This is a genomic window from Catellatospora chokoriensis (assembly GCF_011297315.1).
Lineage (GTDB): Bacteria > Actinomycetota > Actinomycetes > Mycobacteriales > Micromonosporaceae > Catellatospora > Catellatospora citrea.
Genome location: NZ_JAAOTI010000002.1, coordinates 340,128 through 450,404 on the forward strand (window position 1 = coordinate 340,128; position 110,277 = coordinate 450,404).

Sequence of the window (110,277 nt, forward strand, 5' to 3'; positions counted from 1 at the left end):
GCGAGGTGACGAGAGTGAACCGGTTCAGCTCCGGTGCTGCAATGGGTAGCGGGGAAGCCGGGGGAGGCACCTTAACCGGTTGCGCGCATCGGTGCATCAACCTATGCTGATGCCGACGCTTGTAGGGAGCCGTCGGGCTGCGTCAACCCGAGTCCTCGTGTCCGTCCCCCCGTGCCGGCACTGCCCGCGGGGCTGCTCCCTCCGAGGTGAACATGAAAAGAAAGATCGCGCTCGCGGCTGCGTCCATGCTGACGCTGGCCGCCGCCGTGGTGGCCTTCAGCCAGCCGGCCCAGGCCGCCACCGGCATCCGGGTCGCCAACGGCAAGCTCGTCGAGGCCAACGGCACCGCCCTGAAACTGCGCGGCATCAACCACCCGCATGCCTGGTACGCCACCCAGACCAGCTCGTTCGCCAACATCAAGGCGGCCGGGGCCAACTCGGTGCGAGTGGTGCTGTCCGGCGGGCGCTGGACCACCAACACCGCGAGCGACGTCGCGAACGTCATCTCGCTGTGCAAGACCAACAAGCTGATCTGCGTGCTGGAGAACCACGACACCACCGGCTTCGGCGAGCAGAGCGGCGCCGTCAGCCTGGACGCGGCGGTGAACTACTGGATCAGCATCCAGAGCGCGCTGACCGGCCAGGAGAACTACGTCATCCTCAACATCGGCAACGAGCCGATCGGCAACAACGCCGTCACCCCGAACTGGACCGACGCCACCAAGAGCGCCATCCAGCGGCTGCGCAACGCCGGGTTCCAGCACACCATCATGGTCGACGCGCCGAACTGGGGTCAGGACTGGTCGTTCACGATGCGCGACAACGCGCCGAGCGTGCTGGCCGCCGACACCACCGGCAACACCATCTTCAGCGTGCACATGTACGGCGTGTTCGACACCGCCGCCGAGGTGACCGCGTACGTCGACTCGTTCACCAGCCGCAACCTGGCGCTGTGCGTGTGCGAGTTCGGCGACAACCACTCCGACGGCAACCCCGACGAGGACACCATCATGGCCAAGACCCAGTCCGCCGGTATCGGCAACATGGGCTGGTCGTGGAGCGGCAACGGCGGCGGCGTCGAATACCTCGACATGGTGACCAGCTTCAACCCGGCCCAGCGCAGCACCTGGGGCAACCGCTACATCACCGGCAGCAACGGCCTGTCCACCACCTCGACGCAGGCGACCATCTACAACACCGGCGGCGACACGCAGGCCCCGACGACCCCGGGCACCCCGTCGGCGTCGAACGTGACCTCGTCGTCGCTGAGCCTGTCCTGGTCGGCGTCGACGGACAACGTCGGCGTGACCGGCTACGACGTGGTGCGGGTGTCCGGTTCGACGGAGACGGTGCTGGCCTCGCCGAGCACGAACTCCGCGTCGCTGACCGGCCTGTCCGCGGGCACGCAGTACACCCTGGCCGTGTACGCCAAGGACGCGGCGGGCAACCGCTCGGCCCGCTCGGCGACGGTCGGTGTCACGACCTCGGGCACCGGCGGCGACACGCAGGCCCCGACCACGCCGGGCACGCCGTCGGCGTCGAACGTGACCTCGTCGTCGCTGAGCCTGTCCTGGTCGGCGTCGACGGACAACGTCGGCGTGACCGGCTACGACGTGGTCCGGGTGTCCGGTTCGACGGAGACGGTGCTCGCCTCGCCGAGCGGCAACTCGGCGTCACTGACCGGCCTGACCGCCGCGACGCAGTACACCCTCGCGGTGTACGCCAAGGACGCCGCGGGCAACCGCTCGGCGCGCTCGGCCACGGTGAACGTGACCACGCAGACCGCCGGGGGCACGGGCGGCTGCACGGCGACATACGCGATCACCAACCAGTGGCCCGGCGGCTTCGGGGCGAACGTGACCGTGACCAACGGCTCCACCGCCAGCACCAGCTGGGCCGTGACCTGGACGTTCGCCAACGGGCAGACCATCACGCAGATCTGGAGCGCGCAGGACACCGCCAGCGGCGCGAGCCACACGGCGCGGAACATGAGCTACAACGGCAACCTTGGCCCGAACGCGTCCACGTCGTTCGGGTTCAACGGGACCTGGAACAACTCGGTCAACGCGGTGCCCGCGCTGACCTGCACGCGTAGCTGACACCCGCTTTGCGAACAGTCGCGCCCGCCCCGTACCCACGGGGCGGGCGCGACTGTTTAGTTCCCGACAATTCATTTCTCCACGCGTATTGGGGAAATTAGGGCTTATTTGGAGACACCAGCGTGTAAGAGCCTGAAATATGCATTCCGCTCGTTAGCCTGGCGCACTGTCAGCGGACACCACACGAGATGGAGGGCTTTCACGCTATGGGTCATCGGAGATCGCTGCCCGTCGGTGCGGCGCTGATGTCAGGAATTCTCTCGGTCGTCATGCCCGGCGCGCCCGCGCAGGCCGCATCGCCGCCCACCGCACCCACGATCACCGAGCCCGGCGCCGACAACTCGCTGGTCAGCGCCGCCGACGTGCACATGGAGGCGGCCCCGTTCAGCGACCCGGACGGCGACGGGCACCTGTGCAGCGAGTGGGAGATCAGCACCGGCGGCGAGCGGATCTGGGCCAGCGGCTGCACCGGCGGCGTGCTGCGCAACCACATCCACATGGGCGACGGCGTGTTCGAGAACTCGCACGCCGGCCGCTCCGACCTCATCCCCGACAAGGACTACGAGCTGCGAGTCCGGTTCAAGGACAACAGCGGCGACGCGGGCACCGAGTGGAGTGCCTGGACCGAGCGGCCGTTCCGCACCGCCAAGGAGCTCAAGCCGCGGCCCGACGCGCCGGAGTGGGTGGTCAAGCAGGAGGGCTACAAGGTCGAGGAGGTGGCCGGCGGATTCTCGCTGCCGGTCAACATCGCCATGGTGCCCGGCCACGTCGCCGACCCGGCCAAGCCGATGTTCTACGTGACGGAGCTGTACGGCAAGATCAAGGTGGTCAAGGCCGACTACTCGGTGTCCACCTACGCCGACGACCTGCTCAACTACGACCCGTCCAAGGTCTTTCCCGGCAGCGGTGAGATGGGCCTGGCCGGCCTGGTGATGGACCCGGCGTCGGGCGACCTGTTCGCGTCCATGGTCTACAAGGACGGCAGCAACTACTACCCGAAGGTCGTCCGGTTCCACAGCACCGACGGCGGCAAGACGGCCGCGTCGAAGAAGACGATCCTGGACCTCGACGACGAGCCGCAGAGCGCCTCGCACCAGATCTCCAACCTGAGCATCGGGCCGGACGGCAAGCTCTACGTGCACCTGGGCGACGGCTTCGAGCCCGACACCGCGCAGGACAAGGACTCGGCCCGGGGCAAGGTGCTGCGGCTGAACCTGGACGGGTCGGTGCCCAGCGACAACCCGTTCTACAACGACGACGACGGCATCAGCGCCCGCGACATGATCTTCGCGTACGGCCTGCGCAACCCGTTCGGCGGCGCCTGGCGTGCCACGGACGGCCAGCACTACTCCGTCGAGAACGGCCCCGGCGCCAACGACCGCCTCGCCCGCATCACCAAGGGCACGGACTACGGCTGGGACGGCGACGTCGGCGACATGAAGAAGAACGCGCTCTACTCCTGGGAGCACACGCACGCGCCGGTGAACATCGCCTTCACCGAGCAGAGCGACCACCACGCGGGCGGCTTCCCCGAGGACAAGTGGGGACACGCGTTCGTCTCCGAGAGCGGCCCGACCTACGCCACCGGCCCGCAGGAGAAGGGCAAGCGGATCGTCGAGTTCGGGTTCAACGGCGACGGCTCCGTCACCGCCCCGAAGACGCTGGTGGAGTACAACGGCGGCGGCAAGACCTCGGTCGCCGGCCTCGCCGTCGGCCAGGACGGCCTCTACTTCACCGGCCTGTACCCCGACAGCGGCGACCCCACCAAGGCCGGCGCGAAGATCTACCGGGTGCGGTACGCGCCGGGGCAGCCCGCGTCGCCGGTCATGATCTACGGTGACCGCGACTTCAAGGGCTCCTTCCAGGCGCTCGGCGCGGGCGTGCATGACAACGCCACGGGTGAGCTGGGCTCGGTCGGCAACGACAAGATGAGCTCGCTGAAGGTCGGCCCCGGCTACCGCGTCGTGGTGTGCCAGGACGACAGCTCCCAGGGCCGCGTCAACGCCCTGAACCTCGGCGCCTGCCGCTACTACGGCCCCGGCCAGCATGAGTTCGTCGGCGCCGACCTCAACGACAAGGCGTCGCTGATCGCCGTCCTGGGCGGCCCGGCCAAGGGCAAGGGCGTCACCGCGTACACCGGAACGAACTTCTCCGGCAGCTCGCAGGGGCTCGGCGTCGGCGGCTTCGAGGCCAGCGTCGGCGAGCTGAACCAGGTCGACACCGAGACCAGCTCGATGAAGGTGGCGACCGGGCACGAGGCGCTGGTCTGCCAGCACGACCGCGACGCGGGCGTGAACAGCGGCCAGGTCGGCCCGTGCCGCTACTTCACCGCGGGCGACCACCCGGCGCTCGGCGTGAACTTCGAGGACAACGTGCACCTGATCGCGGTCGGCGGCCCGGCCGTGACCGTGTACGAGGGGGCCGGCCTCACCGGTGCGTCGCAGCAGTTCGCGCCCGGCATCCACCAGGCGTGGCAGGGCAACCTGAACCTCGTCGGCAACGACGCGATCACGTCGTTCCGGGTGGAGCCGGGCTACCGGTTCGTGGCGTGCAGCAACGACGGCAAGAACTTCTCGAACAAGGGCGATCTCGGCCCCTGCCGCACGTTCGGCGCGGGCGAGCACACGCTGCAGGGCAGCACGCTCGACAACAAGATCTCGCTGATGGCGGTGCTGGCCGGGCCGAGCAACGGCGCGCGGATGACGGTCTACCGCGACCGCGACTTCAAGGGCGTCTACAACAAGTACGGCATCGGCATCTACGAGTCGGCGGAGATCGGTCCGGTCGGCAACGACAAGATCAGCTCGCTGAAGGTGTCCGCCGATCACGAGGCCGTGGTGTGCCGCCACGACAGCGCCAAGGGCGAGGCCGACATCAACCCGTGCCGCCTGTACGTCGCGGGCGACCACAAGTACGTCGGCGCCGACCTCAACGACGACATCTCCCTGGTAGCGATCGCCAAGTAACCCGCCCGCCCCCTCTCCTGGGGCAACTCTTGAAGACTTGTGGCCTCCTGCATCCGCGGAGGCCACAAGTCTTCAAGGGTTGCGGGCCGGGCCGGGCCGGGGGTCAGCGCAGGCCGAGGGCGGTCGGGGCGGTCAGGAGGTTGCGGGTCAGTTCTTCGACCAGGGGGGATTGCTTGCCGCGGCGGGTGACCAGGCCGATGTAGCGGGTCGGCGCGGGGGCGCGCAGGGTCAGCACCGACACCCCGGGCGGTGGCCCGGCCAGCGCCACCGACGGGATCAGGCCGATGCCGACCCCGGCCGCGATCAGCGACACCGCGAACCCGTAGTCGGTCGTGCGGCAGGAGACGTTGACCTCGAACCCGGCGATCGCCGCGTAGCCGTCGAGCAGCTCGCCGACGCTGACGCAGCCCTGCACCCACCGCTGCCCCGACAGTTCCGCGAGGTCGACCTCGCCGCGCCCGGCCAGCGGGTGCGCGGTGGGCACCACGATCCGCATCGGATCGTCGAGCAGCGGTGTCCAGGCCAGGCCGGACCGGTCGCCCGGACGCACCGGCGGCGGCCCGTCGAAGTGGTAGACCAGCGCCAGCTCCGCGCGGCCCTCGCGGACCAGCGCCAGGCTCTCCTCGGTCTCGCTCTCCAGCACGGTCAGCTCGGCCCGCGGATGCGCCGCGGCGAACCCGGTCAGCGCGGGCGGGAGCAGCAGCTGCCCGCCGCTGATGAAGGTCGCGACGGCCAGCCGCTCGGCCCGGCCCTGCGCCAGCCGGCTGATGCGCTCCTGCGCGTGCACCAGCTCGGCGAGCACCACGTCGGCGGACTCGACCAGCACGCGGCCCGGGTCGGTGAGGGTGGTGCCGCGGGTCGTCCGCTCCACCACCGGCGTGCCGAGGCTGCGCTCCAGCGCGGCGATCTGCTGGGACACCGCCGACGGGGTGAGCAGCAGCGCCGCCGCCGCGCCGCTGAAACTGCCGTGCTCGGCCACCTCGCGCAGGATGCGCAGCCGCTGTACGTCGATCATTAGAACCTCTGCAAGCCGCGTAAGTAAGTCATCACTACCGCTAACAACTCTAGCGCGCGAGGCTGAACACATGAAGCGTCAAGCCTGGGTCCTGCTGGCCGCGATGTCGGTGCTCTGGGGCATCCCGTACCTGTTCATCAAGATCGCGCTGACGGAGCTGTCGCCGCCGGTCGTCGTGCTCGGACGCACCCTCATCGCCGTGGCGGTGCTGCTCCCGCTGGCCTACCGCAAGGGCGCGTTGGCCGCGCTGAGCGGCAGGTGGACCGCGATCGGGGCGCTGTCGCTGCTGCACGTCGTCGCGCCGCAACTGCTCATCACGTACGGCGAAGTGCACATCAGCTCGTCGCTGACCGCGCTGCTGCTGGCCTCGCAGCCACTGGTCATCGCCGTGCTCGCGCTGCGCTTCGACGCCTCCGAACGAGCGGGCGCCCGCAAGCTGTTCGGACTGTTCATCGGCCTGGTCGGGGTGGCCGCCGTGGTCGGGTTCGACCTCGGCGGCGGCGACCGGCTGGAGTTGGTCGGCGCGGGCCTCGTCCTGCTGGCCGGGGTGTCCTACGCCGGAGCCACCACGCTGGTGAAGAAGAAGCTGTCGGACGTGCCGCCGCTGGGCGTGGTCGTCGGCACCACCGGGATCGCGAGCGTGCTGCTGCTGCCCGCGGGCCTGCTGGCCGCCCCCACGAGCCTGCCCGGCCTGGACGCCTCCGCCGCCGTGCTCGCGCTCGGCCTGCTCAGCACCGCCCTGGCGTTCCTCGTGTACTACAAGCTCATCGCCCTGGCTGGAGCCGGTTCCGCGGCGCTGGTCTCCTACACGAGCCCCGCGGTCGCCGTCGGACTCGGCGTACTCCTGCTCGCCGAGCCGCTCACCCCGGCCACCGTCCTCGGCTTCGCCCTGATCCTCCTCGGCTCCTGGCTCTCCACCCGCAAGCCGGCTCCCGCCTCGACTCCCACCGCTCCGGCTCCCGCTCCCGCCCGCCACCCCGCCCTCTCGCGTTGATCATGAACTTAAGGACGTGCTGGGCGGCGTGTCGCCACCCTGGCGCCGTGATCGACGAAGGCCGACTTGGTCATCACGGTGCCGGGGTAGGGACACGCCGCCGAACACGTCCTTAAGTTCATGATCAACGCGCGAGGGGTGGGGGGTCAGGCGGCGCGGGCGGCGGCGCGGGCCAGGTTGGCGGCGCGCTTCTCCTCGAAGCGGGAGGCGGCGGCGTCCAGTTTGCCCAGGACCTCGACCAGCTCCTCGCGGGCGCGCTCGCCCTCGGCGGACAGGCCGGTGCGCTCGAGCACCTTGAGCTGGCGCAGCACCGGCATGACCACCTCGTCGTGGTGGATGCGCAGGTCGTAGATGCCGGCCATGGCGATCTGCACCGACTTGCGGCCGAAGTTCTCGATGGTGTGGCCGGGCATCTGGAACGACTTCACCACGCGCAGGATCGCTTCCATGGTGGCGTTCGGGACCAGCTCGAACGAGGCCATGAGCAGGTTGCGGTAGAAGAGCATGTGCAGGTTCTCGTCCGCGGCGACCTTGGCCAGCAGCGCGTCGCAGATCGGGTCGCCGCTGATGCGCCCGGTGTTGCGGTGTGCCACGCGGGTGGCGAGCTCCTGCATGGAGACGTACGACAGGGAGCCGAGCACGTCGGGGTGGTCGGCGGTGAAGCCGGTCTCCATGTGCACCATGCGGGCCCGCTCCAGCGCGATCGGGTCGACGGCGCGCGTGGTCAGCAGGTAGTCGCGGATCGCGACGCCGTGCCGGCCCTCTTCCGCGGTCCAGCGGTGCACCCAGGTGCCCCACGCGCCGTCGCGGCCGTACAGCGTCGCGATCTCGTGGTGGTAGCTGGGCAGGTTGTCCTCGGTGAGGAGGTTGACGATCAGCGAGGTGCGGGCGACCTCCGACAGCTTCGACTGGCTCGGCTCCCAGGCCTGGCCGCCGAGCGGGCCGTCGAAGTCGCTGCCCTGGCTCCACGGCACGTACTCGTGCGGGAACCACTCCTTCGCGGTGGCCAGGTGGCGGTTGAGGTTGGTCTCCACCACCGGCTCGAGTTCGCGCAGCAGTACCAGGGTGTCGGTGGTTTCGGTCGTCAACGCAGTCCTCCTGAGATGGGCTGGTAACTACGGTACCGTAACCTACGAGACCGTAACTAGTCCTCGTCCGCGGAGTCTTTGACCTGGTCGGGAGCGGGAGCGGTGCCGCCGAGGTGGGCGGGCAGCCACCAGGAGTCCTCCGGACCCTGAGGTTTGTCCGGATACTCCTGCTGTGCCCGATCGAGAAGTTCCTGCATACGGCGATGCAACTCGGCTGTGACGATGTCGGACTTGTCCCGCTTGCTGGGATGCATCGGCTCGCCGACCAGGATCGTCACGGCCACGTGCCGCTGGGTCAGCCGGCGCGGGCGGCCCTTCGTCCACAGCCGCTGCGGGCCCCACAGGGCCATCGGGATCAGCGGCACGCCGGCCGCCGCGGCCATCCGCCCGGACCCGCCCTTGAGCTCCTTGACGGTGAACGACTGGCTGATCGTCGCCTCGGGGAAGACGCCGATGACCTCGCCCTGCTTGAGCGCCTCCAGGGCGGCCTTGTACGACGACAGCCCCGCCTCGCGGTCCACCGGGATGTGATGCATTCCACGCATCAGCGGACCGGCGACCCGGTTGGCGAAGATCTCCTGTTTCGCCATGAACCGGACCAGGCGCTTGGCCGGCTGTGCCGCGAACCCGCACAGGATGAAGTCCAGGTAGCTGATGTGGTTGCAGGCGATGACCGCGCCCCCGGTGGTGGGCACGTGCTCGGCTCCCTGCACGTCGACGCGCAGGTCAAGAACGCGGAATGCGGTCTTCGCGAGGGCGATCACGGGCGGGTATACGCGGTCCGACATGGCGTAACAGTAGAGCCCGTGCCCGGACGTCCCGACGGCGCGGCAGCCCCCACAGCGTCAGCGCCGCCACCCCGAGCAGCAACCCGGACCCCGCGAACGCGGGTCCCGGCCCGTACGCCGCAGCCAGCGCCCCCAGCGCGACGGAGCCCGCGGCCGCGCCGAGCTGCAGCAGCAGCGACTGCACCGACAGGACGGTGGCCCGCTCCGCCGCCTCGACCCGGTCGTGCAGCAGCCGCCCCACCGGCGCCACCGCCGCGCCCAACCCCAGGAACATCAGCAGGTACGCCGCACCGGCCGCGACCACGCCGAGCCACCCGGCCAGCGCGGCCGTGCCGGCGAGCCCGCCCAGCGCCAGCGCCGCCAGCACCGTGCCCGCGCACGCGGCCCGCCCCGGCGAGCCGAGCCACCTGGTCAGCGGCACCCCCAGCGCGCTGCCTGCCGCGTCCGCCGCGAAGCCGATCGCCGCGACCATCGCATACGCCAGCACTCCGCGCCCCGCTCCGCCGGACAGCACCGCCATCCAGGCCGGGGTCAGCAGCTCGATCACCGCGAGGCCGGTGCCCGTCGCAGCGGCCACCAGCAGCACCCGCACCAGCACGTGGTCTCGCCCGGCCAGCCGCAGCCCGGTCGCCACCGTTGCCGGAACCCCGCGCAGCACGGCCCCGAACCCCGGCCGCGGCCCGCGCGACTCCGGCATCGCGAACACGACGACCAGCAGCAGCACCAGCTCGAACACCGCCGCCAGCAGCACCGGCACGGCCAGCCCGCCTGCCGATGGCGTGTCCGGCCACAGGAAGGGGATGACCCCGCCCGCGAGCACGCCGATGCCGAGCGCGGCCGAAGCGGCCATGCCGCCGCGGGCCAGGCCCGGTCCCAGGTCGGCGTCGCGGCCCTGGGCCGCGTGGACCGCGTCGACGTACCAGGCTTCGGCTGGGCCCGAGGACAGCGCGCGGGCCACGCCGCGCAGCACCGCGGAGGCGACCAGCAGCCACACCGCCCCGGTCAGGCCGAGCAGGGCGAGCCCGGCCAGTCCCGCGACGGCGGAGGCGGCGAGCACGGGACGGCGGCCGAGCACATCGGACAGCCCGCCGGTGGGCAGCTCCAGCGCCACGATGGTGACCGAGTAGACCGCGCCGATCGCCGCGATCGCGCCCAGGTCGAGCCCGCGCGCGAGCAGCAGCAGCACCAGGGGCGCGGTGTAGAGCCCGGCAGGCAGCCAGGTCAGGAACATGATCAGCACGTAGCGGCGGCGTGCCGACACCGCGGTGATCACGAGGCTTCGCCGAGCCGGGGCAGGCCGGCCACCACGATGCTGACCGGGCGGGCGGCCGGGTCGGCGGCGTCCTGCGCGACCAGCTCGTCGACGTGCGCGTAGAACCGCGCCCAGAGCATGTTCACGGACTCCGGCGTGAGCCGGACGAGCAGGTCGCCGACGCCGGACGCGTCGATCCAGCCGGCGGGCAGCGAGCCCAGCGCGGCCTCGTACGCCTCGATGTCTCTGATCAGGATGTCGACCTGCTGGCGGCGCATGATCGCGGACGCCTCGCGGCCCTCCGCGGTGGCTGCCATGTCGACGGCGCTCCACTCGTTGACCCGGTGCACGGCCTGCCAGCGCCGGGCGCGCGGGTGGCCGGGGTCGCCGGCCTCGGCGATGAACCCGGCCTGCGCGAGTTTGCGCAGGTGGTAACTGGTCGACCCGGTGTCGGTGGCGAACCTGCGCGCCAACTCGGTGGCCGTCGCGGGCCCGTGCTCGCGCAGCGCCCCGAGCAGCCGCGCCCGCAGCGGATGCGCCAGCGCCTTGAACTCCTCGACCTCGCCGACCCGGCGTACGCCCTCACCCTGACTCATGACCGGCACGCTACCAATGCAGAATTCTCTTTGCAAACAAAATTCTGCAAGACCTGGGTCGGTGCGGGGTGTGGGACGGCGCGATACGGTGGCTGCGGCACCGGTGCGAACAGGGGAGGTGGACGTGGCTGTTGTGGTCGCGATCAGCGGCTCGCCGTCACCGACCTCGCGCACCGCGCGCGTGCTGGCCAACGTGGCCGGTGCGCTCGACGCCGAGATCGACACCATCGCCGTGCGCGACCTGCCCGCCGACGTGCTCCTCGGCTGTGACCCGTCGCATCCGGTGATCCTCGACATCGCCGAGCGCCTCCAGGCCGCCGACGGCGTGATCGTCGCGACGCCGGTGTACAAGGCCGCCTACAGCGGCATCCTCAAGGCGCTGCTCGACCTGCTGCCGCAGTACGCCCTCGCGGGCAAGACGGTGCTGCCCCTGGCCACCGGCGGCACCGTCGCGCACGTGCTGGCCATCGACTACGCGCTGCGGCCCGTGCTCACCACCATGGGCGCGACCCACGTGCTGCCCGGCTACTTCGTGCACGACCAGCTGATCAGCGACGCGCCCGACGGCGACATCGTCATCGCCGAGCCGGCCCGCACCCTGCTCGACGGCGTCGTCGCCGCCTTCGCCGCCGCCCTGACCTCGAAGGTCACCGCCTGACCGCGGCGCCGCCGCGCTCGCCGCCGACGCGGAAACGGTCGACGAGCGGGCCTCCGGTCGCCGCGATCTGCTCCGCCGCCATCGCCAGCAGCGCCTGCGGGTCGTGCCGCGCGGCCAGCCAGCGCGCCGCGTAGGCCGCGTCGAGGTCGAGCAGTTCCCGGGCCCGCCACTTGCCGGTGCCGCGCCAGTGCGGCGGCCGGGCGGTCGCGCAGGCCGCGTCGGCGACCGCCTGCCACAGCATCGCCGCGGTGGCGGCGGCCTCGACCGGCTCGGCCGCGTGCACCAGGTCGTCGGACAGGTCCGCGAGGCCGCGCAGCATGTTCAGCTGGTCGGCGGTGAGCGGCCGGGGCCCGGCCGCGAGCACGTCCGCACAGTGCGCCTGCAGCCGGGTCGTGTGCTCGTCCGGGCCGGTGAGCATCGCCCACCGGGCGGCAGGGAATCGGTCCTCGACGAGGCGGCGCGCGGCGGCGACGGGATCATCGTGCATACCCGCCAGGGTTCCCACGGCGCTGCGGCCGGACAAGCGGATTACCGTGCGCTTGCACCGCGTCGCCCGCCCGATGTGCCTGGCGTGGCAGTTGTAAACCCGGTCGACCGGAACCGGCCGACGACGGATCATCCAGGGCATGACAGTGCCGACACGACAGATCCGGGCGCTGCACGACGACGAGACGATCACCGTTTACCAGGCGTACCGGCCGGAGATCGGCGATACCGCGGCCGCGCTGGGACGTTTCCCGGACTGGTACCGCCGCGATCGGATGACCTGGATCAAGCCGTCCTTCCTGTGGATGATGTACCGCTGCGGCTGGGCCACGAAGGAAGGCCAGGAACGGGTGCTGGCGATCCGCCTGCGCCGGGCCGGATTCGACGCCGCGGTGCGCCAGGCCGTGCCGAGCCACCACGACCGCGACGTGTACGCCGACCAGGCGCAGTGGCGGCGGGCACTGAAGCGTTCCCCGGTGCGGGTGCAGTGGGACCCCGAACGTGACCTGCACCTGCGGCCGCTGGCACACCGCGCGATCCAGGTCGGGCTGTCCGGGACCGCGGTCGACGGCTACGTCGACGACTGGACCGTCGGCATCGCCGACGTGACCGCGCTCGCCCACGAGATCCACGCGCTCGTCACCGCCCGTGACCTGGACGGTGCACGACGGCTGCTGCCCGACGAGCAGCCGTACGCCCTCGGGGAGTCGTAGGCCCGACGCGGGTTGATCCCCGGTCCTACCGTGGGCCCATGTCGCCATATCTCGGGGTGCTGGCGGTCCTGGTCAATGCGGCCGTGGCGGTCGCCGCGCTGCACCTGTGGCGGCGGGGCCGGCGGCCGGGGCCGGTGACCGCGGCGCAGCGGCTGGCCGCGGCCCGGCGGGCCACGCGCGGCCTGCGCCGGGAGTCGTCGTCGCGCCGCCCGGACCGCGGCCACTTCCAGGACGGGGACCGGCCCGGCGACCGTTACAGCGCCGCGATCCTGGAGAACTCCGCCTACGGTGACGCCGCGGGCGGCAGCGGCCTCTAGCCCCGTATGAGCTGGGCGAGTCGGTCCCAGGCCGGGGATGTGGCCCCGGGCTGGGACTGTTCGGCCAATCGGGCGATCGCCGGCGCGGGTGCCGGGCCCTCCGACCGGCTGTGGTGGGTGGTGAACCAGTCCCGGGTGCGGTCGGCCAGCGCCGGCGGCAGTAAGCCGGTCGCGGCCGTCTGATGCCGAAATCGAGGGGGATGCCCAGCCGGGCCGGTTCTGCGTGTGCCTCCGTGTGCCCGCTCCGTGGCGGCTTCCGTGGTCACCACGGATGTGGGCGGGTCGCCCGGGAGGCGAAGCTGTGCTCAGACACAGCGATCCACGACAACCTTCTCAAGGAGTACGCCATGACCTCCATCGACCACCTCGTCCTCGAAGTCACCGACCTGGCCGCCGCCGACACGTTCTACACCGCGGCCTTCGGGCTGGGCGAGCGCATCCGCGTGCGGGCCGGCGACGAACCGTCGACCGGATTCCGCGGCTACGCGATCTCGCTGGTCGTGCCCCAGCCATGCGACGTGGACAGCTTCTTCGCCACAGCCCTGGCCGCCGGAGCGACGACGCTCAAGCCGGCGAGCAAGAGCTTCTGGGGCTACGGCGGCACCGTCCAGGACCCGTTCGGCACCATCTGGAAGCTCGCGTCGGCGGAGAAGAAGAACTCCGGCCCCGCCACGCGGCAGGTCAACGATGTGGTGCTGCTGCTCGGCGTCGACAACGTCAAGGCGACCAGGCAGTTCTACGCCGACCGCGGCCTGCCGGTGGCCAAGAGCTTCGGCAGCAAGTACGTCGAATTCGGCACCTCGACCATCAAGATGGCGCTCTACAGCCGCAAGTTCGCCGCCAAGGACTCCGGCGTGTCACCCGAGGGCTCGGGCTCGCACCGCATCGCCGTCGGCAGCGACGCCGGAGGCTTCGTCGACCTCGACGGCTTCCGGTGGGAGTCCGTGTCCGCCTAGTGGTCGTACACCGTGGTGGGGACGCCCGCGGCGAGCAGGCTGTCCGCGACGATCGGGCCGATGCGTTCCCACCGGCCGCCCGCGAGCCCGCACCCGATGCGCGGCATGTGCACGGAGGCACCGAGCCGGGTGGCCTCGGCGGCCAGCGTCCTCAGGCACGCATCGACCGCCTCGTACCGGATCGGTGGTCCCGAGCTGCCGGTCTTCGTGCCGTGCTGGGCGACCATGTTCGCGACCCAGGTGTCCGGCAGCACCCGCACCAGGCGGACCGCGCCGAGGCCGAAGTCGTTGCGGGCCCGCTCGCGGTGCCAGCGCCGGAAGTCGCGTTCCGGCTCCGGCCAGCGCCGGGAGATCGCCAGCACGAAGCCCTTGCCCCAGCCGCCGGCGTCGTTGCAGACGTGCGCGATCACCTTCGGGCCTTTGGCCTGCGGGCTGGTCGCGTCGCCCTTGATGATCGTCAGCGTGGTCACGGTGGGCATCATGCCGCCACGGTGTGACGACGGTCGACCGAAATCGTGACGCGCGGCGGACCCGCGCTGCGCGACACTGGCGGGCATGTCACCTCGCAGCGTCGCCGAACTCGTCACCCTCGCCGAGCGCGGGCGGCGGGTGAAGTACCTGATGTTCTGGGGGCACCAGCCGTCCGGGGACGGGAGCATCGGCCCGAGCTGCCTGAGCCAGTGGTGGCAGGCCTCGTTCACGGTGGACGGGCTGGAGTTCGCGACCGCCGAGCACTACATGATGTGGCGCAAGGCGACGCTGTTCGGCGACGCCGACGTCGCGGGCCGGATTCTCACGGTGGACCACCCGCAGCAGGCCAAGGGCCTGGGGCGCGAGGTCCGCGGTTTCAGCCGGGCCGTCTGGGAGCGCGAGCGGTACGGGATCGTGCTGGCGGGCAGTCTCGCGAAGTTCGGCCAGGACGAGGCGCTGCGGGCATACCTGCTGTCGACCGGTGAGCGGGTGCTGGTGGAGGCGAGCCCGGTCGACGCGATCTGGGGCATCGGCCTGTCGGCCCGCGACGGCGACGCCTGGTATCCGCAGCGCTGGCGGGGCCTGAACCTGCTCGGCTTCGCCCTGATGGAAGCACGCGAGCAGCTCGCGTCCGGCTGAGGCGTCAGGCGGCCGGGTGGAGGTTCTCCCAGGAGCGCTCGCCCGGACGCTCGGCCCGCCACCGGTCGAGCAGTTTGCGCGCGTGCTCCAGCGGTGCGGCGAGCAGGACCTGCTGGCGGCCGACCGGGATGACCTGGTCCTGCCGCACCGTGGACCCGCTGCAGCAGGCGCACAGGTCGCGCCTGGTCGACGGCAGCTCCACGCCGTACCTCTCGTCGGCGAAGAGCTCGGCGAGCGCCTTGATGTCGGCCTGTTCGGGCGCGTCCGCGTCGACGGTCAGCGTCGCCAGGTCGGAGGGCGTGAACAGCGCGATCTCGTCGAAGACCGGAACGGTGCGGCCGTTGGCCACCCGCTCGCCGTTGGGCACGCCGTCGTGCAGGACCACCTCGCCGAACCGGCGGGAGGGGTGGAAGGGCACGTTGACGATCCGGGCCCGGGTCGGGCAGACCCGGACGGCCCAGACGACCTCCTGGCCGGCGTCGGTCTCGATGCGTACGCAGGTCGGCCCGAGCTCCTCGGCGATCTCGCCGGTGCCGGGCGGCAGTTGCAGGCCGTAGCCGGCCCAGGCGTCGCGTGCGGTGTCCCACTCGCGCAGCATGGTGGCGGCGATGCCGAGGTTCCAGAACGCGGGCTCCTGCTTGCCGCGCTTGACCAGCGAGGCGGCGGTCAGGCCGTGTTCGTAGGCACGCGGCCAGTCACGGGCGAACTTGTACGCCAGTGCGGCGTCGAACCACATGGTCCGCTTCGCCCTGCCCTTCGGCAGCGTCGCCGCCGCCTCGGCGAGCCGCTGCCCGGCCAGTGGCCAGTCCTCGGCCTCGAACGCCGCGTAGCCGGCCGCCGTGGCGGCGCGGCTCATGGCAGTGGTCCGATAACGCCCGAACATGGTCCTGCCCCCTGGTCCGCATCGTGGTCGCCGCACGCTACCGCAGACTTTCCGCTCCCGCAGCAGGGTCTCCGACCGGGGCCTGACCAGGTTGGACACCTTGCGTCCGGGCAGGCCCCGGACCGAGGCTCGGTCAGGCCTGGAAGGCGGGCAGGTGGCGGTCGCGGGCGGAGGTGAGGTGCTGGTGCATGGCGTCGGCGGCGGCGTCGGCGTCGCCCTTGGCGACGGCCGCGGCGATGCGCTTGTGCTCGCCGACGGTGTCGCCGGTGCCCGCCGAGGGGAAGTAGAGCCGGTGCAGGTGCAGGTGGGAGTGCAGCCGGATGATGGACTCGCGCAGCAGGCCGCTGCCGGACACCTCGGCGACGAGGTCGTGGAAGCGGGCGTCGAGCGCGGTGAACGCGGCGTGGCGGCGGTAGCCGTCACCGGCCTCGACGGCGACGGTGGCGGCTGCCTCCTCGCGCACGCGGCGGCGCTGCTCGGCGTCGGCGTGCCCGGCGGCGCGGCGGGCGGCCGCGGTCTCCAGCAGCAGCCGCATCTCGAACAGCTCGTCGAACTCGGTGCGGGTGAGCAGCGGCGTGGTGGTGTAGCCGGACATGGCCCGCTTGCGCACCAGGCCGTCGGACTCCAGGCGGGCGAGCGCCTCCCGGACGGGAGTGGGGGAGACTTCGAGGGTGCGGGCAAGCCCGTCGATGCTCACCCGCTCGCCGGGAGCGATGGCATGCTCCATGATGAGAGTCTTCAACGACTCGTAGACGTCGTCGGTCAGCGTGAGCCGCTGCGCGGGTCGGACCCGGCCGTGCATGGGCGTTGTGGCCATCGGACACCCCTTGACTGTCACCGTCGTGAGCGAGTACACCTTACCGATACCACGATGATATAGGATCTATGATTCAACAGGACCTGACAGGGGGCAGACACGTGCGGATCGACGCCCACCACCACCTGTGGACCGCCGACTACGCCTGGCTGGCCGAACCCGGCCTGGAGCCGCTGCGCCGCGACTACACCGTCGAGGACCTGCGCCGCGAGCTGCCGACCGGCAAGGTGGACGCTACCGTGCTGGTGGAGGCGGGGCTATGCCACATCGACGAGACCGTACGCTTTCTTTCGCTCGCCGAGGACGCGCCCGAGATCGCCGGAGTGGTGGGCTGGGCCTCGCTGACCGATCCCGACCTGCCCGGCACCATCGCCGCGCTGCTGGCCGGGCGCGGCGGCGACCTGCTCGTCGGCCTGCGTGACCAGGTCCAGGGGGTGACCGACCCCGGTTACCTGGCCCGCCCCGACGTCCGCGGCGCGCTGCGCGCGATCGGCTCCGCCGGGCTCACCTTCGACCTCGTGGTGCGCGCCGACCAGCTGCCCGCCTGCGCCGCGGCCGTCGCGGCCGTGCCGAACACCATGTTCGTGCTGGACCACCTGGGCAAACCCCGGATCACGCCGGACGGGTTGCGCGAATGGCGGGACGCGGTCGAGCCGCTGGCGGCCTGCGACAACGCCGCGGCCAAACTGTCCGGGCTGCTCACCGAGGCCGGTCCGGACTGGACGGTCGAGGCGATCGCGCCGTTCGTGGAGACCGCGCTGGAGCTGTTCGGCCCCGACCGGCTGCTGATCGGCTCGGACTGGCCGGTCTGCGAGCTGGTCGCCTCGTACGCCGACGCGCTGGCCGCGATCGGTTCCTGCCTGTCGGGGCTGTCGCCCTCGGAGCGGGCCGCCGTGGCGGGCGGCACCGCGATTCGCACCTACGGTTTGGAGATCAACCAGTGAAGTTCATGCGGGTCGGCGCCCCCGGCGCGGAGAAGCCCGTGCTGCTGTCCGGCGGCCGGCACTACGACCTGTCCGGCATCACGCCCGACATCGACGGCGCGTTCCTGGCCGGAGACGGTCTCGGCCGGGTCCGCGCGGCCGTGGCGGACCTGCCCGAGATCGACGTCACTGGGCTGCGCGTGGGCGCGCCGGTGGCCCGGCCGGGCGTGGTGCTGTGCGTGGGGCAGAATTACGCGGCGCACGCCGCCGAGTCCGGCGCGACGCCGCCGACCACGCCGATCGTCTTCTACAAGGCCCCGAACAGCGTCGTCGGCCCGTACGACGAGGTGCTGATCCCGCGCGGCTCGACCACCACCGACTGGGAGGTGGAGCTGGCCGTCGTGATCGGTCGGCGGGCCCGCTACCTCGACTCGCCCGCGCAGGCGCTCGACCATGTGGCCGGATATCTGCTGTCCAACGACGTGTCCGAGCGTGACTTCCAGCTGCAGCAGTCGGGCGGGCAGTGGTCCAAGGGCAAGTCGTGCGAGACGTTCCAGCCGCTGGGCCCGTGGCTGGTCACGCCCGACGAGGTCGCCGACGTGCAGGGGCTGGGACTGCGCTCGTGGGTCAACGGCGAGGTCCGGCAGGACTCGAACACCAAGGACATGATCTTCGACGTGGCGTACCTGATCTGGCACCTGTCGCAGTACACGGTGCTGGACCCGGGCGACGTCGTGAACACGGGCACCCCGCAGGGTGTCGCGCTGTCCGGCCGCTTCCCCTACCTGGCCGAGGGTGACGTGGTCGAGGTCGAGATCGACGGCCTGGGCCGCCAGCGCGTCACCATGGGCCAGGCCTGACGGGCCCGGAGGCGGTGCGGTCGGCGGCGTACCGCATCGCCTCCGCCCTCGCCCCGTTTTGCATAGACGTTGGCCTATCTGATCGAGAAATCGTAGATCGAACTCGATCTGATAGGCCAACGTCTATCGAAAGCGGAGGTGGGGCCGGGGTCAGCGGATCAGGCGGAGGCCGCTCATGCCGCCGTCGACGGCGAGGGAGGTGCCCGTGGTCGCGCCGGAGCGCGGGGAGGCGAGGTAGGCGACGGCCTCGGCGACCTGGTCGGCGGTGACCAGGCGGCCGGTGGGCTGGCGGGCGGCGAGCTTGCGCTTCTCCTCGGCGGGGTCGTCGGCACCGGCCAGCAGCCGGGCCACCCAGGGTGTGTCGACGGTGCCGGGGGCGACGCTGACCACCCGGATGCCCTCGCCGACCAGGTCGGCGGCCATGGCCAGGGTCAGCGCGTGCACCGCGCCCTTGGTCGCCGAGTACACGGCGCGGTTCACCAACCCGGCCGTGGCGGCGATCGAGGAGATGTTGACGATCACGCCGCTCTTGGAGCCGCGCAGGAACGGCAGTGCCGCGCGGCTGGCGCGGGCGATGCCGACCACGTTGACGTCGAGGCAACGTTGCCATTCGTCGTCGGCGGCGTCCTCGACCGTGCCGACGGCGCTGATCCCGGCGCAGTTGACGAGGATGTCGAGGCTGCCCAGGGTGCTCACCACCCGGGCCATCGCCTCGTCCAGCGGCGCGGTGACGTCGGCGGTGACGGCCAGGTGGCGGCCCTGCGCCGGCGTGCGGTCGAGCACGGCCACCGTCGCGCCGCGGTCGGCGAGCACGTCGGCGACCGCCGCGCCGATGCCGGACGCGCCGCCGGTGACCGCGGCGACCAGGCCTGCGAACTCAGACATCTTCTTTCCACTCCGGACCGTCGGGGAAGCTGTAGCGGAGCAGGGACTCCTCGTGCATTCTGGCCGAGAAGCCGGGTGCCTCGGGCGCGGCGTACCTGCCGTTCACGATGCGGACCGGGTCGGCGAAGTGCTCGTGGAGGTGGTCCACATATTCGATCATCCGGCCGTCCAGGGAGGCGGCCACCGAGGTGTAGTCGAAGAAGGACAGGTGCTGCACCAGCTCGCACAGGCCGACGCCGCCCGCGTGCGGGCAGACCGGCTTGTCGTACGCCGCGGCCAGCAGCAGGATCGCCAGGTTCTCGTTGACGCCGGCGACCCGCGCGGAGTCGAGCTGCACCACGTCCACCGCGTCGGCCTGCAGCAGCTGCTTGAACATGATGCGGTTGTGCACGTGCTCGCCGGTGGCCACCCGGATCGGCGTGCCGTCGCGGCCGGCCCGGGACAGTCCGACGCGGATCGCGGCGTGGCCGAGGATCTCGTCGGGGCTGGTCGGCTCCTCGATCCAGTACGGGTTCAGGTGGCCCAGGGCGCTCACCCAGCCGATCGCCTCGCCGACGCCCCACCGCTGATTGGCGTCGATGCCGATCGGGAAGTCCGGGCCGAGCGCCTCGCGGGCGGCGGTGAACCGGCGCAGGTCGTCGTCCAGGTCCGCGCCGACCTTCAGCTTCACCATGGAGAAGCCGTCGGCCACCGCGCGCAGCGCGCGCCGGGTCACCTTCGCGTCGTCGTAGCCGAGCCAGCCCGCCGACGTGGTGTACGCCGGAAAGCCGGCGGCGGCGATCTGCTCGGCCCGGGCCGCGCGGCCCGGCTCGCGCTCGGCGAGCAGGTCGCGGGCGGCTGCTGGGGTCAGCGCGTCGGTGAGGTAGCGCCAGTCCACACAGTCCACGATCGTGTCGGGGGACAGGCCCGTCAGGTAACGCCACAGCGGCAGCCCGGCCCGGCGGGAGGCCAGGTCCCAGGCGGCGTTGATGACGGCTCCGGCGGCCAGGTGCATGACGCCCTTCTCCGGGCCGAGCCAGCGCAGCTGCGAGTCGTGGGTGAGCCGGCGGCCGAACTCGCCGAGGTCGAGGGTGTCCAGATCCTGGCCCACCACGTACGGTCGAAGCGCTTCGATCGCTGCGGCGCAGATGTCGTTGCCCCGCCCGATGGTGAAGGTGAAACCGTGGCCGACGGCGTCGCCGTCGGTGATCAGCTCGACGTAGGCGGCCGAATAGTCCGGGTCCGGGTTCATCGCGTCGGAGCCGTCGAGGTGGCGGGAGGTGGGGAAGCGGATGTCGCGCACGCGCAGATCAATGAGCTTCATCGCGCGGCGCCCCGGGGTGGGGAATGGTGGGTCGGCATGTGGTTGGCTCCTTCCGGCTACATCCTGGATCCTATAGGATCTAGCCTCAAGAGCAAGACACCGTCAAGGAAGGAGGACCCGCCCCGTGCGGATCGCACTGTTCGTCACATGCCTTAACGACGCGCTGTTCCCGCAGGCCGGGATCGCGACGGTGACGCTGCTGGAACGGCTCGGCCATACGGTCGCGTTCCCGGCCGCGCAGTCCTGCTGTGGCCAAATGCACGCCAACACCGGCTACGCCGCGCCCGCCCGGCAGCTGGAGCGCCTCACCGAGGCCGCGTTCGCCGGGCACGACGTCATCGTGTCTCCGTCCGGCTCCTGCGTGGCGCACCTGCGCGCCCATACCGGACTGCCCGCCTACGAACTCTCCGAACTGCTCGTCGACGTGCTCGGGGTGACCGACGTCGGCGCGACCTTCCCGCACCGCGTCACCTACCACCCGACCTGCCACGGCCTGCGAGCACTGCGCCTGGGCGACCGCCCCGCGACGCTGCTGCGCGCGGTCAAGGGCCTGGAGCTGATCGACCTGCCCGAACCGGAGCAGTGCTGCGGCTTCGGCGGCACCTTCGCCCTCAAGAACGCCGCCGTCTCCGGCGCCATGCTCGCCGACAAGTGCGCCAACGCGGCCGCCACCGGCGCCGAATACCTGGCGGCCGCCGACAACTCCTGCCTGGCCCACATCGGCGGCGGCCTGTCCCGCTATCCCGGTGCCCCCAGGCCGATCCACTACGCCGAGATCCTCGCCGCGACAGGAGCGCCGTCATGAGCCGGGACCTGCCGATCGTGGCGATCACGCCGTTCCCGGTGGCGGCGGCGCATGAGCTGGGCGACGCGCAGTTGCGGGCGAATCTGGGGCGGGCCACGCGCACCATTCGCGACAAGCGGGCGCGGGTGGTGGCCGAGGTCGCCGACTGGGAACCCATGCGGGACCGGGCGGCGGCCGTCAAGGACGAGGTGCTGGACAACCTGGCCGAGCTGCTCGCGCGGTTCGAGGCGGCGGCGGTCGCGGCCGGGGCGACGGTGCACCACGCGACGGACGCCGCGCACGCCAACGCGATCGTGACCGAGCTGGTGCGGGCGCAGCGGGCCGAGAGCGTCGTGAAGATCAAGTCGATGGCGACGCAGGAGATCGGGCTCAACGAGGCCCTGGAGGCCGCGGGCGTCACGCCGATCGAGACGGACCTCGCCGAGCTGATCGTGCAGCTCGCCGACGACACCCCGTCGCACATCCTGGTCCCGGCGATCCATTACAACCGCAGCCAGATCCGGGACCTGTTCGCGCGGCGCATGCCGGGGTTCACCGCGACGTCCGACGAGCCGGCGGTGCTGGCCGGGGCGGCACGGGAGTATCTGCGGCGGACGTTCCTCGCGGCGAAGGTCGCGGTGTGCGGGGCCAACTTCGCGATCGCGGAGACCGGGTCGCTGGTCATCGTCGAGTCGGAGGGCAACGGGCGGATGTGCCTGACCCTGCCCGAGACGCTGATCGCGGTCGTCGGCGTGGAGAAGCTGCTGCCCCGCTTCGCCGACCTCGGCGACTTCCTGCGGCTGCTGCCGCGCTCGTCGACCGGCGAGCGGATGAACCCGTACACCTCGATCTTCACCGGGGTGACGCCCGGCGACGGGCCGCAGCGGCTGCACATCGTGCTGCTGGACAACGGCCGCACGCAGGTCGTGCAGGACCCGGTCGGCCGGGCGGCGCTGCGCTGCATCCGCTGCTCGGCGTGCCTCAACGTGTGCCCGGTGTACGAGCGCGCGGGCGGCCACGCCTACGGCTCCGTCTACCCCGGACCGATCGGCGCGATCCTGTCGCCGCAGCTCACCGGGCAGGACGCGGGCTTCAACAAGACCCTGCCGTACGCCTCGACGCTGTGCGGGGCCTGTTACGACGTCTGCCCGGTGAAGATCAACATTCCGGAGATCCTGGTACACCTGCGCCAGACCGGCCCGAAACCGGCCGCCGAGCGGGCGGCGATGTCGACGCTGAGCTGGGTGATGCGCGACCGGCGGCGGTGGCGGATCGCGCTGCGGGCGGCCCGTTCGGGCAGCGCGCCGCTGCGCCTGATCGCCCGCCGCCACGGCGGCACGCTGCGGCGCGCGCCGTGGCCCCTGTCGGCGTGGACCGCGCACCGCGACGCGCCGCTGCCCGCGGCGGAGTCGTTCCGTGACTGGTGGAGGCGCACGCATGAATCTTCCTGAGCTGTTCGCCGAGCGGGCCGGCGACTACCGGGCCGGCATGCACCACTGCACCGAGGCCGAACTGCCCGCCGTCCTCGCCGGACTGCTGGCCGGCGCCTCGCGAGTGGTGCTGCCGGCGGGCATCGCCGAACCCTGGCTCACCCGCCTCACCGTGCCGACGCTGCCGGACGGCACGGTGCAGCTGACCGCGGGCGCACTCGACGAGGCCGGGCTGTCCGTGCTCACCGGGTGTGCGGTGGCAATCGCGGAGACCGGCACGATCGTGCTCGACGCCGGGCCGGGGCAGGGCCGGCGGCTGCTGACGCTCGTCCCGGACCACCACGTCTGCGTGGTACGCGACGAGCAGATCGTGGCCGACGTGCCCGGCATGATCTCCGCGCTGCCCGATCCGACGCGTCCCCTGACGATGATCTCCGGGCCGTCGGCGACCAGTGACATCGAGCTCAACCGGGTCGAGGGCGTGCACGGGCCGCGCCGCCTCGACATCGTCTGCGTACACCCCTGAGGACACCTGAAAGGCGATCCATCATGACCAACCCGCTCGGCAGCTCCACGGTCGCGGTCAGCGCGCTCGGCTTCGGCGCGGCCTCCATCGGCAACCTCTACCGGGCCGTCCCGGACGAGCAGGCCGCGGCCACCGTCGACGCGGCCTGGCAGGCGGGCATCCGCTACTTCGACACCGCCCCGCACTACGGGCTGGGCCTGTCCGAGCGGCGGCTGGGCCAGGCCCTGGCCGAGCGCCCGCGCGCGGAGTACGCCCTGTCCACCAAGGTCGGCCGGATCCTCGTCGACGAGCCCGACGGAGCGGGCGACGACCTGGCCAACGGCTTCGCGGTGCCCGCGACCCGGCGGCGGGTGTGGGACTTCAGCGCCGCCGGGGTGCGCCGCAGCATCGAGGAGAGCCTGGCCCGGCTCGGCCACGACCGCATCGACATCGTGCTGATGCACGACCCGGACGAGAGCCCGGAGCCGGACAGGGCGCTGCGGGAGGCATACCCGGCGCTGGACGGGCTGCGCCGGGAGGGGGTCGTCGGCGCGATCGGCGTCGGCTCCAAGGACCCCGCGATCCTGGCCCGGTTCGCCACCGAGACCGATGTGGACGTCCTGATGATCGCCGGTCGGTACACCCTGCTGGAGCAGCCCGCACTCGACGACATCCTGCCCGCCTGCGCCAAGCGCGGCATCTCGGTGCTCAACGTCGGCGTGTTCAACAGCGGCCTGCTGGCGGTGGAGTGGCCCGACGAGACCCGGCCGTACGAGTACGGCACCGCCCCCGCCGACATCCTCACCCGCGCGCAGGGCATCGCCACCGCGTGCCGCCGCCACGGGGTGACCCTGCCGCAGGCCGCGCTCGCGTTCGCCGCCGCGCACCCCGCCGTCGCGTCGATCGTGGTCGGCGCGGGCAAACCCGAGCACGTCGAGCGCAGCGCCGAGTGGTTCGCCCAGCCGGCCCCGCCCGCTGCGCTGTGGGCCGAACTGGTCGAGGCGGGCCTGCTGCGCCCCGACGCCCCGACACCGGCATGACCTACCTGCACCTCGACCTGGGCAGCGGCGGCCAGTACAGCGAGCCCGCCGTCGGCTGGGGCGGGCCGCTGCAGGCCCTGTCCGCGCTGCGCAAGGCGCTGGACGGGCCCGCCGACCCGGCCGATCCGCGGCTGCCGGTCGCGCTGGTCACCAGCACGGTCGCGGGGCTGGGCGCGGTCGGCACGGCCCGCTGCGCCGCCGTCGGCGTCTCGCCGCTGTCCGGCGCGGTGGCCGAGACCCGGGCCGAGGGCCCGTACGCGGCGGGCATGCGGGCGGCGGGCATCACCGGGATCAGCCTCACCGGGGCCGCCGAGCAACCGTCCTACGTGGTCGTCGAGGCCGGACGCGCCGCGGTGCTGCCGGCGGACGGGCTGTGGGGCCTGGAGACCGGGCCGGCCACCGACGCGCTGCTGGCCCGGCACGGGCGGGACGCCGCCGTCGCCGTGATCGGGCCCGCCGGGGAGGCCGGGGCGCGCTACGCCGATGTGGTCACCTGCCGGTCGTTCCCGCTGCCCCGCCTCGGGTTCGGGGCGGTGCTCGGGGCCCGCCGGATCAAAGCCGTGGTCTGCGTGCCGTCCGGCAGCGGTGCGGAGGGGCGCGCCCCGTGGCCGCACGACGTGCTCGCGGCGCAGGCGCTGTTCACCGCATACCGCAAGGAGATGCCGGACCATCCGCTCGCGGGCTGGCAGCTCGCCGCCCCGGGCTTCGGGGCGTGGCCGGGCACGTCGGCCGAGCCCGGCGCGGCCGCGGTGCGCAACTTCGCCGACACCGCCACCGCTCCCGCGTCCTGGCCCGGCCTGCACCCCGACCGCTACGCGGAGTTCCTGACCTGGTCCGGCGGCGGCTGCCCCGGCTGCCCCAACGACTGCGTCAAGGGGTACGCGGGCGCCGGGCTGCACCAGGAGGCCGTGGCGATGCTCGGCCCCAACCTCGGTGTCGGCGACCTCGGCGCGATCCTCGCCGCCAACGCCCGCTGCCAGGACCTGGGCCTCGATCCGGTGTCGCTGGGCGGCACCCTGGCCTGCGTGTTCGAGGCCGCCGAGCGGGGCGTGCTGCCGCCCCGGCTGGCCGCCGAACTGCCTGCGGGAGCCGGGTTCGGGGCCGCCGAGCTGCTGGTCGAGCTGGTCGAACGAGCCGCCCTCCCCGGGCACCCGCTGGGCGAGGGCGCGGCCGCGCTGGCCGTCCGGATCGGCGCCCCCGAGCTGGCCATGACCAGCCGCGGCGTCGAGCTGCCGCCGTTCGACCCGCGCATCCAGCCCGGCCTTGGCCTGATGTACGCGGCCGCGCCGATCGGCCCGCGCTACGACGCCGTCGAGCACGACCTCGACTTCGACCCGGTGCACGGCCTGCCGCACTGCTTCGACGAGGCCGAGCGGATCGGCCTGTCCGTGCCCGCGCCCGCGTCCACCCTGGACGTCGCCCGCACGCTGCGCCTGGCCGACCTGTGGAGCGGCCTGGACGCCCTGCTGATCTGCCCGTTCGCCAGCACACCGACCCGCCCGCTCACCCTCGACCGGGTCTGCGAGCTGGTGCGGGCCACCTCGGGCCGCCCGATCACCCCGGAGCAGGTGTTCGCCCTAGGCCGGGACCGGCTGCGTGCCCAGCAGGAGGTCAACGACCGCCTCGGCGTGCCCGCCGGCACCCTGCCCACCCGGTTCTTCGACGAACCCGTGGCCACCGGCGCACACCGCGCCGCGGTCCTGGACCGGACCGCCTTCACCGCCGCGGTGAACGCCATCCGCCACGAATGGCGCACGCCCTGACCCGCACCGCGGGACCCCGTCATGATCGCTCGACTTGCCCGGCACCTGTGCGAAAGCGAGCCCAAGATACGCACCACCTGCCGGGCAAGTCGGGCGATCTTCGGACGGTCGGGTGCGGAGTCGGACCGGTCCTGACCGGAATGCGCGAATCAACGGATTCGGCTCGGGGGAGCGGGGGTCGTTGCCTAGGCTTACGTCATGGCTCGTACCGCCGCTGACCAGGTGCGCAGTGAGGACTTGTTCACGACCGCGCTGTGGGGATACTCCATGGACGAGGTGGATGCCTACGTCGAGGACACCGCCAGGCGCATGCGCCGGCTCGCCGCCGAGATCCAGCGGCTGTCCGTGGCGGAGAACCAGCTCGGCGCCGCCCGCATCGAGATCTCCAAACTGACCTCCGAACTCGCCGAGGCGCGCCCGCTGGCCGGCGTCGGCCCCCGGGTGCAGGCGATCCTGCGGATGGCCGAACGGGAGGCCGAGACGCTGCGCCGGACCGCGTTCGAGGTGCTGCGCAACGCCTACGAGGAGGCTCGCGGGGTCCGCCAGAAGGCCGAGGACGAGGCCTACCAGGCCAAACGGGACTACGAGCTGGCCCTGGCCCACCGCCGCCAGCACGACAAGGACGAGCTGCTCGCGACCGTCCTGGCCGAAGCCGCGGCGGACCCCGAGCCGGAGCCCGCGCCGCGCGAGACCGTCGGGATGCGGGAGCTGTTCGCGTCGGCGAGAAAGGGTCGACCCGCGGCCGAGGCGGCCGCCGTCGAGCAGCCTCCGGCCGTGGCCGGATCGGACCTGGAGCTCACGCCGGAGCTCGTGGCCGAACGGTATCGCGAGCCGGCCGCGCCCGCTGCCGCGTCGGCGGACGCCGGCACGGCCGATGCGGCGCCTGCTCCCGCGCCGGGGATGGCTCGGCCTGTCGGGCCGATGCCGATCGACGGTCGGGCTGCCGGCGTCGCGCCGATGGACGTCGCGGCTGCGGATCATGAACCGATCGTGGTCGGGGCACAGCGTGACGAGCCGGAGGCCGCGGCGCATGCGGTGCCGGAGGTGCTGGAGGACGAGTACCCGGTCATCGAGGAGCCGGTGGAGCGGTTCCACAACGGTTCGAACAAGTCCCGCCGCAAGCGCGCCCGCAACCAGCGCGCCAACCCCGCCAACCCGCAGCCCGCGGCCTCCCCCGACCCCGCGGACACCCTGCCCGCCAAGCGCCGCTGAACACGCCGTCGCCAGCGGTCGGAGATCGTCGTCCGGTGTCATGATCTGCGGTCAGACCGCAGATCATGACACCGGACAGTGACCATCACTTCCACCCGGCCCCCCGCGGCGCGGTCAGCGGGCTTCGCGCCAGCCGCGCTTGAGGTCGCCGTTCCAGCCGCGCCGGATGTCGGTGGCGGCGTGCGGCGCGCCGACCCGGAGCACGTCCCAGCAGCGGCGCGGCTCCTCGGAGCTCTTCAGCGTGATCCGGTCACCGACTCTGACCTTGGGCTCCACCCAGCACGTCAGCATCCGGTTTCCGGATCTCAGGTCGACCTGAACCAGCGTTGTCATGGCGGCGACGCTAACAGTGAGCGTGGTCGACGTCTCGCGATTTTCGCCGCCCGCCCGGCCGCCGCCCGAGTGGCGACTGGTTCACATTCTGTTCACGGGATGCAGGGGTGGGGTCACGCTGCGGGTACGGTGCCGCCCGTGACCCTGTACCTGCTCGCCTTCCTGGTGATCACCGTGGCGGCCTTCGCCCAGGCCATCTCGGGCTTCGGCTTCTCCCTGGTCGCCGTGCCGCTGCTGGCGATGATCGTCGACCCGCAGCCCGCGGTGGTCGCCGCCACGATGGTGAGCTTCACCCTCAACGCCGTCAACGCGTACGGGCACCGCCGCCACATCGACGCCGGCGCGGCGCGGCGGCTGCTGCTGTGGGTGCTGGCGGGACTGCCGCTGGGCGTGCTGGCGCTGCGGCTGCTGCCGTCCGGCGCGCTGGTCGCCACGATCGCGCTGGTGACGCTGGGCTGCACGGTCGTGGTCTGGCGGGGCTGGCACATCGCGCCGGGCGGCTGGACCCTGCGCGGCGCGGGTCTGCTGTCCGGGGTGCTCACCACGGCCACCGCCACGAACGGCCCGCCGCTGGTGGCGGCGCTGCAGGCGATGCGGCTGGAGCCGCGCGCGTTCCGGGCCACGCTGGCGCTGCTGTTCGCCTCGGTGTCCCCGGTCGCGGTCGGCGGCTTCCTGCTCGCGGGCCTGCTCAGCACCCGGGCCGTGCTGGTCGCCGCGGTCGGGCTGCCGGCGGCGGCGCTGGGCGGCTGGGTGGGCGAGCGGATGTTCGCCCGGTTCGACGCGGGCACGTTCCGCCGGATGGTGCTGGGCGCGCTCGTGGTCAGCTCGGCGGCGGCGCTGGTGAAGGTGGGGTCGGGGGCCCTGTAGCCGTTGTCGCAGGGCTGAGGCAGGGTGGACCGTGTGACTGATCGACTCGTACGCCTCGTCCCGTGGTCCGACGACGATCTCGAGCTGCTGCGCCGGATCAACACCCCGGAGATGAAGAGGCACCTCGGCGGCCCGGAGACGGAGGAGAAGGTGCTGGCCCGCCACCAGCGCTACCTGGCGCTGCCGCACGGCCGCATGTTCCGGGTCGCGCTCGCCGCGACCGGCGAGCCGGTCGGCACCATCGGCCACTGGGACCGGGAATGGCAGGGCGAGCAGGTCTACGAGACCGGCTGGAGCGTGCTGCCGGAGTTCCAGGGCCGGGGCATCGCCGTCGCGGCGGCACAGGCCGTGATCGAGACCGCGCGGGCCGACGGGCGGCACCGCTGGCTGCACGCGTACCCGGGGGTGGACAACCTGCCGTCGAACGCGATCTGCCGCAAGGCCGGGTTCGAGCTGGTCGGGCCGTACGACTTCGAGTACCCGCCGGGCAGCCTCATGCGCAGCAACGACTGGCGCTACGACCTGCGGAAACCCTGATCGGCCGGGGCCTGGCAAAAATCTTGGAAGAATTTTCCGGCGGATGTAGAGACCGGCCCGCCGGCTCCGTCCGTGAGGTGAGGGCGGGCCGACGGGGCCCGCCGGACCGGAGGGAAGACCGCGATGAAGTACCTGCTCTTGATCTACGGCAACCAGGAGAAGTGGGCGTCGATCCCTGCCGAGACCTTCCCGGTGGAGGTCGCCAAGCAGGAGGCCTGGAACGCGAAGTACAAGGAGACCGGTGAGCTGCTCGGCGCGTACGGCCTGGCCGACGTCGCACTGGCGAAGCTGGTCCGCCGCGCGGACGGGCAACCCGCCGTGACCGACGGGCCGTACCTGGAGACCAAGGAGTACATCGCGAGCTTCTACCTGCTCGACTGCGAGAGCCAGCAGCGCGCCGAGGAGATCGCGGCCGACATGCCGTGGACCGACAAGGACCCGGTCGAGCTGTGGCCGGTCCTGCACGAGTCGCCGGTCAACGACCTGTGATTGTCGACCGGCGCGTCGAGGACCTGCTGCGCGAACTGGCGCCGCAGGTCCTCGGCGCGCTGGTCCGCCGCTACGGCATGTTCGACGCCTGCGAGGACGCGGTGCAGGAGGCGCTGCTGGTCGCGGCGGCCAAATGGCCGGCCGACGGAGTGCCCGACAATCCGCGCGGCTGGCTGATCACCGTCGGCGCGCACCGGCTGCTGGACGAGGTGCGCAGCGAGTCCGCGCGCCGCCGCCGCGAGGAGACGGTCACCCTGGCCACGCCGCAGTCGGCGCTGCTCGGCGCACCCGCCGACGCCGAACCCGACCGCGACGACTCGCTGGCGCTGCTGTTCCTGTGCTGCCATCCGGCGCTGGCCGCGCCGAGCCAGGTCGCGCTGACCCTGCGCGCGGTCGGCGGCCTGAGCACCGAGCAGATCGCCACGGCGTTCCTGGTGCCGACGGCGACCATGGCGCAGCGCATCAGCCGGGCCAAGGCGAGTGTGAAGGCGGCGGGCGCGTCGTTCGCGATGCCCGCGGCCGCCGACCGCGACGCCCGGCTGCGGGCCGTGCTCCAGGTGCTCTATCTGATCTTCAACGAGGGGTACGCCACCACCGCCGGCCCCGACCTCACCGCCCCGCAGCTGTCCGACGAGGCGATCCGGCTGACCCGCTGGCTGTGTCGGCTGCTCCCCGACGACCCCGAGGTCGCCGGCCTGCTCGCGCTGATGCTGCTCACCGACGCCCGCCGCCCCGCCCGCACGACGGCCGACGGCAGCCTCGTCCCGCTGGCCGAGCAGGACCGGGGCCGGTGGGACCGGTCCCGCATCGTCGAGGGCGTTGCCTTGATCAGCGAGGCGCTGCCGCGCGGCGCGGTCGGCCCGTACCAGCTCCAGGCCGCCATCGCCGCGGTCCACGACGAGGCCCCCACCATGGCCGACACCGACTGGCGCCAGATCCTCGCCCTGTACACGCTGCTCGAACAGGTCACCCCCAGCCCCGCGGTCACCCTCAACCGCGCTGTCGCCGTGGGCCACGTCCACGGCCCGCAGGCGGGCCTCGACCTGCTGACCACGCTGGCCGCCGACCCCCGCATGGCCGACCACCACCGCCTCCTGGCCACCCGAGCCCACCTGCTCGAACAGTCCGGCGACTACGCCGCCGCGGCCGCCGCCTACCGCGCCGCCGCCGCCCTCGCCACCAACCTCCCCGAACGCCGCCACCTCACGACCCGCGCCGCCCAGAACGAAGGAAGGGCACCTTCGTCGGCACGCGGAGCGTGACGAGCAGCAGCTCAGCACGCTCCGCGTCGGAGAAGGCGCCCTTCCCGTCTCACTTATCCGGCTGGGCAGGCTCGTCGTGCGTTTCGGCGCGGTGGCGGGCGTGTCGGCGGCGGGCGAGGCCGCGCAGGGCGGCGAGGCCGATGACGAGCCAGACGACGTTGACGGCCACGGACGGCAGCGCGCGGTGCACGATGCCGTTGACCGCGAGCGCGACCGCCCCGGCGAGGTTGAGCAGCTGATACGTCGTGCCGGCGGCAAGCCGCCCGCTGGACAGCAGCCCGTACGCCAGCAGCAGCGCGGCCGCGCCCAGCCAGCCGACCACCTCGACGAGCAGCCCGACGCTCACGGCAGCGGCCCGGGGACGCTCATCGCGGCACCAGCGCGTACGCCCGCACCGGGAAGGTGCCGAAGTCGCGCACCGGGGCGGGCACCGCATGCAGCCGGGCCCCGTGCACGGGCAGCTCGCCCAGGCCGGTCAGGTGCTCCAGGACCGGGATGCCCGCGTCCAGCAGGATCGAGTGCGCGGGCCGGGTCTTGCCGTCGGTGCAGTCGATGTTGACGCTGTCGATGCCGACCAGCCGCGCGCCTGCGGCGGCCAGGTGCCGGGCCCCGTCCTCGGCCAGGTACGGGGCGGCGACGCCGTACGCCTCGGTGCGCCAGTGCCGGTCCCAGCCGGTGTGCAGCAGCACCGCCCGGCCGGCGACGTCGTAGGGCGCGAGCGTCTGCGCGGTGATCGCCCGCTCGGCCGCGCCGGTCACCCGGACCACGACGACGGGCAGGTCGGCCAGCGACTCCAGGGGCAGGCCCGCCAGGTCCACACCGCCTTCATACCGGTGGAACGGGCTGTCCACGTAGGTGCCGGTGTTGCTGACCATGCTGATCCGGTCGATGGTGAACTCGGTGCCCTCGGCGTAGACGCCGCGCGAGTCGGCGCGGGTCAGGTGCGGCAGGATCTCCGGCCCCGGCAGCCCGGGGTAGGTGGTCATCCCGGCCTCGATGACGTGGCTCAGGTCGACCAGCCGAGTGTCCGGGCCGGTCGCGGCGTCGCCGGACGGGCCGCCGCGGGAGCCCTTGTGCGCCTCGGCGAAGACCTCGACGCCCGACAGCCGCACCTGGTCGACCATCAGCAGGCCGAGGTGGCCGACGAACAGGCCGGCCAGGTCGTCGGCGGTGACGTCCGGGCCGGGCACGTCGAGCCGGAAGCCCTGGGCCTGCATGCCGCCGCCGTTGAGGAAGGTCACGTCCGCGTCGAACGACGCCCGGTATTCGGTCATACCCCATGATCCACCGGTCTCGGCATACAGCACAAGCGACGATCTCTTCATGCAGCATGTAGCCTGACTGAATGCAGATCGACCCGCGCCGCCTCGCTGTGCTGCGTGCCGTCGCCGACGCGGGCGGCGTGCTCGCCGCGGCGTCCGTGCTGCACCTGACCCCGTCGGCGGTGTCGCAGCACATCGCGCGGCTGGAGGCGGAGACCGGGGTGACCCTGCTGGACCGCTCCCAGCTGGGCGGGCGGCGGGCGGCCGGGCTGACCGCGGCCGGGCGGATGCTGGCCGGGCACGCCGCGAAGCTCGGGCAGGTGCTCGCGGCCGCGGAGCACGAGCTGGCCGCGTTCACCGGGCAGGTCGCCGGGCCGGTGAACGTGGGCGCGTTCCCGACCGCGATCCGGCACCTGGTCGTGCCGGTGGCCGCCGAGCTGGGGGAGAGCGCCCCCGCGGTGGCGCTGCGCATCCGGCAGTACGAGCCCGAGCCGGGCCGCGCCGCGCTGCGGGCCGGCGAGCTGGATCTGCTGATCACGGAGTCCGACGCGGCCGCGCCCGCCCGCGACCCGGCCGGGCTGCGCACGGTGAAGCTGTTCGACGACCCGTACCGGATCGTGGTGCCGCGCCGCTGGGGCCCGGTCAGCGACCTCGACGTGCTGCGTGACCGGCCCTGGGTGGACGGCCCGCCGGACACCGCCGTGCGCCGCGTGCTCGACCGGGTCTGCGCCCAGCACGGCCTGATCCTGGACCGCCGGCACGAGTGCCTGGACTTCCCCGCCGCGTTCGCCGTGGTCGCCGCGGGCCTGGCTGCCGCCGTCGTCCCCGCGATGGCCCGGCCCGAGGAGCATCCCGCGGTCCGCGCCATCACCACCCCGCTGGTCGGCGCCCGCCGCCTCGACCTGATGCACCGCCGCGGCCGCCACGAACCCAGCCCCGCCGCCCGCCTTGTCGCCGCCGCCCTGACCACCCGAGCCCAAGCCACCACCCCACCCTCCTAGGACGCGCCAGGCACTGTGCTTGGGAAGGGCACCTTCTCAACGCTCTGCGTTGTAGAAGGTGCCCTTCCCAACCTCAGGACTCTGCTGGCTGCGGAAACGGGCGCCGGGGCGTCAGCGCGGTGAGCGGCCCCCATGGCCCGCCCGCTTACCCGCGGGTCATCATGCCGGCGTTACGCACCGGCGGACAGGGTCCCGGCCAGGCGGTCCACGATCGGTTCCAGCACCTGGAACGCGCTGTCCGGGAGGTCGCCGTCGCCGCGCATGTCGCGGAGTCTGGCGAGCAGCTCGCGGGCCTCGTCGGCGGCCTTGCCGTCCCCGTCGCGGCGCAGCCGCTTCTCGATGTCCTGGACCTGCTTGCGCAGCTCGGCGGCGTCCTTGCCGGTGATGCCGCCCGCCCGCGCCAGCCGGTCGATCTCCTGCCGCAGCTGCGCCAGCGGGTCGGCGGGGCGGGCAGCCGACGGCTGGGGCGCGGCCGGCCGGGTCGCGCTCGCCGCGTTCGGGGGGTTCGACGGCCCGGCCACGGCGGCGTTGCCCGGCGGCGCGCCGGCCGAGGCGAGCACGATCAGCATGAGCCCGGTCACGATGGCGACCACGGCCGCCGTGCCCCACAGCACCGGCCGCAGCCAGCGGTCGGGCCGCCCGGGGCGGCGGGCGGAGAACCTGGCCGCGGGCCCGGGTCGCGCGGGCGGGGGAGGCGGCACGGAGGCCACCCCGACCAGGGGGCCGGGCCGGGTGCCGGCCGGCGACACCGGCGCGTTGAGCAGGGTGTCCGTCAGCTGGGCCGTCGTGTACGGGTCGGGCACGAGCGCCTCGCCGATCGTCAGCAGCTGCGCGGCGACCTGCTCGGCGCTGGCCGGCCGGTGCCCGGGATCGGCCGCGGTCAGTTGGCCGGTGAGCTCCGCGAGCGGCGCGGGCACCCCGGCGCGCAGCAGATCGTCGCGCACACCGGCACTGTCGCGCCCGGTCGGCGGCGGGGCGCCGGTGAGCATCGCGTACAGCGAGCAGCCCAGCCCGAACACGTCGGTGCGCGCGTCGACGGGGCCGCCCGCGGCCTGCTCGGGCGCGGTGTAGCCGCGGGTCCCGGCGACCAGCGACGGGTAGGCCGCCTCCTGCCAGGCCGCGATGCCGAAGTCGCACACCTTCACCACCCCCGCCGAGTTGACCAGCAGGTTGGCGGCGGTCACGTCGCGGTGCACGATGCCGGCCGAGTGCGCGGCGGCCAGCGCGGCGCACGTCTGCACGGCGATGCCGACGGCCTGGTCGCGGTGCAGCGGGCCGTCCTGCAGCAGCGTGTGCACGCTGGGCCCGTCGACCAGCTCCATCACCACGTAGGCGTCGTCGGTCTCGACGGCGACGTCGTACACGGCGACGATGTGCGGGTGCGGCAGCGCGGCGACGGCTTGCGCCTCACGCCAGAAGCGCTGCCGCGTCGCGGTGTCGGCGAATCGCGCGGGGTCCAGGATCTTGACGGCGACCGGGCGGCGCAGGCGCAGGTCGCGTCCACTCCAGACGGTGGCCATGCCACCGTGCCCGATCTCCTCGTCGACCCGGTACCGGGCGCCCAGCAGTCTGCCCATCCCTGCGCCCTACCCGCCACGGTCGGCGGGCAAACCGCATGCGACCGATGTCACCCTTCCGCGCCCCGCGCAGTGCGGCGCGAGTCGGCAAGGCGACCCGGTCCGGCTGAGGTTTATGCGGATCTTGTGGGGCGTTTAAGGTCTCCACAAGGGACTTCTCCGTAGCGTTCGGGGCATCGGCCGTGCACCGCGGTCGCCGCCGCGCGCCGCCGCCCCGCGAGCCGGGTTGCCGGCCGCGTGCGCCCCCGGCAGGAACGGAGTTCATCCCATGCGAAGACTGGTCGCCTACCCGCTGGTGGCGCTGGGTCTCGTGACCGCGTCGCTGGCGGTCGCCGCGCCCGCGTCCGCCCACGGCTACGTCTCGTCGCCCCCGAGCCGCCAGGCGCTGTGCGCGTCGGGCCGGGTCGCCGACTGCGGCCCGATCCAGTACGAGCCGCAGAGCGTCGAGGGCCCGAAGGGCCAGCGCAACTGCCACGGCGGCCTGGCGCAGTTCGCCGTGCTGAACGACAGCAGCCGCAACTGGCCCGCGACCTCGGTCGGCTCCTCGGTCACCTTCAACTGGGTGCTCACCGCCCGGCACTCCACCAGCAGCTGGGAATACTTCATCGGGGGTACGCGGATCGCGTTCTTCGAAGACGGCGGCCGCCAGCCCAACGCGACCGTGTCGCACCAGGTGAGCCTGGCCGGGTTCAGCGGCCGGCAGACCCTGCTGGCAATCTGGAACATCGGCGACACCCCGATGGCCTTCTACAACTGCATCGACCTGCAGATCGGCGGGGGCGGCCCGGCCCCGTCGCCGACCGCCGCCCCGTCCCCGACGGCCCGGCCCACCGCGTCGCCCACGGCCCGCCCGAGCGCCCGCCCGACGGTGCGGCCGTCGGGTCCGGCCGCCTCGCCGACGCCCCGCCCGACGGGCACCGTGCCCGGCGGCGCGCAGTGGGCCCCGGGGACGACCTACCGGACCGGTGACGAGGTCACCTACCAGGGCGTGCGCTACCGCTGCCGGCAGTCGCACACCTCGATCGTCACCTGGGAGCCCTCGTACTACACGCTGGCGCTCTGGCTGCCGATCTGACGGGTCTCCGGCGGGCCGTTCCACGTGCGGCCCGCCGGTCACCACCCCGCCTCCGACCCCGTCCCGCAAAGCCGTCTCCGAACAGGACCATGCCGATGAGAAAGCTCCGGACCGCACTGGCCGCCGCCGCGCTCGCCCTGCTGGCCGGCTGCGGCACCGCCGCGCCCGAGCCCGCGGCCTACCAGCCGCCCGCCGCGCCCCGGGCGGACGCGACGTTCAACGCGACCGACGTGATGTTCCTGCAGATGATGGTCACCCACCACACGCAGGGCCTGGAGATGGTCAAGCTGGCCCGCACGCGCCAGACCAGCGAGGAGGTGGCGATGCTCGCGGGCGCGATCGAGGTCACCCAGGCCACGGAGCTGGAGGTCATGCAGGGCTGGCTGAAAAGCTGGGGCGAGCCGACGACCGCCGGTCACGACCCGAACGCGCACGCCTCGCACGGCGGCCTGCCGATCACCGGCGCGGACGAGATGGCGGCGCTGCGCAAGGCGAGTGCCGCCCAGTTCCAGACGACGTTCCTGAACCTGCTGATCGGCCACCAGCACAATGCCGTCGAGATGGCCCGCATGGAGACCGACGGCGGCGTCAACCCGCAGGTCAAGGACCTCGCGAACCGGATCACGCTGTCCCGCAACGAGCAGATCAAGCAGATGCTGGGCCTAGTCGCGGCCTGACCCCGCGCCCTGGCCGACCCCGCGTCCGCCGGTCGGCTTGCTCAGGAAGCAGGGTCGGCGGCCAGCACGGAGGAGAGCCAGGCGAGCTGCCGCCGCACCTGGTAGGCCTCGCCGCCCTCGTGGTGGTTGAACGGGTAGGCGTGGATCTCGCGGGCGGGGCGCCGCGGGCGGCCGTTGGCGGCGCCGTAGTGGTTGTGGGCGGCGAACACGCCGCTGGGCGGGCATACGTTGTCGCGCAGGCCGGTGCCGAAGTGCGCGGGCGCGACGGCGCGGCGGGCGAAGTGGACACCGTCGACATAGGACAGCGTGTGCCGGACGGCGTCCTCGGCGTCCCGGTGTACGGCCAGGAAGTTGACGATCTCGCCGTACGGCGGGGCGTCGGTGATCTCGATGGCGCGTTGCAGGTGGCACAGCAGCGGTGCGGTGGTGATGAGCGCGGCGAGGTCGGGCACGAGTCCCGCGACGGCCAGGGCCAGGCCGCCGCCCTGGCTGTTGCCGGTGGCGACGATCCGGTCGGGGTCGGCTCCGGGCAGGGCGCGGGCCGCGTCCACGGCCCGGACGGCGTCGGTGATGAGCCGCCGGTAGTAGTAGTCGCGCGGGTCCAGGATGCCGCGGGTCGCGGGCCACGGGCCACCGAGCGCGCCGCTGTGGGGGTCGGGGGTGTCGCCGCCGCTGCCGTACTGGCCGCCCTGGCCGCGAGCGTCCATCAGCAGGTGGGCGTATCCGGCGACGGGCCAGGTCAGGCGCTCGTGGGGCAGTCCGCGGCCGCGGCCGTAGCCGACGTACTCGACGACCACCGGCAGTGGGGTGTCGGCTCCGGCGGGGCGGGTGTACCAGGCGCGGACGGGGTCGCCGCCGAAGCCGGCGAACGTGACGTCCCAGGTGTCGAGCAGGGGCAGGCCGGTCTGCACCGGCCGGACGTCACCGAGCACGGGGTGGGCGGATGCGTCCTTGAGCGTCGCGGACCAGAACTCGTCGAAGTCGGCGGGTTCGGCGACGTCGGGCGCGTAGTGCCGGAGCTGGTCGAGCGGTAGGTCGAACAGGGGCATGGGTCCTCACCGGGTGGTCGGGCGCAGGTGCGCGGGCGGCGCGGTGGTCTCGCGGACGATGAGCTCGGTCACCAGGTCGATGCGGCTGGTCGCCAGGTCGATCTTGTTGGCCAGGTCGAGCAGCATCTGGGCGGCGGCGCCGGCCATGTCGCGCAGCGGCTGGTGGATGGTGGTGAGGGCGGGGTCGGTCCAGGCGGCGACGGGCAGGTTGTCGTAGCCGATGACGGACAGGTCGTCGGGCACGTGCAGGCCGAGCTGGCGGGCGGCGCGCAGCACGCCCATGGCCTGCATGTCGGAGCCGGCGAAGACGGCGGTGGGCCGGTCGGGCCGGGTGAGCAGGTCCATGGCGTGCTCGTGGCCGGTGGCGACGTAGAAGGTGCCGTGCCGGACCAGGTCGGGGTCGACGGAGAGGCCGGCCTCCTCGTGCGCCGCCCGGAATCCGGCGGTGCGGGCGCGGCTGCACAGCACGTCGGTCGGGCCGGAGATGACGGCGATCCGGCGGTGGCCGAGTTCGAGCAGGTGGCGGGTGGCGAGCAGGCCGCCGCTCCAGTTGTTGGCGCCGACGGTGGGCACCGAGGCGGAGGTGGCGCTGTCGGTGTCGATGACGACGAACGGGATCGCGCGGCGGTGCAGCTGCTGGCGCTGGGGTTCGGCGAGGTGGCACTGCACGAACAGAACCCCGAGTGGCTTGCGGGCGAGCACGCCGTCGAGCCATTCCTGCGGCGGCCGGTGGCGGCCGTCGAGCTGGGACAGCACCACGTCGACCTTGGCGGGGGCGGTGATCGTCTGGACCCCGCGGATGATCTCCATGGCCCAGGTGGAGTCGTATTCGTGGAAGACGAGGTCGATCTGGCCCGCTCCGGTGGGCAGGCGTCGGGCGCGGCGGCGGTAGCGGTTGCGTTCAAGGCTGGCTTCGACGCGGGCTCTGGTCACGGCGGAGACGTCGAGGCGTCCGTTGAGGACTTTGGAGACCGTGGCGGTGGAGACGCCGACCTCGTCGGCGATGGCCGCGATCGTCACCGCGCTGGATGCGGTGCTCGGCTGGGACTTCGTCATCATTGCCTCGCCAGCTGCCTCGGAAGTTTCGGCCCGAACTCTAACACCACGATCGGCATTCTCGGCCAGTGTGATGTTTCGAGGGATCGAGGGGATCGACGGTCCTCTCCGGATTGTCACGCACTGCAATCGTTTGTGTCAGCAGTTCAACGACCCTTGACACGTCCCAGCGCGGCGCTTAAGTTGCCCGGCACAGGTAACGCAATATTTCCGAAACTTTCGGTGAAACGCGGAGGTCGGCACCCGCTGTCCGTGACGGACCGCGCCGTGGTCGTACGGAATGCGCTTCGGTTTGAACAGGGGAGGTCCGAGAATGAGCGTGCCCGGGACGCTGGACCCGCCACGGTCCACAGCGGAGGCGGCCCCGCCGGTGCCCGCGCGCCCGCCGGTCGTCCGCGCCAAGCGGCTGACCTGGCGGCGGGCGCTGCGCCGGGACTGGCAGCTGTACTCGCTGGCGCTGCTGCCGCTGCTGTTCTTCGCGGTCTTCCGCTACCTGCCGATGGTCGGCAACGTCATCGCGTTCCGTAAGTTCCAGCCCGGCGGCAACCCGCTCGGCGAGTACTGGGTCGGCCTGCGCTACGTGGAGATGTTCCTCAGCGACTCGACGTTCTGGAACGTCTTCACCAACACCCTGGTGCTGGGCGTGCTGACGCTGGTGGTCTGCTTCCCGCTGCCGATCGTGCTGGCGCTGCTGTTCAACGAGCTGAGCAGCCGCCGGCTCAAGCGCTTCGTGCAGTCGGTGTCCTACCTGCCGCACTTCCTGTCGGTCGTGATCATCGCCGCGATGGTGATGCAGCTGCTGAGCGTCGACGGCACGGTCAACCAGCTGGTGCGGGCCTTCGGCGGGGAGCCGATCCCGTTCCTGCAGCAGCCGGAGTGGTTCCGCACCATCTACGTCTCCTCGGAGGCGTGGCAGACCGTCGGCTGGGGCACGATCCTCTACCTGGCCGCGCTGACCACGATCGACTCCGACCTGTACGAGGCGGCCCGCATCGACGGGGCGAGCCGGTGGCGCCAGACCTGGCACGTCACCCTGCCCGGCATCCGGCCGACCATGGTGACCCTGCTGATCCTCAACATCGGCACGTTCATGGCGGTCGGGTTCGAGAAGATCCTGCTGCTGTACAACCCGCTGACGTATCCCACCGGCGACGTGATCTCCACGTACCTGTTCCGGATGGGCGTGCTGTCCAACAGCTTCAGCTACGCCGCCGCGATCGGCCTGTTCGAGGCCGTGATCGGCCTGACGCTGGTGCTGACGGCCAATCTCATCGCCCGCCGCGCAGTAGGGACGAGCCTGTGGTGACCGTCGAACAGAAGCCGGCCCCGGCCCCGCCCCTGCCGGTGGCACGGCGGCGGCGCGGCATGAAGGTCACCCGGGGCTACCGGGTGTTCCAGGCCGTCAACGCGGTCGTGCTGACCGTCGTGGTGATCGTGACGCTGTACCCGTTCGTCAACGTGGTGGCGCGCTCGTTCAGCCAGGAGGCCTACATCCGGGCCGGGCAGGTCAACCTGGTGCCGCGCGGGTTCAACCTCAGCACGTACAAGCTGGTCATGGCCGACGACATGTTCTGGGCCAACTACCGCAACACCGTCTTCTACACCGTCGTCGCGACCGCCGTCGCCATCGTGCTGACCACCTGCTACGCGTACGTGCTGTCCAAGAAGCACCTGCGCGGCCGGTCGGCGCTGGTCGGCGTCGCCGTGTTCACGATGTTCTTCTCCGGCGGCCTGATCCCGAACTACATCCTGGTCACCAGCCTGGGCCTGAAGAACTCGGTGTGGGCGATCGCGCTGCCCAACGCGATCAGCGTGTTCAACCTGCTGGTCATGAAGGCCTTCTTCGAGAGCATGCCGGTCGAGCTGGAGGAGGCCGCCGCCGTCGACGGCCTGGACACCTACCGCATCCTGTGGCGCATCGTGCTGCCGCTGTCCAAAGCCATGATCGCGACGATGGTGCTGTTCTACGCGGTGGCCTTCTGGAACTCGTGGTTCTCGGCCTTCCTCTACATGGACCAGTCAGACCTGTTCCCCGTCACCGTCTACCTGCGCAATCTCATCGCCGGGGCGACCGGGGCGGGCTCCGTCGGCGCAGCCGACGCCGATCTGCAAACGGCGGCCAACATCCAGGCCGTGACGATCGTGCTCACCGTCGTGCCGATCCTGCTGGTCTACCCCTTCGTCCAGAGGTACTTCGTGTCCGGCGTGATGCTCGGGGCGGTCAAGGGGTGAACCGGCGATATCCGCAAGTCGCACCTTCCACTCCCCATCCTGAAAGGCGCAAACATATGGCAATCCGCTCCCGCAGACGCGTCGCGGCGTTCGCCGCCGCGCTGCTGGCTGTATCCCTGTCCGCGTGCACCGGCGAGGAACCCGCCTCCGACGACCTGTCCGGCAACCGCGTCGGCGCGATGTCCGACTACGGCGTGAACTCGCAGTTCAAGGCGACCGAGGCGCTGAACTTCTCGATCCTGTACAACAACCACCCGAACTACCCGCTCAAGAACGAGTGGCTGTTCTGGTCCGAGCTGACCAAGCGCACCGGCGTCACGCTGCAGCCGACCGCGGTGCCGCTGTCGGACTACGAGCAGAAACGCAGCCTGCTCATCGGCGCGGGCGACGCACCGCTGATCATCCCGAAGACCTACCCCGGCCAGGAGACCCCGTTCGTGGCCTCGGGGTCGATCCTGCCGGTCAGCGACTACCTCGACCTGATGCCGAACTTCAAGGACAAGATCGCCAAGTGGAACCTGCAGCCTGACGTCGACCAGCTGCGCCAGCTCGACGGCAAGTTCTACCTGCTGCCCGGCCTGCACGAGAACGTGTGGACCGACTACTCCCTCGGCGTGCGCACCGACATCCTCGCCCAGCTCAACCTCACCGTGCCCAAGACCTGGGACGAGGTGTACACCATGCTCAAGGCGATGAAGGCGGCGTACCCCAACCAGTACCCGATGTCGGACCGGTGGAGCAAGCCCACGCCCGGCGGCGCGCTGTTCAACTACATGGCCGGGGCGTTCAGCACCAACGGCGGCTGGGGCTACCGCAACGACTACTGGGACGCCAGCGCCAAGAAGTTCGTCTTCACCGGCGCCACCGACGGCTACAAGCAGCTGGTCACCTACCTGAACAAGCTGGTGAAGGAGGGCCTGCTCGACCCGGAGAGCTTCACCCAGGACGACGACACCGCCATCCAGAAGCTCGCCACCGGCAAGTCCTTCGTGATCAGCGCCAACGCGCAGGAGCTGGTCAACAAGTACCGCACGACGATGGCCGAGACCCTGCCCAAGGCGACCATGGTCAAGATCCCGCAGCCGGTCGGCCCGGCCGGCGAGGTCAAGGCCGGCAGCCGGCTCGAGAACGGCGTCATGATCTCCAAGAAGGCCCGGGAGAGCAAGAACTTCGTCGCGATGATGCAGTTCATCGACTGGCTGTACTACTCCGACGCGGGCCAGGAGTTCGCCAAGTGGGGCGTGCCGGGCACCACCTACAACAAGGACGCCTCCGGCAAGTTCACGCTCGCGCCCGACGTCGACTACGTCAAGCTCAACCCCACCGCCACGAAGCACCTGCAGAAGGACTTCGGCTTCGGCAACGGCGTGTTCGCCTACGGCGGCACCACCCAGCTGCTCCAGTCGACCTTCTCCGCCGAGGAGCTGGACTACCAGAAGGCGATGGACACCAGGAAGATCCTGCCCGTGCCGCCGCCGCACCCGTACGAGGACGCCGAGGCCGAGCAGGCCACCCTCTGGGAGACGCCGCTGAAGGACCACGTGTCCCAGATGACGCTCAAGTTCATCCTCGGCCAGCGTGACCTGTCCGAATGGGATGCCTACGTCGCCGAGCTCAAGGCCAAGAACATGGACGCCTACATCGAGCTCGTCAACAAGGCCTACGACCGCTTCGCCAAGCAGCGGGGCTGACCACCGGCCCGGCCGCGCCCGTTCCCCCGGGCGCGGCCGGGCGCATTCTCGTGCACTCAGAGGAACCGCCATGCGCATCCACGTACCCGAGACCGCCTCCGGCCGGCTCACCGACGCCTGGCGCTTCTGCGTCGGCACCGGCCGCTTCGAGCTCGCCCTGCGGCGCGACCACCAGGACTCGCTGGCGATGATCCAGCGCGACATCGGCTTCCGGCACATCCGCGGGCACGGCCTGCTGTCCGACGGCGTCGGGGTGTACCGGCCGTACGAGTACCAGGGCGCGACCCGCGTCCGGCACAACTTCACCTACGTGGACCAGGTCGTCGACGCCTACCTCGACCTCGGCATCCGCCCGTTCGTGGAGCTGGGCTTCATGCCCGCGGCGCTGGCCTCGGGCGAGCAGACCGTGTTCTGGTGGGGCGGCAACGTCACCCCGCCCCGCTCCTTGCGCCAGTGGGCCGACCTGGTCAAGGCGACGGTGTCGCACCTCGTCGACCGGTACGGCATCGAGCAGGTGCGCACCTGGCCGATCGAGGTGTGGAACGAGCCCAACCTCAAGGAGTTCTGGGCCGGCGCCGACCGGGACGCCTACCACCGGCTGTACGAGGTCAGCGCCGACGCGGTCAAGGCGGTCGACGCGTCGCTGCAGGTCGGCGGGCCGGCGATCTCACCCGGGGCGGACGACTGGCTGATCCCGTTCGCGGAGTTCACGGACGGACGCGGGGTGCCCGTCGACTTCGTCAGCAAGCACGCGTACACCTCCGGGCCCGCCCAGCACGTGCCGTTCGGGGTACACCAGACCCTCGCCCCGGCCGAGCGGCTGCTGGAGCAGTTCGCCACCCCGCGGGAGCTGCTGGCGGCCACCGCGCTGGCCGGGCTGCCGGTGCACATCACCGAGTTCAACTCCTCCTACCGGCCCGACAACCCGGTGCACGACACGGCCCTGCACGCGGCATACCTCGCGCCGGTGCTGGCCAACGGCGGCGACCTGGTCGACTCGTTCTCGTACTGGACGTTCAGCGACATGTTCGAGGAGGTCGGCGTGCCGACGTCGCTGTTCCACGGCGGCTTCGGCCTGCTCACCCACCGGCAGATCCGCAAACCCACCTACCACCTGTACGCGTTCATGGCCCGGATGGGCGAGGCGGTCCTCACCCGCGGCGCCGACCACCTGGTGACCCGCGACGACACCGGCCGGGTCACCGTGCTGGCCTGGGCCCCGGTCGACGTCACCGGCGGCCCGCCCATCGACGGCCACACGGTGCGCCTGTCCGTGCCGGTCGGCGGGCCGACCACGCCGTCGGTATACCTGAGCCGCTCCTCGGTCAGCGAGGAGGCCGGCAACGCCTGGGCGGCCTGGTGCGAGATGGGCCGCCCGGTCTCACCCGGCTCGCGCCAGCTCGCCGACCTGTACGAGGCCGCCGAACCGGCCCGCACCCACCGCAGCCTGTCCCGGGTCGGCGGCTGCGTCGAGCTGGACCTGGTGCTGGCCCGGCACGAGGTGACCCTGGTCGAGCTGACCCCGGTCGTCGACGAGACCCCGCCCTGGTGGGACGACGACCGGCTGCTCGGCCTGAGCCGCTCCGCCCCGCAGCCGCCGGGGAGAAGCGATGGCTGACCTCACCGCGGGCCGGTTCGGGCAGGGGGTGCTGTCCCGGGCCGCGGCGCTGGTCTACAGCCTGCTCGTGGTCGAGCTGCTGCTGGTGGCGACCACGCTGCCGGGCCTGGTGCCGCTGGTGCTGCTGGCCCGCGACGCCAGCAACATCCCGCTGTTCGCGGCCTGCGCGCTGCCGCTGGGTCCGGCCGTGGCGGCTGCCCTGTACGCGCTGCACCACCACCGCGCCGACCTCGCGGACCTGACCCCCGCGGCGGCGTTCTGGCGCGGCTACCGGCTCAACCTCAAGCCTGTGCTACGGGTCTGGGCTCCGCTGCTGCTGTGGCTGGCCGTCGTCGCCGTCAACCTGGCCCACCTCGACGCCGCCGCCGTGCCCCGGTGGTGGGCGGCGCTGCTGGTCGTGCTCGCCGTCGCGGCAGCCCTGTGGGGCACGAACCTGCTGGTGATCACGGCGCTGTTCGACTTCCGGGTGCGCGACGCCGCCCGGCTCGCCTCGTACTTCCTCGTCCGCCGCCCCGCGGTCACCCTCGGCAACCTCAGCGTGCTCGTCGCGGCGGCCGGGCTCACCGTGCTGCTGTCCGAGGCGGTGCTCACCCTGTCCGGCTCGCTGCTGGTGTACGTGCTGCTGCGCAACTGCCGTCCGCTGGTCGGCCAGATCTCCCGGGAGTTCATCGCATGACCCTGCCCGCCACCCCGAAGATCTGCTACGGCGGCGACTACAACCCCGAGCAGTGGCCGCAGGACGTGTGGACGCAGGACTACCGGCTGTTCGACGCCGCGCGCATCGACACCGTCACGGTCGGCGTGTTCACCTGGGCGTCGACTCAGCCCGCGCCCGACGTGTACGACTTCACCACCCTCGACGCCATCGTCGAGCGGGCCGCCGCCGAGGGCCGCGCCGTCTGCCTGGCGACCGGCACCGGCGCGCACCCGGCCTGGCTGGCCCGCGCCCACCCCGAGGTGACCCGCACCGACTTCGAGGGCCGCCGGCACCGGTTCGGCCAGCGCCACAACTCGTGCCCCAGCTCGCCGGTCTTCCGGCGGCTGTCGGCCGAACTGGCCCGCCGGATCGCCGCCCGCTACGCCGACAACCCGGCCGTGATCGCCTGGCACGTGGGCAACGAGTACGGCGGGGCCTGCTACTGCGAGCTGTGCACCGCCGGGTTCCGGGACTGGCTGCGCAAGAAGTACCGCACCCTGGACCGGCTCAACCACGCCTGGTGCACCACGTTCTGGTCGCACACGTTCACCGACTGGGGCGAGATCGAGGCCCCGTCGGCGCTGACCGAGCACTGGCGCGGCCCCGACCACACCGCATTCCAGGGCATCACCCTGGACTACCTGCGCTTCATGTCCGACGCGATGCTGACCAACTTCGTCGACGAGAAGGCCGCGATCCGCGAGTCCAGCCCGGACACCCCGGTCACCACCAACTTCATGGGCATGTACCGGCCGGTCGACTACCACCGCTGGGCGGCGCACCTGGACTTCGCGTCCTGGGACAACTACCCGCCCGACGACCGGTCCGCTCCCCGGATGGCGCTGGCCCACGACCTGATGCGCGGTCTCAAGGGCGGGCAGCCGTTCTGGCTGATGGAGCAGACCCCGAGCACCACCGCCTGCCGCGACGTGAACCCGCTCAAACGGCCCGGGATCAACCGGCTGTGGAGCTGGCAGGCGGTCGCACACGGCGCGGACGCGGTGCTGTACTTCCAGCTGCGGGCCTCGCGGGGCGCGAGCGAGAAGTACCACGGCGCGGTCGTCGGCCACGCCGGCCGGTCCGACACCCGCGTGTTCGGCGAGGTCGCGCAGCTCGGCGCGGAACTGGAGCGGCTCGGCGGGGTGAGCCTGGGCGCGCGGACCCCGGCCCGGGTCGCGCTGCTGTTCGACTGGGACAGCTGGTGGGCCCTGGAGATCTCCGACGGCCCGTCCCGGCTGGTGCGCTACCAGCAGGTCGTGCTCGCCTACCACCGGGCGCTGTGGGACGCCGGGGCCGACGTGGACGTGGTGCCGGTGACCGCCGACCTGTGCCGCTACGACGTGGTCGTCGCGCCCGCCCTGCACATGGTCAAGGGCGACCTGGCCCGGCGGTTGGAGGCCGTCGCGGCGCGCGGTGGCTCGGTGGTGACGACGTTCCTGTCCGGGCGGGTCGACGAGGACGACAACGCGTTCCTGACCGACGTGCCCGGCCCGCTCGCACCCCTGATGGGCGTACGGGTCGACGAGTGGGACGCCCGCGAGGCCGACGTGGTCAACCCGGTGCTGCTGGAGTGCGGCGACGACCGGCTCGAAGCCGCGTCGCGGCTGCTGTTCGAGCTGGTCGTCCCGCAGGGCGCGGACGTGGTCGGCACCTACCGGGCCGACTTCTACGCGGGCACGCCCGCCGTCACCCGCAACACGTTCGGCGACGGGCACGGCTGGTACGTCGCCGCCGGTCTGGAACAGGACGGCGTCTCGTGGGTGATGCGGCAGGTGCTGGCCCGCCACGACCTGCTCGGGCCGTACGCCGACGTCGCCGACCTGGAGACGGCGGTGCGGATCGCCCCCGACGGGACCCGCCTGCGGTTCCTGCTCAACCACCGGGCCGACAAGGTCACCGTGACCGCCTGCGCCGGCGGGGTCGACCTGCTGACGGGGGAGCGGGTCGAGGCCGGGCAGCCGCTCGCCCTCGACCCGCTCGGTGTCGTGGTGCTGCGCGAGACGGCCTGACGGCGGTCAGGCCGCACGGCGGCCCGCGGGCGCGGGTCGCCGGTCTCGCGGCGTCACGCGGGTGCGGCGTGGGACTCCGCATCCGCGTGACACCGCGGCGGGCCGAGGTCATCCGACTTGCCGGCAGATGTGCGTATCTTGAGCCGGCTTTCGCCCAGGTGCCTGGCAAGTCGAGCGATCATGTGACGGGTGGCGGCAGGGCGTCAGTGGATGCGGCGGCCGTGGGCGTCGGGGATGCCGGACTTGCGGTAGAAGTAGGTGTTGATCTGGTCGCGCCACTCCTGGGCGCAGCGCGACTGCTCGTCGAGGCGCTCGCGCACCCGGGCGTCCAGGTCCGGGGCGACCAGCCCGGCGAGGCCCGCCCACCGCGACCGCATGCGGGCGACCCGGTCCGCGCCCTCGAAGTGGGTGTCGTAGATGTGCTGGACGACCGTCTTCCCGCTGTGCAGCACGTGGGTGTAGGGCACGTGGTGGAAGAACAGCAGCAGCTCGTCGGGGCACGAGTCGGCCGACTCGTACACCTGCGCCCACGGCTGCGGGTACTGGCCGGTGAAGCCGGTGCCGGTGGCGCGGGAGCGGTCGACGCCGATGCCGTCGCGGTCGGCGAAGTGGTACGTGCCCCACGGGGTGTACTCGTAGCCGTCGACGTCGGGGCCGTAGTGGCTGCCGGGCCGGACCATGAACCCGACGCCCAGCGGCGCGGTGTACGACTCGTAGGTCTGCCACGAGCCGTCCATGACCTCGTGCAGGGTCTGCCGCAGCAGGCCGGGGTCGGCGGTCGCCGCCGGGGCGAAGGTCAGGTCGATCCACTCGTCGAGGACCGCGGCCGGGTCCAGGTGCGGGTTCCAGGCGAGCCGGCCGAAGGCATACAGGTTGGCCTGCGCCAGCGGATGCCCGGTCCAGAACGGGTCGTCGCCCACGTTGGACACGGCGACCAGGCCGCCCTCGAACCCCGTGGGGCCGTTGTCGGCGCCCCGCCCGGCGGCCACCGCGGCCACGGTCCGTCCGTCGCCCCACGGCTCGAACGCCAGCACCTCGTGCCACAGCGGGCCGAGGTAGCACACGTGCCGCTGCTGGCCGGTGTACTCCTGGGTCACCTGCAGCTCCACCGCGAGCCGGGTGCCGGGCATCGCGGCGATCACCGGCGACACCGGCTCCCGGGTCTGGAAGTCGATCGGACCGTACTTGACCTGCAGGATCACATTGCCGGCGAACTGGCCGTCGAGCGGGGCGAAGTGGTCGTACGCCGCGCGGGCCCGGTCGGTGCTGCGGTCGCGCCAGTCCTGCGTGTGGTTGTACACGAATGCGCGCCAGTGCACGACGCCGCCGAACGGCTCCAGCGCGGCGGCCAGGGTGTTCGCGCCGTCGGCGTGGGTGCGCCCGTAGCCGAACGGGCCGGGCTGCCCCTCGGAGTCGGCCTTCACGACATACCCGCCGAAGTCGGGGATCGCCGCGTACACCTGCCGGGTCGTGTCCGCCCACCAGGCGCGTACGCCGTCGTCGAGCGGGTCGGCGGTGGGCAGGCCGCCGAGCGCGACCGGGGAGTTGAAGTTGACCGACAGGTGGGTCCGGATGCCGTACGGGCGCAGCACCTCGGCGAGCGCCGCGACGTCGCCGAGCCGGTCGGTGAGCAGGCGCGCCTCGGTGGCGTGCACGTTGACGTTGTTGACGGTGACCGCGTTGACGCCGATCGAGGCCAGCAGCCGGGCGTAGGCGCGGACCCGGCCCAGGTCCGGGGTCAGTCCGCCGTCCCGCCAGAAGATCGAGCCGCCGGAGTAGCCGCGTTCGACCTGGCCCATGACCGGATGGGCGTCGATGTTGTCCCAGTGGTTCAGCATCCGGCGTGCTGTCACCGGGTGGTGGACCTCGATCGGCTGCGTCGCGCCGAACGCGGTCTCGCCGAGCCGGACCACCTGGAACAGCCCGTGGAGCAGCCCCGCCGGTTCGTCGGCCAGGACCACGGTGACGCCGTCGCGCCGCCCCAGCGCGAAACCCTCCGCGCCGAGCATGCCCCGGCCCGACCGCCAGTCCAGCTCGGCCAGCACCATCGCCGCCGCTTCGGGCAGGTCGTCCGCGCCGGTCAGCGCCAGCACCAGGTCGAACCGGGGCTCGCCTGCCGCGCCGCTGCCGTTGCTCGTGCCGCCGTGCGCTTCCGTGCCGCTGCCGTCTTCGGCGTTGTCGCCGTCAGGGTGCGGTGCCGCCTGTCCCGCGGGCCGGTGGTGCAGGCTGCCGCCGTGTTGCTCGGCGGCGTGGGCGACCTCCTGCGCGACGGTCTGCGCGAGCGGCCCGTCGGCGCAGACCAGCACGTGGCGCGAGCCGACGGTCCGGAACGCCTTGTCGGGCAGCCAGGCCGGGTGCGCAGCGGGCTGGTCACCAGTCATGGACGGTGCCGTCCTTGAGCCGGTTGACCGGCAGGTACGCGGCCACGTACGGGAAGCGCGCGGCGGCCCGCTCGTCGAGTTCGACGCCGAGGCCGGGCTGCTCGCCGGGGTGCAGGTAGCCGTCGGTGAAGGTGAACGACTGCCGGAACACCTCGTCGGTCAGCGGGCTGTGCTGCATGTACTCCTGGATGCCGAAGTTGTGGATGGCCAGGTCCAGGTGCAGCGCGGCGGCCATGCCGACGGGGGAGATGTCGGTCGGCCCGTGGATGCCGGACTTGATCTGGTACTGCGCGGCGAAGTCGAGCAGCTTGCGCATGGCGGTGATGCCGCCGGTGTGCGTGACCGCCGAGCGCACGTAGTCGATGAGCTGCTCGCGGATGAGGGTCTGGTAGTCCCAGACGGTGTTGAAGACCTCGCCGATGGCCAGCGGGGTGGTGGTGTGCTGCCGGACCAGGCGCAGCGCCTCCTGGTTCTCGGCCGGGGTGCAGTCCTCCAGCCAGAACAGGTCGTAGGGCTCCAGATCCTTGCCGAGCCGGGCGGCCTGGATGGGCGTCATCCGGTGGTGGCCGTCGTGCAGCAGCGGCAGCTCGGGCCCGAACTCGTTGCGCACGGCCTCAAAGACGCCGGGCAGGTGGCGCAGGTAGGCGCGGGTGTCCCAGTCCTCCTCGACGGGCAGCGGGGTGCGCTGGGCGGGCTCGTAGTCGTAGCGCTCGCCCTCGCTCTGCGCGGCGACGCCGTAGACCGCGTCGATGCCCGGCACGGAGGTCTGGATGCGGATGGACCGGAAGCCGAGCGCCAGGTGCTTGCGCACGGAGTCGAACAGCTCGGGCAGGTCGCGGCCGGAGGCGTGCCCGTACGCCATGATGCCGTTGCGGGACGCGCCGCCCAGCAGCTGGTAGAGCGGCATACCGGCGGCCTTGGCCTTGATGTCCCACAGGGCCACGTCGACGGCGGCGATGGCGGCCATGGTGACCGGCCCGCGCCGCCAGTACGCCGACCGGTACAGGTACTGCCAGGTGTCCTCGATGCGGTGGGCGTCGCGGCCGATGAGCAGCGGCACGACGTGATCGGTCAGGTAGGAGGCGACGGACAGTTCGCGGCCGTTGAGCGTGCCGTCGCCCAGGCCGGTGATCCCGTCCTCCGTCGTGATCTTCAGTGTGACGAAGTTGCGGTTGGGGCTGGTGACGATGACTTCCGCGGCGACGATTTTCACGAGGTGCCCTTTCTGGACGGTGCACCGGATGGTTCGCCCCGAAATGCTAGGCCCATAAATCAGACGTAATCAAGACCAACCCATAAACTGATATGTTGTATGGGATGGACACCCCTCCCGCCGCCTCCCGGCTGCACGCCCGCGTCCTCGACGAGCTCGGCGTCGCGATCTGCGGCGGCGGCTTCCCGCCCGGCACCGTGCTCTACGTCGACGAGCTGGTCGAACGGTGCGGCGTGTCGCGTTCGGTGGTCCGCGAGGTGCTGCGGGTGCTGGCGTCGATGGGCCTGGTCGAGGCGCGCCGCCGGGTCGGCACCCGGATCCGTCCCGCCGCCGACTGGAACGTCTTCGACCCGCAGGTGATCCGCTGGCGGCTGGCGTCGGACGAGCGGCTGGCCCAGCTGCGCTCGCTGACCGAGCTGCGGGCCGCGGTCGAGCCGCAGGCGGCGCTGCTGGCGGCCCGGCGGGCGTCCGCCGACGAGGCGGCCGAACTGGTCGCGCTCGCCGCGAAGCTGTGGGCGGCGGCGGAGTCCGGCGACGAGCCGGGCTTCCTGCGCGCCGACATCGAGTTCCACCGGCGGGTGCTGCTGCACTCCGGCAACGAGATGTTCGCCGGCCTGCACGAACTCGTGGCCGAGTCGCTGACCGGCCGCCATCACCACCACCTCATGCCGCAGCACCCCGACCGGCGTGCGCTCACGCTGCACGCCGACGTCGCCCAGGCGATCCAGCGCCGCGACGGCGAGCGCGCCCGAACCGCGATGACCGCCCTCACCCAGCAGATCCAAGACGAGCTGCCCGCCACCCCCCGAGCCGAAGGAAGGGCACCTTCACCACGCTCCGCGTTGTAGAAGGTGCCCTTCTTAACGGGCGTCGTCCTGCGGCGCTGGTCAGACGCCGCTGAGGGTCTGGATGACGCCGGTGGCGAGCAGGTCGCCGTAGTACGTGCCGCCGGGGTAGTGGGTGGCGGTCGTGGTGCCGGTGACGCCGTCGACGGCCCAGGTGACGGCCAGGGCCTGCAGGGCCGCGACGTTCTGCGACTGCGGCGTGCCGGAGGTCAGCGTGCACAGGCCGTCGGTGCTGGCACCCTCGGCGTCGCAGTGGCAGCCGGTGGTCAGCCGCACGCCCAGGAACGGCCGCGGCACGTCGTTCACCAGCTCGACGGTGCCGCTCGCGTTGCTGTTGGCCAGGTACGGCGGCGACGAGATCGCGTACATCGGCAGCGTGGTGGTCTTCAGGCCGTGGAAGGCGTTCGCCATGCTCTGCCCGACCGGCGACTTCACCGGGTCGAGCAGCACCAGCGCCTTCACCTTGGCGAACTGGGCCGCGTACGAGGTGCGCAGCTTGTTGGCCACATAGGCGGCGACCTCGCCGCCCGCGGAGTGGCCGGACAGCACGTAGCTGGTCGGCAGCGCCAGCCCGGCCCGGCCGGCCCTGGTGCGGGCGTCGGCGAAGCTGCGGCCCAGCTTGTCGGTGCTGTCGGCGGCCTTGCCGAGCAGGTCGGCGACGTTGTCGAGGAACGCGGTGTTGTTGCCGATGTTGTTGACCGTGCAGCCGTAGAGGTTGGCCGACGGCAGGGTCGGCGCGAAGACCACGAAACCCGCTGCGGCGTAGTGCTCGGCCAGGTCCTGCACGTTGCCGTTGCTGCGGGAGAAGCCGTGTTGCAGGTAGACCAGGCCGCGCGGAGTGCCGGCCGGGAAGTACCAGTCGACGTCGGCCTTCATCGTGTAGAAGGCGCAGCGGATGTCGACGGTGTTGCTGACCTCGACGACGCCGGGGGCGGCGGACGCGGGGGTCGGGGCGGCGAACAGGGTGGCGACGAGGGTCAGGGCGAGGGCGGCTCTGTGGATCGACATGGTGCCTCCGGTTTCCCTTAGTGAAACAGCGTTTCCCTTAGGGAAGATTAAGGAGGTCGATACCGGGGCAGGTCAAGGCCTTCGACGTGCCAGATTGGACGAAGGGCGCTCAGCCTTGCGCGCTCGACACCGGGTTGGCGTCCGTCGCGGCGCGGACGAACTCGCGCACCCGGGCGGTGGTGTTCGACTCCAGCCAGACCGGCCCGCGCTCGATCGGCGGCGCGTCCGAGATCGGCACGTACACCTACGGTCGGCCGTCGCGCCGTGCCGCGGGCCTGCCCGGTGTCGTGTTGCCGAGCCTGCGGCGCAGGCCGCCCCGGGTCGCGGTGGTCATCGACACGTCCAGGTCGGTCAGCGACGCCGAACTGGGCAGTGCGCTGCTGGAGGTCACCGCCATCGCCCGTGCCGTGGGCGGCCGGCGGGACCTGGTCACGGTGCTGGCATGCGACGCGGCGGCGGGGGTCGCGTACCCGCCGTGCCGGGCCGAGGGGATCCCGCTGACCGGCGGCGGGGGCACGGACCTGCGGGCCGGGTTCGTCAAAGCGCTGCTGCTCAGCCCTCGCCCGGACGTCATCGTGGCCCTGACCGACGGGCAGACACCCTGGCCGGAGGAGAAGCCGCCGTGCCGGACGGTGGTGGGGCTGTTCCCCCGGGGGAGCACCTGGGACGAGGACGACCCGGATTACGTGCCGGAGACGCCGCCGAGCTGGGCGCGGGTGGTCGCCATCGGATAGCCGGTCAGTCCGTTCGGCCCGCCCCGAACGCCCGCCGGATGGTGACGATGCAGTCGGCGCCGATCCCGCTCGACTTCTCGGCGAGCACGACGTCACCGCGCAGGATCCGGCAGCCGATCGCCTCGCCGTGCACGGCCATGGCGCCGACCGAGACCGCGCCTTCGGCCGAGTCCACCTGGATCGTCGTGCGCCACGGCAGCTCGACCGATGCGCGCATGGGGTTGCCCGACCCGTGCTCGTGATCCACATACCCGTCGTCGGGCGATGACCAGCTGACGCCCGCCGCGTAGCCGTACGGGCTGGTCACCTCCAGGGTGAGGGCGCGGTCTTCGCCGCCGAACACGGCAAATCCGACACCGGCCGCGGTGGCCAGCGCGGTCACTGCGGCAGCCGAGCCGATCACGAGGCGACGTCGGCGCGTGGGCACGGGGACGGGTGCCGGGGGAGAGGGGGTCACGGCGCAGGAGCTTAGGCCATCCTGAATCTCCCCTGCTCAGAGGGGGTATACGCGCGGGCCGTCCGCTACGGCAGCGCCCACAACCTCGTCGCGTCGCTACCGCGGGTAAGCCAGTGGCCGGGCCGCGCCGACCGCCACGGCAGGCCGGACGCGGACGGGTAGCGGACGGTATCGACCCAGTGCAGGGTATGGCTGGACAGCAGCACGTCCTCCGCGATCCCGTCGCCTTCGACACAGGCCAGCACCAGGTCATCGTTGATCATGAAGGCGCCGTAGTCGATCCGGTACGGTCCGCCCGCCTGATAGCCGGGGATGTCATCGAGGGCGCAGGAGGCCAGCACCTCACCGTCGGGGAACGAGCGCATGGCGAACTCTTCGTCGTCGTGGTGGGCGGCCAGGTAGCGGGTGCCGTTGGTGTCGAAGCCGGCCAGCGCCTCGCCCAGGAATTCATGGGCGGTGATCCGGCCGTCGGCGTACCGGACCCGGAAGCTCGTCGAGCCCTGGTCTCCGGCCGCGACGTGCAGGCCGGTCCAGTCGCCGCCGGGGTGCGCGAAGAACGCGGGGCTGCCGTGGGAGAACACGGCGACGCCGTAGGAGTTCTCGCCGTCGGCGTACTCGGCAAGCCGGTCGCCGGTCGCCGGGTCGACGACGGCGATGCGGTCCTCCTTGCCGGGCAGCCAGAGCCACAGCGTGCCGCCCGGGTCCACGTATGGCGTGGCCTGCTCCGGATACTCCGGGTCCGGATCCTCGCGGCGTCGCCAGCGCACCGTTCCGTCGCGCTCCACGAGCAGGACCTCGTCGCCCGCGGCTATCAGGGACCCGGTGTGCCCGGGCAGCGGCGCGAAGCGCAGGCGCGGGTCGAGCGCGGGCAGATCCAGCTCACCGGCAGGAAGCAGCCAGTCGTCGAACAGGCGCAGCCGTAGCTGTCCCGGGCCGGGCCCGGCGACGACGGGGAGCAGGTCGTCGTTCGGCACTTCGCGGATCAGGCGGGGGCGCATGGCGAGACTTTACGCCCCGCGGGCAGTGTCCGAAGGGGCTCGTCCACGCAGTCGATGCGGGACTCGCGGCGCGGGTCGCTCGGCCATGTTCTTCCTGGTCGCAGCCTCGATGCGCATCAGCGCCGCCGATGCGAAGGACCCCGGCGTCCTTGGGTGGATGACTCCTGGAGTCGGTGCTCACGCGGCGGTCTGCCGGCCGAAGTAAGTGGTCAGCCGCTTGGCGTAGACCTGACGCTCCTCATGCGTCGCCCAGCCGGCCCGGGGCCGCGATCGGTAGAGTTCGTCTCCCGCATAGCGGGGGAACACGTGCACGTGCAGGTGCCAGACGTCCTGATAGCCGGCGGGTTCGTTGTGCTGCCGGGTGGAGACGCCCTCGCAGTCGTAGGTCTCCCGGATCGCGACAGCCACCTCACGCACCAGATCTCCCACGGCCCGGTAGGCGTCGGCCGGGATCGAATACAGATTCTCGTGGTGGCCGGTCGGGATGACGAGCACATGTCCGAGGTTGTTCGGCCACCAGCGGGGTGCGATCAGGGCCGCCGCGTGCTCGGTGCGCCGCACGATGTCCTCGGGGGCATTGATCTCATCGCCCTGGCCGGCCAGAAGATCGCAGAAGGGACACTGATATCCGGCGGGCTCGTGCGTGATCTGCATCGGGCCACCCTACTGAGGCATGGCATGTGAATCAGCGCCGATTCCCTCGACACGTGTACTCGCCTATTTATCGAGTATGCGGGCCTTCTGAGCCTCATACTCGGCATCCTTCAACGCTCCGGCCTCCCGCAGTTGATGCAGTTTTTCGAGAAGGACGACCGGATCGTCGGACCCCTGCCGGCCGCCTACTTCTTCACCGATCTTCTTGGCAAGCGAACTGTCCCGCGCGCGGCCGAGAAGGAACGCGATTAACGCGAGGACGATGACGACAGGCACGATGGCTTCCACGACCGGTGAGGATAGGCGCCCCAGGCAAGGTCGGGAGCTGCAACACACTGTGACGCAGAACGGTGAAAGCCCCTCCGAGGAGGGGCTTTCACCGTGTTACTGCTGGTGGGCGATACTGGGTTTGAACCAGTGACCTCTTCCGTGTCAAGGAAGCGCGCTCCCACTGCGCCAATCGCCCGTGCTGTCGTGCTGTACTACGAGGTGGAGACGGGATTTGAACCCGTGTACACGGCTTTGCAGGCCGTTGCCTCGCCTCTCGGCCACTCCACCGTGGTGACGCCTTGCGGCGGTTCTCCGAGCGGATGACGAGATTCGAACTCGCGACCCTCACCTTGGCAAGGTGATGCGCTACCAGCTGCGCTACATCCGCTTGTCAGTTTCGCCCGCCTTCCGGCGTGCTTGCCCAACGGATGAGAACTTTAGCCGGTCCGGCGAGGTCTTGACAAACCGGGGTCCCCCGGCGCGTCACGCCGCCGGGCTGGCGGCCAGCCCGGTGCAGCGTGCGGCCTGTGTGAGCCGGCCCTGTACGGCGGTCAGCGCGGCTCCGGTGACGGGCTTGGGCTGGCCGTTGGCCGATACGACACCGGGGGTGAATTTCCGGGTTTTGACCTTCCCGTCCTTGATCGTCACGGTCAGCAGGCCGGTGTCGGTGCTCTTGGAGGTGGAGTACCAGAGGAAGTTGCCCAGGCCGTAGTGCACGTAGGCGCCGCCCAGGAAGCCGTCGGCGAGCAGCACGTGGGCGTGGGTGCCGATGATCAGGTCGGCGCCGGCCTCGGACAGGGCCTTGGCGATGCCCTTCTGGTCGCCGTTGGGGCAGCCCTGGCCCTCGGTGCCCCAGTGCATGAAGGCGATCACCACGTCGGCCTGTTCGCGGGCCTGCTTGACGGCGGCCACGGACAGCTTGCGGTCGAACGCCATGGCGATGCCGGGGCGGGTGGCGGTGGGCTTCCACTGCTCCTTGAGCTCGTGGACCTGGGACAGGCCGACGACGGCCAGCCGGACGCCCTTGACGGTGACCAGGTGCGGGGCGTACGCCTCGGTGGTGTCGTGCCCCGCGCCGACGATCGGCATCCCGGCGGCCTTGGCGGAGTCGAGGGTGTCGAGCAGGCCGACCTGGCCGTAGTCGAGGGTGTGGTTGTTGGCGATGGAGACCAGGTCGATCCCGGCGGCCTGGATCGCGGCGTACGCCGTGGTCGGCGCGCGGAAGTGGAACTCCTTCGGCTGCGGGGTGCCCCGGTCGGTGACCGCCGTCTCCAGGTTGACCATGGCGAAGTCGGCGGCGCGCAGCTGCTCGGCGTAGGGGCCGAAGGCGGTGTCGGGGTTCTGCAGCAGCGGCAGGGTGCGGCCGGTGAAGTGCACGTCGCCGGCGAACGCCAGGGTGATCTCCTCGGCCGGTGCCGCGCTGCTGGGCGCGGCGCTGTCGGCGGGCGCGGGCACCGGGGGTGTGCCCGCGGGCTGCCGCCAGACGGCGGGCTCCTCGGCCGAGCAGGCCGCCAGGGCCGCGACGAGGGCGAGGGCCAGGGTGAGACGCGCGGCGAAGGGGGCGCGGGGGGAGGTCACGGCACGAGGGTACGGGCAGGTGAGGGCGTTTCGCATCACCGTCTCGACCGGGTTCTCGGCGTCCGGGGGATACCCGGTGGCGGGGCCGCCGGGCGACCCGCTAAAGTTCTCTCCTGTCAGGCAGTGAGCCGCAAGGCCAGCTGAACGACATGCGGATGTAGCGCAGCTGGTAGCGCATCACCTTGCCAAGGTGAGGGTCGCGAGTTCGAATCTCGTCATCCGCTCTCTTGCACCACGATCGCCGGGACCCTACGGGTCACCGGCGATTCGTCTTTCCGGGGTCGGCTCAGCCGGGTGGGGTTTCGCCGCGCAGGTAGGTCGCGGGGACCTCGTCGGTGAGCCAGACGCCGTTGGCGCTGCGGTAGAAGGCGTGGCCGTCGGCGGCCATCGCGGCGGCGTCGACGATCAGGATCACGGGTGCGCCGTGGCGGCTGCCGACGTTGTGGGCGGTGCCGGGGTCGCCGGACAGGTGCACGTGGTGGCGGCTGCCGCGGTGCACCCCGGCGGCCATGATCGAGTCGAGGTTGCGGCGGGCGGTGCCGTGGTAGAGCCGTTCGGGCGGGGTGACGGGGGTCAGCCCGAGGTCGACCTGCACGGAGTGGCCCTGGCTGGCCCGGATGCGGTCGCCGTCGATGGCGAAGCGCTGCTTGTCGTTGTCGGCGACGACGGCGTCCAGGGTGGCGCGGCTGATGCCTTTGCCGTGGGCGCGCATCGCGGCCAGCAGGGTGTCGATCGGCACCCAGCCGTCGGGGCCGAGGGTGACGCCGATGGTGTCGGGGCGGTGGCGCAGCACGTACGCCAGCTGCTTGCTTATCTTCTTCACGTCCATGTCGGGGCTCACGTTAGCGGCGCGTGCGTGTTCCGTCGATCGAATAGGTCGTGCGGGGACCCCTCCGCGGGGCCGGTCCGGCGCGTGTACGAGGCGGAGGTGGCGATGTCCGACGCCGAGTCGTTCCACGAGTACGCCCGCTCCCGGCTGCCGATGCTGGCCCGGGTGGCGTACCTGCTCACCGGCGACCCGTTCCTGGCCGACGACCTGGTGCAGCTGACGCTGCTGCGGCTGGCGTCGCGCTGGGAGCAGGTGTCCGCGGCGCGGGAGCCGGACGCGTACGTGCGCCGCATCCTCTACACCCAGCACGTGTCCTGGTGGCGGCGGGTGCGGCGGGAGGCGCTGCCGGTCGCGGTGCTGCCGGAGCGGGCCGCGCCGGACTTCTCGGGCGACACGGCGACCGCGCTGGCGGTGCGTGAGGCGCTGGCTCGGCTGGCGCCGCGGCAGCGGGCGGTCCTGGTGCTGCGCTACTTCGAGGACCTGAGCGAGACGGAGACGGCCGCGGTGCTGGGTGTCGCGGTCGGCACGGTGAAGAGCCAGACCAGGGATGCGCTGGCGCGGCTGCGGGTGATCGCCCCGGAGCTGTCGGGGTCGCTGGCGGAGGTGAACCGGTGAGCGAGACGTTGCGGGAGGCGCTGCGGCGGGCCGCGGAGTCCGCGCCCGCGCCGCGGCTGGGCGAGCAGCTGTGGCGGCGGGGCCGCCGCCGGCGGCGGGTGCGCCGGGCGGCGGCGCTGGCCGGGGTGCTGTTGGTGGCCGGGCTGGCGACGCTGCCCGGGCTGGTCACAGGCGGCGTGGGGCTGCAACCGGCCGACGGCCCCGCGCCCGGGGCGCTGGGGCGGCCGTATCCGTGGCAGCTGAGCTACGAGCAGGACCTGAACGGGCCGGTGGTCGCGGCGTTCCTCGACCCGGACACCGTCTACCTGGAGTCGACCGGGGTGCTGGTCGGCCGCGACGGCTCGTACCGGCTGTTTCCGAAGAACCCGGGCGAGGAGTTCGGCTTCGTCTCGCCGGACGGCCGCTACCTGGCGCGCTGGTCCGAGATCGTGGACCTGGTCACCGGGCGCAGCATCCCGACCGTGGACCGGGCCTGGCCGCTGGCGTGGTCGCGGGATGGGCAGCGGCTGCTGCTGGTGGTCGACCGCGACGACGGCTTCATCTCCTACGGCCCGAACGGCGAGAGCGACCCCTCGCATCCGGACGACATCGGCTATTACGACCTGGCCACCGGCACGACGAAGATGCTGCTGACCGTCGACGCGGACACCCCCGCGGGCGCGTTCTCGCCGGACGGGCAGCGCATCGCGATCACGGTCGGCAAGGGCGACGGCCCGCAGGCGCTGACCATCATCGACATCGCCACCGGGACGCCAAATCTCCTGCCGGAGCTGACGGACGGGCAGCGGCTGGCCGGGGAGGCGGCGTGGACGCCGGACGGCCGCTCGGTGGTGCTGGTGGCCGCGGACGGGTGCGGCTGGACGGGCTGCGAGACGTGGCCGGACAGCCTGCGGGGCTGGCGGATGCAGTACGTCGACCCGGTCACCGGCAAGGTCACCGATGAGGCGGCGGCCGCACGCCGGGGGCTGCCTGGCGGGCTCGTGGGCTGGCGGGACGGTGAGCCGGTCTTCGTCGACCACGAGGGCTATCCGGAGCAGGCCGAGAAGCTGGTGGCGGCCAGGGCGGACGGTTCGGCGCGGGTGTTGCTGACGCTGGCCGCTGGCGCGGGTGGGCTGAATGTGCCACGGGACATCATCGAGCACGGGACGTTCGACAGCCGGGCCGCGAATCCGCTGGCCGTGCAGCCGTGGGCGGTGGTGTGCCTGCTGGCCTGCCTGGCGCCGCCGGTGCTGTTGGTGGTGCTGCTGCGCCGCCGCAGGCGGGCCGTACGGGCGCTGCCAGGCTCAGGGGTAGGGCAGGGTGCGGGGGCCGACGATCTGCGCGCCGAGGGCGGTGACGCGGTCGCGTAGGCCGCGGTCGGCGGTGGCCACGACGACGGCGGGGCGCTGCGCGGTCTCGTGGCGCACGAGGTCGACGATCGCGTCGTCGCCGCTGTGGGGCGCGGCGAGCACCCGCACCTCGGGCGTGTCCGCCACGCCGCGGGCCGCGCCCTCGACGACGAGCACGACGTCGAGCGGGCCGGGCAGCCGCGGCAGCCCGGTGCCGGTCAGCCGGGCGACGGCGTCGCGCAGCCGGGTGGCGGCGCCCTGGCGGTCGCGCCACCAGCCGTCGGGCACGGAGCCGACGACGTTGGCGGCGTCGACGACGAGCAGCGGGCGGGGCGCGGGTGCGGTCACAGTGCCAGTTTCATACCCAGGTGCGTCCCCTCGAAGCCCAGGCCCTCGTAGAAGCGGTGCGCGTCGGTCCGGGACCTGTCCGTGGTGAGCTGCACCAGGCCGCAGCCCTCGGCACGGGCGCGATCGATCGCCCACTGGACCAGTTGCCGGCCGGTGCCGTGGCCGCGCTGGTCGGCGCGTACCCGCACGGCCTCGATCAGGGCGCGGCGCATGCCGCGGCGGCTGAGCCCCGGGATGACGGTGAGCTGCAGGGTGCCGACGACCTCGCCGCCGCGTTCGGCGACGGCCAGCAGTTGCTGCGGGTCCGCGTCGAGCTGGGCGAAGGCCTGGGCGTACGCGGGGTCGGCCGGGTCGCCCTCGCGGGTCGCGCCGAGCGGGTCGTCGGCGAGCATCGCGACGATGGCGGGCACGTCGGCGAGCACGGCACGGCGGATCTCAAGATCACTCACAAGGCGCGACGGTAGCAGAATCCTGACGCTGTGTGGACCGACCGTGGCGCAGGCCCTCTACGCTGGCGCGCATGGAACGTATCTCTCGTGTTTGGGCCGCCGTCGTCACCGGTTTCCTCGCCACCGTGCTCATCCCCGCGACCGCGTGGGCGGAGGAGACGGGCGTCGCCGACATCGTGCGCAAGAAGAAGAGCAGCTTCGGCTTCGGCAGCATCTTCGGACTGCTGTGCTGCCTGGTCGTGGTCGCGATCATCGTCGGCGTCGTGCTCCTGGTGATGCGCAGCCGCAAGAAGTGACGCGAAGACGCCGGCGGGCGCGCGCGGGGCGCGCCCACCGGCGTCTGTCGTGGCAGGTCAGGCCGGGACGGAGCTGCGGACCATGGTCAGCACGTGCTCGACCAGCGTGATCAGCACGTTCTTCACCGACATCCGGTCGCGGGCGTCGGTGAGCAGCACCGGCACGTGGCCGTCGACGTCCAGCGCCTCGCGCACCTGCTCCGCGGTGTAGCGCTGGTCGTTGTCGAAGCAGTTCACCGCGATGACGAACGGCGTGTTGCGCTGCTCGAAGTAGTCGATCGCGGCGAACGAGTCGGCCAGCCGGCGGGTGTCGGCCAGCACCACCGCGCCCAGCGCGCCCGTGGCCAGCTCGTCCCACAGGAACCAGAACCGGTTCTGCCCGGGGGTGCCGAACAGGTACAGCACCAGGCTCGGATTGATGGTGATCCGGCCGAAGTCCATCGCCACCGTCGTGGTGGTCTTGGTGGCGACCCCGGTGGTGTCGTCGGTGCCGACCCCCGCGGTGGTCAGCACCTCCTCGGTCCGCAGTGGAGCGATCTCACTCACCGCGCCGACCAGGGTCGTCTTGCCGGCGCCGAAGCCTCCGGCGACCAGGATCTTGAGCGCCTGGGGGACCGGCGCGGTGTCAGAGCGCACGGAGTCCATGGATCACCGCCTGCAGGGTTTCGACGTTGGGGAGATGGTCAGTGGCCGGGGGATCGTAACGGGAGATCAGCCCGTCCGAAAGCAGATCACATAGCAGCACGCGAACCACACCCAGGGGCAGGTCCACGCGCGAGGCCACCTCGGCCACCGCGCGCGGCTCCTGGGTCAGCGCCAGGATCGCCTGGTGCTCCGGGCTGGGGGTGTCCGCGGCCAGCGTCGCCGTGGCCACCAGGTAGGTGATCAGATCGAAGTCGACGGTGACGGGACGGACCCGGCCACCGGTGACCATGTAGGGACGCACCACGGGCCCGGCCTCGTGGTCCCACCAGGCCGGGCCTTCCTCGACACCGTCGAGCGGGTCAGTGGACATCGGTGCCCGTCCGGGACGGTGTGGCCAGATGCGTGCCCACCCGGGTCGCCAGCATGGCCATCTCGTAGGCGAGGATGCCGAGGTCGCTGTCGGGGTCGGCCAGCACCGCCAGGCAGGAGCCCTGCCCGGCCGTGCTCACCAGCAGGAACGCCTCCTCCATCTCGACGATGGTCTGGCGCACCTGGCCGCCCTTGAAGCGCTGGCCGGTGGCGGTGGCGAGACTGGAGAACCCCGACGCGATCGCCGCGAGATGCTCGGCGTCGTCGCGGGACAGGCCACTGGAGACTCCGGTGAGCAACCCGTCGACAGAGAGCACGACGGCGCAGCGGGCCTGTGGCACCCGCGCGAGCAGGTCGTCGAGCAGCCAGTCGGTCGCGGGTCGGGTCGTCGTCGGTACCACGTCAGGCACGTCCTTCCAGGGTGGAGCTGTCTTCCATACCGGCGCTGTCTTGCGGGGTCTGTGCTGTGGCGGGTGCGTCCCCGTTCGCGGTGCTCTCGGTGGTGGCCTTCGCGCGCCCGCGCACGGTACCCGACTGGAACGCGGACATCATCGTCCGGACCTGGTCGGCGCTGCGCTGGCGGGGGACCGCGGCGGGTTCTGCGGAGCCGAGCGAGACCGTGGTCTCCTCGTCAGCGGAGGCGACCGGCGTGTCGGCGGCCGGCTTACGCACCCGCTTGGGCAGCACGGTGGTGGTCTCGTCGCCGCCGGCGCCCAGGTCGACGGTCTGCTCCTCGACGGGGGCGGCGGGCGCCGCCTCGACGGCGCGGGGTGCCCGCGGGGCGAAGATGCCCAGCGGCTCGCCCTTGTCGGTCGGGTCGGTCAGGGCCAGCTCGGCCGGGATGAGCACGACGGCCGTGATGCCGCCGTACGACGACGGGCGAAGCCGCACGGTGATGCCCTGCCGGGCCGCCAGCCGGGCGACCACCAGCAGGCCCAGGCGGGCGCTGCTGGCGGGGTCGAACGCGGGCGGCTCGGCGAGCTTGCTGTTGGCCTCGATCAGCTCGCTGTCGCTCATGCCCAGGCCGCGGTCCTCCACGTGCACGGCCAGGCCGTTGCCGACCTGCTCGGCGAAGACCCGGACCCGGGTGTGCGGCGGGGCGAACGAGGTCGAGTTCTCCAGCAGCTCGGCCAGCAGGTGGATGATGTCGCCGACGGCCCGGCCCACGATCTTCACGTCGGGCAGGCGGTCGATGGTGACCCGCTGGTAGTCCTCGATCTCGGAGGTCGCGCCGCGCACCACGTCGATGACCGGCACCGGGTGCCGCCAGCCGCGCCCGGGAGCCGCGCCGGCGAGGATCACCAGCGCCTCCGCGTGGCGGCGCATGCGGGTGGCCATGTGGTCGAGCCGGAACAGGTCCTCCAGCTCCTGCGGCTCGGTGGTGCGCCGCTCCATCCGGTCCAGCAGGGTGAGCTGGCGGTGCAGCAGCGCCTGCGAGCGGCGGGCGATGTTGAGGAAGACCTCGCTGATGCCGCGGCGCAGCACGGCCTCGTCGACGGCGGCGCGCACCGCGGTGCGCTGCACCGCGCCGAAGGCGTGGCCGACCTGGCCGACCTCGTCGGTGCCGACGGCGACGAGCGGCACGTCGGTCAGCGAGGGGTCGTTGACCAGCGCGCCGGGCTGGCGCAGCGCGGCGATGGCGCGGGGCAGGCGCTCGTGGGCGACCTCAAGGGCGGAGACCCGCAGGCGCTCCAGGCGCCGGACCACGGAGCGGCCGGTGCGCAGGGCCAGCACCAGGGAGATCGCCGCGCACAGCAGGCCCAGCAGGGCGGCCACGATGGTCTGCGCGAAGGCCGCGATCCCCAGCTCGTTGGCCAGGTCGGAGGTGGCCGCCGCGGCTGCGCCCTCGGTGGCGTCCATCTGCTGGTAGATGGCGTCGTTGGCGCTGCGCCACGTGGCGGCGTCGACCAGCACCTTGCCCGGGCGGGAGGTGCTGAGCGTCTCCTCCATGGCGAACAGGGTGCTGTAGGTGTCGCTGAGGAAGATCTGCTGGTAGCGCTCGCGGTGCGGGGAGGGCAGGGCGGCGACGGCCTCGTCGTGCACCTGGCGCCGGGCGCCGATGGCGCGCAGCAGGTGGCCCTGCTCGGCCAGGGTCAGCTTGCCGTCGGTGACCGCGCCGGTGATCACGGCGTCCTCGCGGGCGAGCAGCTCACGGGCCCGGCTGATGGCGAAGATGCTGTGGGCCAGCGCGGCGAGGTCGGGGTCGGCCAGCTTCGTCATCGGCGTGAACGCCTGGTAGAGCGTGTCGATGATGTCGGAGTAGCGGCGCACCACGATGCTGGCGTCGATCTTGCCGGCGTCCACGTCGGTGCGCAGCTCGGGCAGCCCGGCCAGCATGCCGAGGAAGGCGTCGACCTGCTTGAGCTGGTCGGGGGGCAGGTCGTCGCGCAGCTTGCTCTCGGCGAGTCGGGTGTGGAACTGCTGCTGGCGCTCGTCGGTGGCGCGTCGCTGCTCGGCCAGCACGGGCGAGCCGGGCTTCTCGGCGACCGAGATGCGCCGCTCCTTCTGCATCTCGACCATCATGCGCTCGCCGTATGCGCCGAAGACCTGTTCGTAGTCGCGGGCGGCGAGAAGGTTGAGCGCATCGCCCGCGCTGACGGCCACCCCGAAAACGGAGAGGCCGGTGATGGCAACCAATGGCACCACTGCCAGGGTCATGATCTTGGCGCGAATGCTCCAGCCACGGTTTCTCACACTGACCACGTCCAAGGTACGGCTCACCGCGACGTCAGCATCGTGATCCGGGGGCCAACCGGTGCACGAAGCGGAACCATGACACGCCACAGGTCGCTATCTGACAATGCCTCCGGGCAGTGAACCTAGTCGGCTCTGGGGGTTCCTGTCCACTGCGGTGAATCTCCATTGTGGACAAGGTCACTTAAGGCGATGGAGTGCTTGCGCTGGGTGTACGGGCTTGGCACGCTCATGGGCCGCCCGGCACACTGTCGCACGGCAGCGGCGTCATACTTGGAGGGTCATCGATGGGCGACATCGTCACCGTGGTCTCGGCGGCACTGTCCGTGCTCGGCGCGATTGTCGCCGGCGTCATGACCACCTGGTCGGCCCGCCGCAACGCCATGTTCGAGCACCGGCTGGCCGCCGAACGCCACGAGGCCAGCAAGGCCGAACAGGCCCAGGAGGTCATCAGCCGGTATCGCGAGCCGCTGCTGCTGGCCGCGTTCAACCTGCAGTCCCGCCTGCACAACGCCGTCGGCGGCACCTACCTGGCCGAATACCTCAACCACGAGGACGAGGACGAGCGGCGCTACGCCCGCGACTACACCGTCTACGTGCTGGCCGACTACCTGTGCTGGGTCGAGATCATCCGCCGCGACCTGCGCTTCCTGGACCTGGGCGACGAGGACAGCAACCGCACCTTCAACCGGCACCTGACGCTGGTCGGCACGGCGTTCTCGTCGCTGACGCTGCCGGGCACGCACTTCCGGCTGTTCAAGGGCCAGCAGCGGGCCATCGGCGAGCTGCTCATCGAGACCGCCAACGGCCGTGCCGACAGCATGACCTACCCGGCGTTCTGCGCCCGGCTGGATCAGAGCCTGGAGTTCCGCCGCTGGTTCCGCCGGCTGCTCGACGACGTCGCCGAGATCGTGGCGCACGACCGCGCGGGCAACGAGCGGCTGCTGCGCGCCCAGCACGCCCTGATCGACCTCATCGACTTCCTGGACCCGGCCCGCACCCGCCTGCCCGACGACCGCGCCAAACTGGTCGAGACCGCGCCGGCGGGCCAGGCGCAGAACACCCAGGCCGCGCCCGCGGTGCTCTGAGCCTGCCCCGATCGCGCCGGTCAGCCCGTCTGCGCGAGGGCCTCGCGCAGGAAGTCTTCGAACTGCTTCGGTGTGGAGAGCATCGGGAAGTGGTCGGCCTCGGCGACGACGGTGAGGCTCGCGCCGGGCGCCTGGGCGGCCAGCCGCCGGGCCCACAGCGCGGTGCCCTCGAAGTCGCGCCCGCCCACCAGCACGCTGATCGGCGTCGCGATCTCGGCAAACCGGGTCTTGACCGGCGGATCCAGCTCGACGCCGTGGTACTGCGCCAGGGTGATCCGATGTGTGTTCGCCACCTCCAGGCCGATCATCCTGCGCCGGTGGTACGTGTCGAGCGCGGGCGCCCACGCGTCGACGCCCACCTCGGCCGCGGCACGCACCCCCGCCTCGGCCAGCACGCCGTCGATCTGGGCGAACCTGTCCAGCATCACCTGCCGGGCCGCGGCTTCCTGCGGGCTCGGATCAGGGAAGTCGCCGAACGAGCCGCTCACCGCGACGACCCGGCGGACCCGCTCCGGGTGCCGGTGCGCGAACCCGAGCGCACGCCGCGCCCCCTCGGAGGAGCCGACCAGGACCGCCGACGACACGCCTACGGCGTCCAGCACCGCCGCGATGTCGTCGAGCTCGCTGAACGGCGCCGTGCCCGGCGAGGACAGGCCCGTGTCGCGGTAGTCGAAGGTCGTCACCCGGGCGATCCGGGCGAGCCACGCGACAGTCGTGTCCCACATGCGCACGTCCGCCGTCCCGGCGTTGAGCAGGAGCACGTCCTGCCCCTGGCCGCGGGTCTCGCGGTACAGATGACCGCCCGGCACGTCCACGAAAGTCTGCAGTTCCCCCATGGCCGCATCGTGGCGGTCCGATGACGACGGTGTCAACCGGCAGGGGCGCGACGGTCGTTGTCGGACGGGGTGGCTACGGTGGCGCGCATGTCCGAACCGACCGAGCCGCCCTGGACCGCAGAACAGGTCCAGGGACTGGCCCCCGACGCGTCGTCGTTCACCGCCGCGCGCAAGCTGGCCGGGGCGTCCGGCTGGAGCGCCACCGGCCACGGCGGCACCCCGGCGGGGCTGTGGGGGCTGTGCAAGGGCAGCGGCAGCAATCCGTACCAGATCTGCATCGATCTGACCGAGCCCGCCTACCGCTGCTCCTGCCCGAGCCGCAAGTTCCCCTGCAAGCACGCGCTCGCGCTGCTGCTGCGCTGGTCCGCGGGCCAGGTCGCGGCCGACGAGCCGCCGCAGTGGATGACCGAGTGGACCACCTCGCGCGGGGCGCGCGCGGTGAAGAAGGCCGAGCAGGCCGCCGCACCGCGCACCGAGGCCCAGGAGCGGGCCGCGCAGCGCCGCGCCGACAAACGCGCCGAATCCGTCGCCGCGGGCATCGCCGAACTGCGCACCTGGCTGTCCGATCAGGTCCGGCACGGCATCGCCGGGCTCGACCAGGCCGGCTACCGGCCGTTCGAGCAGGTCGCGGCCCGGCTCGTGGACGCGCAGGCCCCCGGCCTGGCCGCCGCGGTGCGCCGGCTGGCGCCCGTGCCCAGCTCCGGCCCCGGCTGGGAGCAGCGGCTGCTGGCCGAGTTGTCGCTGCTGCACCTGCTGGCCGGAGCCGCCGCGAGCCCCGACGGGCTGCCCGATGACCTGGCCGCGACCGTGAGCAGCCGGGTCGGCCACGCCGTGACCACCGAACAGGTGCTGGCCGGACCGCCGGTGCGGGACCGGTGGCAGGTCGTCGGCACCCGCGACGACACCGAGGACAAGCTGACCAGCCGCCGGGTATGGCTGCGCGGGCGCGACACCGGACGTCCCGCGCTGGTGCTGTCGTTCGCGATGCCCGGCCAGGCGCTGCCCGTCGACCTGGTGCTGGGCACCGAACTGGACGCCGACCTGACCTATTACCCCGGTGCTGCCCCGCTGCGCGCCCTGGTCGCGGCACGGCACGGCACGCCCCGCGCGTGCCCGGTGCCCGGCCCGGCACAGACCGTCGCACAGGCTCTCGACGAGGTCAGCGCCGCGCTGGCCGGCGACCCGTGGCTGTTCCAGTGGCCGGTGCTGCTGCGCGGCGTGCTCGCCCCCGGCAGCCCCTGGCACCTGGTCGACCCCGACGGCGACGCGCTGCCCCTGGACCCGTCGCTGGGCGAGCCGTGGCGGCTGGCCGCGGTCGCGGGTGGACACGAGATCACCCTCGCGGCCGAATGGGGCCCGACCGGGCTGCGCCCGCTCGCCGTGTACGACGGCACGGAGGTGGCCCGCGCATGAGCACGAGCATCTGGTCGGACCTGATGTCCAGCGCGCTCGTCGGCACCGACCGGCGGCGGCTGGTGCTGCCCGGCACGGACGGCCCGCTGGCCGGAGTGCTGTCGACGCTGGGCACGGAGCTGGATCCCGACGGGCTGCTGTGCGCGGCGGCCGCGGTGACCGTGGCCCGCCGCGCGGGGCAGGCCGCGGCCCGGCCGTTGCGCCCGGAGCCTGCCGCCGCCGAGACCGAGCCGTACGCGCCGGTCGCCGCGCAGCAGCGGCTCGCGGCGCTGCTGTCCGGCGGGAACGCCGAGATCGACCGGACCACGGCCCGCGAGCTGGCCGCCGAGTGGCTGCGCGTGGCCGCCGGGCGCGGGCTGCTGGCCGGACCGGCGATCCTGGTCGCGCTGCTGGACCTGGGCAGCTCCGACTCCTCGGTCCGCGCGACCGTGCGGGCCGTCGGCGGCACGCGGCTCGGCTGGCTCGCCCTGCAGGGGCCGGGCCGCTGGGCCTGGGCCGTACAGCAGGAGGAGACCGCGCAGCCGTCCGACTGGGACACCGGCCGGGCCGCCGACCGGGTCCGCTACCTCGGCGAGCTGCGTGCCCGGGACGCCGCCGCCGGGCGGGACCTGCTGCTGGAGGCGTGGCCGCAGGAGAAGGCGTCCGACCTGGCCGCGCTGATCGCCGCATGCGGCGCCGGGCTCGGGCCCGACGACGAGCCGTGGCTGGAGAAGGCCCTCGACGACCGGCGTGCTCAGGTCCGCGAGGCCGCGGCGCGGCTGCTCGGCGCGCTGCCGGGCTCGGCATACCGGCAGCGCATGGCCGACCGGGCGCTGGCCTGCGTACACGTCGCGGACCGGCGGCTGGTCGCGACGGCGCCGACCGAGTGCGACGACGCGATGCGCCGCGACGGGATCAGCGTCAAACCGCCGCAGGCCGTCGGCGAGCGCACCCACTGGCTGCGCCAGATCATCGAGTACGCGCCGCTGGACTGCTGGACGGCCTACGACCAGACCCCGGCCGGGCTGCTCAGCCGCAAGTTCGACGACACCTGGGGCCCGGTGCTGCGCGCCGGGCTGACCCGTGCCGCGATCACCCAGCGCCACGCGGCCTGGGCCGCGGTGCTGATCCTCGACGGGATCGGCCGCCACGACATGAACGAGCTGCGCGAACTCGCCGCCGTCATGCCCGAACAGGACCTGGCCGAGCTGATCGCCGCCCAGCTGCGCCGCAAGGTCGACGCGGTGGTGCGGTTCCTCGACGTGCTGCCGCAGCCGTGGCCCGCGCCGGTCGGCGACGCCGTGCTGGAGTGCCTGGCCGACACCGAGCGCCGCCGTTCGGGCTGGTGGCAGCTGCTGCGCCACGCCGAGTGGGGCTTCGACCCGGCGTACGCGGGCAGGGCCCGTGCCCTGCACGACTCCCTTCCGGTCTCGGACCAGCAGCTGCTGGCCCGCTTCACCACGATGCTGCAGATCCGCCACGACATCCACCAGGAGCTTTCATGACCGCCACCATCGACGCCACGCCCACGGTGCTGCGCCCGCACGCCGAGCAGCTCTACGCCGCGGAGCTGGAGGCGCTGGCCGCGGCCGACGACCTGCCCCGCCCGCCGGGCTGGCGGCTGTCCCCGCAGGCCGTGGTGACGTACCTGCTCGGCGACGGCAAGGACATCAGCGCCAAGTACATCGGGCCGCGGCGGCTGATGGAGGTGGCCGTGGCGACGCTGGCCACCGACCGGGCGCTGCTGCTGCTCGGCGTGCCCGGCACCGCCAAGACGTGGGTGTCGGAGCACCTGGCCGCGGCGATCAGCGGCGACTCGACCCTGCTGGTGCAGGGCACCGCCGGCACGCCCGAGGAGGCGATGCGGTACGGCTGGAACTACGCCCGGCTGCTGGCCGAGGGCCCGACCGCGGGCGCGGTGGTGGCCAGCCCGGTGATGCGCGCGATGCGCACCGGGGCGATCGCCCGGATCGAGGAGCTGACCCGGGTGCCCTCCGACGTGCAGGACACGCTGCTGACGATCCTGTCGGAGAAGACGCTGCCCGTGCCGGAGTTGGGCGAGGAGGTGCAGGCGGTCAAGGGCTTCAACGTCATCGCGACCGCCAACGACCGCGACCGGGGCGTGAACGAGCTGTCCAGCGCGCTGCGGCGGCGGTTCAACACGGTGGTGCTGCCGGTCCCCGGCACCGTCGAGGAGGAGGTCGAGATCGTCGCGCAGCGGGTCGCGTCGCTGGGCCGGGCCCTGGAGCTGCCGGAGGTGCCCGACGCGATCAGCGAGATCCGCCGGGTGGTGACCGTGTTCCGGGAGCTGCGCGAGGGGCTGACCGCCGACGGGCGTACCAAGCTGAAGAGCCCCAGCGGGACGCTGTCCACCGCCGAGGCGATCTCGGTGATGACCAGCGGCATGGCCCTCGCTTCGCACTTCGGCGACGGCACCGTGCGGGCCGCCGACGTGGCCGCGGGCATCCGCGGCGCGGTGGTCCGCGACACCGTCTCCGACGCCGTCGTCTGGCGGGAGTACCTGGAGACCGTGGCGCGCGAGCGCGACGGCTGGAAGGACTTCTACCGCGCCGCCCGGGACGCGGAGTGAGCACCGACCGGGTGCACGTCTTCGGCATCCGCCACCACGGCCCGGGTTCGGCCCGGGCCCTGGTGCGGGCGCTGGACGAGCTGAAGCCCGACGTCATCCTGGTGGAGGGGCCGCCCGAGGCCGACGGCCTGGTCGCGCTCGCCGCCGACGAGCGGCTCGAACCGCCGGTGGCGCTGCTGGCCTATCCGACCAACGCGGCCAAGGGCGAGCAGGGGCGTACCGCGTCGTTCTGGCCCTTCGCGGTCTTCTCCCCCGAGTGGCAGGCGCTGCGCTGGGCCGTCGCCCACGACGTGCCGCTGCGCTTCTGCGACCTGCCCGCCGGCCACCGCTTCGCGGCCCGCGCCGCCGAACCGTCGGGTCCGCTGGACGGGACCGGCCCGGTCGATCCGGCCGTGACCGAGAACTCGCCGGCCAGCGCCGGCCAGGCGGCCGGGCTCGGTGATCCGACGAGCGGATCCGACGGCGGGCCGAAGGGCGCTCCGGTCCCCGCTGCGACGGGCGATGCCGAGCCTGACGGCGCGGCGCCGGGCAGCGCCGAGGACGAGCTGCGGGTCGACCCGATCGCCGGGCTCGCCCAGGCGGCCGGGTACGACGACCCGGAGCGCTGGTGGGAGGACGTGATCGAGCACCGGCGCGACGTGCCGCCGTTCGCGGCGGTGGCCGAGGCGATGGCGGCGGTCCGCGAGTCCGCCCCGGCGATCACCGAGGACCTGGTGCGCGAGGCGTACATGCGCCAGGTGTTGCGCGCCGCCCTGAAGGAGGGGCACCAGCGCGTCGCGGTGGTCTGCGGCGCGTGGCACGTGCCCGCGCTGGCCGGCGACCTGCCGCCCGCGAAGGACGACGCGGCCCTGCTCAAGGGCCTGCCGAGCGTGCCGGCGACGGTCACCTGGGTGCCGTGGACGCACGGGCGGCTCGCGTCGTGGAGCGGCTACGGCGCGGGCGTCACCGCGCCCGGCTGGTACCACCACCTGTTCACCGCCGAGGATCAGCCGGTCGAGCGCTGGCTCGTCGGCGTCGCCGGGGTGCTGCGCGACGAGGACCTGCCGGTCTCCAGCGCGCACGTCATCGAGTCCGCGCGGCTGGCCGACACCCTGGCGGTGCTGCGGGGACGGCCGCTGCCCGGCCTGGCCGAGGTCACCGAGGCGACCCGGGCGGTGCTCTGCGAGGGCGACGACACCCGCCTGGAGCTGGTGCAGCGCAAGGTCGTGGTGGGGGAGCGGCTGGGCGCCGTACCCCCTGACGCCCCGGCGGTGCCGCTGGCTCGCGACCTGGACGCCACCGCCCGCCGCCTGAAGCTCGCCCAGCAGGCCCTGGTCAGCGACCACGACCTCGACCTGCGCAAGCCCACCGACCTGGAGCGCAGCACGCTGCTGCACCGGCTGCGGCTGCTCGGCGTCGGCTGGGGCACCCCGGTGCAGCGCAAGTCCGGCAAGGGCACCTTCTGGGAGTCCTGGCAGCTGCAATGGCACCCGGAGTACGCGGTCGACCTCGTCGCCGCCAGCGCCTACGGCACCACCGTGGCCCGGGCCGCCACCGCGAAGGTCGTCGAGACCAGCGCGGACGCCGACCTGGCGACGCTGACCGGCCTGCTGGAGTCGTGCCTGCTCGCGCAGCTGCCCGACGCGCAGCCCGCGGTGCTGCGCACCCTGTCCGACCGGGCCGCCCTCGACACCGACGTCGCGCAGCTCATGGCGGCCGTGCCGGCGCTGGCCCGCTCGCTGCGCTACGGCGACGTACGCGGCACCAGCACCGACGCGCTCGCCGAGGTGCTCACCGGCCTGGTCACCCGGATCCGGCTGGGCCTGCCCGGCGCGCTCACCGGCCTCGACGACGACGCGGCCCGCGCCATGCGCGAGCACCTCGACGCCACCCACGAGGCGCTGAACCTGCTCGCCGACCGGCTGCCGCTGCGGGCGGAGTGGCTGGACACCCTGGCCCGGCTCGTGGACCGGGCGGACCTGCCCGGCCTGCTCGCCGGGCGGCTGCTGCGGCTGCTGCGCGACGCGGGCACCCTCGACGCCGACGCCGCCGAGCTGCGACTGGCCCGGGCGCTGACGGTCGGCGTGCCGCCGGTCACCGCGGCCGGCTACGTCGAGGGCTTCCTGTCCGGCGGGGGGCTGCTGCTGGTGCACGACGAGGCGCTGCTGACGCTGACCGACCGCTGGCTGGCGGGGCTGGCCCCGGACGTGTTCACGGCGGTGCTGCCGCTGCTGCGGCGCACCTTCGCCGCGTTCGCGGCCCCGGAGCGGCGCGCGGTCGGGGAGCAGGTCCGCCGCCTAGGCACCGGCGGCCCGCGACCCGCCTCCGATGTGGACGAACTCGGCGGACTCGACCCGGCGCGGGTCGCCCGGGTGCTGCCGACGCTGGAACTGCTCCTGGCAGCGGGAAGGGGAACACGGTGAGCGACGACGAACGGCTGCGCCGCTGGCGGCTGGTGCTCGGCGGCGAGGGCGCCGAGGGCACCGGTGTGACGCTGGCCGGTGTGGACAAGGGCATGGACGAGGCCCTGGCCGCGCTCTACCGCGACGGTGGCGGCGAAGGCGGCCCCGGCCGCAGCGCCGGGCTGGGCGGCTCCGCGCCGAAGGTGGCCCGCTGGCTCGGCGACATCCGGCAGTACTTCCCGTCCACCGTCGTGCAGGTGATGCAGGCCGACGCGATCGAGCGGCTCAACCTGACCCGGCTGCTGGTCGAGCCGGAGATGCTGGCAGCGGTCGAGCCCGACGTGCACCTGGTCGGCACGCTGCTGTCGCTGAACAAGGTGATGCCGGACAAGGCCCGCACCACCGCGCGGATGGTCGTCGCGAAGGTCGTCGCCGAGCTGGAACGCCGCGTCGCGCAGCGCACCCGGGCCGTGATCACCGGTGCCGTCAACCGCGCGGCCCGGATCAACCGCCCGCGCCACCGCGACATCGACTGGAACCGCACCATCCGCGCCAACCTCAAGCACTACCAGGCCGAACACCGCACCGTGGTGCCGGAGCGGCTGATCGGCTACGGCCGGCAGACCCGGTCCGTGCAGCGCGACGTGGTGCTGTGCGTGGACCAGTCCGGCTCGATGGCGGCTTCGGTGGTCTACTCCGGAGTGTTCGCCGCCGTGCTGGCATCGATGAAATGCCTGCGTACATCGCTGGTGGTGTTCGACACCGCGGTCGTCGACCTCACCGACCAGCTGCACGACCCGGTGGAGGTGCTGTTCGGCACGCAGCTGGGCGGCGGCACCGACATCAACCGGGCCATCGCCTACTGCCAGGGCCTGATCACGCGGCCGCGGGACAGCATCTTCATCCTCATCAGCGACCTCTACGAGGGCGGGGTGCGCGCGGAGATGCTGCGCCGCGTCGCCACCATGAAAGCCGCCGGGGTCCAGGTGATCGTCCTGCTCGCACTGTCCGATGAAGGACAGCCGGCGTACGACCACAGCAACGCCTCGGCCCTGGCGGCGATGGGGGTGCCGTCCTTCGCGTGCACACCGGACGCGTTCCCGGAGCTGATGGCCGCGGCGATCGAACGGCGGGACCTGCAGCCGGTCATCGAGAAACTGGGCCGCTGAGCCGCGGATCAGCCACAACGCACGGACCCGGCCGCGCTGACCTGGGGAGGTTGACGGGCGCGGCCGGATCACTCTGATCACACCGCTTGCCGGGCGTCCGGTCAAGTCCTCCGGACGTACGGGCCGTGCTGTCCGGAGCGCTCGGCCGCCCCGCTCACCGGTGGTTTCCGCCCTGCGTCCGGCACGTTTCGTCGGGGCGTCAGGCAGTCGTGACGGCGTCAGCGGGCGCTGACGTAGCCCCAGGCCTGGCTGACCACGTTGATGCCGAGGCTGTAACGCAGCGTGGTGATGAGCACCGCGGCCACGAACACCAGCCCGGCCAGGCCGATCAGCAGCCGCACCAGCAGCGACTGGCGGGTGACCCACTCGGTCCAGCCGCGCACCTTGTCCTTGGTGAACTGCAGCAGGTGGCGCGCCCACACGAACTCGATCGCCCAGATCGCGAGGCCGCCGATCACGATCAGCCAGCCCGGCCCCGGCAGCGGGATGAGCAGGATGCCGATCGCCACCACCACGGCGCCCAGCGCTCCGATGATCACTTTGAGGACGGCTGCCCCGGTCGGATTAGCCCGAACGGTCTGATGCGCTATCCGTGCCCGGTCCCGCCAGCGGCTGGAGCCCTGCGGAAAGTCCGGTTTGTCGCTCATCTCCCCACCCTTGTCGCCCATGTCGCCGGGGTCGCGGAATCACCCGTCACCAACCCCGATGACTGGACGTTACCGGAGTGTGTCGACGGTCTTGGCCGGCATCGCAGTATCGGCAATACCGGGCAAAAGCACGGCATCTTACTCCCTGTAGGTGGGTCCGTGCCCGCGTAATCCTCGATCTTCCCGCTATCGGGTGAGATCGTACGATGACGGAGCGTATAGGGGAGGGTCACCTTGAGTATGGGAGGGGCGGGGCGGTCAAGCTCCGCCGCAGTGCCGGGGGGAGTACGTCCATGAGTGCTATCCGTCCTACGACCGTCGAGGTCGAGACATCGTTGCGGCTGGTCGCGCCCGACGCGACCTCGCTTCCGGTGCGGGCGAGTCTTCGCTACGACCCGGTCGACCCGTACGCGGTGCATGTGCTCTTCCATGCCGAGTCTGCCGGCGGCGAGGCGGTGAGCTGGTCGTTCGCCCGTGAACTGCTGGTCACCGGACTCGACGAACCGGCCGGCATCGGCGACGTGCGGGTCTGGCCCTGGGCCACCCCGCGCGGAGACTTCGTCGCGCTCGCCCTGTCGTCGCCCGACGGCAACGCGCTCTTCGAAGTCCCACGAAGCGTCCTCGTACGCTTCCTGCGCCGCACCTACGTCGTGGTTCCCCGCGGTCGCGAGACCGACCACCTCGACGTCGACGCGGCGGTCAACCGGCTGCTCGCCGGACGATGATCAACTGCTGACCAGCGGCGGTCAGCAGGATGATCACTCCCTTGAGCTAGGCGAACTCCGGCCGGAAACCCGGTCAGCACTCCGACGAGGTGCTCGAGATGAGCACCTCGTCTCGTGCTGTTCGGGGTGGTTTGTCCGGTGCGACACGCTGGAGGGGTACCGAGATGCGCAGGGTGCCGCGGGTGCTGTAGAGTTCCATTCCGTTGCGGGCGATTGGCGCAGCGGGAGCGCGCTTCCTTCACACGGAAGAGGTCACTGGTTCGATCCCAGTATCGCCCACCAGCTCAGGGAGCACATTCTATTGATGGATGTGCTCCCTTTTCGTGCGTGTGTGTCTAACTGCGTGTCTAAGCTCTGCAAGCGCCTGAGTCAGACTGCGCCCAGCAGCGAGCAGGACACCGAACGGGTTGTGTGGCTAGGCTGCACGGCCGATCCGCCCGAATGTGGGACTTGGTTACAAAGTTCGGTGTGACCTTCCCATCCTGGATAAAGACCCGAGTTTCGGCCGCCGGTACGCAGCCCACCCCGCTCTGGAGCTTCCCGTACGCGCTAGCGGGCGTGATCCTGGCAGGGGCCGCTGTCTTTGGCGTCGCGGTCTGTGGGTTGGTCTAGATCGGCCCGCTATCAGCGGTGTTAGCGCCTGGGAAGCCAAGGACACTCTTGACCTGGTACGAATCGCCCTCATAGTTACGGGTGGCCTCGGAGGCGTAGTCGCCCTCGTCGTCGCCTACCGCAAGCAGCGTGTCGCGGAAGATACCAATCGGCGTGAGGACACCAAGCTGTTCAACGAACGATTCGTCGCTGCTAGTGAGCTGGTGGGCCATGAGTCGGCGGTGGTTCGGATGACCGGCATTCACGCCATGGCCGGTTTGGCCGATGACTGGCCCGCCGGGCGGCAGACCTGCATCAACGTCCTGTGCTCCTATCTGCGGATGCCCTACCAGTCGGACCCCACGGCTGAAGGCGATGGCTGGGTCAAAGGCGAACGTGAGGTGCGTTTGACAGTCATCGGCATTATTCGAGACCACCTTCGACGTTCCGACGCCCACAGTTGGCGAGGGCAGGATCTTGACTTCTCGGGTGCCACGTTCGACGGAGGCAGCTTCGCGGAGGCCCACTTCTCTGGTAGGACGTTGTTCGCCGGGGCGACCTTTACGGATGGCGTAGTTTTTCGTGAGGCTGTGTTCAGTGGCGGCACCACGTCCTTTTCAGGGGCGGTGTTCTCTGGTGGCCGGACGGCTTTCAGCGACGCCGCCTTCTCGGGTGGCGCTGTGTGGTTTGATGGGGCAACCATCACCGACGGATCCGTTGCCTTCGTCGGCGCGACGTTTTCCGGCGGTGAGGTCTCCTTCGAGAGCGCAGACCTCACTGGTGGTGCGCTCAGCTTCAGTGGTGCGAAGTTCGCCGGCTCCATGGTGCACTTGGGCGCGAACTACGCTGGCACCATGGTTGTCTTCACGGGGACAGCCTTCTCCGGCGGCGCAGTCTGGTTCACTGAAGCGACCTTCTCCGGCGGCGAGATCGCGTTCAGAGGGGCGAAGATTTCTGGCGGCGAGCTTTCGTTCGAAGGAGCGACATTTGCGGGCGGCCGAGTGAATATGTCGGAGCTTCGCGGGTCCAGTGAAACACTCAAATTTGATGAATGGGGCCAGATCCCGGACGGGTTGCTCCTTCCTGGCGGCTTTCTTCCAAGGTCTAGCAGGGTCATGGCTACCTAAAGCTGGTCCATCAGGGGGCGCTGCTCTGGAAAGAGCTGCGCCCCCGCTTGATAAAAGCGTATGACTATCGATAGATGTCATCCGCTGCGAAGAGGTGGTCCATCCTCGATGCCCCCTCAAGCAGCATGGGTCGCAGTTGGTGGCGATAGACCGCTTCAGTGACCCGCGTGCCGGCATGGCCGCACAGTTCGGCGATGTCCTCCAAGTGCATGCCACTGTCCGACAGCAGGGATACGAAGCTGTGCCGCAGCTCGCGTGGCGTCCAGGCCGTCGCATCTAGCCCGGCTGTCTTCGCTACTCGCCGGAATCCGCGCCGGACGTTAGCCGCATCGAGCGCCGTACCCACGCTCGACGTGAACACGAGGTCGGTGGTCTGCCACGTGTTCCCCGCGCGTTGGCGCATTTCGGCTTGGTGGTGACGGTGGTGGCGAAGCGCAGCGACGACCCGGGCTGGAAGGGCGAGCGTGCGACGCGATTGCTTCGTCTTCGTGTCACCGCCGTCGCGGACTGACCGCCACACTCGGATGGACGGAGGTTGCGGCGGATCTGCCTGGCCCTCTAGATCGACGTGGGCCCAAGTGAGCGCTCGCAGTTCTTCCGTGCGAGCCCCGGTGAGGAGAGACGCCACGACGTAGGCGAAGAGAGGACTCTCCTCCGCAGCGGCCAGCAGCGCCTTAGCCTGGGCGAGGTTGAGCGACTTTGATGGGCGGCCCTCCTGCCCCTTTGGCGTGCCACAGAGCGCCACCACGTTGCGCTTCACCTTGTCTCGGGCCATCGCCCTGGCGATGGCCCGAGACAAGCACTCACGCAGGCGCTGAACTGTGCTGGTGCTGAGAGTTTTCGCCTTGTCCGTCAACCAGCGGTCTACGTCGTTTGCACTCAGGTCGCGCAGCTTGCGCGCGCCCAGGTCGGGGATGATGTGCCCGCGCGCCAGGTAGCCGTACTTCTCGACGGTGTTCGGAGAGCGCCCGGTCAGCCCGTAGGCAAGCCAGTCCTCTACCGCAGAGGCGACCGAGAACGTCTGCGACGCGATGGCCAGGCCGTCCTCGTGGTCGCGGAGCACCTGCTTGAGCTTGGCGCGTGCCTCGGTCTTGGTCTTGCCGCTGCCGCGCCGCATGATGCGCTTGCCGGCGGGCGTGTAGCCGATGGTGACCTCGGCGATGAAGCGCTGCCGCTTCTCGTCCCAGAACAACGCACCTTCACCGCGGCCCCGACGCGTGCCGGTCATCAGGCGGCCCTCCTCATGCTCTCGCGCTCCAGCAGGGCTACGTAGTCAGCGATGGCGGCGGTAGAGACCAGGCGCGTGCGGCCCTGCGTGACGGATCGCAGACGTCCCGATCGGATCTGCTCGTAGATGACGGATCGGCTCATGCTGAGCAAGGCCATAACCTCCGGGATGCGGTAGAGCGCCCTGGACGGCGCCGGCGGTGTGATGGTGTCGGCAGTCCTGCGGACGGTTGTCTGGGTGGTCACCGGCCCCCCTCGATGACACGGAGGCGGGGGGTGTCCGTCCCGTCCGTCCCAGCCGTCCCAGGGCTGGTCAAGGCTGGGACGGAATCTTGGGTGGGACGGGCCGGTCCGTCCCACCCAAGATTCCGTCCCGGGGCTGAGCTGCTGTGGGACGGCTGGGACGGCTGGGACGGAGGGGTGGGGGTCGTGGTGTCGGTGGGCGGGCAGTAGCGGGTCCACGCGTCGGTGAAGTCGGCGCGGCTGTAGCCCTTGACTTGGCCGATGGGCGGGCCGAAGCGGATGTTGGCGGAGCGGATGTCGTACTCGCGCAGCAGCGTGCCGAGCTTGAGCGGCGTGAGGTTGCTGCTGCCGTGGTCAGTCCAGGGGCTCTCCGGGTCGGCCTTGAGCCGGTCGAGCAGCACGGCGGTGGGCAGGGCGTCGTCGTCGCCGAACGCGGCGCGGCAGTCATTGAGCAGCCGGATGCGGTCGGAGGCGACGGCGGCGATGTCGCGGTCGGTGGTCAGGATCAGGGCGGCGGCGCGGGCGCGTGCTGGCCAGTCGCCTGCGGCGAGGTCGGCTACGGCGATGAGGGGTTCCCAGGTGTCGGCGGCGCGGTCCTCCAGGGGCATGGCGGGTTCGGCGCGTTCCAGGTCGGGCAGGTTGGCGGTGAGCCAGTCGGTGAGGTCGGCGGCGAGCGCGGCGAGCGCGGGCCGGTCGCGTCGGTGCCGGTACGGGGCGACGCTCTCACCAGGGGCGCGGCGGCGCATCCGCACGACCACGGCCCGGTCCTCGATGGTGTCGGGCATCGCGCCGATACCCGCGAGGGCCGCCATCGCGAAGGTGGGGATCTTCTCCACACGCTGGGTGTTGGCGTCATAGCGCAGCGCGGGCCGGTTGCGCTGGTGGCCCGCGTTGAGCAGCCCGCGCAGATCCTCGTTGGCGGCGGCGGTGGCCGCTCCGAAGATGGTGTCGGCTTCGTCGACCAGCAGTGTGGGCGGGGTGTCCGACCCGATGGCGCGGTAGACGGCGGCCGGGCTGGCGTTGACGGTGATCAGGGGCAGGTGGCAGGTGCCCTCGACCACGTCGAGCAGACGGGATTTGCCGCAGCGCTTCTCCGGTGCGCGGATGACCAGCCGCGGGGCGTGCGCCCACGCGGCCTGGGCGTGGGTCGCGGCGATCCACAGCGCGACGGCGTCGACGGCCTCGGCGCTGGGAAGGATCACGTAGCGGGTGAGCGCGGCGTGCAGCCGGTCGAGGATCGCGCCGCCGTCGATCGCGGCGGTCTTCTTGCTGGTCACAGGAGGACTCCTTCGTCGGTGAAGCCGCCCTGGATCGCGGCGCGGGAGGACTTTTCGGTCTGGCCTACGGCCAGGCCCACTTCCATGAGGGCGGCGTAGGCGTCGGTGCTGCTAATCGCCCCGGCGGCGACCATGCGGGCCACGCCGCGGGCGGAGCCGTAGAGGGTGGTGCGGCGGCGGCCGGGGCCGCTGTGGCGTACCGCGTCCAGCAGTGAGGCCAGGAGCCGGTCAGGGGCTGTGATGGCCCCCGCGCGGCGGGTTTGGACCGGCCTGGGTGGTGCGGCACCGGTGGCCGGCTGGGCGGGCTGGCAGGCGGTCAGCAGCGCGGGGGCCATCTCGGTGATGGGCTGGTGCGGGTCGTGCCAGGTGTAGGGGCGTCGGGTGCGGGGGTGGGTGGAGGGCGGTGCGGCGACGTAGCCGCCGTCGGCGCGGACGTCGATGCCGGGGCCGAGCTGCCCGGCGCTGCACGGCACGCGGGTGTGGGTGCCGGGGTGGCGGTAGTAGAGGTGCAGGCCGCCGGAGCCGGTGCGGACGTACCTGGTGGGCGGGGTCAGGCCGCGGGCGACGAGGGTGCGCAGGGTGGTCAGGCCGTCGTGGTCGGGGTCGACGTCGACCACGACCAGGCCGGAGGGCGCGCCGGTGCGGATGGCGAGCATGCCGTGCGGGTGCAGGGTGAGCATGCGGCGCAGGGTGCGGGGGTCGAGGGTGGCGGCGTAGAAGCCGTGGCAGGTCAGGCAGCGGCAGGCCTGCGGGTCGTGGCCGGGCTGCGGGGTAGGGCAGGCGTCGCAGTTGGCCAGGGGCCGTTTGGTGCGCCCGAGCAGGAACACGGGCCACCCGGCCCGCGTGTACTCCAGCGCTGCCGCTTGAAGGTGGATCACCGCAGGTGTCCTTCCTGCTTGTCGGGTCCGAACACGCGGGTCACGACCATGTGGGTGACGGCGAGAAGGTGCCGGGCCTGGGCCTGGGCGGTGGTCTCGTCGTCGGCCAGGGCGAGCACGACGCGCAGCTCGACGCGGTCGTTGCCGGCGTGGTCGCGGTATCGGGTGGCGACCAGCCGGCCGAGGTCGGTGAGCCATACCTCGGGGATGGAGGCGTGTTCGCCGGAGGGCAGGCGGTTGGCGGTGCAGTGGTGGGCTCCGGCGCACCAGTCCGGGCAGCCCTTGCCCTTGTGGTGAAGTGCCGGGCGGCCAGCCAGGGCGCGGCTCATGACCCACCCCGACCGGCGCGACCGGACACGGGGCGGCTGGAGGCCGGACGAACTGCGATGATGCCGCGATGCATTACCTGCCGCCGCTGGCTGATCCGGGTGTCGACACCATCCGGCGGTATGTGATCGTCACGCCGCCTCCGGAGCCGCCTCGCTATCTGGAGCTGATGCGTGGCAGGCACAAGCGCCGTGCCGGCCCGGAGGCGGATGCGTTCCTGAGCGCGCTGCGCAAGGACGCTCAGACGATCAGCGATGAAGAGCTGACGTTCCTGCTCCAGCCGGGCAGGAGACCGAACTGGCGGCCGCGATTGGTCGCCGGTTACCTGGTCGGCATCAGTCGGCGGGGCCAGTTCCGGCAGACCATCGGCGATCTTCTGCTGGCCAGCGAGGTCTTTTCGAGTGGCCAGGGCTACTGCTTCGCGCTTGCTGCGCTGGGCTCGGACAGGGACGCCGAGCTGCTGACGGCCTACCTTGATCGCTACCTGCCCCGGCCTGACCTGCGATACGACCAGGCGTGGGCGATGGGGGCGCTGGTGCACCTGGACACTCAGCTCGGCACCGCCCACGCCGACCGTTACCTGGTCGAGGACGGGCTGTGGGCTCACTGGACGGCCGACCACAGCGTCAGCGACGTTCCCGCCTACGAGTACCCGCGGCAGTGCATCGAGCACATGTGTGGTGTGTGACCGGGCCGTCATGACGCGCTCCGACTGTCCAGCGCGGCGGCGACCTGCCCGCCGAGCCATTGGGCGACGTTGGCGGACACGGCGTTGCCTGCCTGCATGGTCTGTTCGGAGACGTTGCCGTGTACGCGGTAGGTGTCGGGGAAGCGCTGGGCGCGCAGCTGCTCGCGGGGCTTGAGCATCCGGAAGTAGCAGTCCTCGACACGTACGGCCGGGTGCAGCAGCGCGCCGCTGTCGCGGGTGGCCATGGTGTGCAGGGGTGCGTCGGTGGTGGTGGGTCGGTTGTTGCGGCGGTAGGGGATGACCAGGGCGTGGTGTCCGCCGCCGGCGGCCATGGCCTGGAACGGCTGGCGGATGGTGTGGGCGGTGGCGTGGTTGCGCAGGACGGTGATGAACGGCTCGGTGGTGATCAGGGAGTGGCTGGCCGAGCCGGTCTGGGTGCCCAGCGGTTCGGCGTCGACCCGCTTGGACATGCGGGCGGGGTCGGCGTAGCCGCCGTACTGCTTGACGTAGAACGGCGGCACCACGAGGGCTTCGGACTCGCGGGCGGTGCGGGTGCGCATCGGCCCGTCGGTCGGGTAGGCGGTGGTGTTCCAGCTCCCGCCCGCCGGTACGAGCATCGGCGGGGTGGCGAAGCCTTCGCCGACCTTCAGGGTCCGGGTGGGTAACGGCCCGGCGTCCAGGGGCAGTGCGCGGGCGTCGCCCGTGCTGTGGTTGACGGTGATGAGGGTCTGCTGGTCGGTGAACATGCGCAGGCCCTGCTCGATGCGGGCGAGGGTGGAGGCGGCCAGGCCGCGGGGGTGGTCGCCGATGCGCTCGCCGACGTCGGTCCAGTCGATGGCCTGCCGGGCGGGCATGATGTAGGGCTCGACGCGGGCCTGTCCGCAGGCGGTGTTGGGGCAGACGTAGATGTACTGGTCGCGGTACTTGCCGAGCTTGCCGAACTGGCGGACCTTGGCGGTGTCCTTCCACACCTGCACCGCGGCCACGTCGGTGCCGCAGGGGCCGCACCACGCCAGAGGCCGGGGCGCGACGTCGGGCAGCGGGATGCCGGTGCGGGTGAAGACCAGGTAGAGCCGGTCGCGCCACTGCGGCGCGTAGGGGTTGGTGTCCCCGCCGATGTGCGCGGAGGACACGCAGACGGTCTGCTGGGCGTAGCCGAGCTGGCGCATCCCGGCGCACCACCACTCGAACAGCTCCCACTTCCATGCCACGTCCGGGACGTTCTCGATCAGGACGGCGGCGTAGCGGTGGACCTCGGTGGCGCGGATGACGTCGTGGAACGTCGCGCGGGTCCGGGCGAACCCGGCCTGCTCGACGTGGCCGCCGGTCTCGAACATGTCGAGCTGCCCGCGCGGGCGGCGCTTGGCCTGCTTGGGCCGGCGCGGCGAGGACCCGCCCGCGGGTGAGGCCTCGGTGCAGATCGGCGACGCCCAAAGCACGTCGGTGGCGGGCAGGCGGCGCATGTCGTAGTTGTTGACGTCGGCGCACAGGTGCTCGGCGTGCGGGAAGTTCGCCGAGTGGGTGTCGATGGCGGTGCGCCAGTGGTTGGCGGCCAGGGTCAGCTCCAGTCCGGCGGCGGTCAGGCCGATGCTGGAGCCGCCGGCCCCGCAGAAGATGTCGGTGAAGGTGAGGCTCATCGGGTGCTCCTGATGTTGCGTCGCAGGTAGTTGGCGGCTCGGCGTCCGGTACGCAGGCGCAGACCGGTTCCCTTGCAGGGGCGGCAGTCGCGGGCGCGGCCGGTGAACGCGGCGGGTCGGGTGCCGGTGCCCTGGCAGCGGCGGCAGGGTCGGAACGGCTTGAGCCAGCACCGCAGCCCGTAACCGACAGTCACGACGGCGAGGGTGGCGGCGAGGGCGCTAGCGGCGAAGGTGTGGGGGTCCACGGGGGCCTCCTGGGCCTGTTTTCGGGTGCACTCGGCTCAGGCCTGCTAGTTACTAGCGGCCTGGCAGGGTGTCGGATGGGGTGCTAGCGGGGGTGCTATCGCTAGCAGCCGGGGCCGCTAGCGATAGCACCGCTCCGGGGGCTAGTTGCCGCCCCTCTTCCGATTACGTTCAGTAATCGCGGCGGTCAAGTCGTCGAGGCGGATGCCGCGCCCGGCGGTGGACTTGCCTTCCACACGGGGTCCGGCCACGGTCGTGACCGTGACCGCCCGGTGGGGCTTGAGCGCGGCGGTGAGCTGCGCGGACTCCCACCCGGTGTAAATCTCCGGGCGCAGCTCGGCCAGTGCTGCGCACAGCACGCTGTTGAGCGCGCTCTTCGCCCCCGCCGGCCACACCGTCGACAGGTCCCCGAGCAGGTCGTACACCGGCGCGGCGGTGCGCTCGGCGGTGGCGGCGGGCAGGGTGCCCGCGTCGCGCCGGTAGCCGGTGGCCCGCTCTACGACCTTGCGCACGTCGGCCTCGGTGAGCAGGAACGACCGGTACGGAGCAGGCTTACCGAGGCCGACCGCGATGCCCCAGCCGGAGTCCTCGCCCGGCTCGAACACCGTGGCCCGGTGCCCGTTCTGGTACATGCTGGTGCCGAGGATCATGTCGTTGGCGATCTGGTCGGCCACCGAAAGGCAGAACCGGTTGGACACATTGCGGGTGATCCCGGTCGGCAGCGACGCCTTGTCAGGGATCTGGGTGCCCAGCAGCAGGATCACGCCCAGGGCGCGACCCAGCTTGATGACCAGCTCGGCGACCTCGCCGGCCTGCTTGCCGAACGTCTTGTGCGCGAACAGGTTCTGCACCTCGTCGATGAACGCCACCAGGGGGTGCAGGCCCGAGCCCTTCAGGCTCGCCAGCTCCGGGGTGACCTTGCCGTCGGGGGCCATCCCCTTGGCCTTGAAGTGCGCGATGCGCTTGGAGCGGCGCTGGCACTCCTCGAACAGCCAGTCCACGAACGCGGCGGCGCGGGCGATCGTGTCGTCGTCCATGCCGTTGCCGTACTCGGCCAGCAGAGCGGCGACGTCGGAGAAGTCCCCCACGCCCTTGAGTTCGTACCCGCGCACCTCCGCGCGGGGGTCCAGCAGCGTGGCCAGGACCAGCACCCGCAGCGCGAACGTCTTGCCCGAGCCGGGCTGGCCGCCGAACAGCCAGTTGCGGAACATGACCTCGGCGTTCTTCGTGCGCAGCCGGGGGTCGGTCGCGAACGGGAACGGCGCGAACAGGTCGACTTTCTTGCCGTCGACCAGCGGCCAGGCAGGCTGGCGCATCGCGGAGGCGGGCTCGAACCCGACCCACAGGTGCAGGCGGCCGGTGTGGGTCCGCGACGCCTCCGGCCACACCTGGTCCATGGGCAGGCGCAGCGCGGAGGCCAGCCGTCCGCGGCGGGCGATGACGTCGGACGCCTCGACGCCGTAGGGCAGGTCGATGACCGCCATGTGCCCTGGCCCGTCGCGGTGGATCTCGGTCGGGAACGTGATGGCCCCCGCGTCCTTGGCCACCGCCGAGTTGATCCCGGCAATGCCGAGGCTGGTCAGCGCACGGCGCACCAACTCGGCGGTGAGCTTGCGGTAGGTCGCGCCCTGGGTGACCCGGTCGGTGATCCGGGCGTCGGCCGGGCGGCCGAACTGCGCGAACACCGGAGCCGCGACAGCCGCGACCGTGATGCCCCACCACGCGGGGACGGGGCCGACGGCGAGGTACGCGACGGTGCCAGCGCCGCCGAGCAGGGTCGGGGCGGCGACCCACCAGCGCCACACACTCTCGCTCTGTCGCTGCTTGTCCAGCTTCAGCCACAGCTCGGCCTGGTTGGTGTTGGCGGCGTGCTGGCGCAGCCCGAAGTTGCCCTCCTCCGCCATCGCCCACTTCACCAGGCGTCCGGCGCTCACGCCCGTGCCGAGCAGCCCGTACCAGGCGGTCTTGAGGAGGTACTTCGGGGAGCGGCTGGTGTGGTAGGCGGCCAGGTAGCCGACGTACTTCAGGCCCCAGCGGGCGGTCAGGTACAGGTCGGCGCGCGAGCGCGCCCAGTCGGGCACGATCGGCTTGGTCGGCAGCGGCTGGCGCGCCCACACCCCGGCCGGGGCCGCGTCGGTGGGGTCGACCGGGTTGCCCAGCGGTGCCGGGGCGTAGTCGACGGCCTCGGCGTCGGTGCCCTCGTCGAGGTCGGGGCTGTCGCCCTGGGCGTGGTCGTTGGGGCGGGGCTGGCGGCGGGCGCGGGCGGTGTCCAGGTCGAACACCTCCGCCTCGCCGTGTGGCTCGGGCTCGTCGGGGATACCGACGGGTCGGGTTGTCATGATGGTGCTGCTCCTTCGCTGGGGCGGCGGGGCGCGACGCGGTTTCTCAGGCCTTGGGTCGCGCCCCGCGCAGGTTCACGGACGGGTCGTGTGCAGGTGGCAGACGCAGCCCGGCTCGGGCTGGGTGTGGGCGCAGGCGCGGTAGAGCACCAGGTCGTCGAGGATGTGCGGCAGGTGGGCGTTGATGACCCAGACGATCCGCGACATCGGGGTGTAGGGCAGCGGCTGGGCCTGGTGCTCCAGCACCGTCACCACGCACAGCGCGAAGGTCAGCAGCACCGCGAACAGCGCGAGCATGTTGACCCCGGATCCGATGCCGAAGAACCAGGCCACCACCGCGCCGGCCACGGTGCCGAGGGCGAGGATGGGCGGGGCCAGCATCTTGAACAGGCGCGGGAACGGTGTGCGGGTGTAGGTCGACATTTGGGTCTGCTGGTCGGCGGTGCTCACGTTCTCTCCTCCTTGTCGGGGTCGCCGTCGTGGCGGCCACCGCGCGGGCCGGGATGGTGCCGGGTCCGGCCCGACGGTGAGCGTCAGGCGGCGACGGCAGCCAGGTGAGGTGTGCCGACGTCGGCGGTCGTCGTGGGCGTGGTGGCGGCGTAGATCTCGCGCAGCCGCCGGTCGGACAGGCCGAGCTGGGCGGCGATGTGCGCCCGGGGCAGGCCCGGGTTGGCCGCGGCGATCGCGTCGGCCAGGGCGCGGGTCTCCGCCGGGCTGCGCCGCACCGGCGCGGCCGGTGCACGCCGCGACGAACGCGGCTTGCGGGCGGCGGCCGGTGCCTGGGCGGCGTGGCGCATCGGCTCGGCCGCCGAGGCGCGGTCGACCGGGACCAGTCGCCGGGCCACGGCAGGGCTGGGCTGGGTGTACGTCGGCGACTCCGCCGCTGCGGTCGTATCCGTGATTTCGGCGGGCTTGAGCTTGCCGGTACGCGACAGCACCTCCACCGCGATGAGGAACGCGACGGCGGGAACGGCGGCGACCAGTCGCGCCAGAACCGTGGGCTGGGCGCTGGCGACGTTGGCGGCCAGGGTGGCGACGATGCCGAACCCGAGCGCGAACCTCGCCGACAGCCGCGGGTAGCGGTTGGCGCTCTTGTCGGCCAGCATCGCCACCGTGCCGACCACGATCAGCCCGTCGATCGCCAGGGGGTAGACCATGGCGACCTCGTGGGACTCGCCAGCCATCAGCGCCACGTGCGTGATGTGGCGGTAGGACGCGTACCCGGCGACACCCGCCACGGCGGCCGAGCCCGCGCGGCTGGCCCAGGTCGTCAACGTGCTCGTGCTCATCGGGGACCTCCAGCAAGCGGGTAGCGGCGGGAAACGATCGCGGTGACCCGCACGTCGTAGACCCCGTACGGCATCGGGTCGGACACGTCCGACAGGCTCACGGCCTCGTCCAGCACGGCAACCAGCCGGCCGACCGCCGCGCGGGAGCCGACCAGCGTCATCAGCACCGGCTCGGCGGGGGCCATCTCAACCCCATGGGGGCACTGTCCGCTCATCGCCCAACCTCCCGTCGCGCAGCTGCGGCGCGGGAGCACACATACTGGTAGCTGCGGTTGCGGCGGTCGCGGATCTGCCCCAGCCGGCGGCGGACCTCGGCCCGCTCCAGCTCGGTCAGCTCCAAGGCCTCACCGCGCACGGCCCGGTCCACGGCGACCGTGTCGACGTAGGAGGGATCGACCTCCAGCGCCAGGGGGAGACCGTGCTCGGCCGCGAACAGGTAGTCCGCCACCAGCGCGTCATCCCAGCAGGGAGAGCACGCGACTCCACCGATCAGCTGGGGCAGCGTCGTGGAGTGCTTCTGGCAGTTGCGGGCGGCGACAGCCGCCAGCGGGTGAGCCCACGACAGTGGGCCGGTTCCGGGTTCGTCGGCAGCAGCCGACGCGATAGCCTGAACAGGCATCGCTCAGTCCTTCCCTAGCAGCGGAAACGGATTGATGCATCGGCCTCAGCGGGCTGCAACCCGCTGGGGCCTCTCTTGATTTGCAGAGTACGCACTCACTGCGTACTTCGTCAACGACTAAGGTCGGTCGACGCCGATGGACTACGGGAGCCCGAGCGGTGCCGACCGCTGTTCCCTGGGGGACGAAGATCAAAGTATGGAACATGTGCAGAGAACCGAGTGCAGCTGTGAGCTGGAAGGTTCCACTATGGACTTCTCAACGAACGCAGATCTTGTAGACGCGTGTAGTAACTAGCTGATGTACTGCGATCACGGATGGTGAAGCCCCGGCGTGGTGACTGCCGTTGGCCCGGTGTTGCCACTTCGGCCGGGGCTTCTATGGGAATCTCTTGCACACCCATTACGCCGTCCGGATGGCCTGTCGCGCTAGGCGACAGCACTGGACATGGGGGGACATAGACGATGTCCACAGGCGTGAACAGCGCCAATGAGGACGTGGGTGCCTTGACGGCTCGTCTTCGGCTCGATCGAGGGTGGAGCCGACAGCGGCTCGCGCATGAGTTTGAACGGCTAGCTCGCCAGCGCGGCGAGAGTCTTCCGCCCAAAGACTCGATCATCAAGCAGATCTACCGTGTCGAGAGCGGACGGATCCAGATTCCTCAGCAGCCATACGTCAGCCTCTGGTGCGAGGTGTTCGGCGTTGACCCAACGGAGCTGTTCGCCGTGACTCCGCCGGTCGGTACAGCACCGATGGATGAGACGGGCTCGTACGCGGTGACGAGCCACAAGTTCATCCCGGTCTACCTCGGTGGAGAGGGCGCTAGCGCGCTTGTCGACCGGGGAGGCCTGGCACCCGCCGCCGGACAGTGGTGGGTCGGGTGTCACAAGCAGTCAATCATGGCCACAGACGCCAGCGCGGACCTCTACGTGTGGCCGTGGGGTGTAGCGCTGGTCCACCTTCGTGAGGAGTTGGAATTCGACACACTGACGGAACTCGCGTGCTGGCGGCGCGGCTCATACCCCGAGTCGCGGGCCTGGGTGGATGCGCAGGTCCGAGCAATCACGGGTGACCCGACCGTGTCTTCGCACTACTGCTTCTCCGGATACTGGCTGACCCGGGCCAAGTGGGAGGGGGAGCGGCTGGATAGAGCGGTGCGGCTGTTGTCCATGCCGGCGCAGCTCCTGCAGAGAGTGGATCAGACCGACGACGCGGCGGCGCTCTTGGCCAGCGGGCGGCAGGTCGAGCAGGTGATGATGAGCGATGGCGTGGAGCGAGCCGACCTGGTGGGATTCGGTGCCAGCGGGGTGTCGGTGGCTTACGCGAGTTGGTCCAGCGTCGCGTACCACCCCTTGGTGACCGACGCAGCACTGCCAGAGTCCGAGGTTGTGGCCTGCGAGCTGCTCGTGCAGGGAATCTGGTGCTACACGCGGCAAATCCTGCGCCAGGTGGAGAACGGAGTCGATCCGGTGGTGTCGGCATCGTTTGGGTGGAGGTTTCTTCGCGCCGTACGCTCACGTCTAACAGTCGCCGCGGCTGAGGAGACCGGGCAGGCCCACTCGATGCGGGCGGCGGTCCTGGAGACCAGCAAGCTTGTCCCTCAGCTGGACGCGGCCTTGGCCGCGCTCCGTGACACAGAAGCCGGAGCATAACGTGGACATCAGCCGGGCAGTGCTCGTGGTCGTCGACATGCAGCAGGGATTCGTGCATCCAAACTCGGCGTACGTAGTTCCGCGGGTGGTGGACCTGGTGAAGCGCTGGAGCGATGCGGGCGGCGCGCTCCTCTTCACCCGGTTCCAGAACTGGTCGGACAGCCCGTTCGAACGTTTCTTCAACTGGTCGGCGCTGATGAGCAGCCCTCAGACGGACCTGGTTCCAGAGCTAGAGCCATACGCAGCAACTTCGGCCATGGTTGACAAGCCGTTCTACACGCCGTTCACGGCTGAGGGAGAGAGCCTGATCTCGGCGAACGGATGGACCGACCTGGTGATCTGTGGCCTGACGACCGAATCGTGCGTACTCAAGACGGCGGTAGATACGTTCGAGCGACACCTCACGCCCTGGGTCGTCGCAGACGCATGCGCCACTCACGCTGGCCAGCAAGCTCACGAAGCAGGCCTACTGGTGCTTTCGCGGTTCATCGGCCGGGGCCAGATCGTCACCCTCGCTGACCTTGCGCTGTCGCCCGGGGCGCTTGAGATTACGGCAGACAGGACGCCGGTGGTGCACAACATCGTGGCCTAACCTGGCCAAGGGAGCCTCTACGTCGAAGAGGCTCCCTTGGTGTCGGAGGTTGGGCGACCGCCGGTGCCCGGACGAGGGCGAGCCTCATGCCACCCGATGATCCGGGCAGGCTGCCAGACGTGGGTACGGCCGATCGTCTTGTCGGGCGCTGGCATCTGTCCACGCGCCCGGTAGGTGCTGACTGTTCCAACTCCCACACCGAGGTAGGCGGCCACGTCACTCGTGGTCCACCACTCCGCGGAGGGATCCGGTGCTGCCGTCACGGTGTCACGATAGCGGCCGCGGCCCGGTTGGCGCACAGCATGCTGCCTGGTCTACGTCGCCAAGCTCGGCAACCCCGAGCGATCCGACGAGGTTTCCGTTGATGACTTGCTGCGGCTCGTGCCCTATCAGCTTCGTCCTAGGTCCTGCGGCAGGCGGATGAGCCGGTCCTCCTGCGTCAGATTGAGCACGACATCGTGGGCGAGCTGCAAGAGAATCTTCGGCGATAGAACATTGTCGACCGCAACTATTTGCAGCTGTCCCTCGTACCCACTTGCCGTCTCCTTGAGAAGGCGATAAACGTCATTGACACGCTCCTGATCAAAGCCCTCAAATCCAGCGTTTGCGGACAATCCGTCGAGAATGAGCAGCCCAGGCATCGGTAAGCCGCGGTCGATCGCCACGGTGTGATGTGCCAAAGCATGGGCGATGTTGACCAGGGTTTTAAGGCCTTGGCTTGAAAGCTCGTCGAACGACCGGCCGGCAACGATGGGGAGATACGTATTCCTGTTGATCTTCACGGTGAGTTCTTGGCCAAGGTCGGGAATGCGGAGCTGGCGCAGGTACGCCAGCATGCGCTCCTCAAGCGCGATTACATTTTGCTCAGCATCTGCCCGACTGAGTTCCCAGCTTCCGATCAAGTTAACGATCTCTTCGCGCGCCGCCTCCAGCTCGCTTCGACTGCCAGCCTGCTGGTCGAGGCGATCCAAAATGAGAGCGAAATCCGCGAGTCTGCGAAGTTCGCCTTCAGTGCGAGCGATCTCACTCGCGAAGTGGGCGATGGCAGCAGCGTGGTCTGACACGAACGTGCTAGTTAACTCATCGAGGGTTCGTGCCGTGTCAGACGCCTCATGGTCGAGCCGAGCGATTTGCGTCTCAAGTTTGGCGAGAGCGCTCTTGCGAAGGTCAAGTATTTCCGAAGTCTCAATAATCTGGTTTGAGACCCTCTCCTGTTCGATCAGCAGCTGGTCACGTGAGGTTGCCGGCTGTGGCTCTTGGTGGCACAGATAACAGAGATGAGCGGGCGTTCGCATCGGTTGCACATCTGTGCCACATCGAGGACACACAACAAAATCGAAGTCGACCAACCATTCGTCGGCAACAATAGCGCGGGTCAACTTCGCTGATTGCGAATTCAACTGGCGGTGCAGGTCGGTTAAATCAGTGATTTGGCCCTCCAGCCGTGAGAGCCGGGATGCTGCTTCTCCGCGCAGAGCCCGAACAGACAGGAGCGACTCCCGGAGATTTGCTACACCCGGTACTTCGGCAACCTCAGAGCTGATAAGGCGCTGTTCTCCGCGAAGGTGCGTAAGTTGTTCGGTGAGACGTGCTATACGCGCATCAACCGTCTTTCTGTCAGAGATAGGTGTACTCGCTATGAACCGTCTATGAAATTCAGCTTCGCGACCGAGGGTTTCTAGCTGTAAGTCAATTGTGCGTAGTTTCGCGTTCAGAGAAGCCATCTCAGGGTCGTAGTACCCGTAGGCAATCTCAAATACCCAGCGCCGTTTCGCATCGCGAAATACTCGCTGGTGGCCAAAAACCTGTGTATCAATCTCGTCGCCTGTGATTATGCAATAACCTAGCCAATCGGTCATCGTCACAGGCGTTTGGGCACCGCCGGGCTCACTCCGGGCTTGCGGGACGCTAATCGACGGAATTCCCAGGCGGTCCAGTATGAATGTGCTGTAGGACTGCTCTGCGCTAGCTGCCTTCAGCCGCAGCGCTACGGGCGGTCGGCCGGGCGGTACATCGTTTTCTCCTAGTTCCACTAGTGCATCGCGGGTCGTGGTTTTTGGGCGGTAAATGCTCCAGGATCGATCGCCGAGCACGACTTCGGCACGCACAGCTTGCACGTAGTCGACCTCCGGCGGAAAGCCGCGCGGAACAGTTCCGAGCAGCGCGCGTATAAGGCCTATTAACGTTGTCTTTCCGGTGGAAATATCGCCTTGAATGATATTGAGACCGGAGTGGAAGCCTATCTCTCGCCCGCCGCCGACGAGTTCAACCTTCTCAAGTTCTAGTCGTCGTACGCCTGGGTGGTCACCCGAGCTCCACGGTCCTGGCGATGGCGTCACGTTAGCTCCTCATGCCACTCGGCGTCAGCGACCTCGGGTAGCTGATACAGGTAACTTTTCAGGGTGGTTCCCTGCTTGTCGAGATACTTCTTTAACAAATAGAGCCTGGCGACAATCTGGTGGAATGCCTCGTCAGACCGTAGACCGGCTGCAAGGATGGCTCCTGCCTCGGTGGTGCGATAGCCAAGTGCAGTCGATGAGCCTAAAGGCGATACTACGACAAGGCCACGCCCTATCAGGGATCCAAGGATCGCATAGTACGAATGATCCCATGGGCCGTAGCGATATCGCATCATCCGCGAATCCAGTGGAGCATCGGTGATGTCTATGGTCGCTAGATCTTTGGATTTGGCGTTTCTGCCTTCCAAGACTCGATGCAAGTGCCGTGGATACCTGAGGAGGAAGTCAAGCTTCGCTAGCTTTACGCGTCCTTCTAGGTGCCTGGGCATCCCCTTTGGTGTACGGCTGAATTCGTCAATCAATAGGAGAATTCGTGCCTCGCCGTCGCGTGACGGGCGAAATTTGGCCTTCGTGGGGGAGCCATCAGATCGTGGCGGGGGAACATCCCCGCCCACCACCGCGCCTGCGTGTGCGGTTGCGACGCTCACGCTGGCCTCCAGGGAAACCGGCACTCGTCAGAAAGGTGCGCGATGTATCCGTATAGGAGAAAAGGGTCACGAGAGAATAGCGCATTTCTATCGCACTGGCTTAGGTCCGCCGGATTAGCAAGCAGCGTCGCGGCTATGGTCTCCGCTGGCCTGTGCGCTTGTGTTGGGTTGACTGCCCCGTCGAGAGCGACTCGTGTCGCCACGGCGCGCACGTATGTAAGCGTGCGATGTGCCAGGCGTTCCAGTTCCTCTTCGGCGTTCGCTCTGCTTGCAAGCAGCAGCTGGCGTTCAACGTCCATCTCGGCTCTGAAGCCTTGGGCTTCCTGAATCCTGTCGTGTGAGGCGCTTCCTGCGCGCATCTTTAACTCAAGCATGGACGTTCCTTGCCCGGCGGCGAGCCTTTGCATCAGCACGTCCACGTGCTCGTTGGGCAGGGGCGGACACAGGGCGAAGACGACTGATCGAGTGAGCGTTTGCCGTCGAACCTCTAACGGTACGAGCGTCGGCATGTCTTCGAACATCGGTGCCGATGCGGGCGGGTCGGCGAGCCTCGTCCCAAGTAGAGCAGTAATGCTGGCCGGCTGGTCGGCCGCTTCCTGTGCCGCGGTCGCTGCTTCAAGCAGCCGCTCATAGACGGTTTTCAGTTCACCAGACGACGTGCCGGGCCACAGCGCAGTCATCTTCCAGAGTGCCGTAGCGTCCATATTCGCCCGCGAGGGCTGTCCAGGCTCGATTCGAAGTCGCTGCAAGAAGTCGGTTAGCTCGCGGGCGGAGAGACCGTACGTGCGGAGCTTCTTGCACACCTTGGCGTCTGCCGTGGTGGGATCCTCAACAAACGCAACCGTAGCTTTGACTTCGGATATGGGGCCTTCAAGCCACAGTTCAAACGTGGATTGTAGGTGAAGATCCTTCTCTTTTGCCTTCTTGTAAGACCTGACTAGGGAGTCGAAGCCGCTGTCGCACATGTTGACAGCTGTCCATGACCCCCGGTCGCGCGTCTTGAGCTGCATAAACTTCAACGAACGTGGATACACCAAAATGATGTCGTCGATGTGCTCGCAGATCACGTAGTACGGGCCGCCGACGTCGGGCAGGCACGTTAGCCATTGAAGAACTGTTTGCTTTGCTTGCCAGGTGTATCGGCTGAAGGTATCGACACCACTTCTGTCGCCACTCAGTTGGCCTGCTCGTTCCCACAAGTCCCGAGCTGCCGCGACGTCCGCCTCAGTCACCTGACCACCTTCCGGGCTAGCGGCCGACGAGCGAGGCAGGCTACTGAGAGTAACTGTTCGATCGTCAACATGTGACCGATGCTAGCCACGTCGCCTACGGCGCACGATCCTCCGTATGGAGAGCATTTGACGGTTTCCCGGGATCCCAGCGGCTTATGGGGGGAACCCGCATGGACCAGATCTCTACGCGGTTGCGCGCCGTGCGGCCGAGGGGTGGGGCGTGGATCTGGTGGCGGCGGCCGATGCTGGAGTGCCGAGTTAAGGCGAGTGTCTAACTGAGTGTCTACGGTGACGTACGGGCCTGCACGGTTGCGTACGCTGGCGGACCGGGCGTGCAGCTAGCGGTGCCTTCTGTGGCCGATGAGGTAAGGATGCTTTGTCCTTCACACGGAAGAGGTCACTGGTTCGATCCCAGTATCGCCCACCAGCAGTTGCATCAGGTCAAAGCCCTTCTTCGGAAGGGCTTTCGCCGTTCTGCGAGTCGTCCATGAATTGCGGAGTCAGCGAAGGCACTTCGTATGCGGCCGTCGTGCTCACCTGATTGATGCGTGTGTCGATTGAGTGTCGCTGATGCTTGCTCGTGTCCCATGACCTTTTGAACGTCGTCGACGGGCACGCCGCTGGAGATCAGCCACGTCGATGCACCACACCAACGGCCAGACCTCGGCAAGGCCGGGTTGACGGCTACGCCGAGCGTGAGGGGATCTGGCTTCCCAAGCTGCTTGTCCACTCTGGTGGCTCAGACGATCGGCTATTCTCCGCGGATGTCTCTGACCGATGCGGAAATCACTGCGGCGCTGGCCCCAGCCGGGCTCCAGTTCATCGAACGTGTCCGACAGTCGGTCCAGCTCCCGTTGCCGGCCGGAAGGGGCGCGGCAAGCTGTGCGTCTGAGGACGGGCGGTTCGACTGCCTCCCTCACGAGATCGTCGACGTCAACGACCCCGACCTGTCACCGAGGGTCAACGCCGGCTGGTGGCGCATGGCAACCGAGTTCGGGCTACTCGACGAACAACGAGAGTTCCTACTGGCCGTGGACCCCGAGATCGCCTGGGTGAGAGTCCGGCTCCTTGACGAGTGGGATATCGCGGGTAGTGGCGTGCCCGCACTTAGAAGCAGCTTCGCTGGGCTGTTCACGGATCGTTTCGTGCCCGAGTTCACTACGGTCTCGCTGGACGGCCGGATGCTGATGAACACGACGGTATGGGGAGACGGCACGGTCAGCACCATCGTCATCCGACCGGACCGGCTACCAAGCGGAGGGCCATCCACGGGCCATCAGTCCGTGTGAAGGAGGGGTCACCCGGGCCGCTCGGGACCGCGTTCCACCAGGTGAGCCGAGGTCAGAGCTGTTGATCTGGGCGATTCCCAAGCTGAGAGTGGGTCTAGGGTCAGCAGGCGGGTGCGGTGTTGTGTAGCGTCTCGCGACTATGGTGCACCCCCTCAGCTCGGCAGGTCGTGCGCGAGCCCTCCTTGCGATCCTCCTCGCTGTCATTGCCCCGGTCTCCGTCGCAGCCTGTGGATCTTCCGAGCAGGAGAAGGCACATGCAGCCGCCCAGAGCGTCTACTTGAAGGCGGTGGAGCACCGCAACGAGGTTCTCGATCAGATACTGGCTGATCCGCAGCCGTCTTGGACCGAGTTGCGCACGCTGGCTCAGGAGATGGCCGAGGCCGAAGTTGATGAGCTCGCGCAGCTCGAAGCAGCCACCTGGCCAGCCAACGCGCAAGACCCCATCTCCGCCTTGAAGGGCGACATACGATCCGCTATCCCCTTCTGGAACAAGGCCGCGGTGGCGGTCGATGAGGACGCGCTCTACGAGAACATCAATCTGGCACTTGAGTACTGTGGCGGCCCGGCAGCGGGGGAGGTCCGGGTCGCCTTGGGACTGCCGACGGCTGGGTAGACCAGATGCAACGGCCGGAGCGGGCTTCCGCTGTCGATGAGCGAGAGTCCGTCGGTGGGGGGAAGTCGATCACCAGTCGGGGTACTCAGTGGTTGCCGAGCCCGTTGAGGAAGATGTCGACGACCAGGTCAGCCGCCTGGGCGGCGTCGATCTCCGGAAACCGGTGAGCACCGGTGTCCACCAGTTGATCAAGTACTGCTCTCGCCCAGGGCAGCGGGATGTCGTTCCGCAGATGACCTTCGTCGACCGCGCGCTGGACGAACGCGTCTACCCGTGCGCTGAGCTGGTCACGCCTGACACTGGCGGCCGGGTCCTGCTGCATCATGTGCCGCGTGTCGACCGGCCATTCCCGGCTGACCGGGATGATGCCTTCCACGTAGCGGTGCAGTGCGACCGCCACGGGCGCCGTTGTCAGCCGGGCCGCGTCGAGGACTTCCTCCGACGAGTCGAGTTTCGCCTGGAAGACTGCGCTGAGTAGGGCTTTGCGTGTAGCGAAATGGCGATGCAGCGTGGTGCGGTCCACGTCTGCCGCAGTGGCGATGGCGGCCAGTGAGGTCCTCGGGTCCTCGGCCAGTAGTCGGGCGCCGGTGCGCAGCACCACGGCGAGATTGCGGGCGGCATCGGCTCTCATGATGGGCAAATGCTACCAGCACGTGGCGCTCAAGCGCTTAATGGCGTCAATCACGCTGTAGTTGAGTCAGTAAGTGCTACATTTTTGTTGCAGTTAGGGGCCAGCTACAGGTGACCCCTTCAAGATCGGGCTCGCGAAGCGATCATGGAAATGGGAGAAATAATATGAAAACGTGGCTTATCACTGGCGGTTCGCAAGGTCTGGGCAAGGCATTGGCGGTGGCGGCGCTGAGCGCGGGCGACCGGGTCGCGGTGGCTTCCCGGCAGCCGAAGGCACTGGACGAACTGCAACAAACCTTTCCCGACAGGCTCCAGTCCCTGCAGCTGGACGTGACGTCGCCCGCCTCGGCCCGGGAAGCGGTCGCAGCGGTGGTCGACCGGTTCGGCTCGCTCGACGTGGTGGTCAACAACGCCGGCTACGCGACCAGCAACTCGGTCGAGGACTTCCCGGAGGACGAGTTCCGGGCACAGATCGATGCGAATATGTACGGCGTGATCAACGTGACGAGGGCGGCGCTGCCCGTCCTGCGCCGTCAGCGCTCCGGCCACATCGTGCAGGTCTCGTCCATCGGGGGTCGGGTCGGCGGCACACCCGGGCTCAGCGCCTACCAGACGGCGAAGTTCGGCGTCGAGGGCTTCTCCGAGGCGCTGGCAAGCGAGGTTGCCCCGCTGGGGATCAAGGTGACCATTGTCGAACCTGGGGGCATCCGTACGGGCTGGGCCGCTGGTGCTGCGAGCGCCTCCGGGAGCATGAACCCCGACTACGCCCCGACGGTCGGGCTGTGGCTCGAGCGCTTCGGCGCCTACAGCGGCAACGAGCCCGGCGACCCCGCACGCATGGCCAAAGCCATCATCGACGTCGTCGGCGAGCCCGAGCCTCCGCGCAGGCTGCTGCTGGGCAGCGACGCCCTGGAGATCGCCCTGAGCGCCGAGCAGGCGCGGATCGCTGAGGCCACGAAGTGGGCCGCGGTCAGCCGGTCCACGGACCATCCGGCCGGGGCCTGAGCCCGCCCGCCGTCGCGGCCGCTCCGGCTCCGCCGGCGGTGGGCTGGGCCATCCGGCGGTTCAACAAACTGCGTGAGGCCAGCGCCGACGAGGTCGCCGCGGCGATCTCCGCCGAGAACGGATCGGCGAGCTGGTTCACCAGGATCGGGAAGCCGTTCCTGACCCGGCAGGCCAACGCTACGATCCACTAGTTCATGATCCGTCTCACCGGCGCGTCCGTACAGGTGCAACGGTTACGACGGATCCTTGAACTGGCGAAACGCGGTTCGGATTGTGCCAGGTACGGTCCACCATCGGACATATGATGATATGTCCGAATATATCGATTGGTCCAGCTCTCTGAGCTGGGCCTTTCGTGTTAGAGGAGCGGTTCGAGCACCGTATCACCGCTCCCAGCGCCGCCATTCATGCGGGCCGAGTCCTGCAGTCACGCGCGTTCACCTCGTGGGAGCGCGGGCGGGACGGGCTTCTGCGGGAAGCGCAGCACCGGTGGCGATCGTGCGCTTGAACCTAGATGTGCTCTGTTTTCGCAGTTCATGTAGCTTCTCCGGATGGCGAGTCGTGGGATTCAGCGCGGCGACGTGGCGGTCATGGGCCTGCCTGACGGCGGGTTCGGCGCCTGCCAGGTGACCGCGGTCGACAAGGACCTCGTTTCGGCGTATCCGCTGCGGTGGCATTCATCGACCCCGCCGACGCTGGACGATCTCCGAGGTGTCGAGCCGCTCATACTTGATCACCATGCTCACGGTGGGCGGATCGCGCACCTGAACATCGGCAGCTGGCACGCGATCCCGCCGGGTTTCCGGTGGATCGGCGCCCTGCCCGTGCCGCCGGACGTGTCAGATCGGTCGGACGTGTATTCGGGCTGGCAGGCACTGGGCGCTGACGTGGTGCATCAACACCGATGGGATCACCAGCTTCCGCCGCCGGCGAAGGCCGCCTATCGCGCGGGGGCTCGCGGCCACGTCAACATTGACTTCGGTGGTGGCCGGGTCTGGCTCGCCGGGGTGACGGGTCAGCTCGACCTCACGGACAACGGGCCGGTCGAGATGCCGGCTTCCGGCGCGGTGGACTGGGCGGCGTTGGATGAGCTGCCACGCTGCACTGCGCTGACCTGGGGCGGGCCCGATCGCGGCCTGTGCTCTGCGCTGGCCGATCACCCGATGATCTCGTCGCTGGCCTGGCGTGACGCGCCACATGTCGTCGACGTGTCCGAGACTGGTCTGACGCACCTGAGCCTCGCCGGGGACGTACGTGAGGTCCGGCTGCCACGTGGGCTGCTGCACCTCGATTTGGATGCCCTCGGCCCGGATACCACCGTGACCGCGGTCGATGACGGTCACTGGCTGTCCCTCACTGTCACCGATGCGAAAACTCTCGTCGGCCTGCCAGCAGGACTCGGGCGAGTGCGGGACGTGACGGTGATCGCTGGCGGGGTAGCGTCTGCGGCGGTCGTGGCGCACCTGGCCGAGCTGGAGATGCTGCGCATCCGGTGGCGCAGGCCACCAGGGCAGCTGACGGACGCGTCCGTGCTGGCGCGGCTGAACCGTCTGGCGGTGGTTGAGCTGATCGACGGGTATGGGCTGGACGCGGACACGCTGCCGGATCTGCCGTCGCTGACCCACGCGGCCTTCAGCGGTGTCCGCCGCTCGATCGTCGCGGCGGTGAAGAGCCGCTTCCGCAAGACTCCAGTGCGGCTGATCGTCGACGGCGCCAAGGGTGACACCTGGCTTGCCGTGAACCTGAACAATCCGTTTCGGGACTGGGTCGACGATCATGCCCGTGGTGGAGCAGCCGCTTGCAAGGCATATGCCGTGGCATCGCGGGCCGTGGACAAACTTACCCAAGGCGATCGGATGCCAGGTGAAGCCGAGCCCGTCCTGCAAACCTTGATCAAGGCGCTCAACGATCTCGACCACAAGCACAGCCTCGTCGACACGCTCCGCCGGGAGCAGGCGTATGACGCATTCCGGGAGCTCGCCGATAGGGCCGGCGTTGCCGCGGACACCGCTGACGAGTGGTTCGACGATTGGCGGGATTTCTAGACCGGCGTGAGCTGGACCCGGCGCCCGCACAGCCGACGACACGCATCGCAGGCATGAGCGAATGTTTGGTAGACCATGAGGGCAAACCCGCCTGGCACTGACCGGGCGTGACGTTAAGGAATGTGCTGTGTTGACTGACGACGAGTTCTGGGAGCTGGTGGCCACGCTCGGCGCACGACCGGACGCCCAGGACGACACTCCCTATGAAGAGCTGACTGAGAAGCTCGCGCAGGGGCCGGTCGATCGCATCACCGGCTTCGCGGAGGTGCTGGCCCGGCAGCTATATGAGCTGGACCGCAGGTACCTCGCCCAGGGCACGGGCCTTTCCGACGACGGCTTTCTCTATGCCCGCTGTGCCGTAGTTGTCGCCGGCAGGGAGGTGGTGGCGACGGTTCTCGCAGACAAGGCTGCCTTCGCCCCGTACGCCACTGACGAGGCAGCGCACGCAGAATCGATCCTCGATGTCGCATCGAACGCTTACCGGTTGAAGACGGGTCGCGAATGGGACCACATCGAGAAATTTGACTACGAAACCGGTTCGAACGAAAAATGGTGGTGAGGCAAGCCTCAGAATGGCGCGGCGATCACAGCGGCCAGCCTCCGCGCCAGCCCCGCGACGCGGTCGCCGCTACGCGGCATGCGGTGGATCTCTCCTCGTGCGCATCCGCATCGCTCGTGCCGCGATGATCGAGTGGTGACGGTCCGCGATCGGATCGTGCCCGTCTCGGAGCTGTGTCACCTGCGCGCCAGAGAGCGGTTCGGCGTGGCACCATGTGCTGACCTTGCCGCGGGAGCAGAGAACGGACACGCATGGCCGCTGTCGAAGGAACCCGTTCCGCCGAGCAGTGGCGGCGCTACCTCGCCGAGTACAGCGCCGACGTCCTGCGGGTCGCCGCAGATGACGAACTCGGCCAGGTCAGCGACACCCAGCGGGCAAGTCGCTGGCTGGGCTTCGACGGAGCGAGCGCCGCACAGCTCGCGCTGCTGGAGCAGCGTCTGGGCACCGCGCTGCCGCCAAGTTACCGGTCGTTCCTGGCGGTGTCCGACGGCTGGCTGAACATCTCCACGTTCATGTGGACCCTGCGCACCACCGGCGATGTCGACTGGCTCCGCGACGCCGACCCGGACCTGCGCGACATCCTGCTGGACGGCGCCACACCGGCGGAGGAGTCGCTGGCCGACCGGGCTCTGCTCGTCTCAGGCGACGGGGACGCCCAGTACTGGCTGCTCGACCCCGGTGACGTGTCACCGGACGGCGAGTGGGCGGCCTACATCTGGGCGAGCTGGTACCCCGGCCTCGGCGAGCGGCACGAATCGTTCGCCGCCCTGGTCGACACCGAGCGGGCGTCCTTCGAGCAGATCAGCGGACGAGCCGGCCGGTCGGTCGATCCGGAGGGCGCAGCGGACCTGGTGGCTGCGGGCCGCGACCTCGCGCTGCGGGGCGACGCCGACGCAGCGGCGGACGCCTTCACCCGCGCCGCGAACAAGGGCTCCGGTGCCGGCGCCTACCTCGCCGTCATGCTGAACGCCTTCCGCGCCCCAGCGACGGTGCACCACGAGATCCGCAACAACATTCTCGCCCACCCGCATGTCATTGAGGAAGTCGGCCTGGATCAGGTGCGCGCGGAGGCGGTGCCGCTGTTCCTGCACCGGTCGTCGATCGGCCCGTACCGCAAGCTCTTCGCCGGCATCCTCACCGAGGAGGAGATGGAGGCGATCGACGGGTTCACGCCACCGCTGCTGCCCGAGCCGCGCGACTTCAGGGAGGCACTCGACCGCGGCCGCCAACTCCTCCGCAACGGTCTTCCCGACCACGCGTGGGCTGTGCTCGAAGCCGCGTTGCCGAGTTGGCACTCCGACTCACCACACCGCGTCGCACCCACCGTCCTCCTCACCGACCCCGAGCTGCGCAACCTGATCACGCCCGAGCGCGCCCGAACCGTCGTGACGATGCCACGAGGAACCAGCGCTCCGTGACCGATGCTGGTGTCGGGCCCGACGCACCGATCTGCGCGACGCTGATCGGCGTCAGCCGACCCCCGCGAACATCCGGCGTGTTCGGACGGCTGGAACGGTCATGTCTGGGCCGTGAACTGCTGGAATGCGGTTCGGATTCTGCCGGGTATCGTCCACCGTCGGACATATGCTGATATGTCCAAATCTATCGATTGGTCCAGCTCTCTGAGCTGGGCCTTTCGTGTTCAAGGGGCGGTTCGAGCACCGTATCACCGCTCCCGGCGCCGCCATTCATGCGGGCCGAGCCCTGCAGCCATGCGCGTTCACCTCGTGGGAGCGCGGGCGGGACGCGCTTCGTTCAGGAAGCGCAGCACCGGTGGCTGGAGAACGTGTGGGAGCCCGAGAGGGCCAAAGCCTGCACCGTGAGGTACGGCTGTGCCGGTGCGCGGACTGCCGGGGGGTCTTCGGCGTGTACGACGAGGTGGATGAACACGCTGCCAAGCGGGTCTGTCGCGGCTGTGGTGCGGAGCATTTCATTGCTGACAGCGGCAGCGATTACTGGGACTACACCCGGTCAGCGGCCATGGTCTGCGAGTGCGACGGTGACGGCGACGAAGAGGACTTCAACGTCGCGGTGGGCTTCTCCCGCTACGCCGACGGCGGCGGGATCCGCGCGCTCGCCATCACGAGCCGATGTGTCGCGTGCGGGCGGCTCGGCTACTGGGCGACTGGATGATCCGCGGTAGCGACATGCACCTTCTGGGTCTGGCGTAGGACGCCGTCGGCGCTGACCTTGTCTCCGGCGGGCTCGATCTTTAGGGGTCGTGAGGTGGGTTAGGCGGCTGCGCGCACGTGGTGAACTCGTTAGGGTGCTGGACGTGCTGAGTGACCGTGATCGCCTGCTCCGGATGTACCACCAGCGCGTCGCCGCCTACGACGACACTGTCGACGGCTTCCGTGACCGCTGGTCGGCATGGTGCCGAATCGCGCTTGCCTACGGCGGTGATCTGGTGGTGCCGCCGCTGCGGCCCGAGCCGGACCTGGACTGGCTGCTCGCCGACGGCGTGGAGCACGGCCCGCGGGTGAGGGTCGTGTCGTCGGGCGGGGACTGCCACCGCAGTGTTGCCAAGCTGTGGATCGACGGCAAGATCGACGTCATCGGCACCGGCTACGCGCTGTTCGAAGGGCTTTGGCGGCAGCACTCGTGGGGCGTCGGCGACGGCGACGTATTGGAGACCAAGTGGCTCTGCGAGCGGTATGTGGGCGTGGTCCTGCCGGCTGGCGAGCAGACGGTGCGGTTCGCGCTGAGCAACTTCGACGGCGACGTCAAACAAGTGCTGAAGCAACGTACACGTCGGGCTGACGAGATCGTGCAGGTGTTGCAGGCCGTGCGCCGCCGGCGAATTGGACGGCGAGCAGTCTCGTTCCACGTCTGGGGTCGCCACATGACGTGGTTTGGACGGGATGCGAGGTGAGCAGGCGGAGGTATGTAGCCCGCGGGGTGCCCGGCGGTTACCGGATCTGGGACAACCGGGGCCGCCGCTGGTGGGGCGATCTGTACGAGTTGTGCCCGGACGGACTGCTCACCGAACTCAACGGCGAGGCGAACTATGAGAGGATCACTGCGCTGCTCAAGCGCTACCGAGCGCAGAAGCGTTGAGTTTGTCGGCGCTGCTAAAGGTGATCGTGGGCGGTGGTGGTCAGAGCCGGCCGTGGCTGGTCTGGTACCTGCGGGTAGGTGATCGAGCCTCTGGACGCTGGTCAGCCAGGTGGGGGACTGGCGATGATCTCGGACGCGGTGGGAATCGACCTGCCCAGGCCGGATTCGTGGACTGATGCCGAAGGGCACGCTCCGGCACGGTCAATCTGAACACCGTGGCGTTCGAGGTGTTCGGGCGGCTCGAAGCGGCGGCGTATCCGGCCGATGCCAGAGTTCCTATGCGGGGATCGGGATGAGTAGGGTGCGGTCTGCTCGCAGCAGCAGGATGCGGCCGTCCGGTGCCTGGGTGAGCTGGACCCCGGGTGGGGCCATGGTCGAGTCGTCGATGCTGGCGGTTACGTCGAGCAGGGTGCGGTCCGGCACGTGGCAGCCGGGTGCGCAGTGCCACAGCACCCACCGCCATGCGGTGCCGACCTGCTCGCCTCCTGCACTACGTCCCAAGCTGATGTGTAGGCCGCGCCGGGTGATCCGCTCGGCGGTCACCGCGTACGTGCCACGGCCGGGCAGGGTGAGGGTCGAGTCCGGGCCGAACTCCAGCCGCGTGCCGGAGGCGTCGAGATGGCCCGCGTCAGATCCGGCGCCGGGCAGGCTGGCGAACGGCTCCCTGTACGGTGGGGAAATGCTGATCACCGACCAGATCGGCCCGGAATTTGCCTGGTGCGGATGGTCGACGGGCACGATCTGCGGGTCGGCGCAGGTAACGGGCGCACAGGTGGCGGTGACGTAGCCGCCGTCGATGCGGAAGCTCGCATGCGGTGTGCCGTCGGCGTCGACGACCAGCCGGCCGGTCGCGCCACCGGAAGACCAGCTGGGGTCTACGCGCGGGATCGTGCCGAGGTCGTAGCGCTGCGGCTGTGCGCAGTCGAAGTTCGGGCACCGAATCAGCCGCAAGCGCGTCCGGACCGCGGTGGGCCAGACGCCGTCGGCCGCCGCACGCCGGTCTTTGTCGGCTTCGGGGGTGGCGAGCGCGAACAGCAGCCCACCGCCGACGCCTGGCGCCCCGGCGAACATCGACCAGCCGGCGAACTCCTCCTTGGCCGAGCCTCGCATCGCCAGCCATTGCTCGGCGCACTGCCCCTTCCCGGGCGTGCAGCGCGCGTAGTGCAGGAATGGGCCGCCACTTTCGGCACTGCCACTCGTGCCGATCTTCAGCGCGTTGCCGTCCGGTGTCAGCGTGACGGTGCCAGTCATCCACTCCGTCTCCGGTCCGCCATGTGCGGGGCTGGCCCTGTCGCAGACGGGGTCGTGGCAGAAGACCACGCTGCCTGGGGCCGACAGCACCGGATTGCCCTCGGCCGACCAGCCGACGATCCGGGAGTAGCCGCCCTGTCCCAGGGTGCTGGTCTCGATCGTGATGGAGTTGTACGGGTTCCATGCGGTCACCGCGGCGACGACCACGGTCGGCGCGGCCAGCGCGACCACCGCTGGCAATGCGGCGAGGCGGCTGATCCAGGCGCCGCCCGATGTCGTCGGATCGGGCACCGAGGCGGCCGTGGTCGTGGCGTGGCGCGGGGCCCAGCTCGCCAGCCGGGCGTCGACGGCGTTCAGGGGGTCCTCGGCCGGCTCGGCAGCCGCCTCGGCCTGCGCAAGCCGGAGATATCCTCGGGCCAGCAGCATCGCCTGGACGGCGACCATGCCGGTCAGCAGCACGGTCTCGGCCAGCCGTACCAGCCACGACCAGGTGCCGACGAGACCGGAAGCACCACCCGCGCCGGCTACTGCGGCCAGGAGGAAGCCGGGCAGGACCCCGCCGAGCAGGAACGGGACGGCGGCCTGCCGCACGTGGCGCCACGGGCGGACCCGGACGTTCCTTTCCACCACAGTGCCGACCAGCGTGAACATCAGATGGCCGGCCGCGACTGCCGCTGCCGCCGCGGCGGCGGCCAGCGCCAGGAGTCCGAGTAGCTGGCCCGGCGGGCCCCCGGTGCCGAGGAACCCGGCGACATTCACGGCGACCCACATCCACGCCGCCACGCCCAACCCCACGACGACCAGCTCAGCCGCGAGCAACGGCAGGCATCCCGCGACCGCCCACACGCAGCGCAGCGGCGACACGCGCACGCCGCGCAGCACTCCGATCCCGGCGACCGCCCCGGCGGTCATCGCGACCAGCCAAGCGGTGATCATGATCGCCAGGCGGCCCCATCCGGACCATCCGTTGTCCTCGGCGATCACGAAGGTGCCGTCGATGATCGGCGCGTCGCCACCGGCCGTCACGAAATCGGCCAGGCTCGTCACGATCAAGGCTGGGATCACGGCGGGCAGCAGCACCACGGCGAGCGTGCGCCAGTGGTTGACCGCCAGCTCGTAGCCGCCGATCTTGTTGCTCGCCGCACCGTGTGGACCGATCTCCGATGGGGGCATCGGCACAGGCTATGTCAGCTGCTCAACCCGCGCAGACCGGCGCTACCGCCGCCCGCCACCAGGAGGATGTGTCAAGGGCGATCCGCGACTCGCGGCAGAGTATGGGGCGGGCCGAACATTGGATGGTCACGAGGCTATGTTCGACGCGATCGAACTGCCGGTACGGTCACCACCGGTCCATGAGCTGCTGGAATGCGGTTCGGATTCTGCCGGGTATGGCCCACCAATACAATACGGACATTTTGCCGTCTCGAAGTCCCAGCTCATTGAGCTGGGACTTCGTTCGTTCTCGGCTCCGATAGATGGCGGTAGGGGCGTAACGCCCGGTTGACCCGGCGCGAACCGGTATTACGGTCCAGGGATGGACCGATGCTTCTGTGCGTGATCGGCGGCCTCGGGACAGCGTCGCCGTTCGGAAGCGATCTTGACCGGCCGGTTCCGAAGCGGTGGCGGTGATGGTGGGCGGTCTGGGCACGCTGGACGAGCTGACCGAAGTCCTGGAGCTGAAGAAGCACGGGCTGTACGACCGCCGCTGGTGCTGCTGAACACGGCGGGCTTCTACGGCGGGTTCCTGTTGCAGCTGCGGGTCACGGACGAGCAGGGTTCCCGCCGCTGCCCTGGCGGAGCTGATCTTCGTCGCCGAGAGCGGTGCGCAGGCGCTCTCCTAACTGGAGGCGGGCATCGCGTCGCACAGGGCCTCCAGCGTGCCGGTCCAGGCGCTGTCCGATGGCGCCGCGTAGTTGACCACCAGGCCGTCTCGCGGCGGCTGCGGCGAGACGGCCTCCGGTGTCCGGTGGGCGAACTGTGCCAGGCTGCTGACTGCCAGTCCCAGTCGGGCCGCCTGCTGGACCACCGTGTTCTCGGTGCCGGGTGGCAGGTCGAGCACTGTCTGCAGTCCCGCGGCCATGCCGGCGACCCGGATGCCGGGCGCCCGCTGGTGCAGTGCGTCGACCAGCTGCTCGCGGCGGGGCCGGTAGCGCTGTCGCATCGAGCGCACGTGGCGGTCGTACATGCCTGAGGTGATGAACTCGGCGAGGGTGAGCTGTTCCAGGGTGCTGGTCATGTAGTCGCCGTAGCCCTTGGCCGCCACGATGTCGGGGATCATGTCCGGGGGCGGCACGATCCAGCCCAGCCGCACGCCCGGGGCCAGGGCCTTGCTCGCCGAGCCGAAGTACACCGCTCGTTCGGGGTCCAGCCCTTGCAGGGCGCCGACCGGCTGGCGGTCGTAGCGGAACTCTCCGTCATAGTCGTCCTCCAGTAGCAGGCCTCCGGTGGCACGTGCCCAGTCGGCGGCTGCGGCGCGCCGCTGCGGGGACAGTGCGACGCCGGTGGGGTACTGGTGCGCAGGGGTCAGTAGAACCGCGCCCACCTGCGGCAGCCGGCCCAGGTCGTCGGTGCGCGCCCCGTCCTCGTCGACGGCGAGCGGCGGGGTGTCCAGGCCGGCGTTGGTCAGCAGGTCGCGGTAGAGGTCCAGGCCGTACGCCTCGACGGCCACGGCGGCGATCTGTCGCTTCTTGAGCACCTGGGCGATCAGTGCCAGGCCGTGATGGAAGCCGGAGCACACGACGATGCGATCCGGGTCGGTGTACACGCCGCGGGCCCGCGCTAGGTAGTCGGCGAGCGCCGTCCGCAGCTCGGCGCGCCCGCGCGGGTCGCCGTAGCCGAAGGCGTCGTTCGGAGCTTCGGACAGTGCCCGGCGGGCGGCGGCCAGCCACTGGCCGCGGGGGAAGGTCGCGAGATCGGGTGTGCCCGTGAGCAGCGCGTATCGGGGCCGGCGCGAGGTGGCTCCGGCGCTGAGGGGCGCGGGCGTGGCCGGGGGCGGCTCGGTGCGGTCGGCGACCCGGGTGCCCGAGCCCTGCTGCGCGGTGAGCCAGCCCTCGGCGACCAGCTCGGCGTAGGAGTTGACCACGGTGTTACGGGAGACGCCGAGGTCGGCGGCCAGTGACCGGGAGGCCGGCAACCGGGTGCCCGGCGCGAGGCGGCCCGCGCGCACGGCGTCACGCAGGGCGGTCGTGAGGCCGGCACGCAGCCGGGATCCGTGCAGCTCCAGGTGCAGGTCAGTGCCAGTGATGGGCGACTGCTCGGCAGAATTGGTCTGAGCTTCTGTCACAAGAATGGACCATACTCTGGTACCACTTCCGCCTTACGGTTGTCGGCATGACGATCAACGAAACACCCCCCATGACCCGCCTCGCCGAGCACACCGCCCGCCTGGACTTCGCCAAACTCGCCCCTGAGGCGTTCGCGGCCCTGATCCGCCTGGACGGTGCCGCTCGGCGCGGCCTGGAACCGGCACTGCTGGAACTGGTCAAGATCCGCGCATCACAGCTCAACCACTGTGCGTACTGCCTCGACATGCACAGCAAGGACGCGCTGGCGGCCGGAGAGTCCTTCGAACGGATCATGCAACTGGGCGCGTGGCACGAGTCGCGGCACTTCTACACCGCACGGGAGATCGCGGCCATCGAACTCACCGAGGCCGTCACTGTGATCACCGACGGGTTCGTCCCCGACGCCGTGTACGCCAGGGCCGCCGAGCAGTTCGACGAGACCGAACTCGCCCACCTCATCGCCGCGATCGTGACGATCAACGCGTTCAACCGCATCGGTGTCACCACCCGGTCGGTGCCCGGCCACTACACACCCGCCCGCTGAACCACAGCCGGCCCAACCTCACCTTCCACACCACCAACAGCAACGGTGTCCCGCCGCTCAACCGAGCGGAGGGACACCGGATCCGACAGCCACAGACCCTGGCAACCTCGCCCAGCGCCGATCGCCCACGTCTGATCGAAAACGCGCGACATCCGAACATCTGGAGATCCACGTGAGCACCACCACCTCTTCTGAGCGCAGGCAGACCTTGCTGCGCGCCGCCGATGAGTTCCTGCTCGCCACTGTCCTGGTGTTTCTGGCGGTGACCGTTGTGCGATGGCTACGCGACCCGGCCTCCCCGCTCTACATCGCCGACCTGCGCCGCGCGCTCACCGCCATCGGCACCATCAGCGGAGCCGTCCTGACCGGACTGATCCTCAGCCCGCCCGGAAGACGCAGCGGCGGGCACACCAACCCCGCCGTGACCGTCGGACTGTGGCTCATGGACGCCTTCCCGGGCCGCCGGGTCCTGCCCTACGTAATCGCCCAACTCGCCGGATCTCTGATCGGCACGGCCCTGGCCCGATTGACCTGGGGGGACGTGGTCTCACTGCCGTCGGTCGCATACGCCGCGATCAGGCCCGCCCCCGCCTGGCGACCCGACTCCGTCTTCCTCGCCGAAACCGCCGGCATGTTCGCGCTGACCCTGCTCATCGGACTGTTCGTAGCCCGTCCGCGCCTCATGCGCCTGATGCCCTACGCCATCGGCGCAGCTGTCGCGCTGGTCATCGCCGTGTTCGGACCGCTCAGCGGCGGATCGGTGAACCCGGCTCGCCAGCTCGGCCCCGCCCTGCTCTCCGACCGGACCACCGACCTGGCGATCTACCTGCTCGCGCCCATCCTGGGCGCGGCCCTCGGCGCGGCAGTCCACCACCTGCTCGTGCGCCGCATCCAGCCATACGGACAACCGGCCTGACCGCCAGCGGCCGACGGACCCGCCCCGTCGCCTGAGTCAAGGAAGGTCACGCCTGGTCAACCGGGCGTCCTGCAATCCAACGGGATGGAGAACCCACGTGTTCTACATCATCATGTTCGCCCTATGCGCCCGGCTGCTGCTCACCGTCGGATTCGCCGCCGGACTGTTCTCGACCGTGCCCAGCCTGTGGAGGATGCGCCAGCAGGTCCGGCGCACCGGCTGGTGGCTCACCCACGACTGCTTGACCCGGCAACTCAACCGTGCCGGCCTGCTCATGCTCGAACACGAGCCGCGCTGGCCGGGCTGCAGCATCGTCATGCTCCTCGACGTCGACGAGTTCAAACAGGTCAACGACGGCCACGGCCACGACGTCGGCGATCAGCTCCTACGTGTGATCGGCCAGCGACTGGCTCGCGCTGCCCACCGTCACGGTGGGGTGGCCGCCCGGCTGTCCGGGGACGAGTTCGCACTGGCCCTGCCCGCCCGCGGCGACGTCGCCACCGTGACCGCGACGGTCGTGGCGATGACCGTCGGCCCGATCCACGTCGAGACCGGCAAAGGGCCTGTCGCGCTGCCGACCAGCGTCAGCGCCGGGGCCTGCGTCATCGCACCCGACGATTCGATCGAGCGGGTCGGCCTGCGCCACGCCGACATCGCGATGTACCACGCGAAGAAGCGGAAAGACGGACCCGCATACGCCACCTACAAGCCGGGCATGCAGATGCCGGCCAAGGCGTCGCGGCGCCAGCTGCGCCCGCTCGACA

At 70.7% G+C, this 110,277-nt stretch carries 111 protein-coding genes, 5 tRNA genes and 1 pseudogene (1 of these 117 cut by a window edge); 61 read left to right on the top strand and 56 right to left on the bottom strand.

The window, feature by feature from the left end; all coding sequences use genetic code 11:
- The first annotated feature begins 212 nt into the window (after window positions 1-212).
- Both HAV39_RS04125 and HAV39_RS04130 read left to right on the top strand, forming a co-directional pair.
- Complete coding sequence (locus HAV39_RS04125) at window positions 213-2,099, top strand: cellulase family glycosylhydrolase (RefSeq protein WP_191837805.1); 1,887 nt, start codon at window positions 213-215, stop codon at window positions 2,097-2,099.
- A 245-nt stretch (window positions 2,100-2,344) separates the two neighbouring features.
- The gene (locus HAV39_RS04130) at window positions 2,345-5,065 is read left to right on the top strand and encodes a PQQ-dependent sugar dehydrogenase (protein ID WP_191837806.1); all 2,721 of its coding nucleotides are present in this window, start codon (window positions 2,345-2,347) and stop codon (window positions 5,063-5,065) included.
- Between the two features lie 103 nt (window positions 5,066-5,168).
- Here HAV39_RS04130 and HAV39_RS04135 read toward each other — a convergent pair whose 3' ends face one another.
- Window positions 5,169-6,080 (bottom strand): LysR family transcriptional regulator, encoded by a 912-nt coding sequence (locus tag HAV39_RS04135; RefSeq protein WP_191837807.1) that lies wholly within the window; start codon window positions 6,078-6,080, stop codon window positions 5,169-5,171.
- A 70-nt stretch (window positions 6,081-6,150) separates the two neighbouring features.
- On the opposite strand from HAV39_RS04135, the gene HAV39_RS04140 reads away from it, so the two are divergent.
- Window positions 6,151-7,074 (top strand): DMT family transporter, encoded by a 924-nt coding sequence (locus tag HAV39_RS04140; RefSeq protein WP_191837808.1) that lies wholly within the window; start codon window positions 6,151-6,153, stop codon window positions 7,072-7,074.
- A gap of 146 nt (window positions 7,075-7,220) precedes the next feature.
- Here HAV39_RS04140 and HAV39_RS04145 read toward each other — a convergent pair whose 3' ends face one another.
- From HAV39_RS04145 to HAV39_RS04160, 4 genes are read right to left on the bottom strand one after another with little or no spacing between them, the layout of a single operon-like run.
- Window positions 7,221-8,162, bottom strand: coding sequence for an acyl-ACP desaturase (locus tag HAV39_RS04145; protein ID WP_239120726.1), 942 nt, complete (start codon window positions 8,160-8,162; stop codon window positions 7,221-7,223).
- A gap of 56 nt (window positions 8,163-8,218) precedes the next feature.
- Window positions 8,219-8,950 (bottom strand): lysophospholipid acyltransferase family protein, encoded by a 732-nt coding sequence (locus HAV39_RS04150; RefSeq protein WP_191837809.1) that lies wholly within the window; start codon window positions 8,948-8,950, stop codon window positions 8,219-8,221.
- Entirely contained in the window at window positions 8,889-10,223 is a 1,335-nt protein-coding gene (locus HAV39_RS04155; protein WP_191837810.1) for an MFS transporter, read from the bottom strand. Before HAV39_RS04155 ends, HAV39_RS04150 begins: the two co-directional genes overlap by 62 nt.
- Window positions 10,220-10,798 carry a helix-turn-helix domain-containing protein gene (locus HAV39_RS04160; RefSeq protein ID WP_191837811.1) on the bottom strand — a complete coding sequence of 193 codons (579 nt, stop codon included), beginning with the start codon at window positions 10,796-10,798 and terminating at the stop codon, window positions 10,220-10,222. Before HAV39_RS04160 ends, HAV39_RS04155 begins: the two co-directional genes overlap by 4 nt.
- A 124-nt stretch (window positions 10,799-10,922) precedes the next feature.
- On the opposite strand from HAV39_RS04160, the gene ssuE reads away from it, so the two are divergent.
- A complete protein-coding gene (gene ssuE, locus HAV39_RS04165; RefSeq protein WP_191837812.1) occupies window positions 10,923-11,456 on the top strand; it encodes an NADPH-dependent FMN reductase in 534 nt (177 codons plus the stop codon).
- Here ssuE and HAV39_RS04170 read toward each other — a convergent pair.
- Window positions 11,446-11,943, bottom strand: coding sequence for a hypothetical protein (locus HAV39_RS04170; RefSeq protein ID WP_191837813.1), 498 nt, complete (start codon window positions 11,941-11,943; stop codon window positions 11,446-11,448). The two genes, ssuE and HAV39_RS04170, sit on opposite strands and share 11 nt — an antisense overlap.
- A 139-nt stretch (window positions 11,944-12,082) precedes the next feature.
- On the opposite strand from HAV39_RS04170, the gene HAV39_RS04175 reads away from it, so the two are divergent.
- The 3 genes from HAV39_RS04175 (at window position 12,083) to HAV39_RS04185 (ending at window position 13,928) form a co-directional block, all read left to right on the top strand.
- On the top strand, window positions 12,083-12,655 hold the full coding sequence (locus HAV39_RS04175; protein ID WP_191837814.1) for a DUF4291 domain-containing protein: 573 nt from the start codon (window positions 12,083-12,085) through the stop codon (window positions 12,653-12,655).
- 38 nt (window positions 12,656-12,693) lie between these two features.
- On the top strand, window positions 12,694-12,972 hold the full coding sequence (locus tag HAV39_RS04180) for a hypothetical protein (RefSeq protein ID WP_191837815.1): 279 nt from the start codon (window positions 12,694-12,696) through the stop codon (window positions 12,970-12,972).
- 347 nt (window positions 12,973-13,319) lie between these two features.
- Window positions 13,320-13,928 (top strand): VOC family protein, encoded by a 609-nt coding sequence (locus tag HAV39_RS04185; protein ID WP_191837816.1) that lies wholly within the window; start codon window positions 13,320-13,322, stop codon window positions 13,926-13,928.
- Here the strand turns inward: HAV39_RS04185 and HAV39_RS04190 are convergent.
- Window positions 13,925-14,410 carry a macro domain-containing protein gene (locus tag HAV39_RS04190; protein ID WP_203736371.1) on the bottom strand — a complete coding sequence of 162 codons (486 nt, stop codon included), beginning with the start codon at window positions 14,408-14,410 and terminating at the stop codon, window positions 13,925-13,927. The genes HAV39_RS04185 and HAV39_RS04190 overlap by 4 nt on opposite strands.
- Window positions 14,411-14,483: 73 nt before the next feature.
- On the opposite strand from HAV39_RS04190, the gene HAV39_RS04195 reads away from it, so the two are divergent.
- Window positions 14,484-15,038 (top strand): riboflavin biosynthesis intermediates N-glycosidase, encoded by a 555-nt coding sequence (locus HAV39_RS04195; RefSeq protein ID WP_191837817.1) that lies wholly within the window; start codon window positions 14,484-14,486, stop codon window positions 15,036-15,038.
- Window positions 15,039-15,042: 4 nt separating this feature from the next.
- Here HAV39_RS04195 and HAV39_RS04200 read toward each other — a convergent pair whose 3' ends face one another.
- Together HAV39_RS04200 and HAV39_RS04205 are read right to left on the bottom strand one after the other, a co-directional pair.
- Entirely contained in the window at window positions 15,043-15,894 is an 852-nt protein-coding gene (locus HAV39_RS04200) for a tetratricopeptide repeat protein (RefSeq protein WP_191837818.1), read from the bottom strand.
- Window positions 15,895-16,054: 160 nt separating this feature from the next.
- Window positions 16,055-16,738: a GntR family transcriptional regulator gene (locus tag HAV39_RS04205; RefSeq protein WP_239120727.1), complete on the bottom strand. Its 684-nt coding sequence runs from the start codon at window positions 16,736-16,738 to the stop codon at window positions 16,055-16,057.
- A gap of 101 nt (window positions 16,739-16,839) precedes the next feature.
- Between HAV39_RS04205 and HAV39_RS04210 the strand changes: the two genes are divergently transcribed.
- Window positions 16,840-17,682 carry an amidohydrolase family protein gene (locus tag HAV39_RS04210; RefSeq protein ID WP_239120728.1) on the top strand — a complete coding sequence of 281 codons (843 nt, stop codon included), beginning with the start codon at window positions 16,840-16,842 and terminating at the stop codon, window positions 17,680-17,682.
- On the top strand, window positions 17,679-18,521 hold the full coding sequence (locus HAV39_RS04215) for a fumarylacetoacetate hydrolase family protein (protein ID WP_191837820.1): 843 nt from the start codon (window positions 17,679-17,681) through the stop codon (window positions 18,519-18,521). The genes HAV39_RS04210 and HAV39_RS04215 overlap by 4 nt, the downstream gene beginning before the upstream one ends.
- 150 nt (window positions 18,522-18,671) lie before the next feature.
- On the opposite strand, the gene HAV39_RS04220 is transcribed toward HAV39_RS04215, so the two are convergent.
- Together HAV39_RS04220 and HAV39_RS04225 are read right to left on the bottom strand one after the other, a co-directional pair.
- Window positions 18,672-19,406: an SDR family NAD(P)-dependent oxidoreductase gene (locus HAV39_RS04220; RefSeq protein ID WP_191837821.1), complete on the bottom strand. Its 735-nt coding sequence runs from the start codon at window positions 19,404-19,406 to the stop codon at window positions 18,672-18,674.
- Window positions 19,399-20,709: an enolase C-terminal domain-like protein gene (locus HAV39_RS04225; RefSeq protein ID WP_191837822.1), complete on the bottom strand. Its 1,311-nt coding sequence runs from the start codon at window positions 20,707-20,709 to the stop codon at window positions 19,399-19,401. The genes HAV39_RS04220 and HAV39_RS04225 overlap by 8 nt, the downstream gene beginning before the upstream one ends.
- 124 nt (window positions 20,710-20,833) lie before the next feature.
- On the opposite strand from HAV39_RS04225, the gene HAV39_RS04230 reads away from it, so the two are divergent.
- From HAV39_RS04230 to HAV39_RS04255, 6 genes are all read left to right on the top strand, one after another.
- Window positions 20,834-21,514, top strand: coding sequence for a (Fe-S)-binding protein (locus HAV39_RS04230; RefSeq protein WP_191837823.1), 681 nt, complete (start codon window positions 20,834-20,836; stop codon window positions 21,512-21,514).
- On the top strand, window positions 21,511-22,944 hold the full coding sequence (locus tag HAV39_RS04235) for a lactate utilization protein B (protein WP_191837824.1): 1,434 nt from the start codon (window positions 21,511-21,513) through the stop codon (window positions 22,942-22,944). Before HAV39_RS04230 ends, HAV39_RS04235 begins: the two co-directional genes overlap by 4 nt.
- Window positions 22,931-23,449: a LutC/YkgG family protein gene (locus HAV39_RS04240; RefSeq protein ID WP_191837825.1), complete on the top strand. Its 519-nt coding sequence runs from the start codon at window positions 22,931-22,933 to the stop codon at window positions 23,447-23,449. The genes HAV39_RS04235 and HAV39_RS04240 overlap by 14 nt, the downstream gene beginning before the upstream one ends.
- A gap of 23 nt (window positions 23,450-23,472) precedes the next feature.
- Window positions 23,473-24,468, top strand: a complete 996-nt coding sequence (locus HAV39_RS04245) for an aldo/keto reductase (protein WP_191837826.1) — start codon at window positions 23,473-23,475, stop codon at window positions 24,466-24,468.
- Window positions 24,465-26,231: an aldehyde ferredoxin oxidoreductase C-terminal domain-containing protein gene (locus HAV39_RS04250; protein WP_191837827.1), complete on the top strand. Its 1,767-nt coding sequence runs from the start codon at window positions 24,465-24,467 to the stop codon at window positions 26,229-26,231. The genes HAV39_RS04245 and HAV39_RS04250 overlap by 4 nt, the downstream gene beginning before the upstream one ends.
- 198 nt (window positions 26,232-26,429) lie before the next feature.
- On the top strand, window positions 26,430-27,443 hold the full coding sequence (locus HAV39_RS04255) for a DivIVA domain-containing protein (protein WP_191837828.1): 1,014 nt from the start codon (window positions 26,430-26,432) through the stop codon (window positions 27,441-27,443).
- A 114-nt stretch (window positions 27,444-27,557) separates the two neighbouring features.
- Here the strand turns inward: HAV39_RS04255 and HAV39_RS04260 are convergent, their stop codons facing one another.
- Window positions 27,558-27,776 carry a hypothetical protein gene (locus HAV39_RS04260; protein ID WP_170213204.1) on the bottom strand — a complete coding sequence of 73 codons (219 nt, stop codon included), beginning with the start codon at window positions 27,774-27,776 and terminating at the stop codon, window positions 27,558-27,560.
- 138 nt (window positions 27,777-27,914) lie between these two features.
- Here HAV39_RS04260 and HAV39_RS04265 point away from each other — a divergent pair, with 138 nt between their 5' ends.
- The 4 genes from HAV39_RS04265 to HAV39_RS04280 all read left to right on the top strand — a co-directional run bounded on the left by HAV39_RS04265 (window position 27,915) and on the right by HAV39_RS04280 (window position 30,931).
- On the top strand, window positions 27,915-28,643 hold the full coding sequence (locus HAV39_RS04265; protein ID WP_191837829.1) for a sulfite exporter TauE/SafE family protein: 729 nt from the start codon (window positions 27,915-27,917) through the stop codon (window positions 28,641-28,643).
- Window positions 28,644-28,676: 33 nt separating this feature from the next.
- Entirely contained in the window at window positions 28,677-29,180 is a 504-nt protein-coding gene (locus HAV39_RS04270) for a GNAT family N-acetyltransferase (RefSeq protein ID WP_203736372.1), read from the top strand.
- A gap of 123 nt (window positions 29,181-29,303) precedes the next feature.
- On the top strand, window positions 29,304-29,669 hold the full coding sequence (locus tag HAV39_RS04275; RefSeq protein WP_191837831.1) for a YciI family protein: 366 nt from the start codon (window positions 29,304-29,306) through the stop codon (window positions 29,667-29,669).
- Window positions 29,666-30,931, top strand: coding sequence for an RNA polymerase sigma factor (locus tag HAV39_RS04280; RefSeq protein ID WP_191837832.1), 1,266 nt, complete (start codon window positions 29,666-29,668; stop codon window positions 30,929-30,931). Before HAV39_RS04275 ends, HAV39_RS04280 begins: the two co-directional genes overlap by 4 nt.
- A 49-nt stretch (window positions 30,932-30,980) precedes the next feature.
- Here the strand turns inward: HAV39_RS04280 and HAV39_RS04285 are convergent, their stop codons facing one another.
- Entirely contained in the window at window positions 30,981-31,277 is a 297-nt protein-coding gene (locus tag HAV39_RS04285; protein ID WP_191837833.1) for a CBU_0592 family membrane protein, read from the bottom strand.
- Window positions 31,278-31,296: 19 nt separating this feature from the next.
- The gene (locus tag HAV39_RS04290; RefSeq protein WP_191837834.1) at window positions 31,297-32,205 is read right to left on the bottom strand and encodes a cyclase family protein; all 909 of its coding nucleotides are present in this window, start codon (window positions 32,203-32,205) and stop codon (window positions 31,297-31,299) included.
- Between the two features lie 71 nt (window positions 32,206-32,276).
- On the opposite strand from HAV39_RS04290, the gene HAV39_RS04295 reads away from it, so the two are divergent.
- Window positions 32,277-33,194, top strand: coding sequence for a LysR family transcriptional regulator (locus HAV39_RS04295; RefSeq protein ID WP_191837835.1), 918 nt, complete (start codon window positions 32,277-32,279; stop codon window positions 33,192-33,194).
- 170 nt (window positions 33,195-33,364) lie between these two features.
- Here HAV39_RS04295 and HAV39_RS04300 read toward each other — a convergent pair whose 3' ends face one another.
- Complete coding sequence (locus HAV39_RS04300) at window positions 33,365-34,771, bottom strand: serine/threonine-protein kinase (RefSeq protein ID WP_191837836.1); 1,407 nt, start codon at window positions 34,769-34,771, stop codon at window positions 33,365-33,367.
- A 268-nt stretch (window positions 34,772-35,039) separates the two neighbouring features.
- On the opposite strand from HAV39_RS04300, the gene HAV39_RS04305 reads away from it, so the two are divergent.
- Window positions 35,040-35,846, top strand: coding sequence for a lytic polysaccharide monooxygenase (locus HAV39_RS04305; protein ID WP_191837837.1), 807 nt, complete (start codon window positions 35,040-35,042; stop codon window positions 35,844-35,846).
- 95 nt (window positions 35,847-35,941) lie between these two features.
- Window positions 35,942-36,523, top strand: coding sequence for a DUF305 domain-containing protein (locus tag HAV39_RS04310; RefSeq protein ID WP_239120729.1), 582 nt, complete (start codon window positions 35,942-35,944; stop codon window positions 36,521-36,523).
- A 41-nt stretch (window positions 36,524-36,564) separates the two neighbouring features.
- On the opposite strand, the gene HAV39_RS04315 is transcribed toward HAV39_RS04310, so the two are convergent.
- Complete coding sequence (locus tag HAV39_RS04315) at window positions 36,565-37,572, bottom strand: acetylxylan esterase (protein ID WP_191837838.1); 1,008 nt, start codon at window positions 37,570-37,572, stop codon at window positions 36,565-36,567.
- A 6-nt stretch (window positions 37,573-37,578) separates the two neighbouring features.
- The gene (locus HAV39_RS04320) at window positions 37,579-38,628 is read right to left on the bottom strand and encodes a LacI family DNA-binding transcriptional regulator (protein ID WP_191837839.1); all 1,050 of its coding nucleotides are present in this window, start codon (window positions 38,626-38,628) and stop codon (window positions 37,579-37,581) included.
- Window positions 38,629-38,941: 313 nt separating this feature from the next.
- On the opposite strand from HAV39_RS04320, the gene HAV39_RS04325 reads away from it, so the two are divergent.
- The 6 genes from HAV39_RS04325 to HAV39_RS04350 all read left to right on the top strand — a co-directional run bounded on the left by HAV39_RS04325 (window position 38,942) and on the right by HAV39_RS04350 (window position 46,875).
- Window positions 38,942-39,934 carry an ABC transporter permease gene (locus tag HAV39_RS04325; RefSeq protein WP_191837840.1) on the top strand — a complete coding sequence of 331 codons (993 nt, stop codon included), beginning with the start codon at window positions 38,942-38,944 and terminating at the stop codon, window positions 39,932-39,934.
- Entirely contained in the window at window positions 39,931-40,860 is a 930-nt protein-coding gene (locus tag HAV39_RS04330) for a carbohydrate ABC transporter permease (protein WP_239120730.1), read from the top strand. The genes HAV39_RS04325 and HAV39_RS04330 overlap by 4 nt, the downstream gene beginning before the upstream one ends.
- Window positions 40,861-40,916: 56 nt before the next feature.
- Window positions 40,917-42,551, top strand: a complete 1,635-nt coding sequence (locus HAV39_RS04335; protein WP_191837841.1) for an ABC transporter substrate-binding protein — start codon at window positions 40,917-40,919, stop codon at window positions 42,549-42,551.
- Between the two features lie 70 nt (window positions 42,552-42,621).
- Entirely contained in the window at window positions 42,622-44,169 is a 1,548-nt protein-coding gene (locus HAV39_RS04340; RefSeq protein ID WP_191837842.1) for a GH39 family glycosyl hydrolase, read from the top strand.
- On the top strand, window positions 44,162-44,845 hold the full coding sequence (locus HAV39_RS04345) for a DUF624 domain-containing protein (RefSeq protein ID WP_191837843.1): 684 nt from the start codon (window positions 44,162-44,164) through the stop codon (window positions 44,843-44,845). The genes HAV39_RS04340 and HAV39_RS04345 overlap by 8 nt, the downstream gene beginning before the upstream one ends.
- A complete protein-coding gene (locus HAV39_RS04350; RefSeq protein WP_191837844.1) occupies window positions 44,842-46,875 on the top strand; it encodes a beta-galactosidase in 2,034 nt (677 codons plus the stop codon). The genes HAV39_RS04345 and HAV39_RS04350 overlap by 4 nt, the downstream gene beginning before the upstream one ends.
- A 203-nt stretch (window positions 46,876-47,078) precedes the next feature.
- Here the strand turns inward: HAV39_RS04350 and HAV39_RS04355 are convergent, their stop codons facing one another.
- Both HAV39_RS04355 and manD read right to left on the bottom strand, forming a co-directional pair.
- Entirely contained in the window at window positions 47,079-49,256 is a 2,178-nt protein-coding gene (locus HAV39_RS04355) for an alpha-glucuronidase (protein WP_191837845.1), read from the bottom strand.
- The gene (gene manD, locus HAV39_RS04360) at window positions 49,246-50,469 is read right to left on the bottom strand and encodes a D-mannonate dehydratase ManD (RefSeq protein WP_191837846.1); all 1,224 of its coding nucleotides are present in this window, start codon (window positions 50,467-50,469) and stop codon (window positions 49,246-49,248) included. Before manD ends, HAV39_RS04355 begins: the two co-directional genes overlap by 11 nt.
- Window positions 50,470-50,573: 104 nt before the next feature.
- Here manD and HAV39_RS04365 point away from each other — a divergent pair, with 104 nt between their 5' ends.
- Window positions 50,574-51,317, top strand: a complete 744-nt coding sequence (locus tag HAV39_RS04365; RefSeq protein WP_191837847.1) for a FadR/GntR family transcriptional regulator — start codon at window positions 50,574-50,576, stop codon at window positions 51,315-51,317.
- Between the two features lie 39 nt (window positions 51,318-51,356).
- On the opposite strand, the gene HAV39_RS04370 is transcribed toward HAV39_RS04365, so the two are convergent.
- A complete protein-coding gene (locus tag HAV39_RS04370; RefSeq protein WP_191837848.1) occupies window positions 51,357-52,322 on the bottom strand; it encodes an alpha/beta hydrolase in 966 nt (321 codons plus the stop codon).
- Window positions 52,323-52,407: 85 nt separating this feature from the next.
- Between HAV39_RS04370 and HAV39_RS04375 the strand changes: the two are divergent.
- A pseudogene (locus HAV39_RS04375) lies at window positions 52,408-53,056 on the top strand (VWA-like domain-containing protein); the annotation flags it as partial.
- Between the two features lie 4 nt (window positions 53,057-53,060).
- On the opposite strand, the gene HAV39_RS04380 reads toward HAV39_RS04375, so the two are convergent.
- From HAV39_RS04380 to HAV39_RS04415, 8 genes are all read right to left on the bottom strand, one after another.
- Entirely contained in the window at window positions 53,061-53,513 is a 453-nt protein-coding gene (locus HAV39_RS04380) for an MmpS family transport accessory protein (RefSeq protein ID WP_191837849.1), read from the bottom strand.
- Between the two features lie 65 nt (window positions 53,514-53,578).
- Complete coding sequence (locus HAV39_RS04385; protein ID WP_191837850.1) at window positions 53,579-54,511, bottom strand: hypothetical protein; 933 nt, start codon at window positions 54,509-54,511, stop codon at window positions 53,579-53,581.
- Window positions 54,512-54,688: 177 nt separating this feature from the next.
- A complete protein-coding gene (locus HAV39_RS04390) occupies window positions 54,689-55,165 on the bottom strand; it encodes an HIT family protein (protein ID WP_191837851.1) in 477 nt (158 codons plus the stop codon).
- A 63-nt stretch (window positions 55,166-55,228) separates the two neighbouring features.
- Window positions 55,229-55,453, bottom strand: a complete 225-nt coding sequence (locus HAV39_RS04395) for an SHOCT domain-containing protein (RefSeq protein ID WP_191837852.1) — start codon at window positions 55,451-55,453, stop codon at window positions 55,229-55,231.
- Window positions 55,454-55,556: 103 nt separating this feature from the next.
- Window positions 55,557-55,631 (bottom strand) — tRNA-Val (locus HAV39_RS04400).
- A gap of 21 nt (window positions 55,632-55,652) precedes the next feature.
- Window positions 55,653-55,723 (bottom strand) — tRNA-Cys (locus HAV39_RS04405).
- A gap of 27 nt (window positions 55,724-55,750) precedes the next feature.
- Window positions 55,751-55,823: transfer RNA gene (locus HAV39_RS04410), tRNA-Gly, on the bottom strand.
- Between the two features lie 95 nt (window positions 55,824-55,918).
- Window positions 55,919-57,013 (bottom strand): CapA family protein, encoded by a 1,095-nt coding sequence (locus HAV39_RS04415; protein WP_239120731.1) that lies wholly within the window; start codon window positions 57,011-57,013, stop codon window positions 55,919-55,921.
- Window positions 57,014-57,164: 151 nt separating this feature from the next.
- Between HAV39_RS04415 and HAV39_RS04420 the strand changes: the two genes are divergently transcribed.
- Window positions 57,165-57,237 (top strand) — tRNA-Gly (locus tag HAV39_RS04420).
- A gap of 62 nt (window positions 57,238-57,299) precedes the next feature.
- On the opposite strand, the gene HAV39_RS04425 is transcribed toward HAV39_RS04420, so the two are convergent.
- On the bottom strand, window positions 57,300-57,842 hold the full coding sequence (locus HAV39_RS04425; protein WP_191837854.1) for an RNA 2'-phosphotransferase: 543 nt from the start codon (window positions 57,840-57,842) through the stop codon (window positions 57,300-57,302).
- A 105-nt stretch (window positions 57,843-57,947) separates the two neighbouring features.
- Between HAV39_RS04425 and HAV39_RS04430 the strand changes: the two genes are divergently transcribed.
- Window positions 57,948-58,457, top strand: coding sequence for a SigE family RNA polymerase sigma factor (locus tag HAV39_RS04430; RefSeq protein WP_191837855.1), 510 nt, complete (start codon window positions 57,948-57,950; stop codon window positions 58,455-58,457).
- A complete protein-coding gene (locus HAV39_RS04435) occupies window positions 58,454-59,806 on the top strand; it encodes a TolB family protein (protein WP_191837856.1) in 1,353 nt (450 codons plus the stop codon). The genes HAV39_RS04430 and HAV39_RS04435 overlap by 4 nt, the downstream gene beginning before the upstream one ends.
- On the opposite strand, the gene HAV39_RS04440 is transcribed toward HAV39_RS04435, so the two are convergent.
- Window positions 59,741-60,133, bottom strand: a complete 393-nt coding sequence (locus tag HAV39_RS04440; RefSeq protein WP_191837857.1) for an NTP pyrophosphohydrolase — start codon at window positions 60,131-60,133, stop codon at window positions 59,741-59,743. The genes HAV39_RS04435 and HAV39_RS04440 overlap by 66 nt on opposite strands.
- Window positions 60,130-60,582, bottom strand: a complete 453-nt coding sequence (locus HAV39_RS04445) for a GNAT family N-acetyltransferase (protein WP_191837858.1) — start codon at window positions 60,580-60,582, stop codon at window positions 60,130-60,132. The genes HAV39_RS04440 and HAV39_RS04445 overlap by 4 nt, the downstream gene beginning before the upstream one ends.
- 71 nt (window positions 60,583-60,653) lie before the next feature.
- On the opposite strand from HAV39_RS04445, the gene HAV39_RS04450 reads away from it, so the two are divergent.
- Window positions 60,654-60,878, top strand: a complete 225-nt coding sequence (locus HAV39_RS04450) for a hypothetical protein (RefSeq protein WP_120318924.1) — start codon at window positions 60,654-60,656, stop codon at window positions 60,876-60,878.
- Between the two features lie 57 nt (window positions 60,879-60,935).
- On the opposite strand, the gene HAV39_RS04455 is transcribed toward HAV39_RS04450, so the two are convergent.
- Genes HAV39_RS04455 through HAV39_RS04470 form a run of 4 tightly spaced genes read right to left on the bottom strand, consistent with a single transcriptional unit; the run spans window position 60,936 to window position 64,535 of the window.
- Window positions 60,936-61,523 (bottom strand): GTP-binding protein, encoded by a 588-nt coding sequence (locus HAV39_RS04455; RefSeq protein ID WP_120318925.1) that lies wholly within the window; start codon window positions 61,521-61,523, stop codon window positions 60,936-60,938.
- Window positions 61,504-61,893 carry a DUF742 domain-containing protein gene (locus HAV39_RS04460; RefSeq protein WP_120318926.1) on the bottom strand — a complete coding sequence of 130 codons (390 nt, stop codon included), beginning with the start codon at window positions 61,891-61,893 and terminating at the stop codon, window positions 61,504-61,506. Before HAV39_RS04460 ends, HAV39_RS04455 begins: the two co-directional genes overlap by 20 nt.
- On the bottom strand, window positions 61,883-62,293 hold the full coding sequence (locus HAV39_RS04465; protein WP_120318927.1) for a roadblock/LC7 domain-containing protein: 411 nt from the start codon (window positions 62,291-62,293) through the stop codon (window positions 61,883-61,885). The genes HAV39_RS04460 and HAV39_RS04465 overlap by 11 nt, the downstream gene beginning before the upstream one ends.
- 1 nt (window position 62,294) lies before the next feature.
- Entirely contained in the window at window positions 62,295-64,535 is a 2,241-nt protein-coding gene (locus HAV39_RS04470) for a sensor histidine kinase (RefSeq protein ID WP_191837859.1), read from the bottom strand.
- Window positions 64,536-64,873: 338 nt separating this feature from the next.
- Between HAV39_RS04470 and HAV39_RS04475 the strand changes: the two genes are divergently transcribed.
- Window positions 64,874-65,674, top strand: a complete 801-nt coding sequence (locus HAV39_RS04475) for a hypothetical protein (RefSeq protein ID WP_191837860.1) — start codon at window positions 64,874-64,876, stop codon at window positions 65,672-65,674.
- Between the two features lie 20 nt (window positions 65,675-65,694).
- On the opposite strand, the gene HAV39_RS04480 is transcribed toward HAV39_RS04475, so the two are convergent.
- Window positions 65,695-66,510 carry an alpha/beta fold hydrolase gene (locus tag HAV39_RS04480; protein WP_191837861.1) on the bottom strand — a complete coding sequence of 272 codons (816 nt, stop codon included), beginning with the start codon at window positions 66,508-66,510 and terminating at the stop codon, window positions 65,695-65,697.
- Window positions 66,511-66,597: 87 nt separating this feature from the next.
- Between HAV39_RS04480 and HAV39_RS04485 the strand changes: the two genes are divergently transcribed.
- Genes HAV39_RS04485 through HAV39_RS04505 form a run of 5 tightly spaced genes read left to right on the top strand, consistent with a single transcriptional unit; the run spans window position 66,598 to window position 74,042 of the window.
- Window positions 66,598-67,923, top strand: a complete 1,326-nt coding sequence (locus HAV39_RS04485) for an SWIM zinc finger family protein (protein WP_191837862.1) — start codon at window positions 66,598-66,600, stop codon at window positions 67,921-67,923.
- A complete protein-coding gene (locus HAV39_RS04490) occupies window positions 67,920-69,407 on the top strand; it encodes a DUF5691 domain-containing protein (protein ID WP_191837863.1) in 1,488 nt (495 codons plus the stop codon). Before HAV39_RS04485 ends, HAV39_RS04490 begins: the two co-directional genes overlap by 4 nt.
- Window positions 69,404-70,492 (top strand): ATP-binding protein, encoded by a 1,089-nt coding sequence (locus HAV39_RS04495; protein WP_191837864.1) that lies wholly within the window; start codon window positions 69,404-69,406, stop codon window positions 70,490-70,492. The genes HAV39_RS04490 and HAV39_RS04495 overlap by 4 nt, the downstream gene beginning before the upstream one ends.
- A complete protein-coding gene (locus HAV39_RS04500) occupies window positions 70,489-72,894 on the top strand; it encodes a DUF5682 family protein (RefSeq protein WP_191837865.1) in 2,406 nt (801 codons plus the stop codon). The genes HAV39_RS04495 and HAV39_RS04500 overlap by 4 nt, the downstream gene beginning before the upstream one ends.
- Window positions 72,891-74,042: a VWA domain-containing protein gene (locus tag HAV39_RS04505; protein WP_191837866.1), complete on the top strand. Its 1,152-nt coding sequence runs from the start codon at window positions 72,891-72,893 to the stop codon at window positions 74,040-74,042. The genes HAV39_RS04500 and HAV39_RS04505 overlap by 4 nt, the downstream gene beginning before the upstream one ends.
- A 218-nt stretch (window positions 74,043-74,260) precedes the next feature.
- On the opposite strand, the gene HAV39_RS04510 is transcribed toward HAV39_RS04505, so the two are convergent.
- Window positions 74,261-74,689 (bottom strand): TIGR02611 family protein, encoded by a 429-nt coding sequence (locus tag HAV39_RS04510; protein WP_191837867.1) that lies wholly within the window; start codon window positions 74,687-74,689, stop codon window positions 74,261-74,263.
- Between the two features lie 293 nt (window positions 74,690-74,982).
- On the opposite strand from HAV39_RS04510, the gene HAV39_RS04515 reads away from it, so the two are divergent.
- Both HAV39_RS04515 and HAV39_RS04520 read left to right on the top strand, forming a co-directional pair.
- A complete protein-coding gene (locus HAV39_RS04515; RefSeq protein ID WP_120318938.1) occupies window positions 74,983-75,414 on the top strand; it encodes an SsgA family sporulation/cell division regulator in 432 nt (143 codons plus the stop codon).
- A gap of 207 nt (window positions 75,415-75,621) precedes the next feature.
- Window positions 75,622-75,696 (top strand) — tRNA-Val (locus tag HAV39_RS04520).
- Between the two features lie 326 nt (window positions 75,697-76,022).
- Here HAV39_RS04520 and HAV39_RS04525 read toward each other — a convergent pair.
- Window positions 76,023-76,238: a hypothetical protein gene (locus HAV39_RS04525; RefSeq protein WP_191837868.1), complete on the bottom strand. Its 216-nt coding sequence runs from the start codon at window positions 76,236-76,238 to the stop codon at window positions 76,023-76,025.
- Between the two features lie 18 nt (window positions 76,239-76,256).
- On the opposite strand from HAV39_RS04525, the gene HAV39_RS04530 reads away from it, so the two are divergent.
- Window positions 76,257-77,132: a pentapeptide repeat-containing protein gene (locus HAV39_RS04530; protein WP_191837869.1), complete on the top strand. Its 876-nt coding sequence runs from the start codon at window positions 76,257-76,259 to the stop codon at window positions 77,130-77,132.
- 64 nt (window positions 77,133-77,196) lie between these two features.
- Here HAV39_RS04530 and HAV39_RS04535 read toward each other — a convergent pair whose 3' ends face one another.
- Genes HAV39_RS04535 through HAV39_RS42530 form a run of 5 tightly spaced genes read right to left on the bottom strand, consistent with a single transcriptional unit; the run spans window position 77,197 to window position 81,086 of the window.
- Entirely contained in the window at window positions 77,197-78,360 is a 1,164-nt protein-coding gene (locus HAV39_RS04535; protein ID WP_191837870.1) for a site-specific integrase, read from the bottom strand.
- Window positions 78,360-78,566 carry a helix-turn-helix domain-containing protein gene (locus HAV39_RS43195; protein ID WP_308440889.1) on the bottom strand — a complete coding sequence of 69 codons (207 nt, stop codon included), beginning with the start codon at window positions 78,564-78,566 and terminating at the stop codon, window positions 78,360-78,362. Before HAV39_RS43195 ends, HAV39_RS04535 begins: the two co-directional genes overlap by 1 nt.
- A 35-nt stretch (window positions 78,567-78,601) precedes the next feature.
- Window positions 78,602-79,879: a DUF3631 domain-containing protein gene (locus HAV39_RS04545; protein WP_191837871.1), complete on the bottom strand. Its 1,278-nt coding sequence runs from the start codon at window positions 79,877-79,879 to the stop codon at window positions 78,602-78,604.
- Window positions 79,876-80,754, bottom strand: coding sequence for a bifunctional DNA primase/polymerase (locus tag HAV39_RS04550; protein ID WP_239120735.1), 879 nt, complete (start codon window positions 80,752-80,754; stop codon window positions 79,876-79,878). Before HAV39_RS04550 ends, HAV39_RS04545 begins: the two co-directional genes overlap by 4 nt.
- A complete protein-coding gene (locus tag HAV39_RS42530) occupies window positions 80,754-81,086 on the bottom strand; it encodes a hypothetical protein (protein WP_239120732.1) in 333 nt (110 codons plus the stop codon). Before HAV39_RS42530 ends, HAV39_RS04550 begins: the two co-directional genes overlap by 1 nt.
- Window positions 81,087-81,154: 68 nt before the next feature.
- On the opposite strand from HAV39_RS42530, the gene HAV39_RS04555 reads away from it, so the two are divergent.
- Window positions 81,155-81,772, top strand: a complete 618-nt coding sequence (locus tag HAV39_RS04555) for a DUF6000 family protein (RefSeq protein WP_191837873.1) — start codon at window positions 81,155-81,157, stop codon at window positions 81,770-81,772.
- An 8-nt stretch (window positions 81,773-81,780) separates the two neighbouring features.
- Here the strand turns inward: HAV39_RS04555 and HAV39_RS04560 are convergent, their stop codons facing one another.
- The 7 genes from HAV39_RS04560 to HAV39_RS04590 all read right to left on the bottom strand — a co-directional run bounded on the left by HAV39_RS04560 (window position 81,781) and on the right by HAV39_RS04590 (window position 87,899).
- Window positions 81,781-83,409, bottom strand: coding sequence for a DNA cytosine methyltransferase (locus tag HAV39_RS04560; RefSeq protein ID WP_191837874.1), 1,629 nt, complete (start codon window positions 83,407-83,409; stop codon window positions 81,781-81,783).
- Window positions 83,406-83,654 carry a hypothetical protein gene (locus HAV39_RS04565; protein WP_191837875.1) on the bottom strand — a complete coding sequence of 83 codons (249 nt, stop codon included), beginning with the start codon at window positions 83,652-83,654 and terminating at the stop codon, window positions 83,406-83,408. The genes HAV39_RS04560 and HAV39_RS04565 overlap by 4 nt, the downstream gene beginning before the upstream one ends.
- A 141-nt stretch (window positions 83,655-83,795) precedes the next feature.
- Entirely contained in the window at window positions 83,796-85,991 is a 2,196-nt protein-coding gene (locus HAV39_RS04570) for an FtsK/SpoIIIE domain-containing protein (RefSeq protein ID WP_191837876.1), read from the bottom strand.
- Between the two features lie 75 nt (window positions 85,992-86,066).
- Complete coding sequence (locus HAV39_RS04575) at window positions 86,067-86,441, bottom strand: hypothetical protein (RefSeq protein ID WP_191837877.1); 375 nt, start codon at window positions 86,439-86,441, stop codon at window positions 86,067-86,069.
- Window positions 86,442-86,524: 83 nt separating this feature from the next.
- Window positions 86,525-87,280, bottom strand: a complete 756-nt coding sequence (locus HAV39_RS04580) for a DUF2637 domain-containing protein (protein WP_191837878.1) — start codon at window positions 87,278-87,280, stop codon at window positions 86,525-86,527.
- Entirely contained in the window at window positions 87,277-87,465 is a 189-nt protein-coding gene (locus tag HAV39_RS04585; RefSeq protein ID WP_191837879.1) for a hypothetical protein, read from the bottom strand. The genes HAV39_RS04580 and HAV39_RS04585 overlap by 4 nt, the downstream gene beginning before the upstream one ends.
- A gap of 26 nt (window positions 87,466-87,491) precedes the next feature.
- Window positions 87,492-87,899 carry a hypothetical protein gene (locus tag HAV39_RS04590; protein WP_191837880.1) on the bottom strand — a complete coding sequence of 136 codons (408 nt, stop codon included), beginning with the start codon at window positions 87,897-87,899 and terminating at the stop codon, window positions 87,492-87,494.
- Window positions 87,900-88,361: 462 nt separating this feature from the next.
- Here HAV39_RS04590 and HAV39_RS04595 point away from each other — a divergent pair, with 462 nt between their 5' ends.
- Window positions 88,362-89,549, top strand: a complete 1,188-nt coding sequence (locus HAV39_RS04595) for an XRE family transcriptional regulator (protein ID WP_239120733.1) — start codon at window positions 88,362-88,364, stop codon at window positions 89,547-89,549.
- 1 nt (window position 89,550) lies between these two features.
- Window positions 89,551-90,141 (top strand): cysteine hydrolase family protein, encoded by a 591-nt coding sequence (locus HAV39_RS04600; protein ID WP_191837881.1) that lies wholly within the window; start codon window positions 89,551-89,553, stop codon window positions 90,139-90,141.
- A gap of 389 nt (window positions 90,142-90,530) precedes the next feature.
- Here HAV39_RS04600 and HAV39_RS04605 read toward each other — a convergent pair whose 3' ends face one another.
- The 3 genes from HAV39_RS04605 to HAV39_RS04615 are packed head-to-tail and all read right to left on the bottom strand — an operon-like array spanning window position 90,531 to window position 94,320.
- Window positions 90,531-92,480 (bottom strand): hypothetical protein, encoded by a 1,950-nt coding sequence (locus HAV39_RS04605; RefSeq protein WP_239120734.1) that lies wholly within the window; start codon window positions 92,478-92,480, stop codon window positions 90,531-90,533.
- Window positions 92,477-93,088: a hypothetical protein gene (locus HAV39_RS04610; protein ID WP_203736374.1), complete on the bottom strand. Its 612-nt coding sequence runs from the start codon at window positions 93,086-93,088 to the stop codon at window positions 92,477-92,479. Before HAV39_RS04610 ends, HAV39_RS04605 begins: the two co-directional genes overlap by 4 nt.
- Window positions 93,085-94,320 carry a dsDNA nuclease domain-containing protein gene (locus HAV39_RS04615; protein WP_191837882.1) on the bottom strand — a complete coding sequence of 412 codons (1,236 nt, stop codon included), beginning with the start codon at window positions 94,318-94,320 and terminating at the stop codon, window positions 93,085-93,087. Before HAV39_RS04615 ends, HAV39_RS04610 begins: the two co-directional genes overlap by 4 nt.
- A gap of 764 nt (window positions 94,321-95,084) precedes the next feature.
- Between HAV39_RS04615 and HAV39_RS04620 the strand changes: the two genes are divergently transcribed.
- Both HAV39_RS04620 and HAV39_RS04625 read left to right on the top strand, forming a co-directional pair.
- Window positions 95,085-95,609 carry a hypothetical protein gene (locus tag HAV39_RS04620; protein ID WP_191837883.1) on the top strand — a complete coding sequence of 175 codons (525 nt, stop codon included), beginning with the start codon at window positions 95,085-95,087 and terminating at the stop codon, window positions 95,607-95,609.
- Between the two features lie 139 nt (window positions 95,610-95,748).
- The gene (locus tag HAV39_RS04625) at window positions 95,749-96,222 is read left to right on the top strand and encodes a hypothetical protein (RefSeq protein ID WP_191837884.1); all 474 of its coding nucleotides are present in this window, start codon (window positions 95,749-95,751) and stop codon (window positions 96,220-96,222) included.
- Window positions 96,223-96,307: 85 nt separating this feature from the next.
- Here HAV39_RS04625 and HAV39_RS04630 read toward each other — a convergent pair whose 3' ends face one another.
- Window positions 96,308-96,823, bottom strand: coding sequence for a TetR/AcrR family transcriptional regulator (locus HAV39_RS04630; protein WP_223124391.1), 516 nt, complete (start codon window positions 96,821-96,823; stop codon window positions 96,308-96,310).
- A gap of 194 nt (window positions 96,824-97,017) precedes the next feature.
- Between HAV39_RS04630 and HAV39_RS04635 the strand changes: the two genes are divergently transcribed.
- From HAV39_RS04635 to HAV39_RS04670, 8 genes are all read left to right on the top strand, one after another.
- Window positions 97,018-97,857, top strand: coding sequence for an SDR family NAD(P)-dependent oxidoreductase (locus tag HAV39_RS04635; protein ID WP_191837886.1), 840 nt, complete (start codon window positions 97,018-97,020; stop codon window positions 97,855-97,857).
- Between the two features lie 38 nt (window positions 97,858-97,895).
- Complete coding sequence (locus HAV39_RS04640) at window positions 97,896-98,048, top strand: hypothetical protein (RefSeq protein ID WP_191838002.1); 153 nt, start codon at window positions 97,896-97,898, stop codon at window positions 98,046-98,048.
- 360 nt (window positions 98,049-98,408) lie between these two features.
- Window positions 98,409-99,902, top strand: a complete 1,494-nt coding sequence (locus HAV39_RS04645) for a hypothetical protein (protein ID WP_191837887.1) — start codon at window positions 98,409-98,411, stop codon at window positions 99,900-99,902.
- A 127-nt stretch (window positions 99,903-100,029) separates the two neighbouring features.
- Window positions 100,030-100,461, top strand: coding sequence for a DUF4240 domain-containing protein (locus HAV39_RS04650; RefSeq protein WP_191837888.1), 432 nt, complete (start codon window positions 100,030-100,032; stop codon window positions 100,459-100,461).
- Window positions 100,462-100,712: 251 nt separating this feature from the next.
- Entirely contained in the window at window positions 100,713-101,879 is a 1,167-nt protein-coding gene (locus tag HAV39_RS04655) for an SMI1/KNR4 family protein (RefSeq protein ID WP_191837889.1), read from the top strand.
- Between the two features lie 448 nt (window positions 101,880-102,327).
- The gene (locus tag HAV39_RS04660; RefSeq protein ID WP_191837890.1) at window positions 102,328-102,594 is read left to right on the top strand and encodes a hypothetical protein; all 267 of its coding nucleotides are present in this window, start codon (window positions 102,328-102,330) and stop codon (window positions 102,592-102,594) included.
- Window positions 102,595-102,727: 133 nt separating this feature from the next.
- Window positions 102,728-103,333: a hypothetical protein gene (locus HAV39_RS04665; protein ID WP_191837891.1), complete on the top strand. Its 606-nt coding sequence runs from the start codon at window positions 102,728-102,730 to the stop codon at window positions 103,331-103,333.
- Entirely contained in the window at window positions 103,330-103,518 is a 189-nt protein-coding gene (locus HAV39_RS04670) for a hypothetical protein (protein WP_191837892.1), read from the top strand. The genes HAV39_RS04665 and HAV39_RS04670 overlap by 4 nt, the downstream gene beginning before the upstream one ends.
- A 276-nt stretch (window positions 103,519-103,794) precedes the next feature.
- Here HAV39_RS04670 and HAV39_RS04675 read toward each other — a convergent pair whose 3' ends face one another.
- On the bottom strand, window positions 103,795-105,942 hold the full coding sequence (locus tag HAV39_RS04675) for a hypothetical protein (RefSeq protein ID WP_191837893.1): 2,148 nt from the start codon (window positions 105,940-105,942) through the stop codon (window positions 103,795-103,797).
- Window positions 105,943-106,388: 446 nt separating this feature from the next.
- Here HAV39_RS04675 and HAV39_RS42155 point away from each other — a divergent pair, with 446 nt between their 5' ends.
- Window positions 106,389-106,487: an LOG family protein gene (locus tag HAV39_RS42155; protein ID WP_275413999.1), complete on the top strand. Its 99-nt coding sequence runs from the start codon at window positions 106,389-106,391 to the stop codon at window positions 106,485-106,487.
- Between the two features lie 119 nt (window positions 106,488-106,606).
- On the opposite strand, the gene pdxR is transcribed toward HAV39_RS42155, so the two are convergent.
- Complete coding sequence (gene pdxR, locus HAV39_RS04685; RefSeq protein ID WP_244958740.1) at window positions 106,607-108,052, bottom strand: MocR-like pyridoxine biosynthesis transcription factor PdxR; 1,446 nt, start codon at window positions 108,050-108,052, stop codon at window positions 106,607-106,609.
- Between the two features lie 47 nt (window positions 108,053-108,099).
- On the opposite strand from pdxR, the gene HAV39_RS04690 reads away from it, so the two are divergent.
- From HAV39_RS04690 to HAV39_RS04700, 3 genes are all read left to right on the top strand, one after another.
- Window positions 108,100-108,597 carry a carboxymuconolactone decarboxylase family protein gene (locus tag HAV39_RS04690; RefSeq protein WP_191837894.1) on the top strand — a complete coding sequence of 166 codons (498 nt, stop codon included), beginning with the start codon at window positions 108,100-108,102 and terminating at the stop codon, window positions 108,595-108,597.
- Window positions 108,598-108,769: 172 nt separating this feature from the next.
- A complete protein-coding gene (locus tag HAV39_RS04695; RefSeq protein ID WP_203736665.1) occupies window positions 108,770-109,513 on the top strand; it encodes an MIP/aquaporin family protein in 744 nt (247 codons plus the stop codon).
- A gap of 97 nt (window positions 109,514-109,610) precedes the next feature.
- Window positions 109,611-110,277 carry the 5' portion of a diguanylate cyclase domain-containing protein gene (locus tag HAV39_RS04700; protein ID WP_191837895.1) on the top strand. The gene runs 65 nt beyond the window's last position, so only the first 667 of its 732 coding nucleotides appear in the window; its start codon is at window positions 109,611-109,613; its stop codon lies beyond the right edge, outside the window.

Excerpts from the sequence above, each read along its gene's own strand:
- HAV39_RS04205 (WP_239120727.1), bottom strand. The coding sequence starts at position 16,738 with ATGGCCACAACGCCCATGCACGGCCGGGTCCGACCCGCGCAGCGGCTC.
- HAV39_RS04490 (WP_191837863.1), top strand. The coding sequence starts at position 67,920 with ATGAGCACGAGCATCTGGTCGGACCTGATGTCCAGCGCGCTCGTCGGC.
- HAV39_RS04515 (WP_120318938.1), top strand. The coding sequence starts at position 74,983 with ATGAGTGCTATCCGTCCTACGACCGTCGAGGTCGAGACATCGTTGCGG.
- HAV39_RS04140 (WP_191837808.1), top strand. The coding sequence starts at position 6,151 with ATGAAGCGTCAAGCCTGGGTCCTGCTGGCCGCGATGTCGGTGCTCTGG.
- HAV39_RS04585 (WP_191837879.1), bottom strand. The coding sequence starts at position 87,465 with ATGGCCCCCGCCGAGCCGGTGCTGATGACGCTGGTCGGCTCCCGCGCG.
- HAV39_RS04485 (WP_191837862.1), top strand. The coding sequence starts at position 66,598 with ATGTCCGAACCGACCGAGCCGCCCTGGACCGCAGAACAGGTCCAGGGA.
- HAV39_RS04185 (WP_191837816.1), top strand. The coding sequence starts at position 13,320 with ATGACCTCCATCGACCACCTCGTCCTCGAAGTCACCGACCTGGCCGCC.
- HAV39_RS04350 (WP_191837844.1), top strand. The coding sequence starts at position 44,842 with ATGACCCTGCCCGCCACCCCGAAGATCTGCTACGGCGGCGACTACAAC.
- HAV39_RS04310 (WP_239120729.1), top strand. The coding sequence starts at position 35,942 with ATGAGAAAGCTCCGGACCGCACTGGCCGCCGCCGCGCTCGCCCTGCTG.
- HAV39_RS04595 (WP_239120733.1), top strand. The coding sequence starts at position 88,362 with ATGTCCACAGGCGTGAACAGCGCCAATGAGGACGTGGGTGCCTTGACG.
- HAV39_RS04635 (WP_191837886.1), top strand. The coding sequence starts at position 97,018 with ATGAAAACGTGGCTTATCACTGGCGGTTCGCAAGGTCTGGGCAAGGCA.
- HAV39_RS04655 (WP_191837889.1), top strand. The coding sequence starts at position 100,713 with ATGGCCGCTGTCGAAGGAACCCGTTCCGCCGAGCAGTGGCGGCGCTAC.
- HAV39_RS04295 (WP_191837835.1), top strand. The coding sequence starts at position 32,277 with ATGCAGATCGACCCGCGCCGCCTCGCTGTGCTGCGTGCCGTCGCCGAC.
- HAV39_RS04225 (WP_191837822.1), bottom strand. The coding sequence starts at position 20,709 with ATGAAGCTCATTGATCTGCGCGTGCGCGACATCCGCTTCCCCACCTCC.
- HAV39_RS04620 (WP_191837883.1), top strand. The coding sequence starts at position 95,085 with ATGTCTCTGACCGATGCGGAAATCACTGCGGCGCTGGCCCCAGCCGGG.
- HAV39_RS04235 (WP_191837824.1), top strand. The coding sequence starts at position 21,511 with ATGAGCCGGGACCTGCCGATCGTGGCGATCACGCCGTTCCCGGTGGCG.
- HAV39_RS04530 (WP_191837869.1), top strand. The coding sequence starts at position 76,257 with ATGACCGGCATTCACGCCATGGCCGGTTTGGCCGATGACTGGCCCGCC.
- HAV39_RS04385 (WP_191837850.1), bottom strand. The coding sequence starts at position 54,511 with ATGCGCCCCCGCCTGATCCGCGAAGTGCCGAACGACGACCTGCTCCCC.
- HAV39_RS04450 (WP_120318924.1), top strand. The coding sequence starts at position 60,654 with ATGGAACGTATCTCTCGTGTTTGGGCCGCCGTCGTCACCGGTTTCCTC.
- HAV39_RS04390 (WP_191837851.1), bottom strand. The coding sequence starts at position 55,165 with ATGCAGATCACGCACGAGCCCGCCGGATATCAGTGTCCCTTCTGCGAT.
- HAV39_RS04570 (WP_191837876.1), bottom strand. The coding sequence starts at position 85,991 with ATGACAACCCGACCCGTCGGTATCCCCGACGAGCCCGAGCCACACGGC.
- HAV39_RS04370 (WP_191837848.1), bottom strand. The coding sequence starts at position 52,322 with ATGTCGATCCACAGAGCCGCCCTCGCCCTGACCCTCGTCGCCACCCTG.
- HAV39_RS04320 (WP_191837839.1), bottom strand. The coding sequence starts at position 38,628 with ATGACGAAGTCCCAGCCGAGCACCGCATCCAGCGCGGTGACGATCGCG.
- HAV39_RS04335 (WP_191837841.1), top strand. The coding sequence starts at position 40,917 with ATGGCAATCCGCTCCCGCAGACGCGTCGCGGCGTTCGCCGCCGCGCTG.
- HAV39_RS04625 (WP_191837884.1), top strand. The coding sequence starts at position 95,749 with ATGGTGCACCCCCTCAGCTCGGCAGGTCGTGCGCGAGCCCTCCTTGCG.
- HAV39_RS04275 (WP_191837831.1), top strand. The coding sequence starts at position 29,304 with ATGAAGTACCTGCTCTTGATCTACGGCAACCAGGAGAAGTGGGCGTCG.
- HAV39_RS04245 (WP_191837826.1), top strand. The coding sequence starts at position 23,473 with ATGACCAACCCGCTCGGCAGCTCCACGGTCGCGGTCAGCGCGCTCGGC.
- HAV39_RS04260 (WP_170213204.1), bottom strand. The coding sequence starts at position 27,776 with ATGACAACGCTGGTTCAGGTCGACCTGAGATCCGGAAACCGGATGCTG.
- HAV39_RS04200 (WP_191837818.1), bottom strand. The coding sequence starts at position 15,894 with ATGAGCCGCGCCGCCACGGCGGCCGGCTACGCGGCGTTCGAGGCCGAG.
- HAV39_RS04305 (WP_191837837.1), top strand. The coding sequence starts at position 35,040 with ATGCGAAGACTGGTCGCCTACCCGCTGGTGGCGCTGGGTCTCGTGACC.
- HAV39_RS04255 (WP_191837828.1), top strand. The coding sequence starts at position 26,430 with ATGGCTCGTACCGCCGCTGACCAGGTGCGCAGTGAGGACTTGTTCACG.
- HAV39_RS04475 (WP_191837860.1), top strand. The coding sequence starts at position 64,874 with ATGGGCGACATCGTCACCGTGGTCTCGGCGGCACTGTCCGTGCTCGGC.
- HAV39_RS04250 (WP_191837827.1), top strand. The coding sequence starts at position 24,465 with ATGACCTACCTGCACCTCGACCTGGGCAGCGGCGGCCAGTACAGCGAG.
- HAV39_RS04460 (WP_120318926.1), bottom strand. The coding sequence starts at position 61,893 with ATGTCCACTGACCCGCTCGACGGTGTCGAGGAAGGCCCGGCCTGGTGG.
- HAV39_RS42530 (WP_239120732.1), bottom strand. The coding sequence starts at position 81,086 with ATGAGCCGCGCCCTGGCTGGCCGCCCGGCACTTCACCACAAGGGCAAG.
- HAV39_RS04430 (WP_191837855.1), top strand. The coding sequence starts at position 57,948 with ATGTCCGACGCCGAGTCGTTCCACGAGTACGCCCGCTCCCGGCTGCCG.
- HAV39_RS04355 (WP_191837845.1), bottom strand. The coding sequence starts at position 49,256 with ATGACTGGTGACCAGCCCGCTGCGCACCCGGCCTGGCTGCCCGACAAG.
- HAV39_RS04455 (WP_120318925.1), bottom strand. The coding sequence starts at position 61,523 with ATGGACTCCGTGCGCTCTGACACCGCGCCGGTCCCCCAGGCGCTCAAG.
- HAV39_RS04130 (WP_191837806.1), top strand. The coding sequence starts at position 2,345 with ATGTCAGGAATTCTCTCGGTCGTCATGCCCGGCGCGCCCGCGCAGGCC.
- HAV39_RS04135 (WP_191837807.1), bottom strand. The coding sequence starts at position 6,080 with ATGATCGACGTACAGCGGCTGCGCATCCTGCGCGAGGTGGCCGAGCAC.
- HAV39_RS04510 (WP_191837867.1), bottom strand. The coding sequence starts at position 74,689 with ATGAGCGACAAACCGGACTTTCCGCAGGGCTCCAGCCGCTGGCGGGAC.
- HAV39_RS04125 (WP_191837805.1), top strand. The coding sequence starts at position 213 with ATGAAAAGAAAGATCGCGCTCGCGGCTGCGTCCATGCTGACGCTGGCC.
- HAV39_RS04580 (WP_191837878.1), bottom strand. The coding sequence starts at position 87,280 with ATGAGCACGAGCACGTTGACGACCTGGGCCAGCCGCGCGGGCTCGGCC.
- HAV39_RS04150 (WP_191837809.1), bottom strand. The coding sequence starts at position 8,950 with ATGTCGGACCGCGTATACCCGCCCGTGATCGCCCTCGCGAAGACCGCA.
- HAV39_RS04495 (WP_191837864.1), top strand. The coding sequence starts at position 69,404 with ATGACCGCCACCATCGACGCCACGCCCACGGTGCTGCGCCCGCACGCC.
- HAV39_RS04425 (WP_191837854.1), bottom strand. The coding sequence starts at position 57,842 with ATGGACGTGAAGAAGATAAGCAAGCAGCTGGCGTACGTGCTGCGCCAC.
- HAV39_RS04645 (WP_191837887.1), top strand. The coding sequence starts at position 98,409 with ATGGCGAGTCGTGGGATTCAGCGCGGCGACGTGGCGGTCATGGGCCTG.
- HAV39_RS04590 (WP_191837880.1), bottom strand. The coding sequence starts at position 87,899 with ATGCCTGTTCAGGCTATCGCGTCGGCTGCTGCCGACGAACCCGGAACC.
- HAV39_RS04525 (WP_191837868.1), bottom strand. The coding sequence starts at position 76,238 with ATGGCCCACCAGCTCACTAGCAGCGACGAATCGTTCGTTGAACAGCTT.
- HAV39_RS04325 (WP_191837840.1), top strand. The coding sequence starts at position 38,942 with ATGAGCGTGCCCGGGACGCTGGACCCGCCACGGTCCACAGCGGAGGCG.
- HAV39_RS04160 (WP_191837811.1), bottom strand. The coding sequence starts at position 10,798 with ATGAGTCAGGGTGAGGGCGTACGCCGGGTCGGCGAGGTCGAGGAGTTC.
- HAV39_RS04290 (WP_191837834.1), bottom strand. The coding sequence starts at position 32,205 with ATGACCGAATACCGGGCGTCGTTCGACGCGGACGTGACCTTCCTCAAC.
- HAV39_RS04190 (WP_203736371.1), bottom strand. The coding sequence starts at position 14,410 with ATGATGCCCACCGTGACCACGCTGACGATCATCAAGGGCGACGCGACC.
- HAV39_RS04195 (WP_191837817.1), top strand. The coding sequence starts at position 14,484 with ATGTCACCTCGCAGCGTCGCCGAACTCGTCACCCTCGCCGAGCGCGGG.
- HAV39_RS04675 (WP_191837893.1), bottom strand. The coding sequence starts at position 105,942 with ATGCCCCCATCGGAGATCGGTCCACACGGTGCGGCGAGCAACAAGATC.
- HAV39_RS04175 (WP_191837814.1), top strand. The coding sequence starts at position 12,083 with ATGACAGTGCCGACACGACAGATCCGGGCGCTGCACGACGACGAGACG.
- HAV39_RS04315 (WP_191837838.1), bottom strand. The coding sequence starts at position 37,572 with ATGCCCCTGTTCGACCTACCGCTCGACCAGCTCCGGCACTACGCGCCC.
- HAV39_RS04560 (WP_191837874.1), bottom strand. The coding sequence starts at position 83,409 with ATGAGCCTCACCTTCACCGACATCTTCTGCGGGGCCGGCGGCTCCAGC.
- HAV39_RS04300 (WP_191837836.1), bottom strand. The coding sequence starts at position 34,771 with ATGGGCAGACTGCTGGGCGCCCGGTACCGGGTCGACGAGGAGATCGGG.
- HAV39_RS04690 (WP_191837894.1), top strand. The coding sequence starts at position 108,100 with ATGACGATCAACGAAACACCCCCCATGACCCGCCTCGCCGAGCACACC.
- HAV39_RS04365 (WP_191837847.1), top strand. The coding sequence starts at position 50,574 with ATGGACACCCCTCCCGCCGCCTCCCGGCTGCACGCCCGCGTCCTCGAC.
- HAV39_RS04180 (WP_191837815.1), top strand. The coding sequence starts at position 12,694 with ATGTCGCCATATCTCGGGGTGCTGGCGGTCCTGGTCAATGCGGCCGTG.
- HAV39_RS04535 (WP_191837870.1), bottom strand. The coding sequence starts at position 78,360 with ATGACCGGCACGCGTCGGGGCCGCGGTGAAGGTGCGTTGTTCTGGGAC.
- HAV39_RS04345 (WP_191837843.1), top strand. The coding sequence starts at position 44,162 with ATGGCTGACCTCACCGCGGGCCGGTTCGGGCAGGGGGTGCTGTCCCGG.
- HAV39_RS04170 (WP_191837813.1), bottom strand. The coding sequence starts at position 11,943 with ATGCACGATGATCCCGTCGCCGCCGCGCGCCGCCTCGTCGAGGACCGA.
- HAV39_RS04220 (WP_191837821.1), bottom strand. The coding sequence starts at position 19,406 with ATGTCTGAGTTCGCAGGCCTGGTCGCCGCGGTCACCGGCGGCGCGTCC.
- HAV39_RS04555 (WP_191837873.1), top strand. The coding sequence starts at position 81,155 with ATGCATTACCTGCCGCCGCTGGCTGATCCGGGTGTCGACACCATCCGG.
- HAV39_RS04480 (WP_191837861.1), bottom strand. The coding sequence starts at position 66,510 with ATGGGGGAACTGCAGACTTTCGTGGACGTGCCGGGCGGTCATCTGTAC.
- HAV39_RS04240 (WP_191837825.1), top strand. The coding sequence starts at position 22,931 with ATGAATCTTCCTGAGCTGTTCGCCGAGCGGGCCGGCGACTACCGGGCC.
- HAV39_RS04340 (WP_191837842.1), top strand. The coding sequence starts at position 42,622 with ATGCGCATCCACGTACCCGAGACCGCCTCCGGCCGGCTCACCGACGCC.